116 protein-coding genes and 4 tRNA genes (2 of these 120 running past the window's edge) are annotated in these 115,343 nt (G+C 65.3%); 42 read left to right on the forward strand and 78 right to left on the reverse strand.

All coding sequences use genetic code 11. The annotated features are described in order from the left end of the window. Positions 1-176, reverse strand: the beginning of a protein-coding gene (gene rpoB / locus CH278_RS20205) for a DNA-directed RNA polymerase subunit beta (RefSeq protein ID WP_032365281.1). 3,331 nt of this gene lie to the left of the window's left edge; only the first 176 of its 3,507 coding nucleotides appear in the window; it begins with the start codon at positions 174-176; its stop codon lies off the left edge, out of view. Between the two features lie 900 nt (positions 177-1,076). Here rpoB and CH278_RS20210 point away from each other — a divergent pair. Genes CH278_RS20210 through CH278_RS20225 form a run of 4 tightly spaced genes read left to right on the forward strand, consistent with a single transcriptional unit; the run spans position 1,077 to position 11,668 of the window. Beyond that, entirely contained in the window at positions 1,077-7,499 is a 6,423-nt protein-coding gene (locus tag CH278_RS20210) for a type I polyketide synthase (protein WP_094622711.1), read from the forward strand. Beyond that, positions 7,496-8,872 carry an aminotransferase class I/II-fold pyridoxal phosphate-dependent enzyme gene (locus CH278_RS20215; RefSeq protein WP_094622712.1) on the forward strand — a complete coding sequence of 459 codons (1,377 nt, stop codon included), beginning with the start codon at positions 7,496-7,498 and terminating at the stop codon, positions 8,870-8,872. Before CH278_RS20210 ends, CH278_RS20215 begins: the two co-directional genes overlap by 4 nt. Continuing rightward, complete coding sequence (locus CH278_RS20220) at positions 8,869-11,025, forward strand: MMPL family transporter (RefSeq protein WP_094622713.1); 2,157 nt, start codon at positions 8,869-8,871, stop codon at positions 11,023-11,025. The genes CH278_RS20215 and CH278_RS20220 overlap by 4 nt, the downstream gene beginning before the upstream one ends. Further along, positions 11,015-11,668 (forward strand): N-acetyltransferase, encoded by a 654-nt coding sequence (locus CH278_RS20225; protein ID WP_256991894.1) that lies wholly within the window; start codon positions 11,015-11,017, stop codon positions 11,666-11,668. Before CH278_RS20220 ends, CH278_RS20225 begins: the two co-directional genes overlap by 11 nt. Here CH278_RS20225 and CH278_RS20230 read toward each other — a convergent pair. The 16 genes from CH278_RS20230 to CH278_RS20305 form a co-directional block, all read right to left on the reverse strand. Further along, entirely contained in the window at positions 11,625-14,195 is a 2,571-nt protein-coding gene (locus CH278_RS20230; RefSeq protein ID WP_094622918.1) for an aminotransferase class III-fold pyridoxal phosphate-dependent enzyme, read from the reverse strand. The genes CH278_RS20225 and CH278_RS20230 overlap by 44 nt on opposite strands. A gap of 212 nt (positions 14,196-14,407) precedes the next feature. After that, the gene (locus tag CH278_RS20235; RefSeq protein WP_032386233.1) at positions 14,408-15,289 is read right to left on the reverse strand and encodes a hypothetical protein; all 882 of its coding nucleotides are present in this window, start codon (positions 15,287-15,289) and stop codon (positions 14,408-14,410) included. Positions 15,290-15,347: 58 nt separating this feature from the next. Continuing rightward, positions 15,348-16,025, reverse strand: a complete 678-nt coding sequence (locus tag CH278_RS20240; protein WP_032365277.1) for a hypothetical protein — start codon at positions 16,023-16,025, stop codon at positions 15,348-15,350. A gap of 83 nt (positions 16,026-16,108) precedes the next feature. Beyond that, complete coding sequence (locus tag CH278_RS20245; protein WP_032365276.1) at positions 16,109-17,356, reverse strand: MCE family protein; 1,248 nt, start codon at positions 17,354-17,356, stop codon at positions 16,109-16,111. Beyond that, a complete protein-coding gene (locus tag CH278_RS20250; protein ID WP_094622919.1) occupies positions 17,353-18,618 on the reverse strand; it encodes an MCE family protein in 1,266 nt (421 codons plus the stop codon). The genes CH278_RS20245 and CH278_RS20250 overlap by 4 nt, the downstream gene beginning before the upstream one ends. 29 nt (positions 18,619-18,647) lie before the next feature. Then, on the reverse strand, positions 18,648-19,928 hold the full coding sequence (locus tag CH278_RS20255; RefSeq protein WP_032365274.1) for an MCE family protein: 1,281 nt from the start codon (positions 19,926-19,928) through the stop codon (positions 18,648-18,650). Beyond that, positions 19,928-20,926 (reverse strand): MCE family protein, encoded by a 999-nt coding sequence (locus CH278_RS20260; protein WP_032365273.1) that lies wholly within the window; start codon positions 20,924-20,926, stop codon positions 19,928-19,930. The genes CH278_RS20255 and CH278_RS20260 overlap by 1 nt, the downstream gene beginning before the upstream one ends. Beyond that, positions 20,923-21,990, reverse strand: a complete 1,068-nt coding sequence (locus tag CH278_RS20265) for an MCE family protein (protein WP_032365272.1) — start codon at positions 21,988-21,990, stop codon at positions 20,923-20,925. Before CH278_RS20265 ends, CH278_RS20260 begins: the two co-directional genes overlap by 4 nt. Then, complete coding sequence (locus CH278_RS20270; protein WP_032369724.1) at positions 21,987-23,342, reverse strand: MCE family protein; 1,356 nt, start codon at positions 23,340-23,342, stop codon at positions 21,987-21,989. Before CH278_RS20270 ends, CH278_RS20265 begins: the two co-directional genes overlap by 4 nt. Further along, entirely contained in the window at positions 23,339-24,199 is an 861-nt protein-coding gene (locus CH278_RS20275; protein ID WP_032365270.1) for an MlaE family ABC transporter permease, read from the reverse strand. The genes CH278_RS20270 and CH278_RS20275 overlap by 4 nt, the downstream gene beginning before the upstream one ends. Before the next feature lie 5 nt (positions 24,200-24,204). Further along, positions 24,205-24,999: an MlaE family ABC transporter permease gene (locus CH278_RS20280; RefSeq protein WP_032365269.1), complete on the reverse strand. Its 795-nt coding sequence runs from the start codon at positions 24,997-24,999 to the stop codon at positions 24,205-24,207. A 5-nt stretch (positions 25,000-25,004) separates the two neighbouring features. After that, the gene (locus CH278_RS20285) at positions 25,005-26,174 is read right to left on the reverse strand and encodes an ATP-binding cassette domain-containing protein (protein ID WP_094622920.1); all 1,170 of its coding nucleotides are present in this window, start codon (positions 26,172-26,174) and stop codon (positions 25,005-25,007) included. A 489-nt stretch (positions 26,175-26,663) separates the two neighbouring features. After that, positions 26,664-27,050, reverse strand: coding sequence for a 50S ribosomal protein L7/L12 (gene rplL, locus CH278_RS20290; RefSeq protein ID WP_032365267.1), 387 nt, complete (start codon positions 27,048-27,050; stop codon positions 26,664-26,666). Between the two features lie 81 nt (positions 27,051-27,131). Then, positions 27,132-27,713: a 50S ribosomal protein L10 gene (gene rplJ, locus CH278_RS20295; RefSeq protein ID WP_032365266.1), complete on the reverse strand. Its 582-nt coding sequence runs from the start codon at positions 27,711-27,713 to the stop codon at positions 27,132-27,134. A 332-nt stretch (positions 27,714-28,045) separates the two neighbouring features. Continuing rightward, positions 28,046-28,531, reverse strand: a complete 486-nt coding sequence (locus CH278_RS20300) for a class F sortase (RefSeq protein ID WP_230592922.1) — start codon at positions 28,529-28,531, stop codon at positions 28,046-28,048. A gap of 143 nt (positions 28,532-28,674) precedes the next feature. Then, positions 28,675-29,442 (reverse strand): CHRD domain-containing protein, encoded by a 768-nt coding sequence (locus CH278_RS20305; RefSeq protein ID WP_032369727.1) that lies wholly within the window; start codon positions 29,440-29,442, stop codon positions 28,675-28,677. Between the two features lie 143 nt (positions 29,443-29,585). Here CH278_RS20305 and CH278_RS20310 point away from each other — a divergent pair, with 143 nt between their 5' ends. Together CH278_RS20310 and CH278_RS20315 are read left to right on the forward strand one after the other, a co-directional pair. Next, positions 29,586-30,119 (forward strand): RNA polymerase sigma factor, encoded by a 534-nt coding sequence (locus CH278_RS20310; RefSeq protein WP_230073282.1) that lies wholly within the window; start codon positions 29,586-29,588, stop codon positions 30,117-30,119. Next, the gene (locus tag CH278_RS20315) at positions 30,116-30,886 is read left to right on the forward strand and encodes a hypothetical protein (protein ID WP_032407344.1); all 771 of its coding nucleotides are present in this window, start codon (positions 30,116-30,118) and stop codon (positions 30,884-30,886) included. The genes CH278_RS20310 and CH278_RS20315 overlap by 4 nt, the downstream gene beginning before the upstream one ends. On the opposite strand, the gene CH278_RS20320 is transcribed toward CH278_RS20315, so the two are convergent. Genes CH278_RS20320 through CH278_RS20340 form a run of 5 tightly spaced genes read right to left on the reverse strand, consistent with a single transcriptional unit; the run spans position 30,868 to position 36,451 of the window. Beyond that, the gene (locus CH278_RS20320; protein ID WP_094622714.1) at positions 30,868-33,117 is read right to left on the reverse strand and encodes an MMPL family transporter; all 2,250 of its coding nucleotides are present in this window, start codon (positions 33,115-33,117) and stop codon (positions 30,868-30,870) included. The genes CH278_RS20315 and CH278_RS20320 overlap by 19 nt on opposite strands. Then, positions 33,114-34,280 (reverse strand): hypothetical protein, encoded by a 1,167-nt coding sequence (locus tag CH278_RS20325; RefSeq protein ID WP_032386227.1) that lies wholly within the window; start codon positions 34,278-34,280, stop codon positions 33,114-33,116. The genes CH278_RS20320 and CH278_RS20325 overlap by 4 nt, the downstream gene beginning before the upstream one ends. Next, entirely contained in the window at positions 34,277-35,017 is a 741-nt protein-coding gene (locus CH278_RS20330; RefSeq protein ID WP_094622715.1) for a phosphatidylserine decarboxylase, read from the reverse strand. Before CH278_RS20330 ends, CH278_RS20325 begins: the two co-directional genes overlap by 4 nt. Then, positions 35,017-35,214: a hypothetical protein gene (locus CH278_RS20335; protein WP_032369733.1), complete on the reverse strand. Its 198-nt coding sequence runs from the start codon at positions 35,212-35,214 to the stop codon at positions 35,017-35,019. Before CH278_RS20335 ends, CH278_RS20330 begins: the two co-directional genes overlap by 1 nt. A gap of 1 nt (position 35,215) precedes the next feature. Continuing rightward, on the reverse strand, positions 35,216-36,451 hold the full coding sequence (locus CH278_RS20340; RefSeq protein ID WP_032381281.1) for an SDR family oxidoreductase: 1,236 nt from the start codon (positions 36,449-36,451) through the stop codon (positions 35,216-35,218). Between the two features lie 236 nt (positions 36,452-36,687). On the opposite strand from CH278_RS20340, the gene CH278_RS20345 reads away from it, so the two are divergent. Further along, positions 36,688-38,634, forward strand: coding sequence for a CocE/NonD family hydrolase (locus tag CH278_RS20345; RefSeq protein WP_094622716.1), 1,947 nt, complete (start codon positions 36,688-36,690; stop codon positions 38,632-38,634). Between the two features lie 10 nt (positions 38,635-38,644). Further along, positions 38,645-39,556: an alpha/beta fold hydrolase gene (locus CH278_RS20350; RefSeq protein WP_032365255.1), complete on the forward strand. Its 912-nt coding sequence runs from the start codon at positions 38,645-38,647 to the stop codon at positions 39,554-39,556. Positions 39,557-39,627: 71 nt separating this feature from the next. Here the strand turns inward: CH278_RS20350 and rplA are convergent, their stop codons facing one another. The 11 genes from rplA to CH278_RS20405 form a co-directional block, all read right to left on the reverse strand. Further along, positions 39,628-40,347, reverse strand: a complete 720-nt coding sequence (rplA, locus tag CH278_RS20355) for a 50S ribosomal protein L1 (RefSeq protein ID WP_027498276.1) — start codon at positions 40,345-40,347, stop codon at positions 39,628-39,630. 83 nt (positions 40,348-40,430) lie between these two features. Further along, on the reverse strand, positions 40,431-40,865 hold the full coding sequence (gene rplK, locus CH278_RS20360) for a 50S ribosomal protein L11 (RefSeq protein ID WP_008713829.1): 435 nt from the start codon (positions 40,863-40,865) through the stop codon (positions 40,431-40,433). Between the two features lie 65 nt (positions 40,866-40,930). Next, positions 40,931-41,767: a transcription termination/antitermination protein NusG gene (nusG, locus tag CH278_RS20365; RefSeq protein ID WP_032381279.1), complete on the reverse strand. Its 837-nt coding sequence runs from the start codon at positions 41,765-41,767 to the stop codon at positions 40,931-40,933. A 64-nt stretch (positions 41,768-41,831) separates the two neighbouring features. Beyond that, positions 41,832-42,293, reverse strand: a complete 462-nt coding sequence (gene secE / locus CH278_RS20370) for a preprotein translocase subunit SecE (protein ID WP_032369898.1) — start codon at positions 42,291-42,293, stop codon at positions 41,832-41,834. Positions 42,294-42,323: 30 nt separating this feature from the next. Further along, a tRNA-Trp gene (locus CH278_RS20375) sits at positions 42,324-42,396 on the reverse strand. Positions 42,397-42,586: 190 nt separating this feature from the next. Continuing rightward, positions 42,587-43,012, reverse strand: coding sequence for a (3R)-hydroxyacyl-ACP dehydratase subunit HadB (gene hadB / locus CH278_RS20380; protein WP_032381278.1), 426 nt, complete (start codon positions 43,010-43,012; stop codon positions 42,587-42,589). Next, positions 42,999-43,511 carry a (3R)-hydroxyacyl-ACP dehydratase subunit HadA gene (hadA, locus tag CH278_RS20385; protein ID WP_048316186.1) on the reverse strand — a complete coding sequence of 171 codons (513 nt, stop codon included), beginning with the start codon at positions 43,509-43,511 and terminating at the stop codon, positions 42,999-43,001. Before hadA ends, hadB begins: the two co-directional genes overlap by 14 nt. Before the next feature lie 91 nt (positions 43,512-43,602). Further along, on the reverse strand, positions 43,603-43,770 hold the full coding sequence (gene rpmG, locus CH278_RS20390) for a 50S ribosomal protein L33 (RefSeq protein WP_027498281.1): 168 nt from the start codon (positions 43,768-43,770) through the stop codon (positions 43,603-43,605). Between the two features lie 81 nt (positions 43,771-43,851). Next, positions 43,852-43,924: transfer RNA gene (locus tag CH278_RS20395), tRNA-Met, on the reverse strand. Positions 43,925-43,987: 63 nt separating this feature from the next. Further along, positions 43,988-44,060, reverse strand: a tRNA-Thr gene (locus CH278_RS20400). Positions 44,061-44,243: 183 nt separating this feature from the next. Continuing rightward, a tRNA-Tyr gene (locus tag CH278_RS20405) sits at positions 44,244-44,326 on the reverse strand. Positions 44,327-44,501: 175 nt separating this feature from the next. On the opposite strand from CH278_RS20405, the gene CH278_RS20410 reads away from it, so the two are divergent. Beyond that, positions 44,502-45,002 (forward strand): YajQ family cyclic di-GMP-binding protein, encoded by a 501-nt coding sequence (locus tag CH278_RS20410; RefSeq protein WP_027498282.1) that lies wholly within the window; start codon positions 44,502-44,504, stop codon positions 45,000-45,002. A gap of 66 nt (positions 45,003-45,068) precedes the next feature. Here the strand turns inward: CH278_RS20410 and htpX are convergent, their stop codons facing one another. Together htpX and CH278_RS20420 are read right to left on the reverse strand one after the other, a co-directional pair. Continuing rightward, positions 45,069-45,938 (reverse strand): zinc metalloprotease HtpX, encoded by an 870-nt coding sequence (htpX, locus tag CH278_RS20415; protein WP_094622717.1) that lies wholly within the window; start codon positions 45,936-45,938, stop codon positions 45,069-45,071. A gap of 87 nt (positions 45,939-46,025) precedes the next feature. Beyond that, complete coding sequence (locus CH278_RS20420) at positions 46,026-47,045, reverse strand: polyprenyl synthetase family protein (RefSeq protein WP_032365250.1); 1,020 nt, start codon at positions 47,043-47,045, stop codon at positions 46,026-46,028. Positions 47,046-47,339: 294 nt separating this feature from the next. Between CH278_RS20420 and CH278_RS20425 the strand changes: the two genes are divergently transcribed. Then, complete coding sequence (locus tag CH278_RS20425) at positions 47,340-48,587, forward strand: geranylgeranyl reductase family protein (RefSeq protein ID WP_094622718.1); 1,248 nt, start codon at positions 47,340-47,342, stop codon at positions 48,585-48,587. 12 nt (positions 48,588-48,599) lie between these two features. On the opposite strand, the gene CH278_RS20430 is transcribed toward CH278_RS20425, so the two are convergent. From CH278_RS20430 to CH278_RS20445, 4 genes are all read right to left on the reverse strand, one after another. Continuing rightward, entirely contained in the window at positions 48,600-49,295 is a 696-nt protein-coding gene (locus CH278_RS20430; RefSeq protein ID WP_027498286.1) for a demethylmenaquinone methyltransferase, read from the reverse strand. A 14-nt stretch (positions 49,296-49,309) separates the two neighbouring features. Further along, positions 49,310-50,449: a glycosyltransferase family 4 protein gene (locus tag CH278_RS20435; protein ID WP_179274508.1), complete on the reverse strand. Its 1,140-nt coding sequence runs from the start codon at positions 50,447-50,449 to the stop codon at positions 49,310-49,312. 63 nt (positions 50,450-50,512) lie between these two features. After that, positions 50,513-50,938 carry a glutaredoxin domain-containing protein gene (locus CH278_RS20440; RefSeq protein WP_094622720.1) on the reverse strand — a complete coding sequence of 142 codons (426 nt, stop codon included), beginning with the start codon at positions 50,936-50,938 and terminating at the stop codon, positions 50,513-50,515. Next, positions 50,931-51,404: a DUF3592 domain-containing protein gene (locus tag CH278_RS20445; protein ID WP_179274507.1), complete on the reverse strand. Its 474-nt coding sequence runs from the start codon at positions 51,402-51,404 to the stop codon at positions 50,931-50,933. Before CH278_RS20445 ends, CH278_RS20440 begins: the two co-directional genes overlap by 8 nt. 55 nt (positions 51,405-51,459) lie before the next feature. Here CH278_RS20445 and CH278_RS20450 point away from each other — a divergent pair, with 55 nt between their 5' ends. Next, on the forward strand, positions 51,460-51,963 hold the full coding sequence (locus CH278_RS20450) for a DUF2505 domain-containing protein (RefSeq protein WP_027498290.1): 504 nt from the start codon (positions 51,460-51,462) through the stop codon (positions 51,961-51,963). Here CH278_RS20450 and menD read toward each other — a convergent pair. Beyond that, complete coding sequence (gene menD / locus CH278_RS20455) at positions 51,960-53,570, reverse strand: 2-succinyl-5-enolpyruvyl-6-hydroxy-3-cyclohexene-1-carboxylic-acid synthase (protein ID WP_094622721.1); 1,611 nt, start codon at positions 53,568-53,570, stop codon at positions 51,960-51,962. The genes CH278_RS20450 and menD overlap by 4 nt on opposite strands. A gap of 62 nt (positions 53,571-53,632) precedes the next feature. Between menD and CH278_RS20460 the strand changes: the two genes are divergently transcribed. From CH278_RS20460 to CH278_RS20475, 4 genes are read left to right on the forward strand one after another with little or no spacing between them, the layout of a single operon-like run. Continuing rightward, a complete protein-coding gene (locus CH278_RS20460; protein WP_032365245.1) occupies positions 53,633-54,220 on the forward strand; it encodes a flavin reductase family protein in 588 nt (195 codons plus the stop codon). After that, the gene (locus tag CH278_RS20465; RefSeq protein ID WP_027498293.1) at positions 54,217-55,281 is read left to right on the forward strand and encodes an AbrB family transcriptional regulator; all 1,065 of its coding nucleotides are present in this window, start codon (positions 54,217-54,219) and stop codon (positions 55,279-55,281) included. The genes CH278_RS20460 and CH278_RS20465 overlap by 4 nt, the downstream gene beginning before the upstream one ends. 49 nt (positions 55,282-55,330) lie before the next feature. After that, positions 55,331-56,179, forward strand: a complete 849-nt coding sequence (locus CH278_RS20470) for a siderophore-interacting protein (RefSeq protein WP_094622722.1) — start codon at positions 55,331-55,333, stop codon at positions 56,177-56,179. 22 nt (positions 56,180-56,201) lie between these two features. Beyond that, a complete protein-coding gene (locus CH278_RS20475; RefSeq protein ID WP_179274506.1) occupies positions 56,202-57,599 on the forward strand; it encodes a DUF2252 domain-containing protein in 1,398 nt (465 codons plus the stop codon). Positions 57,600-57,641: 42 nt separating this feature from the next. Here CH278_RS20475 and CH278_RS20480 read toward each other — a convergent pair whose 3' ends face one another. From CH278_RS20480 to CH278_RS20490, 3 genes are read right to left on the reverse strand one after another with little or no spacing between them, the layout of a single operon-like run. Next, complete coding sequence (locus tag CH278_RS20480; protein WP_027498296.1) at positions 57,642-58,085, reverse strand: DUF6918 family protein; 444 nt, start codon at positions 58,083-58,085, stop codon at positions 57,642-57,644. A gap of 52 nt (positions 58,086-58,137) precedes the next feature. Next, complete coding sequence (locus CH278_RS20485) at positions 58,138-59,109, reverse strand: o-succinylbenzoate synthase (RefSeq protein ID WP_032407357.1); 972 nt, start codon at positions 59,107-59,109, stop codon at positions 58,138-58,140. Next, a complete protein-coding gene (locus CH278_RS20490; protein WP_027498298.1) occupies positions 59,106-59,750 on the reverse strand; it encodes a PaaI family thioesterase in 645 nt (214 codons plus the stop codon). The genes CH278_RS20485 and CH278_RS20490 overlap by 4 nt, the downstream gene beginning before the upstream one ends. A gap of 68 nt (positions 59,751-59,818) precedes the next feature. On the opposite strand from CH278_RS20490, the gene CH278_RS20495 reads away from it, so the two are divergent. The 3 genes from CH278_RS20495 to CH278_RS20505 all read left to right on the forward strand — a co-directional run bounded on the left by CH278_RS20495 (position 59,819) and on the right by CH278_RS20505 (position 62,322). Beyond that, a complete protein-coding gene (locus CH278_RS20495; protein ID WP_027498299.1) occupies positions 59,819-60,712 on the forward strand; it encodes a 1,4-dihydroxy-2-naphthoyl-CoA synthase in 894 nt (297 codons plus the stop codon). 6 nt (positions 60,713-60,718) lie between these two features. Beyond that, the gene (locus CH278_RS20500) at positions 60,719-61,840 is read left to right on the forward strand and encodes a GGDEF domain-containing protein (RefSeq protein ID WP_256991893.1); all 1,122 of its coding nucleotides are present in this window, start codon (positions 60,719-60,721) and stop codon (positions 61,838-61,840) included. A gap of 101 nt (positions 61,841-61,941) precedes the next feature. Next, on the forward strand, positions 61,942-62,322 hold the full coding sequence (locus CH278_RS20505; protein ID WP_027498301.1) for a VOC family protein: 381 nt from the start codon (positions 61,942-61,944) through the stop codon (positions 62,320-62,322). Here the strand turns inward: CH278_RS20505 and CH278_RS20510 are convergent. Together CH278_RS20510 and CH278_RS20515 are read right to left on the reverse strand one after the other, a co-directional pair. Beyond that, positions 62,319-63,590, reverse strand: a complete 1,272-nt coding sequence (locus tag CH278_RS20510) for a sensor domain-containing phosphodiesterase (RefSeq protein ID WP_027498302.1) — start codon at positions 63,588-63,590, stop codon at positions 62,319-62,321. The two genes, CH278_RS20505 and CH278_RS20510, sit on opposite strands and share 4 nt — an antisense overlap. A 105-nt stretch (positions 63,591-63,695) precedes the next feature. Beyond that, the gene (locus CH278_RS20515) at positions 63,696-65,024 is read right to left on the reverse strand and encodes a hypothetical protein (RefSeq protein ID WP_230592925.1); all 1,329 of its coding nucleotides are present in this window, start codon (positions 65,022-65,024) and stop codon (positions 63,696-63,698) included. Between the two features lie 177 nt (positions 65,025-65,201). On the opposite strand from CH278_RS20515, the gene CH278_RS20520 reads away from it, so the two are divergent. The 5 genes from CH278_RS20520 to menE are packed head-to-tail and all read left to right on the forward strand — an operon-like array spanning position 65,202 to position 68,489. After that, positions 65,202-66,374, forward strand: a complete 1,173-nt coding sequence (locus CH278_RS20520) for an inorganic phosphate transporter (RefSeq protein WP_027498304.1) — start codon at positions 65,202-65,204, stop codon at positions 66,372-66,374. A 5-nt stretch (positions 66,375-66,379) separates the two neighbouring features. After that, positions 66,380-66,667: a hypothetical protein gene (locus CH278_RS20525; protein ID WP_027498305.1), complete on the forward strand. Its 288-nt coding sequence runs from the start codon at positions 66,380-66,382 to the stop codon at positions 66,665-66,667. Positions 66,668-66,693: 26 nt separating this feature from the next. Further along, the gene (locus tag CH278_RS20530) at positions 66,694-67,023 is read left to right on the forward strand and encodes a DUF3349 domain-containing protein (protein WP_032369750.1); all 330 of its coding nucleotides are present in this window, start codon (positions 66,694-66,696) and stop codon (positions 67,021-67,023) included. A 4-nt stretch (positions 67,024-67,027) separates the two neighbouring features. After that, positions 67,028-67,342: a DUF3349 domain-containing protein gene (locus CH278_RS20535; protein ID WP_094622723.1), complete on the forward strand. Its 315-nt coding sequence runs from the start codon at positions 67,028-67,030 to the stop codon at positions 67,340-67,342. 10 nt (positions 67,343-67,352) lie between these two features. Next, the gene (menE, locus tag CH278_RS20540) at positions 67,353-68,489 is read left to right on the forward strand and encodes an o-succinylbenzoate--CoA ligase (RefSeq protein WP_094622724.1); all 1,137 of its coding nucleotides are present in this window, start codon (positions 67,353-67,355) and stop codon (positions 68,487-68,489) included. A 22-nt stretch (positions 68,490-68,511) separates the two neighbouring features. On the opposite strand, the gene aztA is transcribed toward menE, so the two are convergent. Further along, positions 68,512-69,162 (reverse strand): zinc ABC transporter ATP-binding protein AztA, encoded by a 651-nt coding sequence (aztA, locus tag CH278_RS20545; RefSeq protein WP_094622725.1) that lies wholly within the window; start codon positions 69,160-69,162, stop codon positions 68,512-68,514. A gap of 53 nt (positions 69,163-69,215) precedes the next feature. Here aztA and aztB point away from each other — a divergent pair, with 53 nt between their 5' ends. From aztB to aztD, 4 genes are read left to right on the forward strand one after another with little or no spacing between them, the layout of a single operon-like run. Next, positions 69,216-70,097 (forward strand): zinc ABC transporter permease AztB, encoded by an 882-nt coding sequence (gene aztB / locus CH278_RS20550; RefSeq protein WP_218828723.1) that lies wholly within the window; start codon positions 69,216-69,218, stop codon positions 70,095-70,097. Then, on the forward strand, positions 70,079-71,302 hold the full coding sequence (locus tag CH278_RS20555) for an ABC transporter (RefSeq protein WP_094622726.1): 1,224 nt from the start codon (positions 70,079-70,081) through the stop codon (positions 71,300-71,302). The genes aztB and CH278_RS20555 overlap by 19 nt, the downstream gene beginning before the upstream one ends. Continuing rightward, positions 71,299-72,225: a zinc ABC transporter substrate-binding protein AztC gene (gene aztC, locus CH278_RS20560; RefSeq protein ID WP_032386212.1), complete on the forward strand. Its 927-nt coding sequence runs from the start codon at positions 71,299-71,301 to the stop codon at positions 72,223-72,225. The genes CH278_RS20555 and aztC overlap by 4 nt, the downstream gene beginning before the upstream one ends. A gap of 29 nt (positions 72,226-72,254) precedes the next feature. Next, entirely contained in the window at positions 72,255-73,448 is a 1,194-nt protein-coding gene (gene aztD, locus CH278_RS20565) for a zinc metallochaperone AztD (protein ID WP_179274505.1), read from the forward strand. Between the two features lie 47 nt (positions 73,449-73,495). Here aztD and CH278_RS20570 read toward each other — a convergent pair whose 3' ends face one another. Together CH278_RS20570 and CH278_RS20575 are read right to left on the reverse strand one after the other, a co-directional pair. Continuing rightward, positions 73,496-73,876, reverse strand: coding sequence for a nuclear transport factor 2 family protein (locus CH278_RS20570; RefSeq protein WP_032365236.1), 381 nt, complete (start codon positions 73,874-73,876; stop codon positions 73,496-73,498). A gap of 5 nt (positions 73,877-73,881) precedes the next feature. Continuing rightward, positions 73,882-75,558 carry an alpha/beta hydrolase gene (locus CH278_RS20575; RefSeq protein WP_230591913.1) on the reverse strand — a complete coding sequence of 559 codons (1,677 nt, stop codon included), beginning with the start codon at positions 75,556-75,558 and terminating at the stop codon, positions 73,882-73,884. A gap of 62 nt (positions 75,559-75,620) precedes the next feature. On the opposite strand from CH278_RS20575, the gene CH278_RS20580 reads away from it, so the two are divergent. From CH278_RS20580 to CH278_RS20590, 3 genes are read left to right on the forward strand one after another with little or no spacing between them, the layout of a single operon-like run. Beyond that, positions 75,621-76,400: a PIG-L family deacetylase gene (locus CH278_RS20580; protein ID WP_027498315.1), complete on the forward strand. Its 780-nt coding sequence runs from the start codon at positions 75,621-75,623 to the stop codon at positions 76,398-76,400. 26 nt (positions 76,401-76,426) lie between these two features. Then, positions 76,427-77,416, forward strand: coding sequence for an ATP-binding cassette domain-containing protein (locus tag CH278_RS20585; protein ID WP_441344196.1), 990 nt, complete (start codon positions 76,427-76,429; stop codon positions 77,414-77,416). After that, a complete protein-coding gene (locus CH278_RS20590; protein WP_032390596.1) occupies positions 77,413-78,246 on the forward strand; it encodes an ABC transporter permease in 834 nt (277 codons plus the stop codon). Before CH278_RS20585 ends, CH278_RS20590 begins: the two co-directional genes overlap by 4 nt. Here the strand turns inward: CH278_RS20590 and CH278_RS20595 are convergent. Continuing rightward, positions 78,243-81,512 (reverse strand): BTAD domain-containing putative transcriptional regulator, encoded by a 3,270-nt coding sequence (locus CH278_RS20595; RefSeq protein ID WP_094622728.1) that lies wholly within the window; start codon positions 81,510-81,512, stop codon positions 78,243-78,245. The genes CH278_RS20590 and CH278_RS20595 overlap by 4 nt on opposite strands. Positions 81,513-81,630: 118 nt before the next feature. On the opposite strand from CH278_RS20595, the gene CH278_RS20600 reads away from it, so the two are divergent. Further along, complete coding sequence (locus CH278_RS20600) at positions 81,631-82,881, forward strand: Hsp70 family protein (RefSeq protein WP_057472748.1); 1,251 nt, start codon at positions 81,631-81,633, stop codon at positions 82,879-82,881. A 47-nt stretch (positions 82,882-82,928) separates the two neighbouring features. After that, positions 82,929-83,798, forward strand: a complete 870-nt coding sequence (locus CH278_RS20605) for a 1,4-dihydroxy-2-naphthoate polyprenyltransferase (protein ID WP_032399445.1) — start codon at positions 82,929-82,931, stop codon at positions 83,796-83,798. Here the strand turns inward: CH278_RS20605 and CH278_RS20610 are convergent. The 4 genes from CH278_RS20610 to CH278_RS20625 are packed head-to-tail and all read right to left on the reverse strand — an operon-like array spanning position 83,795 to position 85,331. Beyond that, on the reverse strand, positions 83,795-84,175 hold the full coding sequence (locus tag CH278_RS20610; protein WP_032390699.1) for a phage holin family protein: 381 nt from the start codon (positions 84,173-84,175) through the stop codon (positions 83,795-83,797). The genes CH278_RS20605 and CH278_RS20610 overlap by 4 nt on opposite strands. A gap of 33 nt (positions 84,176-84,208) precedes the next feature. Beyond that, complete coding sequence (locus CH278_RS20615) at positions 84,209-84,712, reverse strand: Clp protease N-terminal domain-containing protein (RefSeq protein WP_094622729.1); 504 nt, start codon at positions 84,710-84,712, stop codon at positions 84,209-84,211. Between the two features lie 6 nt (positions 84,713-84,718). Next, positions 84,719-84,934 (reverse strand): helix-turn-helix domain-containing protein, encoded by a 216-nt coding sequence (locus tag CH278_RS20620; protein WP_094622730.1) that lies wholly within the window; start codon positions 84,932-84,934, stop codon positions 84,719-84,721. 55 nt (positions 84,935-84,989) lie between these two features. Continuing rightward, the gene (locus CH278_RS20625) at positions 84,990-85,331 is read right to left on the reverse strand and encodes a nitroreductase/quinone reductase family protein (RefSeq protein ID WP_094622926.1); all 342 of its coding nucleotides are present in this window, start codon (positions 85,329-85,331) and stop codon (positions 84,990-84,992) included. Positions 85,332-85,502: 171 nt separating this feature from the next. On the opposite strand from CH278_RS20625, the gene CH278_RS20630 reads away from it, so the two are divergent. From CH278_RS20630 to CH278_RS20640, 3 genes are read left to right on the forward strand one after another with little or no spacing between them, the layout of a single operon-like run. Beyond that, positions 85,503-86,897: an HNH endonuclease signature motif containing protein gene (locus CH278_RS20630; protein ID WP_094688647.1), complete on the forward strand. Its 1,395-nt coding sequence runs from the start codon at positions 85,503-85,505 to the stop codon at positions 86,895-86,897. Between the two features lie 25 nt (positions 86,898-86,922). Beyond that, positions 86,923-89,382 carry an aminopeptidase N gene (gene pepN, locus CH278_RS20635; RefSeq protein WP_094622732.1) on the forward strand — a complete coding sequence of 820 codons (2,460 nt, stop codon included), beginning with the start codon at positions 86,923-86,925 and terminating at the stop codon, positions 89,380-89,382. Positions 89,383-89,387: 5 nt separating this feature from the next. Then, positions 89,388-89,699 (forward strand): hypothetical protein, encoded by a 312-nt coding sequence (locus tag CH278_RS20640; protein WP_032365437.1) that lies wholly within the window; start codon positions 89,388-89,390, stop codon positions 89,697-89,699. Positions 89,700-89,705: 6 nt separating this feature from the next. Here the strand turns inward: CH278_RS20640 and CH278_RS20645 are convergent, their stop codons facing one another. Both CH278_RS20645 and CH278_RS20650 read right to left on the reverse strand, forming a co-directional pair. After that, a complete protein-coding gene (locus CH278_RS20645; RefSeq protein ID WP_032365228.1) occupies positions 89,706-90,788 on the reverse strand; it encodes a PLP-dependent cysteine synthase family protein in 1,083 nt (360 codons plus the stop codon). Further along, positions 90,785-91,138 (reverse strand): DUF4229 domain-containing protein, encoded by a 354-nt coding sequence (locus tag CH278_RS20650; protein ID WP_027498324.1) that lies wholly within the window; start codon positions 91,136-91,138, stop codon positions 90,785-90,787. Before CH278_RS20650 ends, CH278_RS20645 begins: the two co-directional genes overlap by 4 nt. 199 nt (positions 91,139-91,337) lie before the next feature. Between CH278_RS20650 and CH278_RS20655 the strand changes: the two genes are divergently transcribed. Both CH278_RS20655 and CH278_RS20660 read left to right on the forward strand, forming a co-directional pair. Continuing rightward, a complete protein-coding gene (locus CH278_RS20655; RefSeq protein ID WP_027498325.1) occupies positions 91,338-91,553 on the forward strand; it encodes a BldC family transcriptional regulator in 216 nt (71 codons plus the stop codon). A gap of 135 nt (positions 91,554-91,688) precedes the next feature. After that, entirely contained in the window at positions 91,689-91,886 is a 198-nt protein-coding gene (locus CH278_RS20660) for a membrane protein (protein ID WP_027498326.1), read from the forward strand. Positions 91,887-91,895: 9 nt separating this feature from the next. Here the strand turns inward: CH278_RS20660 and CH278_RS20665 are convergent, their stop codons facing one another. Beyond that, positions 91,896-93,185: a MinD/ParA family ATP-binding protein gene (locus tag CH278_RS20665; RefSeq protein ID WP_080733441.1), complete on the reverse strand. Its 1,290-nt coding sequence runs from the start codon at positions 93,183-93,185 to the stop codon at positions 91,896-91,898. 4 nt (positions 93,186-93,189) lie between these two features. Between CH278_RS20665 and CH278_RS20670 the strand changes: the two genes are divergently transcribed. Next, positions 93,190-93,702 carry a hypothetical protein gene (locus tag CH278_RS20670; protein WP_143536282.1) on the forward strand — a complete coding sequence of 171 codons (513 nt, stop codon included), beginning with the start codon at positions 93,190-93,192 and terminating at the stop codon, positions 93,700-93,702. Here CH278_RS20670 and ccsB read toward each other — a convergent pair. The 6 genes from ccsB to hemL are packed head-to-tail and all read right to left on the reverse strand — an operon-like array spanning position 93,684 to position 99,702. Next, positions 93,684-94,667 carry a c-type cytochrome biogenesis protein CcsB gene (gene ccsB / locus CH278_RS20675; protein WP_027498328.1) on the reverse strand — a complete coding sequence of 328 codons (984 nt, stop codon included), beginning with the start codon at positions 94,665-94,667 and terminating at the stop codon, positions 93,684-93,686. The two genes, CH278_RS20670 and ccsB, sit on opposite strands and share 19 nt — an antisense overlap. Before the next feature lie 3 nt (positions 94,668-94,670). Next, positions 94,671-96,290, reverse strand: coding sequence for a cytochrome c biogenesis protein ResB (gene resB / locus CH278_RS20680; RefSeq protein WP_032381259.1), 1,620 nt, complete (start codon positions 96,288-96,290; stop codon positions 94,671-94,673). Further along, positions 96,287-97,096: a cytochrome c biogenesis CcdA family protein gene (locus CH278_RS20685; RefSeq protein ID WP_094622927.1), complete on the reverse strand. Its 810-nt coding sequence runs from the start codon at positions 97,094-97,096 to the stop codon at positions 96,287-96,289. The genes resB and CH278_RS20685 overlap by 4 nt, the downstream gene beginning before the upstream one ends. 5 nt (positions 97,097-97,101) lie before the next feature. Then, complete coding sequence (locus tag CH278_RS20690) at positions 97,102-97,692, reverse strand: TlpA disulfide reductase family protein (protein WP_027498331.1); 591 nt, start codon at positions 97,690-97,692, stop codon at positions 97,102-97,104. Beyond that, entirely contained in the window at positions 97,685-98,347 is a 663-nt protein-coding gene (locus tag CH278_RS20695; protein WP_027498332.1) for a histidine phosphatase family protein, read from the reverse strand. The genes CH278_RS20690 and CH278_RS20695 overlap by 8 nt, the downstream gene beginning before the upstream one ends. A 35-nt stretch (positions 98,348-98,382) precedes the next feature. Further along, positions 98,383-99,702 carry a glutamate-1-semialdehyde 2,1-aminomutase gene (hemL, locus tag CH278_RS20700; protein WP_032390392.1) on the reverse strand — a complete coding sequence of 440 codons (1,320 nt, stop codon included), beginning with the start codon at positions 99,700-99,702 and terminating at the stop codon, positions 98,383-98,385. Between the two features lie 117 nt (positions 99,703-99,819). On the opposite strand from hemL, the gene CH278_RS20705 reads away from it, so the two are divergent. Continuing rightward, positions 99,820-100,326, forward strand: a complete 507-nt coding sequence (locus tag CH278_RS20705) for a pyridoxamine 5'-phosphate oxidase family protein (protein ID WP_027498334.1) — start codon at positions 99,820-99,822, stop codon at positions 100,324-100,326. Here CH278_RS20705 and CH278_RS20710 read toward each other — a convergent pair. From CH278_RS20710 to CH278_RS20725, 4 genes are read right to left on the reverse strand one after another with little or no spacing between them, the layout of a single operon-like run. Beyond that, a complete protein-coding gene (locus CH278_RS20710) occupies positions 100,323-100,868 on the reverse strand; it encodes a hypothetical protein (RefSeq protein WP_094622734.1) in 546 nt (181 codons plus the stop codon). The two genes, CH278_RS20705 and CH278_RS20710, sit on opposite strands and share 4 nt — an antisense overlap. Positions 100,869-100,921: 53 nt before the next feature. Then, on the reverse strand, positions 100,922-101,611 hold the full coding sequence (bioD, locus tag CH278_RS20715; RefSeq protein WP_094622735.1) for a dethiobiotin synthase: 690 nt from the start codon (positions 101,609-101,611) through the stop codon (positions 100,922-100,924). Next, positions 101,608-102,741 (reverse strand): 8-amino-7-oxononanoate synthase, encoded by a 1,134-nt coding sequence (locus tag CH278_RS20720; RefSeq protein ID WP_094622928.1) that lies wholly within the window; start codon positions 102,739-102,741, stop codon positions 101,608-101,610. The genes bioD and CH278_RS20720 overlap by 4 nt, the downstream gene beginning before the upstream one ends. A 39-nt stretch (positions 102,742-102,780) precedes the next feature. Then, the gene (locus CH278_RS20725) at positions 102,781-104,067 is read right to left on the reverse strand and encodes an adenosylmethionine--8-amino-7-oxononanoate transaminase (protein ID WP_373557341.1); all 1,287 of its coding nucleotides are present in this window, start codon (positions 104,065-104,067) and stop codon (positions 102,781-102,783) included. 84 nt (positions 104,068-104,151) lie between these two features. Between CH278_RS20725 and CH278_RS20730 the strand changes: the two genes are divergently transcribed. Genes CH278_RS20730 through CH278_RS20740 form a run of 3 tightly spaced genes read left to right on the forward strand, consistent with a single transcriptional unit; the run spans position 104,152 to position 107,762 of the window. After that, positions 104,152-105,498, forward strand: a complete 1,347-nt coding sequence (locus CH278_RS20730; protein WP_052054570.1) for a serine hydrolase — start codon at positions 104,152-104,154, stop codon at positions 105,496-105,498. Between the two features lie 46 nt (positions 105,499-105,544). Beyond that, positions 105,545-105,751: a hypothetical protein gene (locus tag CH278_RS20735; RefSeq protein WP_027498338.1), complete on the forward strand. Its 207-nt coding sequence runs from the start codon at positions 105,545-105,547 to the stop codon at positions 105,749-105,751. Between the two features lie 43 nt (positions 105,752-105,794). Continuing rightward, positions 105,795-107,762 carry an acyl-CoA dehydrogenase family protein gene (locus tag CH278_RS20740; protein ID WP_032365221.1) on the forward strand — a complete coding sequence of 656 codons (1,968 nt, stop codon included), beginning with the start codon at positions 105,795-105,797 and terminating at the stop codon, positions 107,760-107,762. A gap of 14 nt (positions 107,763-107,776) precedes the next feature. Here CH278_RS20740 and CH278_RS20745 read toward each other — a convergent pair whose 3' ends face one another. The 12 genes from CH278_RS20745 to hemC all read right to left on the reverse strand — a co-directional run. Further along, positions 107,777-108,574 (reverse strand): cyclase family protein, encoded by a 798-nt coding sequence (locus tag CH278_RS20745; RefSeq protein ID WP_032365220.1) that lies wholly within the window; start codon positions 108,572-108,574, stop codon positions 107,777-107,779. Further along, positions 108,574-109,749, reverse strand: coding sequence for a PQQ-dependent sugar dehydrogenase (locus CH278_RS20750; RefSeq protein WP_032365219.1), 1,176 nt, complete (start codon positions 109,747-109,749; stop codon positions 108,574-108,576). Before CH278_RS20750 ends, CH278_RS20745 begins: the two co-directional genes overlap by 1 nt. 85 nt (positions 109,750-109,834) lie before the next feature. Further along, on the reverse strand, positions 109,835-110,038 hold the full coding sequence (locus CH278_RS20755; RefSeq protein WP_027498341.1) for a heavy-metal-associated domain-containing protein: 204 nt from the start codon (positions 110,036-110,038) through the stop codon (positions 109,835-109,837). 21 nt (positions 110,039-110,059) lie between these two features. Then, positions 110,060-110,341, reverse strand: coding sequence for a metal-sensitive transcriptional regulator (locus CH278_RS20760; protein WP_027498342.1), 282 nt, complete (start codon positions 110,339-110,341; stop codon positions 110,060-110,062). 16 nt (positions 110,342-110,357) lie between these two features. Continuing rightward, on the reverse strand, positions 110,358-110,609 hold the full coding sequence (locus CH278_RS20765; protein WP_069973073.1) for a hypothetical protein: 252 nt from the start codon (positions 110,607-110,609) through the stop codon (positions 110,358-110,360). Next, entirely contained in the window at positions 110,606-111,094 is a 489-nt protein-coding gene (locus CH278_RS20770; RefSeq protein WP_027498343.1) for a hypothetical protein, read from the reverse strand. The genes CH278_RS20765 and CH278_RS20770 overlap by 4 nt, the downstream gene beginning before the upstream one ends. Continuing rightward, entirely contained in the window at positions 111,084-111,524 is a 441-nt protein-coding gene (locus CH278_RS20775) for a hypothetical protein (protein WP_141214821.1), read from the reverse strand. The genes CH278_RS20770 and CH278_RS20775 overlap by 11 nt, the downstream gene beginning before the upstream one ends. A 35-nt stretch (positions 111,525-111,559) precedes the next feature. Beyond that, entirely contained in the window at positions 111,560-111,733 is a 174-nt protein-coding gene (locus CH278_RS27675; protein WP_155288423.1) for a hypothetical protein, read from the reverse strand. 81 nt (positions 111,734-111,814) lie between these two features. Beyond that, the gene (locus CH278_RS20785) at positions 111,815-112,453 is read right to left on the reverse strand and encodes a hypothetical protein (RefSeq protein WP_228139282.1); all 639 of its coding nucleotides are present in this window, start codon (positions 112,451-112,453) and stop codon (positions 111,815-111,817) included. Then, positions 112,450-113,424 (reverse strand): porphobilinogen synthase, encoded by a 975-nt coding sequence (gene hemB / locus CH278_RS20790; RefSeq protein WP_027498346.1) that lies wholly within the window; start codon positions 113,422-113,424, stop codon positions 112,450-112,452. Before hemB ends, CH278_RS20785 begins: the two co-directional genes overlap by 4 nt. Before the next feature lie 112 nt (positions 113,425-113,536). After that, the gene (locus CH278_RS20795) at positions 113,537-115,099 is read right to left on the reverse strand and encodes a uroporphyrinogen-III synthase (RefSeq protein ID WP_027498347.1); all 1,563 of its coding nucleotides are present in this window, start codon (positions 115,097-115,099) and stop codon (positions 113,537-113,539) included. A 159-nt stretch (positions 115,100-115,258) separates the two neighbouring features. Next, a protein-coding gene (gene hemC, locus CH278_RS20800; protein ID WP_027498348.1) for a hydroxymethylbilane synthase crosses the window boundary here: on the reverse strand, positions 115,259-115,343 show its end. Its footprint extends 875 nt past the window's final position; 85 of the gene's 960 nt are visible here — the last part of the coding sequence; its start codon lies off the right edge, out of view; it ends in the stop codon at positions 115,259-115,261.

The following is a 115,343-nucleotide window of genomic DNA, read 5'->3' on the forward strand; positions in this document are numbered from 1 at the left end:
TCGCGCCAACTCTGCGCACCTACCAGCCACTCGAACGAGTCCGTCTGTACATCGAGGAGACCGGGTACCTCCAACGGCTCGCGAATGTTCGCGAACGAAACCCTCCTCGGGGCTCCCGGTGTTCCGACAACTGCCTTGGTCTGGCTAGAGACTGCCAAGATGCGTCCTTCCAGCACCTCACGCGGGTCGCGCCGTTCTGTCAACCGAAACGACATGGCGACCGCCGCTGTATCTGTTTGCTATATGTGGGGCGAATTTCGGCTGGTCGCAACCAGACCGAATCCCCATCACAGCGGCCCGAAAACGTGCTTTCGGGTAACAGCGATCGAGAGGTGGACAGGAGGCAGCCAGCGCAACCTCCAAAGGTACCCCAAATGTGCGCAAGGCGCAACGGGGGCATCAAAAGTAACACCCGAGGTCCGTTCTCGCACCGAGTCGAGGAAAGCGTGTCGCCACGCCGTCTCGAACAGGTGTGCGCCCGATACCGCAAGGGGGTGCTCCTGACGACAAGAGTGAACCTTGCGCCTCCCTTCGTCAAGAGGTCCGCGGGAAACCGGCGCATCGACCCCGCCCGAGGCGACCGATGTGACGACTGGCACAGACGCGAGTCTGTCGGTCCTCCCCGACCGACACGGAAGCTGATCACCCCTGCAGTTCACTCGAGCTGTTCGCCTCTGCCGTTCATCCCGCCGATCGCGGCGACCCGGACGAATCGCTACCGAGGGATCTGCTGATCGACATTCGTCGGATCGGGGCTCCGGCGACTGCGACCCGAGCCGAGTTGCGGACCGCGATTCCGCGTGAGCTTCCAGATCTTTCGCGGCAATCACGAAAGATATTGGTGGAACACGCATTTCATTTGCAACGACAACGGTCGAGTCGTGATCGACCATGCAGACCGACCCGATCGACGCAACCCCTCGGTTGCTATGGAAATCCGGCCCGCGGTCTGATTGTATTCACTTTGTCGCAACGGGGGTCGTCGACGAGGGGGTTCGATTCGTCGACGCGCGTCTTTTCTTTTGCGCAACAAACGCATTCGCACAACACAACTCTTTGTCTCTCGGGGGGACAGCATGGTCGCGGTGGCAGTGGTCGGAATCGGATGCAGATTCCCAGGCGGGGTACACGATGGCCCCAGCTTCTGGAAGTTCATGCTCGACAAGGGCGACGGCATCGTCGACATACCTGCGGATCGGTGGAACGCGGATCGCTTCTACGACCCCAATCCCGACGCGCCGGGACGCGCCTACACCCGACGCGGCGGATTCCTGACCCAGTCGCTGTGGGACTTCGACCCCGAATTCTTCGGAATGTCGCCTCGCGAGGCCTCGGTGACCGACCCTCAGCAACGTCTCCTACTCGAAGTCGCCTGGGAAGCGCTCGACGACGCCGGGCACGCAGGCCGGGTCAGCGGGCAACCGATCGGAGTGTTCGTCGGCGGATTCACCAACGACTCGGCCGGGCTGCGCGCATCCAGTTCCGCACGCGCCCAGATCAATTCGCACAGCGCCACCAGTTCCTCGCATACGTTGCTCTCCAACCGCATCTCGTTCGCGCTCGATCTCGTCGGACCGTCCATGACGATCGACACCGCATGCTCGTCGTCCCTCGTCGCCGTCCACCAGGCCGTCCGAGCACTCGAGCGCGGCGAATGCACCATGGCCCTGGTCGGCGGAGCCAATGCGATGTTCCGCCCCGAGACGTTCGTCTCGATGTGCAAGGGCAGGTTTCTCTCGTTCGACGGCCGATCGAAGTCCTTCGACGCCGCCGCCGACGGATACGGCCGCGGCGAAGGCGCGGGCATGGTGCTGCTCCGCCCCCTGGCGGATGCGATCGCGGACGGGGACCGGATCTATTCGGTGATTCGAGGTTCCGGCGTGAACCAGGACGGGCGCACCATCGCCATTCCCGTCCCCAATCCCGTCTCGCAACACGCACTCGCCACCCGAGTGTGCGCGGAAGCAGGAATCGAACCCGGACGGGTCGGCTACGTCGAAGCGCACGGCACGGGAACCGCAGTAGGAGACCCACTCGAACTCGAGGCGCTCGGCGGAGCCTACGGCGTGGTCGACGGACGCGAGAGCCCGCTGGTGGTCGGTTCCATCAAAGCCGCGATCGGGCATACGGAAGCGGCCGCGGGCATCGCCGGCCTCATCAAATCGGCATTGACGCTGCACCATCGGACCATCGTGCCGCAGGCGTGGCTGCACACGCTCAATCCGGCAATCCCGTTCGACGAGCTGAACATTCGCATTCCGGTGGCCGTGGAACCCTTCGCCGATGCAGACCCGTACGTGGCCATCAACGGCTTCGGATACGGCGGTACCAACGCGCACGTCGTGATGTCTGCGGCACCGGCCCAGCCCGACGCGCCGACCACCGGACCTGCGAACGACACCGTCGAACTTCGGCTGTTCCCCGTCTCCGGACGGACCGACACGGCCGCACGTGCGTCCGCCGCGGCATTCGGAACCACGGTGCAGGATCTGATCGATTCCGGCCGCGCGGACGAACTACCTGCGCTCACCTCGGCCGCGTGGTCGCGTCGAGCCCACCACCCCGTCCGGGCCGCACTCCCCTACACCGATGCAGACGACTTGCTCGGCGCCCTGGTCTCGTTCGCGGGCGGCAGTGGGTCGACCGCCCACACCGTCGTCGGCCACAGCGCGGCGCCGGTGTTCGTCTTCAGCGGCATGGGCCCGCAGTGGTGGGCCATGGCCCGCGAACTGCTGCTCGCGGACGGCGAATTCGCCCGTGTCGCACGGCTCGTCGATGCTGCGTTCGTCGACATCGCCGGTTGGTCGATCATCGAGGAACTGACCCGGGACGAGGACGTATCCCGGGTCACCGATACCTCGATCGCGCAACCGGCGAACTTCCTCGTCCAGGTCGCTCTCGTCGCCGAGCTCGGTTCCCTCGGGATAGCACCGACCACGGTCGTCGGACACAGCGTCGGCGAGGTCAGCGCCGCCTACATCAGCGGAGCACTGAGCCTGCACGACGCCCTGCTCGTCAGCTACCACCGCGCCCGATTGCAGGCCACCACCGCAGGCTCCGGCGGCATGCTGGCCGTCGGATTGTCCGAGAACGATGCCATGGCCCGGATCCAGGAGCACGGCGTGTCCGCGGAGATCTCGGTGGCCGCGATCAACAGCCCGACCGCGGTCACGTTGGCAGGCGACACGGCAACCTTGGCAGCATTCGCCGAGACACTCACCGGCAGCGGCGTTTTTGCCAAGATGCTGCACGTCGAGGTGCCGTACCACAGCCACCTCATGGATCCCATTCTGGCGCAGATCGATTCGGCCCTGCACACCATCGATGCACAGGTCCCTGGTCTCGCGCTGTACTCGACGGTCACGGCAGAGCGAGTCACCGGCGCAGAATGGAACTCGAGCTACTGGTGCGACAACGTTCGACGCCCGGTGCGTTTCGCCGACACGATGGCCGCTCTCATCGCCGACGGCCACCGCGTCTTCCTCGAAGTCGGCCCCCATCCGGTGCTCTCGGGCAACATCAGGGAAATCCTGATCCGAGCCGGCGAGACCGGAACATCGATCGGAACGCTGGTCCGTGGGGCGGACGACCGATCGAGCCTGACGTCCGCAATCCAGGGTCTCTACGCGAGCGGTTCCTTCGACGGACCGGCAGCCGTATCGCCGCACACAGAGCTGCCCGCATACCCGTGGCAACGCACACGCTGCTGGTCCGAGCCCGAATCCTCGATTCTCGACAGGTTCGGTGCCCCCGACACCTACCCCCTGCTCGGCGAACGTTCCGACGAGGCCGGTTCCCACTGGAGCGTCGAACTGGCCGTTGCCCAACTGCCGTGGCTGCACGACCACGTCGTCGACGGTCTCGTGCTGCTACCCGGTACCGCATACCTCGACGCCGCACTGAGCGCCGCGGCCGCGCGGACCGGACATCCAGAGGTCGCAGCCGAGAACGTGGAGTTCGTCGCCCCGTTGGTGGTCGACGCCGACGACGTTCCCGTTCTGCAGATCTCGGTGGAGGACTCGACGAGAAGATTCGTGCTGCGCTCGCGGCCGGCGGCCGACACCCAATGGACCGTCAACGCCACGGGCCGCCTCGTGGAGGGGCGATTCGACGCCCCGTTCGTCGCCGCTGAGATCTCCGATGCCGCCGTCGAGATCACCGGAGACGCGCTGTATCCGCTGCTCGCCGCGGCCGGGTTGCACTACGGACCGGCCTTCCAGGGCATCGTCTCCGCCCGAATCGACACCGACACAGTCGTCGCCGTCATCGACGCCGGCCGTCACTCCGGCTCCCGTCACCTGGTGCATCCCGCGGTACTGGACACCGCGCTGCAATGCGTCGCTGCGCTGGCTGGAACCGCTGCACTGGCTGGAACAGCGCTGGGTTCGTCGGCTGCCGCCGGGGACCGCAGCGGCGCAGTGGTTCCGGCCACCATCGCGTCCGTCCGCAGGTACGGACCGATTCCCGACCATGCCGTCGTCGTGGTGCGGCGGACGGGATCCGACCCGATGCGAGCCGACATCACCGTGACCGACGACGAGGGCCGGGCCGCGGTCGCGTTGGGCGGCGTCGAGTTCAAACCGATAGCGCCGCCGCAGTCGCTGCACACCGAACTGGACCGGTTGTTCTACGAACCGGTGTGGGAATTGCGGGACAACCGCGATGCTCCGATGCCCGCAGCAGACACCGATCGCGACTTCGCTCTGGTCGTCGTGCTGGGCGACGCCGCAGCCGACAGCCGAGCACACACGCGCGCCGAGGCCATCGCCCGCGCCCGCCGAACATCGGTGGTGTTGGCGCAGAACACCTTCGACGCCACCGACCTGACCAGAATCCTGCGTACCGGTCTCGAGGCCGACGGTGTCGACCGCGCCACCGTCGTCGCCGTCGCCGGCGAGTTCGCAGACCCGGCGTCGGCCGTGCACGCCCTGACCACCATCGCACGCACCGTGCAGAACGCGCTGTACGGCGACTCGAACGGGCCGGCCTCCGAGCCGGGGTCCGTCACCGCGGTGATCGTGACCGAGAAGGCCTTCTGCATGCCGGGCGATCCCGCCGGCGCGCACCTGACCCACTCCGGCCTCGTCGGTGCCCGACGGTCACTGCGCAACGAACAATCCCCTGCGGCGTGGCGTCTGGTGGACACCGAAGCCGACACCGACCTCGAGCAGGTGGTGACCGAGACGATCGCGTTCGGGCCCTATGCAGGCGACGATGCCGACGAGGTGGCTCTGCGCCAGGGTTCTCGATGGGCGGTGAGACTGCGCAGCAATTTGCGCGACCACCTGGCGCTACGGGATACACCCGCCCCGCTACTGGACCGGGAGGCATCCTTCGTGATCGAGGCTCCGGCATCGAAGATGTTGTCCGATATCGCTTTTCGCGCGACAGCGCGCATGGAGCCCGGCCCCGGCCAGATCGAGGTTCAGGTCCGCGCAATCGACATCAACTACAAGGATCCGCTCAAGGTCATGGGAGTGCTGACCGAGCGCGAACTCGCGGGTACCTACTTCGGCACGACACTCGGGCTCGGCGGACTCGGTGTCGTGACTCGCGTCGGACCGAATGTGGACGGCATCGCACCGGGCGATCACATCGGTTTGTGCTCACGAAACATCATGGCGCGCTTCGTCACCCTCGACGCCGACGAAGGGGGCTCGGCGAAGGTACCGTCCGACTGGGAGTTCGGGTGGTGCTCGTCGATCCTGCCGCTGATGTGCGCGCGATTCGGCCTACTCGATCTCGCCCGAGTTCGACCCGGCGAGACCGTCCTGATCCACGGTGCCGCGGGCGGACTGGGATTGGCCGCAATCCAGGTCGCCCGCGGGCTCGGAGCAGTGGTGATCGCGACCGCAGGAACCGAGGAGCGGCGGGCAGTCGCAACCGAGGCCGGTGCTCACCACGTGCTCGCGTCCAGATCACTGAACTTCGCCGACGACATTCGTGTGCTGACCGACGGACGAGGCGTCGACGTCGTCTACAACTCCTCGCCGGGTGAGATCATGGCCCAGAACCTGCATGTGGCAGCGGAATTCGGCCGCATCGTCGAGCTGGGGAAAGCCGACATCTACTTCGGCGGCGTGCTGGACCTCGCCCCGTTCGATCGCAATCTCACCTTCTTCGCCGTCGACATGGACCGAATGTTCGAGTTCAAGCCGGCTCTGGCGCGGCAGGTCACCGAGGCCGTCATCGCGGGGTTGGTGGACCGCACGTACACACCGCTGCCGTACACGACGTACCCGCTCGCTCGCGTCGCCGACGCGTTCGACGCTGTCGTGCGCTCCACTCACACCGGCCGCGTCGTACTGTCCTTCGACGACGACATGCCCTCGGTCCGCCCCGAGGTCCCGACCGTACGCATCGATCCCACGGCCGCCTACATCGTCACCGGCGGATTCGGCGCGTTCGGAATAGCGATCGCGCGCTGGCTCGTCGCAGAGGGCGCACGACACCTCGTACTCGTCGGGCGCAGCGGAGCAACCACCGAGACCGCCATCGCGGGAGTCGCCGCATTCGAGGCAGCCGGAGTACGAGTGGTCGCCGAACGCGTGGACATCTCGCACTACGACGCAGTGGCCGAACTGATCGGACGCACCGTCGCCGACGCCCCGCTCGGCGGGGTGTTCCACACCGCAGGGGTGGTGGACAACCTGCCGGTCGCAAACATCACCGAACAGTCCGTTCGAGAAGTGTTCGCGCCCAAAGTAACCGGCGCACTGAATCTCGATCGCGCACTCGACGTCGCCGGAATCGATCCTGCGATCTTCGTCCTGTTCTCCTCGATGAGCAGCCTCAGCGGTGGCACCCCGCAGGTGTCCTATTCCGCCGCCAACTCGGTACTCGATGCACTCGCCTGGTCCCGGCGTGCCCGCGGTAAGTCGGCATTGACGGTCAGTTGGGGCGCGATGAGCGGAGGGGGCATGGCCGAAACTGCGGAGGAGGTGGTGCGATACCTCGACATGCTCGGCTTCCGCAGTGTCGACATGGACGCAGCAGCCCGCTATCTGGGCGAATGCCTGACGCTGGACCTTCCGCACGTGGCCGTCGTCGGAATCGACTGGGAACAATGGGGTATCGCCAACCCCGCGTCCGCGCACATCCCACGCTTCGCAGCGCACATCGCCGCAGCGAGTACCGGCGGGTCGGGCGTCACCGCACTGCACGCCGAAATACTCGCGCTGCCCGAGGACCAACGCGCGGACGTGTTGACGTTCGTTCTGGCCGAGCAGCTCGCAGCCGTCATGGGCATCGATCCGGATGCAGTCGACACCTCGACACCGTTACCGGAACTGGGCCTCGACTCACTGATGGCGGTCGAATTCGCCGCTCGGGTCGGCAAATCCGTGGGTCTCGAAATGTCGGTGCTCGAGTTCGGGCGTGGTCAAGGCCTTGCCGCGATCGGAGCGAAACTCGCTGCGAGCATCACCAGGAATGCCGCCGCGGGTAACGCCGCATCCACCGTGCCCCCGTCCGCCCCTCTGGAAGCGGTCGCACCATGAGCGTCGATTCACGAGAGATCGCTCGCAGGCTGCTCGCCCGCGGCGGGTACTCCACGGTGAACGTGGACACCGGCCCCGAGTCGATCGGCCGTGGACCCACAGCCGCCGCACCTGCCGCCGCCGGGCACGGTAAGGGGCAGCGAAGCGGGTCTCTGGCCGATCATCCCGACGTCGCGGCGACCACCGCGCAATTCGACGGAGTCGACCGGATGTTCGCGGAACTCGGTGTACCCAACCCGCTGTACCTGCCGCACGACGGCACGGCCGGGGCGACCATCCGACAGCTCGACCGCGACATGATCAATTTCGGCAGCTTCAACTACCTGGGCCTGAGCTCGGACCGGCGCGTGATGGACGCAGCCAAGGACGCGATCGATCGTTACGGAACCTCGGTGTCCGGCAGCCGCATCGTGAGCGGTCAGATTCCGCTCTACGAGGAGTTCGAGTCGGCGCTCGCCCGCACCTACGACGTCGACGACACGGTGATCACCGCAAGCGGGTACCTCACCAACGCCGCCACGGTCGGCTATCTGCTGGGCAAAGGTGACCTGGCAGTGTGCGACACCCTGGTCCACAGCAGCATCGTCTCGGGAACCGAATGGGCAGGGTGTCGACGAGTGTTGTTCCGTCACAACGACCCCGATGCGCTCGAGGCGATACTGAAGATGTCGCGCGGTAGTTTCGCACGCGCGATGGTGATCCTCGAAAGCCACTACAGCATGGACGGCGACGTCGCCCTACTCCCCGAGTTGATCGCCGTGGCCCGGCGTTACGACTGCGCCGTGATGGTCGACGAAGCACACGCGTTCGGCGTACTGGGGCAGCGCGGCCTCGGCATCCGCGAACTCTACGACCTGCCCGGCGACGCCGTCGACGTGTGGATGGGAACCATGTCCAAGGCCCTCGGCAGCGTCGGCGGGTTCCTGGCCGGCTCCCGCGAGCTGATCCGTGGATTCAAGTACTCCGCACCGGGATTGAGCATGTTCACCGCCGGACCCGCGCCGTCCGCAGTGGCAGCGGCGAACACGGCGCTGAACGTGCTCACCGCCGAACCGCACCGTGTCGAACGCCTGCGCGAGAACGGCCGCTACGCATTCACCCGCGCACGCTCTCACGGGTTCGACACCGGGACCGCCGAGGGCACGTCCATTCTGCCGATAGTCATCGGCGACACCCAACGAACCGTACTGGCCTGCGTCGCACTGTTGCAGCAGGGCATCAACGTCAACGCCATCACCTATCCCTCGGTACCGGTGGGCCAGGAACGGCTTCGCTTCTTCCTCTCGAGCGAACACACGCACGCACAGATCGACGCCGCGTTGACCGCACTGGCGTCCTTCGTCGACGGCGTCGACGCCCCGGGTGCGTCGTGACCACCGGCACCGGCCCGGTCGACTTCGTCGTCGAACGTGCGCGGTGGGTACTGGTCACCGTGGTCGCGCTCGTGCTGGCCGCGGGTGCGTGGGGCATCGGTGTCGTCGACGAACTGAGCCTGGGCGGGTACACCGACCCGGCCAGTGAATCGGCCGAAGTGGACGCGTTGGTCGAATCGCGTTTCGGTCGAAAGGTTCCCGACGTCGCGGTGGTCTACACCCCGACGGACGGACGCTCGATCGACGACATCGGCGACACCGTTCTCGGTCGCCTCGACGACATCGACGACGGACTGCTCGCCCGCACTCCCATCACCTACTGGACCGTGCCCGACGCCTTCGCGTCGGGTCTGCGATCGTTCGACGGCCGGTCCGCACTCGCGGTCCTGACACTGACCGGCGACGAGGACCGACGCGTCAAGACCTACCGGGACCTGCGCGCGGAGTTGACGATCGACGGCGCGACCGTGCAGTTCGGCGGCTTCTCGGCCATCGCCGACGCCTACAACGAGCAGGCGCGAGCGGATCTGGTGCGGGCCGAGACCATCACGTTCCCGATTCTGCTCGTCCTGCTGCTGTTGATATTCGGCGGACTCGTCGCTGCTGCAACGCCGTTGGTCATCGGCGGCATGAGCGTCGTGGCGTCGCTCGCCGTACTGCGTGCACTGAACGAGGTCACCGAAGTATCGGTGTTCGCCACCAATATCGCCTCGCTCGTCGGACTCGGGATGGCCGTCGACTACAGCCTGTTCGTCATCACGCGTTTCCGCGAGGAACTACGCGACGGCCGAGACCCGGCAGATGCGGTGCGCCGCACGATGTTCACCGCGGGCCGCACCGTGGCGTTCTCGGCCCTGTTGCTCGTATGTGGGTTCGTGGGCATGCTGATCTTCCCGCAGTCGATGATTCGATCTCTGGGCTTCGGCGGCATGGCCGCGGTGGCCGTTGCTGCCGTCATCTCACTGACCGCGCTGCCCGCAGCGCTCGCGATCCTCGGACACCGTATCGACTCGTGGAGTTGGCGCAGAGGCGCTATCGACCGAGGCGACGCACGCGCCCAACGGTTCTGGGGCACGGTCGCAGACCGCGTCATGCGCAGGCCGGTGCTCGTCGTCGTAGCCATTGTCGCGATACTTGCACTGCTCAGTGCGCCGATTCTCGGTGCCCGGTTGGGCGATCTCGACCACACGGGCCTCCCCTCCGACGCGTCCGCGAAAATCGCCACCGAGAAGCTGTTCACCGAATTCCCGCTCGCGAACACCGGTGTCACCGTCCTCGTCGAATCCGACACCGACTCCCCACCGAGTCCCGCAGCGGTCGCCGAAGTGACCGGAGCGGTCGACGCGTCACTCGGTGTCGTTGCAGCAATCCCCGGCGGAACCGTGGACAACCTGACCGTCGTCGACGCCATCATGAGCTCACCCGATCGCACGGCAGGTGCCCTTGAGACACTGGACTCCATCCGGTCGATCCCGGCCCCGACCGGGACGACATTGCGTGTGGGCGGCGGCACCGCGCAGAGCCAGGACGGCATGGACGCCATCTACGCGACGCTTCCGTGGATGCTGACCATCATGGTTCTCGCCACGTTCGTGATGACGACGGTGGCGTTCCGCTCGATCGTGCTCAGCGTCAAGGCAATTGCGATGGCATCGATCAGCCTCGGTGCCACCTTCGGAGTGCTCACCTGGATCTTCGTCGACGGCCACGGTGCCGAGTGGATCGGCGTCACCCCGGGCCCGTTGCAGTCGACGATGAGCATCCTCATCATGGCCGTGGTGTTCGGCCTGTCCACCGACTACGAGATCTTCCTGCTCTCCCGCATCGTCGAAGCACACGATTCAGGAGCCACCACCCGGGACGCCGTCCGCATCGGTGCCGCCCACACCGGACGCGTCGTCACGGCCGCCGCGCTACTGCTCATCACCGTCACCGCATTCTTCTCGCTGTCCGAACTCGCCATGATGCGGCTCGTGGGTATCGGCATCATCGTCGGTCTCGTCATCGACGCCACCATCGTGCGCATGATGCTGGTGCCCGCGCTCGTCGCGTCGATGGGCAACGCCAACTGGTGGCTGCGCCCCACCCCAAAGCGACCGCAGGCCACACCACGTCCGCACTCGCCCGCAGAGGAGACCAGCCGTGCCCATTGAGATCCGAACGGCCACCACAGCAGACATCACGGAGATGTCCACGATGATGGCACGCGCCTTCCAGGACGACGACCCGGTCAGTGAATACTTCTTCCCGGACGCGTCCAGCCGCCCGAGCAAACAGCGGCGCATGATGGCCGCACTGATCCGCCACCGCTACATTCCCGCAGGTGGAGCCGACCTCGCCGTCGAGAACGGCCGCATCGTCGGAGTGTCACTGTGGCATCCACACGACGCCCCCGCGACACCGTGGTGGCGGCAGCTGGTGTCCGGTCCACATCTGTTGTGGGCCATGGGTTCCGGCACCCGGGCCGGCATCGAGATGGATCGGCTCCTGACCGAGAACTCTCCCGCCCCCGACGCTGTGCTGTGGGTCTACCTCGGCGTCGAACCGTCCACACACCGATCCGGTGTCGGTGCTGCGCTGTCGGCCCACGTGCAGGCGCGCACCGATCGCGAGGGCCGACCTCTGTACGGAATCTGCAAGGAGGGCAACCTCGGATTCTGGACGGCGATGGGCTTTGTGCCATGGGGAACCGCCCGCATCGGCGCGGCGGGACCGGAGGTCCACCTGCTCTCGAGACCTCCGGCCCGGTCACCTAGTGAGCGTCCTGACGCCACCGGGTGGCCTCGGCGAGCGTGAAGCCGTGAACGTCGGCCAGCGCACCCAACCGTTCGACATTCTCACCGTCCAGAGTGGTGCCGATGCTGCGGAGGTCGAATTCGCCCGACAATGCGATCAGCATCGTCTCGGCCATGCACGCGTACGTCAGCCCCGGAGCCAACCCGTACGTCAAACCGAAGTCCGAGCCCGACGGCACCCGCACGATTCCTCCGTCGAACACCGTCACGTCCGGCCGTTCACCGCGGACGTCCCGGCCGATGTTCGGTGGCTGCGCCACGTCGCAGACGATGGCACCCTGCATCAGGTCCGTCGGATCGATCAACGACTGCGGAGCCGACGTCGCCGCGATGACGATCAGCGAATCACGCACAGCAGCAACAGGATCGGTGAAGAATTCGATGTGTCGCGAACGGATCAGATCGTCGAGGTCGCCGTCGACCTCGGCGGCAGCCACCGCCAGGTCACCCGAACCCGAACCGGCACTCGCCACCATCTCCTGCGCCGCATCCCACAACTTCGGCGCGATCACCGAGTTCTCGCCGCGCCTGCCCACCAACGCGATACTGCCGACCTCACCGGCCAATTGCTTGCCGATGGTCCGTCCGATCGCCCCACCCGCACCGAGAATCGTCACCCGAGCGCGCGCGACATCGATACCCCGTTCCTGGCATACACGTCGGACGGCCCGCAGACTCGCGGCCGCGGTGAAGGTGTTGCCCGTCGTGATCGGCCGAGATGTCGCACCGAGACCCAGCCCGTTTCCGGTGATCACCGACGAGTACCCGCCGAGTCCGACCACGGTTGCCCCGCGCGAGATCGCGAGTTCGACGGCTCCGCCCACCACTGCCAGCGCACGCTCGGTCGGCAGCTGCAGCAGCTGCTGGGAGGTGTACGGCAGCCCGATCAGGTCGCCGTGCGCAGTTGCGTCTCCGAATCCGGACACCCGCCCGCTGCCGATGACGAACGAGGCCGGATCGAGCTCGGACGTCGACGCGGCGAATCGCTCCAGCAAGTCCTGTCTCTCGGCATTGTCGAACACCTCGAGCGCAGGATCGAACGCAGCGAAGAAGCCGAGATCGAGAGGATGGGCGATGAAGGCGAAGCGTCGATCGCCCGGCCGTACCGCAATGTCGGGAGTACGGCCCGGACGCAATGCCGTGAGCGCCGCGGGAGTGGCGACAGTCGGACGCCCGAGCAGATGCCCGAACAATCCGTCCATGTCCCCTTCGGCCGCGTAGCCGAGCGCGCGATCGAGGGCCGCGACCAGACGCGAGCATGCCGACGAGGAAACCGTCAACGGTGGTTCGATACGAATCACCCTGTTGCCGAACAGAGTCGGAGCCACGCGAATGCCCTCGACGTTGAGCAGATACGAGCAGATCACCGCCGACAGGTTGTGCTGATCCGCGATCGAACCGAGCAGAGACTGCCGTCCGACGAAGTTCACATCCGCGGTGAGTTCGATGCCCAGCAGTAATCCGCGACCACGTACCTCGGTGACCACCGAGGGATACTTCTCGGCCAGGCCGGCCAGATCGTTCTTCAACTGTCGTCCGAGCGCGGCAGCTCCGGTGACCACCGCGCAGTCGTCTCGGGTCAACTCCTCGAGGACGGCCAGGCCGACCCGTGCGGCCAAGGCATTGCCCGCGAACGTCGACGTGTGGCGAAGCGCGAAACTCTCCCCCACCAACTCCGGGCGGCACAGCACCGCGCCCACCGGCACGATCCCGCCGCCGAGCGCTTTCGCGAGAGTCAGAATGTCGGGAACCACGCCCTCGTGCTCGGCTGCGAACATCCGGCCGGTCCGGCCGAGTCCCGTCTGCACCTCGTCGAGCGCGAGCAACACACCGTGGCGGTTGCAGATCTCCTGGACCTGCCGCAAGTAACCGTCGGGCGGGCACACCACGCCGCCCTCACCCTGAATCGGCTCGACGAGGAACACCGCATAGTGATCCGGTGCAGCCGCCAGAGCCGCGTCGAGTGCCTCTGCATCGCCGAACGCGATGTGGTCGAATCCCGATACCGGAGCCCCGAATCCACTCTGGTACTTGATATTTCCCGTCGCCGACAGCGCCCCCAGCGTCTTGCCGTGAAAACTGTTCCCGGTCGTCAGCACCCCGAGGCGGCCGGTATGGGCCCGCGCGATCTTCAGCGCCACCTCGGTCGCTTCGGTGCCACTGTTGACGAACGTCGTACGCGTCAATCCCTCGGGTGCGATTCTCCCCAGACGATCGGCCAGTTCACCTGCGGCGGTGAGCACCGAGGGCTGCACGAAGATGGGCTCGCCGCTGCACCGAACATCGTTGATCGCCTGCCAGATCGGCGTCGGCCCGTGCCCGAACGGCAGCGCCCCGTAGGCACCCGCGAAGTCCAGATACCGACGGCCCGCAGAATCGAACAGCACGGTGCCGTCGCCGCGGACGTACTCGCGATCCAGATTCAGTGCAGTCAGCAGTCGGTACAACTCGGGATTGACGCTGCCCGCAAATCCCGAGCGACCCGACCGCTCGGGTACTACAGATACATCGATTGTCGTGTCAGTCATGACCAGCATGCTCCGTTTTCATCGGATCCATCCCTGGCCGTCGAGCATCGAATGGTTGTCCCGAACAACCAGGGCTCGCCCCAAGCCAGGACGCAAACGCGATGGTAGACCTGGCCAGGGACACCGACGGTGACCGTGAAAACAACGAAAAGCCCCGTCCGAGCAGCGCTGACGCTGCATCGGACGGGGCCGAAGTATCGACCAGACGGGGTCTACTGGTCGTCGATCGCCGACAACTTCCAGGTGCCGTCGATCTTCTCCATGTTGACTGTCAGAGGGCCTTCCGCACTGCCGGAGGCAACGCCGTTCTGAGTCGCGCTGATGTTGACGTTCGCGATCAGTTCGGCCTTGTCGTCCTCGAGTCGCGAGACGCCGATATCGGTGACCATTGCCTCGGTGCCGGTATCGGTTTGCACCACAGCAGATTTGGTGGTGTCGGCGGTGGAGTTGAACTCGTCGAGCATCGACTGATTGAGCACCGCCCGCGCCGCATCGAAATCTGCATCGATCGTCTCGGCCTTGTACGTGTACAGGGTCTGCAGAGCGTCGGTAGCTGCCGACGTCACCTCTTGCGTCGCCGAAGAATCCACCCACGCCTTGTTGTCGATCGTCGCGAACGGCTTGAATGCAGCGACGGCTGCGAAAGCACCGAGAACCACGGCGATGACCGCGACCACGATCACGTGCTTGAACCCGATACCCGACGCCGACTTCGGCGATTCGGTCGTCTCGGTCGTCTCGGTCGAGGTCGAGGTGGGCGCGACCGGTTTCTTCAGCCCGGCCCTGGACGGGCGCGACTTGTCCTGCTGCGTGTCGACGGGCTGCGTCTCGGCCGGTTGTGTCGTGACCGTATCCGTCTCGACCGGATCTGTCTTGTCCAGTCTGGGCTTTTCCGACGCGGGTGTGGTGCCGACGGCTGTCTCGGCAGCCGTGGTGTCGGGTGCCGCTGTCTCGGGTCCCGTTGTGTCGGGTGCCGTTGTCTCAGGTGCCGGTGCGTCGGTCTCGGCCGACGTCGGCTTGGCGGTGCCGGCTACCTTTCGACGTACCTTGCTGGTGGTCGTGGGGGGAACGATCTTGCGACGCTGGGGAGGCACTGCAGAACTCCTTCGAGGCTTACTTCTGTACAGATGGACGACGGCGCTGCCGGCAAACTCAGTTGCCGCCGGTGTTCGGCTGGGGGGCCGGCGTCGCTTCCGTACTGGGGTCGACCGCGTTGGGGTCGGTGGGACCACCCGGTTCCGTCGGAATGACGGGATTGGTGTTCGGGTTGTCGAGAGAGATCCGCGAACCGATGGGATCGACCTTGTTGGTCTTCCACACCCCGTCTACGTCTTCCATGGCCATCCGCATGGTCAGCTTGCTGCGCTCCACCCGGTCGGGCCAGGTGGTGGTCGTGGCGATGACGACGAGCGCCGTTGCGGTGTTCTCGTCGGTGCTCAGCTCGGTGAGGGTGCCGTGCAGCACCTCGGCCTCGCTCTTGGCACCGGACTGACGAACCTGATCGGTGATTCCCGAACGGGTCTGCTCCAGATCGTTGAGCATCAGATCACCGGTGATCGAGGACTTCATGTTGTCGAACGACTGGTCGATGTTGGCTGCATCCACAGTGTTCAGGTTGACCGCAGCCTGCTGAGCGCCGGTGAGCGCCGCATCGCGGGTGTCGGCGGTGGGCTTCTCACTCAACAGCGCCGTGCCCCAGCCGTATCCGAAGAACACGGCCGCTGCGAGCGCCGCCACGGCAATCACCGTGACGACGGCCAACAGAATCTTTGCTGTCTTGCTTGACCCTGGAGTCGCGGGCGACTCCAGGGTTTCGGTGCTCGAGTTCACACTGTCACCCTACTACTCGGTAATATCCGGCCGAACCGCTCTCGGCCCGATAGTAGTGCTGAGCAGCAGTTCCTTCGGCCCCGCTACTTCGGCGTGACGCCGAGGAGCGGTGCCAACTGGGTGGCGATGGGGTTGAGGTTGAGCTTCTCGGGATCGACCTTGGGCTTGAGGTCCCACGGCTGCGGCACGTCCGGATCGGCGAACACGATTCGGTTCGCGCTACGGACACCGGTGACGCTGCCCTGCGGCGTCGCGCAGTTCGCGTCGAGGTTCAGTGGGTAGTTCTCCCGAGTCTCGTCGAAGTTCGGATTCTTCCGCTTCTCCTCGTCCAGGATGGCCTGGCTGCCCTCGTAGCCGACGGTGCACGGCGGCGGGTTGTTGGTTTCGAGCAACAGACCCTGATGGATAGTGCCGTCGTTCGGGACGATGGTCGAGATACCGGCACCGAGTGCAGGCAGGAACGTCAGGAACGGACGGAGCGCGACCGTCCGCGGCTCGGCCTGAGCCGCGACCAGGGCCAGATTGTTGATATCGGTCGTCAACGCCGGGCCTGCATCGGTGATGAGACCACCGACCTGGTCTCCGGCAGCAGTTCCGGTATCGATGAGACGACGGATATCGGGATCGCTCGACTTCAGCTGAGCCGTCACCTGATCCAGGCTCGTGCTGAATTCGCGAATCAGATCCGACTGCTCGGATTGAGTGTCGAGCACCGGCACCGCGTCACGAACCAGCGACAGAGTCTGCGGCAGAGCCTCGTTGGCCGACTCGGAGATGTTCCCGAGCGAATCGACCAGAGACTGCAGGTCGTTGCCCTTGCCGTCGAACGCGACACCGAGCTCGTTGACCACATTGGTCAACGTGTCCAGCGGCACCGACCTGACCAAGGTGTTCGTGTTCGCGAGCACGTCCTCCACCGGAACCGGCGTGGCGGTGTCGGCCTGTGCGATTTCCGAACCGTCCACCAGGAACGGACCCTGATCGGACTGCGGCTGCAGGTCGACGAACTGCTCGCCGATCGCGGAACGGTTCGCAACGACGGCCTTGGTGTCGGCCGGGATGTCGGGTCCACCGTTGTCGAGTTTGAGCGCCACCCGGACACCGTCCGACGTCAACTGCAGATCGCCGACGGTTCCGACCGGCACACCGCGGTACGTCACCTCGGCATTGGAGAAGATGCCGCCGGAGTCGGCCAGGTTCAGTGCGACCTCGTACTGCCCGAACCCGAGCATGTTGTCCAGGCGGACGTACTTGCCACCGACGTAGATCAGCCCGAGCAGGGCGACCACGACGAACGCGACCAACTGAAAGCGAACGAGCTTCGATCTCACTGTCCAACTCCGAATCGTTCGAGCAGATCGGTCACGGGAGCCAACGGGTCGAACGGTGCAGGCTCGGCAGCACCGGCGGCCTCACCCGCAGGCGCACCCGGTCCGGGAACCGGCGACGGAATGATGGGCGGCAACGGCAGCAGCGAGATCGTCGGCCAGCCCGGACGCGGGCCGTTTCCGTTGTAGTACGGATTCGACGGATCCACGACCGGCAGCGTGTTGCCGTACTTCGGCTGGATGTAGACCGGATCGCCCTCTCCCACACCGAAGTTCCGCAGCGCCGTACCGATCGAGAGATCCAGCGAGAGGAACAGGTTGGCCGAGTTGCCCTCGATGATCTTCTCGGTGCCGTCCGCGAACGGCAGTGTCGGGATCACCGCGAGGGAGGTGACGACGTCGTCCGCGGAATCGGCCAGGGCCTGCAGCGTCGGACGCAGTGCACGCAGATCTGCGATCAGGTCGTCCTTGGAGCGATCGATGACATCGGTGCCGACGGCCCCGAGTCGATCGAGTGCCCCGAGCATCTCGGTGAGCTGCGGGCGTTGCTTCTCGAGAACTTCCGTCGCGATCGGCAGGTCTTTGAGAACTGCGTCGATCTTGTCGGTCTGCGAGTTGACGCGACCACTGAGAGTGTCGAGACCGTCGATGGCGCGGGTGATGTCGTCGCGCTGCTGATTGAGACCGTCGATCAACGTATTGGCCTGCTGCAGAAGCTCTTTGGTCTTGCCTTCGCGACCGTCGAACGCCGTGCTCAGCTCTTTGACGATCGGCGAGAGCTGCCCGACGCCGCCGCCGTTGAGCAGCAGCGACAGGGCACCGAGTACCTGCTCGATGTCGGTTGCATGGCGGGTGCGATCGAGCGGGATCGTGGCACCGTCCTGCAGACGTGCAGCCTCTTCGTCACCGGGAGGTGCGGAGAGCTGCACGAACTTCTCACCGAGCAGGTTGGTCTGCTGCACCGACGCGATCGCGTTGGCCGGCAGATCCACGTCGGAGTTCAGGATGACGTTGACATCGGCGGTCCACCCGTCGTTCGGCACCGAGATGGAGTCGACGCGACCGACGGGGACACCGTCGACCTTGACGGTCGACTGCGGCACCAGGTCCAGCACATCGTCGAACTGCACCGTCAGATTGAACGGGTTGTCGCCGACGTCGGCACCACCGGGCAGCGGGATGGCATAGATGCCGGCCGACGAGCACGCGCCGGCAGACAGCGCCACCACGCACAACCCGGCTCCGAGGGTCAACGAACGTTTCACGCGAGCTCGATTCCGATTCACAGAGGTCATCACTGTCCTCCCCCGATGAGCGACCTGTCGAGACCTGGCATGGTGGTGGACCCCAGTCTCGGCGAGACGTTGCCCGGCACGGTGCCCGGCACGGACACGTTCTGCTCGATGTCGTTGGTGAGAACCCCGAACGGCAACACAAGCCGATTCTGGTCGGCAAGAGGAGCCTGGATCATGGTGGTGATGTTGGCGCACTGATCGATGATCGGCTGAATCTGCGCACCGAGCGCCTCGAAACGCGGGTCACCGGGCACCAGCTTGCCGAGGTCGAGCAATCGGCAGACGGTTCCGAGCGGATCCTGGGTCTCGTTCTGCAGATTGGCACGCGATGCCAGCGTGCCCGATTCTGCGTCGTAGGCGTTGACCAGGTTGCTGATGGCCAACGGCAGCAGCGTCAGAGTTTGCACGAGCTGCTCACGGTTGTCGGCGAGGGTCTGAGTGGGGACCACCAGACCGTTCGCTGCGGTGGTCAGCTCGGTCCGGTTGTCCGCCACGAACGTCGCCACGTCACCGAGGGACACCGAGAGCTGCTGCAGGGCGGCTCCCAGGTCCTCGCGCTGGCCCGACAGGAAGCCCGTCAGATCGGCGAGCTGACTGTTGAAGTTACGAACCTGCTGATCGTTGACGGCCAGCGCACTGACGAAGGTCTGCAGATTCTTGATCGTGTCGAAGACATCGGAGCGCGAGTCGCTCAACGTACGGCCGGCAGCCGAGAGCTGAGTGATGCTGTTGCCCAACGCTTCCCCGTTGCCGTCGAGGTTCGCCGCACCGGTGTTCACGAGGTCGGTGAGAGCGCCGTCCTTGTTCGCGCCGTCCGGACCGAGAGCAGTGGACAGATCGTTGATCGACTTGTACAGCTCGTCGACCTCGACGGGAGTGGCAGTGCGATCACGGCCGATCGTCGTGCCGCTGGCCATGGTGTCGCCGCCGGTGTAGACGGGCGAGAGCTGGACGTAACGATCGGCGACAAGCGACGGGGTGACCTGAACGGCCTTCGCGTCGGCCGGAATGTCGATGCCGCGATCGACTCGCATGACGACCTCGACGTCCTCACCCAACGGCGTGACCGATTCGACGGTACCCACCTTGACGCCGAGAACTCTGACCTCGGATCCAGAGTAGATGCCGATCGACTTGTCGAAGTAGGCGGTGATCTTGGTCGAACCGGCCCTGGTGAACAGCCACCAGCCGGCGACGGCCAGAACCAGCGCCACGATCACGACGACCGCGATCAGTGCGAGCTTGTTCTTGTTCCTCGGTGCTGCCTGAGTCTCTGTCATCAGTTCCCCGCCAACGTATCGAGCGCGGGCTGGCGGTAACCAGGTATCAACGGAACTCCGGGTGGGGTGAGGTTGGCCAGAACGATGTCGAGCCATCGTCCGTTACCGGTCACGTTGGTGTAGAGCCGGATGAACGGCTCGTACAGCTTCAGCGCCCGGTCGAGATTGTCGTTGTTGCGTTGCAGGATGTCGATGACGCCGTTGAGCTGTTGCAACATCGGGTTGATGGTCGCCTCGTTGTCACGGACCAGACCGGTCAGCTCCTGCGACACACGTTGCGTGCCGGTGAGCAGCTGGGAGATGGCCTGCTGCCGATTGTTGAGCTCCTCGAGCAGTGGACCCGCATCGGTGATCAGTTTGTTGAACTGCTCGTTGCGGTCGGCCAGCACCTTGGAGGTCTCGCCGGTGGCTGCGAACAACTTCTTGAGTTCCTCGTCGCGGCTGGCCACCGTCTGCGACAACCGAGTCACGCCGTCGAGCGAGGCTCTGATGTTGGCCGGGGTCTCGGAGAACGCGTCGGACAACGTCCGCATGCTGGTGGCGAGCTGGTCGGTGTCGATGTCGTTGATCGTCGACGCCGCCGCCGAGAACGCGTCGATGACGTCGTACGGAGAGGTGGTGCGCGCCAACGGAATCGGATCTTTCGGGCTCAGGGTGTCCGAGCCACTCGGATCCAGTGCCAGGTACTTCTGCCCCAGCAGAGTCTTGATGGCGATGGCCGCTCGCGACTCGTTGCCGACCCAGGCGTCCTGCACCGTGAAGTCCACGAGCACCCGGTCGCCGTCGAGCCGCACGTCGGTGACCTTGCCGACCTTGACCCCCGCGATACGGACTTCGTTGGACGGCTTCAGACCTGCGGCTTCACTGAACTCCGCGGTGTACACCGAACCTGCACCGATGATCGGGAGACGGTCGAGGAAGAAGACCGACATCGTGGCGAGCAGGATGATCGCGATTCCCAGTGCCCCGATGGTGGCCGGACTACGTCGAGATGTCATTGCTTGATCCCCCCAGCTTTGCAGCGCTCTGCCGAGTTCGTGTACAGGGGCTGATTGACGGTCGGAAGCCCGGTCGGCAAATTCAGGTTCGGCGAATACCCCGGTCCGGCGACGATGTCGATACCGCAGAGGTAGAACGTGAACCAGGATCCCTGCTGAGCCGTACGAATCAGCTTGTCGAGCTTGACCGGCAGATTTCCGAGGACCGCGTCCACGTCGGCGCTGCGTCGATTGATGGTCTCCGACAACGTGTTCAGCGCTGTGACCGAACCCTGGATCGACGGCCGTGTCGGCTCGAGCAGGTCCGCGGTGGCGTTGGTCAGTCCGGCCAGCGAGGTCACGGCCGAGCCGACGACGTCGCGGTCGGCCGACAGGCCCGACACGAGCTGCTGAGTGTTGACGATGAGGCTGTCGAGCTGCCCGTCGTTCTGGTTGACCGTGGCGAGCACGTTGTTGAGGTTGGTGATGACCTGACCGATGACCTGATCCTTGTCGGCCACGGTGTTGGTCAGACTCGCAGTGTTCTTGACCAGTTCGTTGATGGTGCCCGATTCCCCCTGGAACACCTGGATGATCTGGTACGAGAGCTTGTTGACGTCATCTGCGCTGAGCGTGGTGAACAGCGGGCGGAATCCGTCGAACAGAGTCGTCAGGTTCACTGCGGGCTTGGTGCGCTCGAGCGGGATGGTCGCTCCCCCGGTGATCTTCTTGCCCTGATCGCCCGAACCCTGCTCGATGGCGATGTAGCGCTGACCGACCAGGTTGCGGAAGCGAATGGTGGCCGTCGAACTCGCCGGCAGCCAGTCGCGACTGCTCAGCGTGAAGTCGACCTTCGCCTCTCGTTCGTTGGCGATCTCGATCTTGTCGACCTGCCCGACGCGAACGCCGGCAATTCGGATCTCGTCACCCTCGTTGAGCGAGGTGACATCGGTGAACATGGCCGAGAACTTGGTACCACCACCACCGCTCGAGTTCGCGATGGTGAAGGCCAGGGTGGCTGTGGCGATGATCGTGATCACGGCGAACACGACCAACTTGATGATCGGCGCGAGAAGGCCTCTCATGGCACGGTCACCTCCACTCCTCTCAATGCCGGTGCGCCGAGTGCGGCGGCCCACGACGGAACAGTCTCTGGTGCAACACCACTCGCTTGTCCGTAAATGACGGCAAGGGTGTCACGCTCGAAGTCCGAGCCCTCGTAGCTCGCGGGCTGTGCAGACGCGGAGACAGCGGGAACGATGGAACTCTGAGCCGACTTCGGTGGGCCCTGCCCGGGGATCTCCTGCGGGCCGGGATTACGGGTCGGTACCTGGTAGGACCCGTCGTTGACCGAACCTCCCGGGTACTGCGGGAAGAACTCTCCCGGTGCCGCCGGCTCGAAGCAGGTGGCTCCGCGGTCGTCGAACAGCCGTGGCTCGTCCTGGTTCGGCAAGTAACGGCCCTTCGGGTTGACGAACGATGCGGACACGTTGATTCCGGGGTACTCGTCGCCCTCACCGAGGACGATCTTGCCGCGCCTGGCACCTTCGGCGAACTGACTGAAGGTGCAGCCGAACGTCGGCGAGAACTCGGCCAGCAAATCGAGAGCCTCTCGCGAGTTCGAGGCGAGACCGATCAGATTCTCGGAGTTGACCTGCAAGAAATCGGCGGTCGTGTTCGATGCCGACGTCAGCGAGCCGTAGAGCGTCTCGAGGCTGGACTGCCGCTCGACGACCGTATTACCCGTCGTACGCAGGTTGTCCAGCGCCGAGATCAGCTCCGGTGCCGCGTCTGCATAGGTCTGGGAGAAGTCGGCGAGACCCACCAGCGTCTGCTGGATGTTCGGCAGTTCGGTGTTGAGACCGGACACGACATCGGTGAGGTCGTCGATGGTCTGTCCGAGCTGCTCGCCGCGTCCGCTCAGGCCCTGCGCCAGTGACCCGAGGGTATTGGCGAGGTCCTGCGGCGGGATGGCTTGCAGCAACGGCAGCAACCCGTCGAGCAGCTGCCCGACCTCGATCGCGTTGCCGCTGGTGTCCTGTCGAAGAACGGTGCCGTCGGAGATCGGCGACGCCGAATCGTTCTCGGGCACGATCAGCGAGACGTAGCGCTCGCCGAACAAGGTCTTCGGCAGCAGCCGCGCAGTGGCATTCGACGGGATCAGCGGAGCCTTGTCCGGATCGATGGCGAGCTGCGAGGTGACGACGCCGTCGACGGTCGACGCCGAGCGCACCTCGCCGACGATCATGCCGCGCACCTTCACATCTGCGTTCATCGGCAGAGCGTTGCCGACCGAGTCGGTTTCGAGGCTGACGTTGACGACCGATTTGAACGTCTTGTTGTAGGAGGTGATGCTCCATCCGAGAAACAGGATGAGTACCAAGAAGAACGCAAGTCCGAGCAGTACTCGCTTCAGTCGCGACGGCGAGTCGATCATCCGGCAACCCTCACTGTGGTGGTCGTGCCCCAGATGGCGAGGCTCAGGAAGAAGTCCAGTACCGCGATCGTGACGATCGCCGTACGTACTGCGCGACCCACCGCGACGCCGACGCCTGCCGGTCCGCCGGAGGCGTGGTAGCCGTAGTAGCAGTGGATCATGATCAGCACGAACGCGAAGATGAGCACCTTGAGGAAGGAATACAGCACATCTTCTGGAGGTAGGAACAAGTTGAAGTAGTGGTCGTACGAGCCGGACGACTGCCCGTTGAAGATCGTGCTGATTCCGCGGGAAGCGACGTACGAGGCAAGCAGACCGACGATGTAGAGCGGGATCACCGCGACGAATCCGGCGATCATGCGGGTGGTGACGAGGAACGGCACGCTGGGCACTGCCATGACTTCGAGTGCGTCGATCTCCTCCGAGATACGCATCGCGCCGAGCTGGGCGGTGAAACCACAACCGACGGTGGCGGACAGTGCAAGCCCGGCCACGATCGGTGCAATTTCACGGGTATTGACGTAGGCGGACAGGAAGCCGGTCAACACCGAGCTGCCGAGCTGTTCCAGGGCGGCGTAACCCTGCAGACCGACGACGATGCCGGTGAAGCCGGACATCATCACGATGACACCGATGGTGCCGCCGATGACGGCGAGCGCGCCGCTGCCGAAGGTGACCTCCGCCAGCAGGCGGAGAACCTCCTTCTTGTAATGGACTGCGGTCTTGGGTATCCACCCGATGGCCCGCAGATAGAACGACATCTGCTCGCCTGCGCGATCGAGCACGTTGAGCGGGGCATTGCCGACGCGCTTGACGCGCATCAGCGTGCGGTCACCGCGACCTCTGGCGATCGTCATCGCGGTTACGCTCCCTTCGCTGGTACGACCTGGAGGTAGACCAGGGTGAGAATGAGGTTGGCGAAGAACAGCAGCAGGAACGTGATGACAACCGTCTGGTTCACAGCTTCACCGACACCCTTGGGGCCGGGGTTGGGATTCAGGCCCTTGTACGACGCGATGATGCCGGCGATGAGACCGAAGATCGCCGCTTTCGCTTCTGCGACATACAGATCGGGTAGCTGAGCCAACGCAGAGAACGACGCGAGGTAGGCACCGGGGGTACCACCCTGCAGGATCACGTTGAAGAAGTAGCCACCGACGATGCCGACGACCGAGACGAGTCCGTTGAGCAGCAGCGCCACGAGGATCATGGCCAGCACTCGCGGAACGACGAGGCGGTGAACCGGATCGATTCCCAGTACCCGCATCGCGTCGATCTCCTCGCGAATGGTGCGAGAACCGAGGTCGGCGGTGACGGCAGAACCGGCCGCACCGGCCACCAGGAGGGCGGTCACGATCGGACTGCCCTGCTGGATGACGGCGAGCACGCTGGCTGCACCGGTGAACGATTCGGCACCGAGCTGCTTGATCAGCGAACCGGTCTGCAGCGATACGACCGCGCCGAACGGAATGGCGACCAGAGCCGTCGGCAGAATCGTCACGCTGGCGATGAACCAGGCCTGCTCGATGAACTCGCGGAACTGGAACGGCCTACGAAAGGTGTTTCGGACCACCTCGACGAACAGTTCGACGATATTGCCCGCTTGTGTCAGAGCGGCGTTCGCGGGCGCGAACGCGGACTTCTTCGATCCCCCCATGTCTGCTATTGACCCCGACCTTGTGTTGGAGCTTGGTAGCCCTGCTGATCATGTCCTTGGTCGTAGCCTTGTTGGCTGTACCCCTGTTGGTCGTAGCCCTGCTGGCCGTACCCCTGTTGGTCGTAGCCCTGCTGGTCGTAGCCCTGCTGGTCGTAACCCTGCTGGTCTGCGTACGCCGGGTAACGCTGCCCCGAGTCGGTGCTGTCGAGGCTCTCCTGGATCGCGACCTGAGCGCTGTGCGGCAGGGTGTGCATGATCTGGCGCACCCGCTCCTGCCTGCGTCCGACGGCCTGGCGCACCGGCGTACCCGGGGTGGCCTTCATCTGCGGCACGATGCCTTCGACGTCGTCGACGCCACCGGCGTGGTGACCGGCGTCGACCATGGCCTGCTCCTGCGCCATCTGCGCCTCGTCCTTCTCTTCCGACATTCCGATCGGCCCGATCATCGTGCCGTTCAGGAATTGCTTGACCACCGGCTCGTCACTGGTGAGCAGCACCTCACGGGGGCCGAACATGACCAGCTGACGACGGAACAGCATGCCGATGTTGTCGGGGACCGTTCGAGCCAGATTGATGTTGTGCGAGACGATGAGGATCGTGGCATCGATGTTGGCGTTGATGTCGATCAATGTCTGCGAAATGTACGTCGTACGAACAGGATCGAGGCCGGAGTCCGGCTCGTCGACGAGAATGATCTCCGGGTCCAGCACCAGCGCGCGGGCGAGGCCGGCACGCTTGCGCATACCACCGGAGATCTCACCGGGCAGCTTGTCCTCGGCACCGAGCAGACCCGTCAGTTCGAGCTTCTCCATGACGATCTTGCGAATGTCGGACTCGGACTTCTTGGTGTGCTCGCGAAGCGGGAAGGCGACGTTGTCGTAGAGGTTCATCGAGCCGAACAGGGCACCGTCCTGGAAGAGCACTCCGAACAGCTTGCGGATCTCGTAGAGCTCACGCGAGGAGCACTGCAGGATGTCGGTTCCGTCGATGAAAATCTTGCCCTGCTCGGGGCGAAGGAGACCGATCAGCGACTTGAGGAAGACCGACTTACCGGTACCGGAAGGACCGAGCAATGCACTGACTTCACCCTTCGGCAGAGTCAACGTCACGTCCTGCCAAATCTTCTGTACACCGAAAGACTTGGTCAATCCTTCGACCGAAACCTCGACTCCCACGCTGACCTCCACAATTCATACACATCGACCCGGATGTGGGTTGCGTCACTGTATCCCATGCACGTGTCCGCTCCGACACAGGAGCTTACCGCCCAGTAAGAACTTCCCCGAGTCAGGCTGTAGAGCTTGCATCAGTGTGGCTCATCTCACGCGAGCCGGTCGGGAAGTCGCCCGAACTGTGACAAGTCCCTGCCGTCGGATTCTGTGACAAGACACAACTGCACCCGGCCGAGACCATTCGGAAAGCTTCGGACTTCGGCGTTCACGAGTAAACAGTGACGCGTTGCCGATGTCCCGGGATCGAGAAGACTCCGTGATCGGTCACAACGCAGCGCGATGCGATCCGCATCGAACACAGGAGAAGGCTCCATCGAACGCAGGAGCAGCCCTCCCCCGAACACAGAAAAGGGCCGCCCTCACCGAAGTGAGGACGGCCCCTTCTGTGCGCTCGATGTTGAGAGCGCGAAGTACGACTGCAGTGAAGCGGTCTTACTTGACGGAGATCTTTGCGCCGGCAGCTTCCAGCTTCTCCTTGGCAGCCTCGGCTGCATCCTTGGCGACCTTCTCCAGGATTGCCTTCGGAGCGCTCTCGACGAGGTCCTTGGCTTCCTTCAGGCCGAGGCCGGAGACGACCTCACGGACGACCTTGATGACCTGGATCTTCTTGTCGCCGGCCGACTCGAGAACGACATCGAACTCGTCCTGCTCTTCGGCTGCCTCAGCCGGAGCGCCTGCTCCGCCTGCTGCTGCAACTGCGACGGGAGCAGCTGCGGTGACCTCGAAGGTCTCCTCGAATGCCTTCACGAACTCGCTGAGCTCGAGGAGGGTGAGCTCCTTGAACTGGTCGAGCAATTCTTCGGTGCTGAGCTTCGCCATGGTGGCGGTCCTTCCTGTAAGTACCTGGCCGCTGATCCGCGACATGGTGTTGGTGTGGAGCTGTTCGCTAATGCCAGCGGATCAGCTTTCGGCGGGAGCTTCCGCCGGTGCTTCTGCTTCTGCAGGGGCCTCGGCTGCGGCAGGTTCGCCGGCAGCCTTCTTCTCCTGCAACGCGAACGCCAAGCGGGCGAACTGCGATGCGGGAGCGTTGAACAGGCCTGCAGCCTTCGACAAGTTGCCCTTCATGGCGCCGGCGAGCTTGGCCAACAGGATCTCGCGAGACTCGAGGTCTGCGATCTTGTTGATCTCGTCCACGGACAGCGTTGCGCCGTCCATGTAGCCGCCCTTGATGATCAAGGCCTTGTTGTCCTTCGCGAAGGCCTTGATGGCCTTCGCAGCGTCGACCGGCTCGCCCTTGATGAATGCAATGGCGGTCGGTCCGACGAACAAGTCGTCGAGGCCGGTGATGCCGGCATCGGCAGCTGCGCGCTTGACCAGGGTGTTCTTGGCGACGGAGTACGTGGCACCTTCGCCGAGCGCACGCCGGAGCTGAGTCAGACCGGAAACCGACAGGCCACGGTATTCCGTGACGACGGCAGCCGTCGAACCCTTGAACTGGTCGGTGATCTCCGAAACTGCGGAGACCTTTTCGGGCTTTGCCATACTTCGCCTCCTCTCGTGGGAAGTTGTGTCGATCGCGAGAGGGCCGGAAAACGACGAACGCCCCGGTGCAGGAAGCACACGGGGCGTGAACAAGTGGCAGCCGAAGCTGCACGACAGGTTCCCTACCGCGTTCTCCTGCGTGGGCCGTCCGAAGCGATCTCGGACCTTCAACCGCACACCTGTCAGGAAATTTCCCTCGAGAAGGCGGTGACCAACGGTCTTGGGTAGAACTTGATTGGGCGGAACGAAAGAAATGCACGCACTGCGAGCACATTCCTTCTGGACCGTCGACCAGGCTACAACACCTCGGGGGTCAACTCCAAAACGATCGGCTACTGCCGCACCCCGTAGACGACCAGGTTGCGTTCGTAACTGCCCACGGTCGCATCGAAATCGCCCGAACAGGTGATCAACCGGATCTCGTCGCCGGGCACCGCGCCGAACACCGACGCCGTCGGGAAGTCCGCCTTGCCGTGGTCGCCGATGCGCTCGATCCGATAGTCCGCTCGGCCACCTGCTTCGTCGCCGACCGTGACGATATCGCCCGGGTTCAGATCCGACAGCCGATCGAACACCGCAGGCCCGGTAGTCGAGTCGACATGCCCGGCGAACACCGTCGGACTGCCGATCCCACCGGGTCGGCCACCGCCGGTGAACCACCCGACGTCGTCGTAGTCGGTGGGTACCTCCATCTCGCCGCTGTCGGCAATACCCAGGCCGACGAGCCCCTCGTCGAGCGCGATGGCAGGAATGCTCAGGCGCATCGGGATCGGCCGATCCCCCACTACGCCGGACAGTTCGGGCGAGGGCACGGGCACGGGCGACGAAGAGGACACCGTCGGGGCCGGCTCAGGTTGTGACGACGGTGGCGACGGTGGCGACGCACCACATCCCGTCACCACCGCCGTCAGAACCGCAGCCGTCAGAACCGCGGCCGCGAGTGCAGCCCGCGTGGGGAGCTTCAGCTCTGCACCCCGCGGGTGCGCCGTGCCACCAACGTCACGCCCGCGACAGCCATCGCGCCGAGGGCTACCGCGCCGACGACGGGAGCTGCGGAACCGGTCGCCGAATCGGATGCCGCGGCGAGCGCCGCGCCGCCACCTCCGGTTGCTACCGATCCGACCGGAATCCGGGTCAGCTGTCCTCGGACCGCTCCGGCCGAGAAGTCGACGGTGTGGGTGTCGGCCGCGAAGCCTGCTGGGTCGGCTTCGATCCGGTCCAACGTGAATCCGGTACCGCTGTCTGCATCGGCACCGGCCGGGGTCAGACCGGTGGTGAACGGACCCTGCATGCAGCCGTTGCTGTTGCGCGGGCCGTCCCCGACGGGGGTCGGGTTCGGGAACGCGAGGCGCGGCGGTCCCGCTGCACCTGCTGCGGCCTGGTGGATATGAGTAGCCGTCTTGGCCGGGCTCATGTAGTCACCTGTCACACCGTTCAGCGAGATGTCGTAGCAGATGATGTCGAGGTCGGAATTGATCCGCAGCGTGAAGGTGCCCATCGCGCCCGGCTGACCCGGAGTGGCCACGCCGTCACCGTTCAGAACCTGATCGGGCGTGGCCATCGCGGTGAATGCGCTGGTGAAACTGTCCGGTTCGGCGACCGGGGTGTCGGCAGCGGCCGGGCCCGCCGAGAACAGCAGCAGCGCCGCCGCGGTGGCCGTACCGCCGACGAGTGCCGTGGCGGATCTACGAACGGACGCCGCCCGGCGTGTAGTGGAACGTGTGATCATCTCGTGTGCCTTCCATGAAAGTATCGGGCAGGCGAGCCCGTACACGGTGTACGACGGTCGGCGCGTAGATGTTCAAATATCGGTAAAGAAATATTCCAGTCTTGGATATGAACGCCTGCGGGGCCGCAGACGTAATCACTGTCATGAGCATCGGGAGCGTGATCGAGCTGAACTTCGATGTCGCGGCCGCATACGACCAGCACGCGTCGGAGATGCTCGGTTACGCCGTCAATGCCCTCCGCGATCGAGCCCTCGCCGAGGATTGTGTGCAGGAGACGTTCCTGCGGGCCTGGCGGGCCAGAGCGCGCTTCGACCCGAGCCGAGGTTCACTTCGCACGTGGCTCTTCGCGATCGAGCGAAACGTCATCGTCGATCTCGTTCGGTCCCAGGCGAGAGTGCCTGCGACGACATCGGACCGGCCCGACGAGCACGAACGCGGACCGAGCGCCGTCACGCGCGACACCACCGCCGACACCGACGAGCGGCTCCGCATCATCGCGGCACTGGCACAGCTCTCGCCCGACCACCGCGAGGTCGTCGTGGCTGTGCACGTATCCGGAAGCAGCTACGCCGAGCTGTCGGAATCGACCGGAGTGCCGGTACGCACGCTCCGCACCCGCGCCTTCTACGCCCTGAAGGCACTACGCAGAAACCTCGACAGAAAGGAGGACCGATGACAGCCTCACCCGATCGGCGGGCAGAGTTGATCGCTGCAGCAGTCGGCGACGATCTCGACAATGCCGAAGCCGACGAACTTCGCGCACTGGCCGCGTCGGACCCCACGGTCGACATCGAGATCGCTGAACTACGCGCGACGACGGAGCAGCTCGAACGCCGGGGCCCGAACCTGCCGTGGCTCGACTCGACTCCGCCGCCCGGACTCCGCGAGCGAATCCTGACCGCCACCCAGAACGCCGGCAACGCCGAGAACACCGTGGTCCCTGAGCGTTCGGACAGCTCCGGATTGCAGCCGGTCGCCAGGCCGCGGTTCGGTGTCAGAAACGGGTCGGCCGGGTTGGCCGCTGCCGCAGCGCTCGTCGGTGTCGTCGTCGGCAGTGCAGCAGTACTGGGCATCGACGCATACCGCTCCGAGCCCGGTGAACCCCAGGTCGTGGTCACCGGACCACCAGGAACTCTCGGGGCCTACGAGGAAATATCGTTCACCACCAGCGGACCGACTGTCGACGTCGAAGGCGGTCTCGTCGCCCACACGTGGGGAACGGAAACCGTCCTCGAAATGGACGGCATCTCCGACGGCGGTCCGTACGACGTCGTTCTCGTCGACCGATCGGGCGTCGACCGGCCGTCCGGCACGTTCCTCGGCAGCACCGTCACCATCGAGTGCCGGATGAATGCCGCCGTCCTGCGCGGCGACGTCGCCGAGATCGAGATCAGGGGTTCGGACGGAGTCGTACTCGCGTCGGCTCAGGTGCCGTCTGCCTGAACGCTTGTCTCGGAACGCAATCCGGGCCACCAATTTCGCTCGCCGAACAGCTTCATCATCGCCGGCACCATCATCATGCGCACCAGAACCGCGTCGAACAAAACGGCGACAGCGAGCGCGAACCCGAACTGTTGGAGTTCGAGAACATCGGCAGTGAGGAAGCTGGCGAACACGGCGATCATGATCGCGGCCGCAGCAGTGATCGGCCTGGCGGTGTGCTCGAGGCCGTCGACAATCGCGGTGTCGTTGGCGCTGCGTCGGTTGCGATGCGAGACGAACACCTCGCGCATCCGGCCGATGAGAAACACCTCGTAATCCATCGACAGACCGAAGACCACGGCGAACACGGTGACGGGCAGATACACCTGGATGTAGCCCGGACTGTCGAATCCGAGTAGCGACGATCCCCATCCCCACTGGAACACCGCCACCGTCGCACCCAACGCCGCGCCGGTGACGAGCACATTCATGGCGACCGCCTTGATCGGAATCACCACGCTCCGAAAGACGATGCCCAGGTACACGAGCGAGAATGCCAGCACCGCGAACACGACCCACAGGAATTTGCTCGAAATCTCCTGGGAGGCATCGACGACGAGGGCGGTGGTTCCGCCGACGGATACGGTGGTGCCGTCGCGGTCTGCGGCAACAACTGCCTGCGACCGGATCGACTCGACCAGGTCGGAGGCCTCGGTCGAGTCGATCGGCACCGCGGGCACCACGATCAGCAGCGTGCGGCCGGAGTCCTGTTGCGCCAGGGCGTAATCGACGCGACCGTCGGCTCGGATGTCGTCGGCGAAGGCCGCGACCGTGGCCGCCTGCATCGGTTCGAGCGGACGGTCACCGCTGCCGGTGAACACGACGGTGATCGGCGAAATCGTTCCAGGAGCGAACTTCTCGGTGAGGACCGTATTGGCCCGGCCGCTCGGCTCCGCGGCAAGGGCGTCGGCTCCGAGGTCCACCCCGTACTGGATGGTCCCGATCGGCACCAGGGCGGCCAGCAGCACGGCTGCGGTGACGGCCGTGTAGCGCCACGGGCGTTCGATGACGTGTCGCGCCCACCGTGACCACCACGTGGGTATCGCGGCATCGTGCTCACCGACCGCCGGAGGCTGAAACCTCTGCGGTAGCGACAGTGTCGAGATTCGCGGGCCGAGGACCGCGAGAATTGCCGGTAGCAGCGTCCAGGCCACCACGACGACGCACGCCACCGTCAGCGCTACGACGAACGAAATACTCTGCACGGCAGGAACATCGACGATCGCCAGAGCACCGAGCGAAATGAGTACGACCAGACCGGAGATGACGATCGTGTGGCCCGCCGTTCCCATCGCGGCCCCGACGGCCGCATTCGTACGCCCCTGACCCGTGGCGTCCCCCGGCAGCGTGGTGCGGTCCATTTCCTCTCGAAATCGGCTGACGATGAAGAGCGCGTAATCGATGCCCAGACCGAGACCGAACATCGACGCCACCGTCGTCACGAGGACGTCGAAGGTCATGACGTGCGAGAGCAGCGAGAACACCCCGAACGCCGCCAACACTCCGATGCCCGTGGTGACGAGCGGCACGATGCCGGCGACCACGGATCCGAGAGCCATGATCAACAGCACGAATGCCAGTGGTAGGCCGATACTTTCGGCCCGCACGGCGTCGTCGGACTCGACTTTGGTCAGATCGACGGTCATCGGCGAGTATCCGGTGACCGCCACGTCGATACCGCCGGCGGATGCCCCGTCGATGAGCTTCTGCATCCGTTCTGCTGTCGCGATCCGGTCGCGAGGGTCGCCGCCGACACCGACGAAAGCCAGCGCCGACGTTCCGTCCTCGGAGATCTGGGGCACGAATCCGGCCGTCTCGTAGGGATCGACGACCCGCAGCACATCCGGGGATTGCCGCAGCGCAGAGACGGTCTCGCCGACGCGTTCGCGGAAAGCGGGATCTGCGACGCGGACCCGATCCGACGTGAACGTGACGACGAGCTGCTCGGACCCGAACGAGGAGAAGTGCTGTTCGACGAGCGCGTCGGCGCGACTCGATTCGGTACCGGGGACGGAGAAGTTGGCACCCACCAACGAGTTCTGCAGTGCCGGATAGAGCGTAGCAGAACCCACCGCAAGCAACAGCCAGACGGCCAGCACGAGCCACCTGTGACGGCCGACCGTCCGCCCCCAGCGGTCACCGATGTCGAGCCTGGTCTGCGCACGGTCGAGCACCACCGTCCGATCGATCATGGCCGAGGCAGCTCGAGATCGCGGTTGTAGATGCGGTACGTCCGGTGCGGAGTCTGCTCCATGCGGGTCAGCACCGATCCCTTCATCCAGGGGCTGTCGTCGAGCACCGGCGCTGCCTCCACCCGGGTGTAGCCGAGATCGCGCATCCGCACCGACAACTCCATGATCAGCAACGACGACACCGCGCGATCGGGGCAGTCCGGATCGACGAACAGCATGTCCACCCGCACCCCGTCGATGACGTCCGTCCGGCTCGGCTTCTTGACGTGCCACAGCGTCACCAGGTCTCGCAGCCACCGCGACTTCAGGTGCGCGGCCTTGGCCGCGGCCTGATTGACGTCCGGGATGCCCATCAGAAATCCGACGGGCTTGCCGTCCAACTCGGCCAGCAGGGTCAGCCGTCGATCGAGAACCGGGAGCATCATCCTCAGCAACTCGAACAGTTCCACGAAGGACAGCGGTGAGAAACCCCAGAAGTTCACGAACGTCTTGTTGTAGAGATCGCGCACGATGCGCGCGTCGCGGCGAACCGTTCGGTACTTCATGGAGCGGAACGTCACTTCCGAACGCGCTTTGATCTTTTCGAAGATCTGCATGTGCCGCGCATATTCGGGGCGGTTGTAGATCACGCACGGATCGTCGAACAGGTAGCTGTAGAAGTCCTTGATCCCCACGAGCCCCCACTTCTCGAAATGGGCTGCGTAGTACAGAGGATTGTGCGGCATGCCCACCAACGGAAGGGCAGGCTCGTCGTCGACGACGATGCCCGCGCTGTAGAACATCGACGGACCGAAAGGCCCGGACATCGCGCCGAGCCCGCGCGCGGCAAGCCACGCCGCTGCGGCATCGAGCAGGCCGGTGGCGACCTCGTGATCGTCGACGGCCTCGTAGAACCCGAAGAAGCCGATGGATTCACCGGTGTACTGGGTGAAGCTCGTGTCGTGGATGGCCACGACTCGTCCGACGACGACCCCGTTCTCGCGTGCGAGGAAGGCCGCGATATCGCGGGTCGACGCGATGGCGACCGGCGGCGAAATCAGGATCCGATCGAGATCCATGGGTTCGTCGGGCAATCGGTACGGATCACCCTGGTAGACGAGATCGGTGACAGCCTTGAATTCGTTCCAGTCCTGGGTGGACTCGACCCGGTCGACAGTGATCATCGTTCCTTCTCACGTGAAGTGTTGTCTGCCACCGGGATCGGTGAGCGGGCGACGACGCTCTCCCCCGCGAACACGTACTGGCCCGGTCGGACGGTGATGGTTTCGGCGAGAGCGTCGGGGACGAACACGTCGCATTGAGACCCGAAGCGGATCATCCCGTACTGCTCGCCGCGTTCGACGGTGTCGCCGACGGCGACGTGCGCGACGATCCGGTCGACCCACAGATCCGCTATCTGTGTCACCGTCACCACCGACCCCGATGAATGTTCGATGGAGATGGTGAGCCGCTCGTTGCTCAGTATGTAGTCGCACCCCTCGTCGTACGGGGTGCGCCGCGTCAACAGGTTCGCTCCCACTCGCGCCATCGACTTGTTGAACGGTGCCGCGGAGCGATGACGCCGCATGCCGATGGCGCCCGAGATCGGAATCCTGTTGCGGTGCACCGAGTATTCGGACATGTAGATCCCGATGAGGTATCCGCTCTCGGTCGCTGCCACACCCGCGATCTCGTCCAGCGGAATGGTTCTGCCCTTCTTGACGGCGAATGCCGTCGAACCCGCGTCGACGCGTTTGACGTACGTGACGAACCCGTCGGCGGGTGCCACCACCGACTGCGGATCGGCCGGCGGAACGCGATGCGGGTCTCGGAAGAAGAACCGGGTGCGCCAGTACAGGAACAGCCCGAACGGCGCCGCCACGGCGACACCCACACCGACGAGTGCTCGTCCGAGCGACATCAGAGATGTCGCTGTTCGTCGATGCTCTCCGACCAGGTCACGAACGCGTCCGCTGCCCGGTGACGTAGCGCACCGGGCAGCAGCCCGATAGCTGCACACACGACGTAGAAGCCAACGGAGAGCACGGCATTGGTGACCTCGTGGCCGAGGGAGAGTTCCCGCAACCGCACCGAGGTCGGCTCGAATCCGTCTGCCACGTCAGTTGACGACAGGGGTGAGCGTCTTGAGCTGGGCCTTTTCGAAGTACAGCTCGAAGAGCCTGCGGTGATCGCACCAGGAGGTGTCGTGGTCGACGGGCAGGATGGCCTCGGGCTTGTGCACCAGCCGCATCAGCTTGTCGATGTTGTCGGCAAGCATGGTCTCGGCGAACCGAGGAGAGATACGGACGCTGACGCGTTCGACGAACTCGTCCCAGCTCACCAGGTCGAGGCCGAGGAGCTCGGCATACAGATCGTGTCCGTAACCGGTCGGGTTACTGGGCAACAATCGGGTGAGCGGGTGGCTCCGCAGTGCGTTGCCGGCCATGACGTCGCACATCACGTCCACCGGGACGTAGTTCATTCCCGGCCCGTCCCAGATCGCGCCGGCGGCGATCGCCAACTCCACGATGCGCCAGAAGCTGTAGACGCGGCCCGGATCGAGGCCCAAGTCGGTACTGCCGAGGATGTAGGGGGCCTCGGCCAGCGTGACGGAGTACGTGTCCGACATCGACAACCACCCGAGCAAGGTGGCGTTGACCCACTTCATCTGGGCGTACCCGGAGTACCACCACGAGTCGGGACGACGGAAGTCCTCGGGCTTCTGATAGAGATGCGCGCCGATGCTGCCGACGTAGGTCAGATGCTTTCGGGCCGAGGTGATGCTGAATTCGAGGATGCGCAGCACGCTGACGAACCAGTCGTCCCGCAGCTCGGCGTAACTCTCGGTGTAGTCGGTCGAGCTGGCGCAGTTGAAGATCTGGCCCACACCGGCGGCGAGCTCGAAATACGCGGCCTTGTCCAGACCGAAGCGGAACGAGGTCGGCGTGCCTTCGACGATCCGAATCTTGTCCGCATCGACCGTGATCTCGTACTGATCGAACGTGCGCTGGAGTCGCCCTCGAGCCGACTCCTCCTCGGTGGGACGAACCACGGCGTACACGACGTCGACGGCGGAGTCCCGGGTGAGACGACCGATCAGATGCGCGCCGAGAAACCCGTTCGCTCCGAACACGAGCGCAGTGTCGGTACGCGGTGGTGCCATGCTCGCGACGCGGCGACGGGTCTCCTCGTCGATGAACGGCCGCAGCGCGGTGGGATCGCCGTTGCTGAGGGCAACGACATCGGCGTACTTGCCGGCAAAGCGAAGCCCCGGGCATTCGCTGGTGATCAGTGCGTCCGCGTGCGGCCAGATAGGCCGTTGCGATCCGTCTCCGAACAGTGCTTCTACGTGCATTCGTACTCCCCTGCAACGGTCGGTGTCCCACATCACTCGGACGGGCAGACGTTAACAACGCAGCGCGCGTCGTAGTCGCTGGTTTCGAAAGTCTGGTACGCCCCACAGCAACGCTCAACCGGCGTTGAGAATGTTCCCAACAAAACACAGAACTGAGGCCGTCTCGTTGGAGCACACCACGACCGATTCGCGTTCCACAGGACAAAGAGGGTCGTTCGAAGGTCTAATCGTTCTCCATGACCGCCGTCGAGCCCCACCCCCTCCTGAGACCCCCGCGCGACCCCAGCGGCGGCGAGGCCGCGCAGGCCTGGGCAGCGATCACGGCGCAGGCTCCGCAGTACCCACGAGTGTCCGTCTCGGCCGACGTGCGCATTCCGATGAGCGACGGAGCGGCCCTACGCGCATACGTCTTCCGCCCTGCCGATGCGTCCGGGCAGCCGGTACCGGGGACGTTCCCGACGGTCCTGAACCTGACGCCCTACAACAAGCTGCTGATCAAAGGCATCGATACGATCCTCGAAACACCGATACTCGGCCGAGCCATCAGGAAGTTCTCGTCGGCGTTCGACCTGACCGGTACCGCGTTCGACGGCATCACCGAAATCACCCGTGTGGTCGCGGGCGGAGCCGCGGATCTGTTGTCGGTCAACCGCCACCTCGTTCGTAGCGGGTACGTCCAGATGATCGTCGACGTTCGAGGAACCGGAAGCTCCACCGGCACCTGGGACGTGCTGGGCACCCGAGAACAACTGGACTCGATCGAAGTGATCGAGTGGGCGCGCCGGCAATACTGGTGCAACGGCAGAATCGGTATGGCAGGCATCTCGTACTCTGCGATCAACGCACTGCAGGCGGCGGCCAAGAGACCCGACGGGCTCGACGCGATATTCGCCGTCGAAGGTTCGGTGGACATCGTTCGCGAGATCTTCGCAACCGGAGGCGCGACCTCGGCGTTCATTCCCCTGTGGCTCGCTGCCGTCAACGGACTCAAATGGGCACCTGCGGTACGAGGAATCGATACCCTCGCCTGGCTTCGCGACCGCGTCCGATCACCCGCGACCGACCTGTTCGATCTGGCCAAAGGCTTTGTCACGGGCAATGATCCACGAATCTACGACGACCCGTACTACGACACCATCGACGCCGTCATCGAGGACATCACCGCACCGACCTTCCTCTACGGCTGCTGGCACGACATCTTCGGCAGCTCCGCCCCGGACATCTACAACCGACTCGCTCTCGAACGCGGCTCCAAACAACTACTCGTCGGCGACGGCTACCACGTCAATCCCGGAATCGGCTTCGGCGAACCGGGATTCCCACCACGACTGGACGTACTCGAGCGAGCCTGGTTCGACAGGTGGCTGTGCGACATCGACAACGGAATCGAGAACTACGGGCCGGTCACCCTCCGACAACAGGGCGGCAATTGGACTGCGCACGGCCGCTTTCCGGCTCCCCAGGCACAGTCGCGCAGGCTGTATCTGTCGGCCGAAGCGTCGAACACCGCCACCCACGCCGCCGGCGACGGCAGCCTCGCCTACGAGCCGTCCACGTCGTCCGGCGTGCTGACCGTACGTCCGTCCCTGCGTGCCGTCGTATCCCGGGACACCACACAGGTTCTCGCCGGTGTCACGGCTCTACTGGGCGGCGGCTTCACATACGACAACCGATTCGCCGAAAGTGCCGCCGCCACGTTCACCACCGAACCCGCCCGCGCGGACGCCGTGCTGTCGGGGCCGATGAACCTGCATCTGCGCGTGATCTGCCATGCCCGAGAAGCATTGTGGGCGATCATGATCTGCGATGTCGCCCCCGACGGTAAGTCGACCGTGCTGAGCAACGGGGCGTTGCTCGCGTCTCGCCGAGCCGTGGACGACGAGCGATCACTGTTCGCACCGAACGGCGACTACACCCGGCCGTACCACCCGCTCACCAAGGCCGCTGTGCTGCCGGTACCCGTCGGGCAGCCCATCACACTCGACATCGACATTCTCGGCACCGAAGCTGTGATCGCGACGGGTCATCGCCTCCGGGTGGCCGTATTCGCCACCGACGCACCACGGTTCATCCCCATCCTGCCGGACCTCGTTCGCACTCGACTGAAACCGCAGGACATCGCGATCGACCCACACGATCCCAGTTACCTGGTGGTTCCGGTGCTGGGTGCCCCCGACTGGTAGGAACGAGAACATGAGAATCGAACAAGGCATCGCGCCGTCGAACTCCATCGACATCGCGTACGAGGACATGGGTTCGGTCGACGACCCCGCCGTACTGCTGATCATGGGTCTGTCCGCGCAGCTGACGCTGTGGCCCATGGACTTCTGCACGCGTCTCGTCGACGCCGGCTATCGGGTGATCCGCATCGACAACCGCGACATCGGGCTGTCGACGAAGATGACGGGCAGGAAGGTGCACGGCTGGCAGATTCTTCGGCTCCTCCGGCACGAACTGGGAATGTCGTCGGACGTCCCGTACACGATCGTCGACATGGCCGCCGATGCGGTCGGCGTACTCGACCACCTCGACATCGACTCCGCGCACGTCGTCGGCGCTTCGATGGGCGGCATGATCACGCAGGTGTTCGCCGGTAGCTACCCGCAGCGAACCAAGTCCGTGTCCATTCTGTTCTCGAGCACCAACGAGGCATTCCTACCACCGCCGGATCCCCGGGCACTACTGCCGTTGATCGGTGGCGTCGGCAAGGACGCCACGAAGGACGAGATCATCGCGCATTCGGCGAAGACGCTCTCCACGATCGGCTCCCCCGGGTTCCGGACCCCGCTCGAGGAGCAGCTCGAGATCGCCCAGGTGATGTACGAACGCAACTACAACCCGTCCGGAGTCATTCGGCAGATGGCGGCCATCACCGGTACCGGAAGCCTCAAGCCCTACGCACAGAAGATCGACGCACCGACGACCGTCATCCACGGGACCGCGGACCGACTGGTGCGGCCGGCCTGTGGCAAGGCCATCGCCCGGGCGGTTCCCGGCGCGGAGCTGACCCTCATCGAGGGCATGGCACACGACCTGCCGGCCGCGTTGCTCGACCGGATCAGCGGCCTCGTGCTGGCCAACTTCGCTCGCGCGAACGCAGCCTGATTCTCGCCAGGACAGAAAGACGAAGGCCGGCCTCCCACAGGGAGACCGGCCTTCGTTCGGAGCTGAAGAAATTACGCGTTCGCGTCGTCCTCGAGGAGGTTGCGAGTGCGGTTGGGATCGACCTGGACGCCGGGTCCGGTGGTGGTCGAAACGGTGACCTTCTTGACGTAGCGACCCTTCGCCGACGACGGCTTCGCACGCAGGATCTCGTCCAGTGCGGCACCGTAGTTCTCGACCAGCTTGGTCTCGTCGAACGAAGCCTTGCCGATGACGAAGTGCAGGTTGGCCTGCTTGTCGACGCGGAAGTTGATCTTTCCGCCCTTGATGTCGTTGACGGCCTTGGTCACATCGTTGGTGACTGTGCCCGTCTTCGGGTTCGGCATCAGGCCACGCGGTCCGAGGACACGGGCGATGCGGCCGACCTTGGCCATCTGATCGGGGGTCGCGATAGCGGCGTCGAAGTCCAGGAATCCGCCCTGGATGCGCTCGATCAGATCTTCTGCACCGACGACGTCGGCTCCTGCTGCCTCGGCTTCAGCAGCCTTCTCACCAGCGGCGAAAACAATAACCCGAGCGGTCTTGCCGGTGCCGTGGGGAAGGTTGACGGTGCCGCGCACCATCTGGTCTGCCTTGCGGGGGTCGACGCCGAGTCGCACTGCGACCTCGACGGTGGGGTCGAACTTGCTCGACGCGGTCTCCTTGGCCAGCTTGGCGGCTTCCAGAGGCGAGTAGAGGTTGTCCTGGTCGATCTTGGCGGCCTGCTCGAGGTAGGCCTTACTGCGCTTTGCCATGTCTTACTGTCCTTCGTTCGAGTTCAGAGTGGTTGACGAGCCTGGCCGGCTCTCCCACGTGTGATGCTTGGAGAGGCTGAAGATCAGCCTTCGACCGTGATGCCCATCGAGCGAGCAGTACCGGCGATGATCTTCGCGGCCTGGTCGATGTCGTTGGCGTTGAGGTCTTCCTGCTTGGTCTTGGCGATCTCGCGCACCTGATCCATGGTCACCTTGGCGACCTTGGTCTTGTGCGGCTCGCCGGAGCCCTTCGCCACGCCTGCAGCCTTGAGGAGCAGCTTGGCAGCGGGAGGAGTCTTCAGCTTGAAGTCGAACGTACGGTCCTCGTAGACCGAGATCTCGACGGGCACGACGTTGCCGCGCTGCGACTCGGTCGCGGCGTTGTACGCCTTGCAGAACTCCATGATGTTGACGCCGTGCTGGCCCAGTGCGGGGCCGACGGGCGGTGCCGGGTTGGCGGCACCGGCCTGGATCTGAAGCTTGATGATCCCGGCTAGCTTCTTCTTCTTCGGGGGCATGTCTTGTTTCCTTGTATTCGCTCGGGTTTCTTGCGGTTGCTACTGCAAGTCTGTGCGGTCGGCTTCTAGATCTTGGAGACCTGGGTGAAGCCGAGCTCGACCGGGGTTTCACGGCCGAAGATCGATACCAGCACCTTGAGCTTCTGCTGCTCTGCGTTGACCTCGCTGATGCTGGCCGGGAGGGTCGCGAACGGGCCGTCCATGACGGTGACCGACTCGCCGACCTCGAAGTCGACCTCGATGGTGGGCTTCGACGTGGTCTCGCTGCCCTGCTCGGCAGTGCCTGCGGCCGCTTTCGCGTCCTTCTTGGCACCTTCCTGAGGCATGAGGAACTTGACGACCTCGTTGATGGTCAGCGGCGACGGACGTGACGTCGCGCCGACGAAACCGGTGACGCCGGGAGTGTTGCGAACCGCACCCCAGGATTCGTCGTTCAGTTCCATGCGGACCAGGATGTAGCCTGGCAGAACCTTGCGGTTGACCTGCTTGCGCTGGCCGTTCTTGATCTCGGTGACCTCTTCGGTGGGAACCTCCACCTGGAAGATGTAGTCACCGACGTCGAGGTTCTGCACACGGGTCTCGAGGTTGGCCTTGACCTTGTTCTCGTATCCGGCGTAGCTGTGAATGACGTACCAGTCACCGGGAGCGCGGCGCAGAGCCGCCTTCATCTCGGCAACGGGGTCTTCGGGCTCTGCAGTGACGTCGACGTCAGCGGAGACCTCGGATGTCTCGTCGCCTTCGGCGGGAACGTCGTCCCCGGCGGCAGCGGCGACATCGGCCTTGATTGCTTCGTCCGTCTCGCGGTCCTGAGCGGCCTGCTCCGCTTCGAGGCCCTGCTTGGTCGCCTCGACATCGGCGTCGAATGCGGCCACTTCGGTGGCGTCGTTGTGCGGCGTGCTCACGTCAGCACCCTTTCTCTAGTTCCTGCTCGGTTCGATCGTCGAAAGTCACGGCAACTGCGTTCGGTCAACCGAACAGCCAGCCGACGCCCTTGATGAACAGCAGATCGAGGCCACTGATGAACGCGACCATGAACGCCAGGAAGACGAGCACGACGGTGGTGTAGGTGACCATCTGCTTCTTGTTCGGCCAGATGACCTTCCGAAGCTCGGCGACGACCTCGCGGAAGAACTGCAGCAGACGCAGAAACACATTCGGTCGCTTGTCGAGCTTGGCCTTGCCGGATCGAGCCTTGCCCGAAGCGGCCTTCGCGGGCGCGGCCTTCGTCATCGACACGCCGGCGGCGCTGCCACGGGACCTGCCGGACGCACGCTTGCCGGTGGGAGCCACTGCGCCTGCAGCGGCATCATCTGCGGTTGTGTCAGCATCGGAGAGACGGCCCTCGGAGCCAGGTGCGACGTCGTCTGGAGCCGAGGAGTTCTCGAACTCCTCCGATCGACCGTCGCGCTTACCGCGCTCCTCGCTCACGTCGTTCCTCTCAGTTGCTGACACCTTGGGCAGGGGCGACAGGACTTGAACCTGCAACCTACGGTTTTGGAGACCGTTGCTCTACCAATTGAGCTACGCCCCTTCGGCCGAAAACTTCTCGGCCGCTCTGGTGTCCACCCGACGCATTCACGCGAACCCACACAACCTCCGAGGAGGACGCGGGCAGCGCACAGCGCTGGATTACCCCAGAAATCTCAGTGTACTGCACACCCTTCGGAACAGATAAATCCCGTCGTTCCGGCAGCTCGGTGGCCGTCCGGATCGACCCATCATCAGGCCAAGCGAACCGTAGCGGTCGCTCGCCCGAAAATCTTCTTGCCCTCGAACTTCGCCACGATAGCGATGACGGCAGTTCTCTCGTCCGCATCCACCGACTTGATCTTGCCGGAGAACTCGACCGCAGCCGCGGAGTCCTCGGACACGTAGACCGAGCTGGTGAAGCGAACGTTGTATTCGGTGACCGCACCGGGATCACCCAGCCACGACGTGACGAACCCGGCACCGAGGCCCATCGTCAGCATGCCGTGCGCGATCACGTTGTCCAGGCCGGCCAGGCGGACGACCTCGTCGCTCCAGTGAATAGGGTTCGGGTCTCCCGAGACACCCGCGTAGTTCACCAGATCGCCGCGCGTGAGCATGACGATTCGCTCCGGCAACTCGTATCCGACGGAGACGTCGTCGAAGCTACGAAGCGCCATGCATGATCACTTCCTTGACCGCGTGCGCGATGTTCTCGTCGACCTCGCCGCCGGTACGCGCGACGATGGTCGTCCACGTCGTCTGCACGACCTCGCCGTTCTGGTCGGTGACGATGTTCTTGGTGGTCATGATGTCGCTGCCACTCATCTGACGGAACGACTCGAGGTGCACATCGCACACCAGTCGATCGCCGACCTGAATCGGGCGGTGAAATTGCAGCCGCTGATCGGTCTGCAGAATCTGGCTCGGGTCGTACCCGGTGATGACCTCTTTGAACATCCGCGTCTGCGCGATGATGCCGACCAGCGAAATGAAGGTCAGGGGCGCGAGGAGACCGTCGTAACCGAGGCCCTTCGCTGCGTCCTCGTCGTGATGCGCGGGATGGAAGTCCTGGACCGCACGCGCGTACTCACGGACCTTTTCGCGGCCGACCTCGTAGAAGTCGTCGACGCGGTAATGAAAACCGACCATGGACGCCGCGTGAGCGGATACATCCATGGCCGGAATTTCAGATGATGCCGCAGCATCGTGTGGTGCTTGTGACACGGTGGAAACGACCTTTTCTACCCTTACAGAAGGGCAGTTGGACCTAGCGAGACTCGCGGTGCGCCCGGTGCGTGCCGCAGTTGGAGCAGAACTTCTTCAGCTCGATGCGGTCGGGATCGTTCCGACGGTTCTTCTTGGTGATGTAGTTGCGGTGCTTGCAAACCTCGCAGGCCAAGGTGATCTTGGGCCGCACATCGGTGGAGGAGGCCACTGGACGCCTACTTTCGGGTAAATCTGATCTGGGTCAATCAGGACTGTTCATGCGTGCTACTTGCCGTGCTTGCCTACTGTGTAGCGGTGACCGGACTTGAACCGGCGACGCAACGATTATGAGTCGTTTGCTCTACCAACTGAGCTACACCGCCTCAGGTGCTCATCGTCCACCATCCCACGAACGGGAGCGCGACGTCGAGCCATCCAATCCAGCGAGCCCCCTAACGGAATCGAACCGTTGACCTTTTCCTTACCATGGAAACGCTCTACCGACTGAGCTAAGGGGGCGGGTGACTACGGGAACTCTCGTTCCGCAGGCTCCACCTCAGAACACGAACAAGCCGTGCGCTGAAGCCTTCAAGAGGTTACACATTCCGAGCACCGACTGCCAAATTGCGAGGTCAGCGGCCCTGATATGTCCTCTTCACATGGAAACCCCAGCGAGAAAATTTCTCGCCGGGGTTCCAGGTGTGGCAGATGTAGGATTCGAACCTACGTAGGCATAAGCCGACGGATTTACAGTCCGCTCCCATTGGCCGCTCGGGCAATCTGCCGTGCTGCGATCGAAGTCCGTGCTGGTCTTCGGCGCGGTGAGAAGAATACAACGAACGTCCCCCCGGAACGCAAACCGGGTGGATACGGTCGGTAGCGGGCCGATAAAGTCCCAGCGGGATGTGGACCGACACCACCGCAGAAACAAATTTTCGATTCGACTGGAGAGTGTGAGAAGTGGCTGATTCGTCCTTCGACGTAGTGAGCAAAGTCGACCGGCAGGAAGTGGACAACGCTCTCGGACAGGCCGCGAAGGAGCTGGCGACCCGCTTCGACTTCCGAGGATCGGACACCAGCATCGAGTGGTCCGGCAGCGGCGAGTCCGAGACCATCGTCATCACGTCCGAATCCGAGGAGAAGGTCAAGGCAGCTCTGGACGTCTTCAAGGAGAAACTGATCCGACGCGACGTCTCGCTCAAGGCTTTCGAGACCAACGACCCGGCCGCGTCCGGCAAGGTCTACAAGGTCACCGGCAAACTCGTGCAAGGCATCAGCACCGAGAACGCCAAGAAGATCTCCAAGAAGATCCGCGACGACGGCCCCAAGGGCGTCAAAGCGCAGATCCAGGGCGACGAGCTGCGCGTGAGCAGCAAGAAGCGCGACGACCTGCAGGCAATCCAGCAGCTGCTCAAGAACGAGGACTTCGGCATCGCCCTGCAGTTCGTCAACTACCGGTAGAGCGCCGCATGTGAGTGGAACCTCGTAGCAGGCTACGAAGTTCCACTCACATGCCGCAGGCTCCGCTCAGTACGGCCGATGGCCGGCCATCCGCTCGAGCCGTTCGATTCGGTCGGCCATCGGCGGGTGGGTGGCGAAGAGCGCGCCCGCCTTGTCGCCGATGCGGAACGGATTGGCGATCATCAGATGCGACTCCGCGGCCAGCCGCGGCTCGGGCGGCAGCGGTGCCAGCTGCACCCCCTGCTCGAGCTTTCGCAGTGCCGACGCCAGCGCCAACGGGTCGCCGGTCAGCTCGGCACCGGACTGGTCGGCCTGATACTCCCGAGAACGAGAGACCGCGAGGCGAACCAGGCTGGCCGCAATGGGTCCCAGCATCGACACCAACAGCAGCGCGAGCGGGTTCGGTCCCCCGTTGCCGCGGCCACCGAAGACGTTGGCGAAGAAGGCCAGGTTCGCCAGACCCGAGATGACCGCCGCCATGGCACCGGCCACCGACGAGATCAGGATGTCGCGGTTGTAGACGTGCGAGAGTTCGTGTCCGAGCACCGCTCGCAGTTCCCGCTCGTCGAGGATCCGAAGAATGCCCTCGGTGCAGCACACGGCTGCGTTGCGCGGGTTCCGCCCGGTGGCGAACGCGTTGGGATTGTTGGTCGGGCTCACGTACAGCGCGGGCATCGGCTGATGCGCCGTTGTCGCCAGTTCCCGCACGATCCGGTACATCGCCGGCTGTTCGAGCTCACTCACCGGCACCGCGTGCATCGACTTCAGAGCCATCTTCGCGCTGTTGAAGTACGCGTAGCCGTTGACGCCGACGGCCAGCACGATCGACCCGATCAGAATCATCGAGTTACCGAACAACGACCCGATGAAGACGATCAGCGCAGACATCCCGACCAGCAGGCCGAATGTCTTCGCACCGTTGGCGTAACTGTTCATCGTGACGGGTGCCTCCTCGTACCGGGTGTTCCTACCCGATTCAACGACGGCACCCCGACGTGCAGTTCCCGACCACTGAGTGGGCGACTACCCCACGCGTTCGACGGTGTAGTTCACCAGTCGGCCCAGGGCGTCGTTGGCCGGTCCCTGCGGCAGCAGTGCGAGCTCGGCGTGGGCGCGGTCGGCGTACTCGCCGAGGGTCTTCTTGGCCGCGACCATGCCGGGTGACCGCTGCAACAGCTCCAGGGCCTCGGTGACCAGGGCATCCTCGGTGACCGGGCCGGCCAGGATCTCGCGGAGGCGGTCGCCGTCGGCACCTTCCTCGCGGAGCGCGAACAGCACCGGGAGGGTGTGCACTCCTTCCCGCAGGTCGGTGCCGGGAGTCTTACCCGACTGCTCGGTGGCCGAGGAGATGTCGATGATGTCGTCGGAGATCTGGAACGCGGTGCCGACAGCGTCACCGAGGCGCTCGAGGCGTCCCACGTGCTCGGCATCGCCGCCACTGAACGTGCCGCCGAAGCGCCCACAGGAGGCGATGAGCGACCCGGTCTTCTCCCACACGACCTTCAGGTAGTGCGCGATGGGATCGTCGGTGCTCTTGGCCCCGATCGTTTCGCGCATCTGCCCGGTGACCAACTCGGCGAAGGTCTCGGCGATGATGCGGACGGCGTCGGGTCCGAGGGTGGACACCAGACGCGACGCATGTGCGAAGAGGTAGTCACCCGCGAGAATGGCCACACTGTTGCCCCAGCGTGAGTTCGCACTCTCGGCTCCGCGGCGCATCGACGCCTCGTCCATGACGTCGTCGTGATAGAGCGTCGCCAAGTGCACCAGCTCGACCACGGTGGCGGCGGTGACGATCGCGGGATCTGTCGGCGACGGCCCCAGCTGGCCGGTCAGCACGGTGAACAGGGGTCGGAATCGCTTGCCGCCGGCCTTCGCCAGATGCAGAGCAGCCTCGGTGAGGAACTCTTCGCCGTCGGACAGTTCGCTGATCATCAGCTCTTCGACGCGCGCGAGACCGTCGGCGACGGATCGAGCGAGCTCCGGGTCACCCAGGTCGACTCCGGCAACGACCGTTACTGCGGTCGCGTCGTCTGTACTCACGATGTTGATCCCTGTCCTGTCGTCGGCGTCGAGCGGCGATGGATGACGGAAACTGCTGCTCGGGTACTACCGTAGTGAACCTAGTGTGCACACTCGCACGACGGTGCCGCCCACCACAGGTGACTATTCCCTCACCGAACCGAGCCCGAGTCGCTTCCCGACGCGCCCTCCAGGGCCAATGAGTGAACGACGTCACCGCTCCGACGGTGAACACCCCCGATGAGCAGGGCCTCGACAACGGTCGACCGAAGGCCCTGACGGCGCAGCACCGCGGCAATCGGGATACTGGGATCTGTGACCTCATCCAATCCGGCCCTGCCCTCCTCGACCGATGTGTTGGTCGTGGGCGCGGGCCCCGCAGGATCGTCCGCGGCAGCGTGGGCAGCACGTTCCGGCCGCGACGTCGTACTCGCCGACGCGGCCGTCTTTCCCCGGGACAAGACGTGCGGCGACGGGCTGACTCCGCGCGCGGTCGCCGAACTCGATCGGTTGGGCCTGGGTGAATGGGTTCGCGGTACCGCGCGCAATCGCGGGTTGCGCCTGAGTGGGTTCGGCCAGGAACTCGAGCTCGAATGGCCGAGCAGATCTTTCCCGGCCGTGGGCAGCGCCGTCCCGCGAACCGAATTGGACGACCGCATTCGCCGCGTCGCCGTCGAGGCCGGGGCTGTGATGGCCGAGGGTGCCAAAGCGGTGTCCGTCACCCGCGACGGAAATGCGGTCCGATCGGTGACGCTGCAGACCGGCGAAGGCAGCCACGACATCGCGTGCCGCACTCTGATCGTCGCCGACGGAGTCCGGTCCACGCTGGGCAAGCAACTCGGACGCCAGTGGCACCGCGACACCGCGTTCGGCGTCGCCGCCCGCGCGTACATCACGTCTGCTCGCAGCGACGACGAATGGATCAGCTCACACCTCGAACTGCGCGACGGCGCAGGCACGCTGCAGCCCGGCTACGGATGGGTCTTCCCACTGAACGACGGCAACATCAACATCGGCGTCGGCACGCTGGCCACCGCCACCCGGCCCGCACCGGGAGCCCTGCGTCCCCTGCTGGACCTCTACACCCAGCAGCGGCGGTCGGAATGGGAACTGACCGGCGAGCTGCGGTCGGTCGCGTCGGCACTGCTGCCGATGGGCGGGGCGGTCTCCGGCGTGGCGGGGGTGAACTGGGCGATCATCGGTGACGCCGCAGCGTGTGTGAACCCACTCAACGGTGAGGGCATCGACTACGGACTCGAAGGCGGCCGCATGGTCGTCGACCTTCTCGATCACGCCGACCTGACCGACGCCTGGCCGACTGTGCTGCGTGAGCACTACGGTCAAGCCTTCTCCATTGCTCGACGCCTCGCCGGACTGCTGACCGTGCCGAGGTTCCTGCCCGCAGCGGGCCCGGTGGGCATGCGCTCGCGGGCACTGATGAAAGTTGCCGTCCGGTGCATGGGCAACCTGGTCACCGAGGCCGACAGCGACCTCGTCGCTCGTACGTGGCGAACCGCAGGAACCACGTCACTGAAAATCGATTCGCGGCCGCCGTTTTCGTAGCCGCGCGCGGACTCAGGGCCGAATTGCCTTGTGCAGAGCCACGATTCCGCCGGTGAGGTTGCGCCACTGCACGTCGGTCCAGCCGGCGTCGGCGATGCGCTGAGCCAACTGCTCCTGCGTGGGCCACGCGCGAATGGACTCGGCGAGATAGACGTAGGCGTCGGGGTTGCTGCTCACCGCGCGAGCGACTTTGGGGAGCGCCTTCATCAGGTACTCCATGTATGCCGTGCGGAACGGGCCGAAGACCGGGGTGGAGAATTCCGAGACCACAAGACGCCCACCGGGTTTGGTGACTCGGGCGATTTCGCGCAGACCTGCATCGAAGTCGGAGACATTGCGAAGACCGAACGAGATGGTGGCGGCGTCGAAACTGGCGTCGGCGTACGGAAGCGCCATCGCGTCACCGGCGACCATCGGCACTCCGCGGGAGAGTCCGGCTCGGAGCATGCCCTTGGAGAAGTCGGTGGCGACGCACCAGGCCCCGCTGCGTCCGAGTTCGACGGTGGAGACGCCGGTGCCGGCGGCGAGATCGAGGACCCGCTCGCCCGGCTTCAGGTCGAGGGCTCGGCGGGTCAGCTTGCGCCAGCTGCGGTCCTGGCCGAACGACAGAACGGTGTTGGTGATGTCGTAGCGTCGGGCGACGCCGTCGAACATCGACGCCACCTCGTGGGGCTCTTTTTCCAGGGTTGCGCGCGATGTCGTGGCCACGAACTCCAGCTTACTCAGGCTGCTTCGGTCACCCGTGGCGCTGTGATGCCTTGCACGTCGTAGTAGTGGGAGATCAGCTCGTCGCAGATGGCAGGCCAGGTGCGGTGCAGAACCGATCGGCGGGCGGCGCTGCCGAAGCGGGCGCGGGTGGCGGGTTCGGCGAGGGCACCGACTGCACTGGGCAGCAGCTCGGTGAACTTGTCGACCGGCAGTAGGTAGCCGTTGCGGCAGTGCGAGACCAGATCGCGGGGTCCGCCGGCGTCGGGACCGATGACGGGCACTCCGCTGGCGAGGGCTTCTTGGACTGCCTGACAGAAGGTTTCGTGTTCGCCGGGGTGGACGAAGATGTCGAAGCTGGCGTAGGCCTGCGCGAGTTCGTCGCCGCCGAGTTGCCCGGTGAAGATCGCGTTCGGCATCAACGCCTGCAGTGCTGCAGTATCGGGTCCGCCACCGACGATCACCAGCTGGATCGACGGATCTGCGGCCAGCACGGCAAGCCGTTCGACGTGCTTCTCCGGCGCGAGCCTGCCGACGAACCCGACGATCAACTTTTCGCCTGCTCCCCATCGGCCGCGAAGGGTGGCCGACGCGGCCGAGGGCGCGAACCGAACCGCGTCCACTCCCCTGGCCCACCGGTGTACGCGCGGGATGCCGTGCTGCTCGAGAGCGTCGACGGCCGAGGTGGACGGTGCCAGAGTGCGGGCCGCTCCGCGGTGCAGTCTCCTGGTCCAACGCCACGCGGCCTTCGAGGTCAAGCCGAGGCCGTAGCTCGCGGCGAATCCTGCGACATCGGTCTGGTAAACGGCGACGGCAGGCACGTCGAGGCGGTTGGCGGCGGCCAGGCCGCCCGCTCCGAGCAGGAACGGGGACGCCAGATGCACGACGTCGGGCGCGAAGGTCCGTAGCGCCGAGACCATCCCGAGGCCAGGAACACCGACCGGCAGGGAGCTGACCTTCGGCACCATCACGGACGGCACTCGGTGGACCGGGACGCCGTTGTGCCAGGTCGCCGCTCGCGGTCCCGACGGGTTGTCGGGGGCGACGACGATGGCGTCGTGCCCGGTCTTCTCGAGATGTTCGAGGACACGGATCACCGAGTGGGTGACGCCGTTCATGTTGGGTAAGAACGATTCCGCAACGATGGCTACTCGCACGGTCCTCAGTGTGGGTGGCCACGCAGTCGCCCAGGCATGGACAACGTTACGTGTGGGCCAACGTCACACGAATTGCTCGACGACCCACGAGGGACTCGGGTTGGTGCGGTGTTCGGTGCCCACGAACACCGTCGGAACCGTCTCGTCCCCGTCGTTCACCGACCGAACCCGCGCTGCGGCAGCAGCATCTGCGCGGATGTTCGTCCACACGGCCTTCTTTCCGCGGAGGACCAGCGCAGCCCGCAGCCGAAGGCAGAAGATGCAACCGGGACGCCAGTAAATCAGCGGCACCGATTTTTCGGTCGCAGCCACTCGAGACGCGTCGTCGGATGCAGAGCGCGGATACAGCACCGGAGTCGTCAGGACGAGCAGGAACACCACCACGAGCACCATGATCACGATCGAGGACGCGACGTTGCCGAAGTTCACCAACGCGAACCCGGCCACTGCGGCGACAGCAGCGATGACCCACTGCCTGGCCTTACGCATCCTGGACCTCCATGCGCTGGGCCTCCTTGCGACGTAACCAGAACAGGGCAGGCCCGGCGATGAGCCACGTGACGACGATGACCGATCCGGCAGGAACGATCGCTACCGCGGCGTCACGGCCGGCTACCCGCACCAGTAGGTCGCTGTCGCTGTCGTTGTCGTCGGAGTCCGCCTTGTAGTACTCGACCTCGATGCGCTGACCCACGACGAGGTTGGTGGGGTACAGCACGCCGAGTCTGGGGTTGTGGGTCACGCCGTCGGGGGTGATGAAACTGACCGCCGAACGCAATTTGCCCGCCGAGAGCACCTCGGCCGTCGCGACGCCCTTGTCGGAGTCGATGGTGACGTCGTTTCGCCAGGCACCGACCACCAAGAGGACCGACAGAACCGAGATGGCGACCGCGACCACGAGCACGACCAGCCGGATTCTGTGCAGAGTTCGGCTGCCCCTCTCGGTGTCGGTCACAGCATTCAGGTTACTTCGCGGCCGGTTCGCCTCCGCTCCGGTAGCCTCTGTGCTCATGTCGCGCAGCTTCGAGTTCACCGTCGAATCGTCCAATCCGCCCGCTGACGTGCATGCCGCACTCACCAGTGAAGACCAATGGGCCGCTCGCTTCGCCAAGGCGAAGAAGACGGACGGGTACGAGATGACCAAGCACGACGACGGCGGCTTGACCGTGGACATCACGGAGGAGGTCGGCACGTCCGAACTGCCCGGGTTCGTCACGAAAGTCATCAAGGGCAAGCTGATCGTCTCGCGTACCGACCACTGGGGTCCGCTCGAAGGCGACCACGCCGAGGGCACGCTGGTCGGCGGCACCACGGGTCTCCCCGCGAAAGTGAACGGCACCCTCTCGCTTCGCCCCGACGGCACCGGAGCGAAACTGGTCGTCAAGGGTGAATCGACGGTCAAGATTCCGCTCGTCGGCGGCAAGATCGAAGACCTGATCAACAAGATGATCAAGGACATGATCGATCAGGAAACCGGCGAAACACTCGAATGGGTTGCTGCGCAACAGAATTAGAGACGGGCCCGGATCGCTGCGTGTAGGTCGCGCAGCCCGGACCGATCCGTGGTCACTTCCAACACGCGGATTCCGTCGGCATGGCCGGTGAGTTCGGTTGCCAGATCGGCCAAGTCGACCAGGTGGTGCTCCACGCGGTAGGCCCCGCACAACGCTCCCAGGTCCATTCCGTGCGGTGTTCCGAACACCCGCTCGAACACACCCGCGTACTGCGGGTCGCCCTGTTCGAGAAGCTCGAAGATGCCGCCGCCGTCGTCGTTGGCGACGACGATCGTCAGGTCGTCCGGACGCGGCTCACCGGTGCCGATGAGTAGACCGGCCGCGTCGTGCAGGAACGTCAGATCACCGAGAAGTGCCACGGTGCGGCGCTTTCCGGCCATCGCCGCACCGATGGCCGTCGAGACGGTGCCGTCGATGCCGGCCACGCCACGATTGGACAGAACCTTCACGCCCGGGATCGGAGTAGAGACCAGGGCCGCGTCGCGCACGGGGTTGGAGGCTCCGAGCACCAGCTGATCTCCGGGCTGCAATGCCGACATCACCGCGTCGGCAACGTGCAGACCCGTCGGCTTGGGGTGCTCTCGAAGTTGTTGGTGCACAGCCTTTTCGGCGCGTTCCGATACGGCAGCGCAGCGCGCGATCCACGCGGGATCGGGTGCGCCGGTGGTCACGGCACGCGTGCCGGTGGCCAGTACGTTGCCCGAGACGTCGGGCCAGCGCGGGCCGGTGGTGAGCGCGATGACGTCAACCGCCGGATCCGCGAGCAGCGCTGACACCTGCCGGTGCAGGGTCGGGCGACCGGTGATGACGGCTTGACGCGGCTTCAACTGCGCCAGAGCCAAGGGGTGCAACGCAATTCCGTGCAGTGGCGCGGTCGGCTCGGCAACGGTCGGCAGCCCGGCCAACTCCGGACGAACGGCTCCGCCGTGCCCGGACACGACGACGGTGTCGACCGACAGATCGAGTTCGACCGGCACGTCGAGGGTCGCCTGGGTGGTCGAGGTCCACGGCATCCCGTCGGGACGTCCTTCGGGCCGAGCCCCCGGATCGCCGAGGGCGGGAACCAACGGTTCACGCAGTGGAATGTCGAAGTGCACCGGCCCGGCGTTGCCCGAGCGCGCACCTCGCGCAGCAGCGATGACCCGCGAGACCGCGCTGCGCCACTGACTGTTCTGCTTGGGTCCTTCCTCGGCGAGCCCGAGGCTGATCGTCGCGCGGACCTGCGAACCGAACAGACCCAACTGCTCGATGGTCTGGTTGGCACCGGTGCCGAGCATCTCGTACGGCCGGTTGGCACTGATGACGATCAGCGGGATCCGGGCGTAGTTCGCTTCGAGCACCGCGGGCCCGAGGTTCGCCACCGCTGTTCCCGACGTCATCACCACCGGGACAGGTTGGCCGCTGCCCAGGCTCAGTCCGATGGCCAGGAATCCGGCGGTCCGCTCGTCGATCCGCATGTGCAGTCGTAGCCGTCCGGCCGCGTCTGCTTCCTCCAGAGCGAAGGCCAACGGGGCGTTGCGCGAGCCGGGACAGAGCACGACGTCTTCGATCCCGCTGCGCGCCAGTTCGTCGACGACTGCAGTGGCCTGAGCGGTGGACGGATTCACAGTTTCCAGAGTGTCAGATGCTCCGGTCGGCCGCCGCAACCGGGCTTTGACAGTATTGAGACGTGCGTACAGTCTTCCGGCCCGACGAGGTCTCCTCCCGCCGCTTCTACCAGCTACTGACCGCGTCGGTGGTCCCCAGGCCCATCGCCTGGATCTCCACGGTCTCGGCCGACGGTGTGGCGAACCTCGCGCCCTACAGCTTCTTCACCGTCTCGTCCGTGGAACCGCCGGTCGTCCAGTTCACGTCCGTGACCCGCAAAGACAGTCTGCGCAACATCGAGGCCACCGGCGAGTTCGTCGTCAATCTGGCCACGGCACCGTTGGTCGATCAGGTCAACGGCAGCTCGGCGAGCTTCGAGCACGGCGTCAGCGAGTTCGAGGCCGTCGGCATCGAGAGCGAACCCAGTGCGATCGTCACGCCGCCGCGTGTAGCTGCCGCCCCGATCGCCATCGAAGCCACGCTGCACCGCGTCGTCGAGGTGGGAAACTGCTTCGTCGTCATGGGTAGCGTCGTCGCAGTGTCCGTTCGACCTGAATTTCTCGCCGAGGACGGCCTGCCCGAGTTCGAGACCATCGCTCCGCTCAGTCGACTCGGCCGTACCGAGTGGGGACTGCCGCCCGAGGTTCGCGAGATCGAGCGACCTTCTTGATTCGCTGGCTGCTGCTGGTTCTCGTCACGGTCGCACTGACCGTCGGGGCCGATGCACTCGGTGTGCCGTCGGCTGCGTTGTTCGTTGCACTGTTGGTGGCGATCGTGTTCGCGCTCGCCGGGTGGGCTCCGACGACCGGAACCGAGCGAGCGCCGCTCCCCCGCAGACTCGGCATGGCGGCGCAGGCAATCCTCGGCGTCGAGATCGGCACGCTCGTGCAGAGCGACACTCTGAGCTCGCTGGGCGATACCTGGCTGCCGGTACTGCTGGCATGCATCGGCACCCTGTTGCTGTCGATCGCGGCCGGCGCACTGTTGGGGCTTCGTAAAGACATCGATTCACTGACCGGTTCGTTGGCGCTGGTCGCGGGCGGAGCCTCGGGACTGGTGGCGATCACCCAGGAGTTGGGCGGCGACGAACGCGTGGTCGCGGTGGTGCAATACCTGCGTGTCGTGCTGGTGACCACAACGCTGCCGCTGGTCGCAACCCTGGTGTTCGACGCCCAACCCGGACAATCGTCGGTCACCGCCGACGTGCACGAGGCGCTCTGGATCGACCTCGCCTTCGTCGTGATCTGCGGCGTCATCGGCGTGATGCTGGCCAAGATGATCCGGCTGCCCGCCCCCGCCCTGCTCGGCCCGCTGATGATCGCCACGCTCGCCGACGTGCTCGGCGTCTCGTTCGACGCGTCCGTCCCGACGCTGTTGCTGTGGGCGGCGTACATCGTCATCGGCTGGCAGGCCGGACTGCGATTCACCGTCGCCAGCTTGAAGTCGATCTCGCGGGTCCTGCCCGCATCGCTTATGTTGATCATCGCCGTCACCGTCTGCTGCGCGATGCTCGGCCTATGGCTGGCGTCCGCGACGGGGACGAGCGGCTACGAGGGATACCTCGCGACCACTCCCGGCGGGGTGTACGCGGTGCTGGCCATCGCCGCGTCGACCGGGGCGAACGTCACCTTCGTCGTGGCCGCCCAGGTGATCCGCGTGTTCATGATGTTGTTCGCAGTACCCGTCGGAGCCAAGGTGGTCCAGCGCTACCGGCGCGGTCGGCCCGAGTGAGAGATCGACGGAACCCCATCGCAGATTAGGGTCGGCTAACCTGTGCGGCATGGGTAAGTACCTCAAACCGGAGAACCCCGCGTTCTACCGACTGACCGTGCTCGGGAGCGACCGAATCAGCCCCAGCTTCATCCGGGTAACCCTCGGCGGCGATTCTTTGTCGAACTTCCGCTACATGGGCTACGACCACTGGTTTCGTCTGTTCCTGCCGCAGCCGGGCCAAGACGAGCCGCGCATCCCCAGCGCCACCTCGATGCTCTGGTACGCCCAGTATCTGACGTTCTCCAAAGACACCAAGCCGGCGGTCCGCAACTACACGGTCAGCCGATACCGCGCTGCGGGAGAGGGCACGTACGGCGACGGCCCGGAGCTGGATGTGGACTTCGTGGTGCACGGCGAAGTAGATGGTGGCGGCGGAACCAGTGGTCACAGCGGGCCGGCGTCGTCGTGGGCTACCAGGGCGGTCCCAGGCAATCGCGTCGCGATCTTCGACGAAGGGCGCATCTGCACGTTCGAGGGACAATCGAGTTGGCAGTTGCTCGTCGGCGACGAGAGTGCTGTCCCGGCGATTCTCGGCATTCTGCGGTCGTTGCCGGCCGACGTTCGGGTCAAGGCCTTCGTCGAAGTGCCCACCGAGGCCGACATCCAGAAGCAGGACGTGCAAGCAGGCGTCGAGATCGAATGGATCGTGCGCCCCAACCCGCTGGCCAAGCCGGGCGAGGCCGCGTTGGCCGCGGTGCAGAAAGCCGAGCTTCCGGACGGCGATCCGTTCGTCTACGTGGCAGGGGAGCAGGGGCTGGCGACGGGCCTGCGTAGATACCTGGTGAACGAGCGTTCCGTACCCAAGTCTCGGATCTGCTTCACCGGATACTGGAAGTTCGGTAAAGCCGCCCCGTAGCCCTCGATTAGTGTGACTTCACATGCCCGGCTCCGGAAAAGGTCATACCGTCGTCACCGACTCGGCAGCAGTCGACAGCGCACCGTACGCATCGTTGCGTGCGCGGCCACTCCCCCGAGCCGAACGATACGAGCTGGGTCGACGCCTGCGCGACAAGGTCCCGATCGCATCGCTGGGCGAGTGGACACCGCCGCCGGATCGCCCGGACCCGGTGCAGCAGATCGAGTACTCGCACCAGGGCCGGATCGAATGGCTCATCCCCACGCGCCTCGAGCGCATGGTCGAATCCCCGTACGGCTTCCTGCGCGGGACGGCCATCGTCATGGCCCGTGACGTCGCGATGCTGCCGTCCACCGGCATCAACCCGGTGATCAGCGGCGACGCCCACCTCGGAAACTTCGGCTTCTACGCCTCCCCCGAACGCGACCTCGTCATCGACCTCAACGACTTCGACGAAGCACACCCGGGTGCCTGGGAATGGGATCTACGACGCCTCGCCGCGAGCATCTGGGTGGCCGGCCGACAGAACGGACGCAGCGAGGATCGGTGCCGCGATGCCGTCGCCGCCTGCGTGTCCGCGTATCGAATCGAGGTCGCGCGCCTCGCCGACGAACCGCTGATGTCGCGGTCGTTCCAACGGTTGACGGCCGAGAAACTGCAACGGGATGCCACTGCGGGATCGTTGCGCAAGGAGATCAAACGCGCCACCAAGAAAGCGCGTCGACGCACCAGTGACCGCGTCCTGCCGCGATTCACCGAGGAACACGAGGGCACTCGCAGGATCGTCGAGGAGCCGCCGATCACCACTCGTATCTCGGCCGAGGACGAGGAGTTGCTGGCCGTCGGGCTGGACCAATACCTGGGCACCCTCACCCCGCATTGGCGTCGGGTGCTGGGGGGATACACGTTGATCGACGTCGCGCATCGCGTCGTCGGAGTCGGCAGTGTCGGGCTCCGGGCGTACGTGGCACTGCTCGAAGGCACCAGCGCGGACGACGTCGTGTTCCTGCAGCTCAAGCAGGCCAGACGGTCGGTGCTCGCCCCGTACGTGCACGGCGAATCGGCCTGGCACGACCACCAGGGACAACGCGTGGTGGAGTACCAGCAGGATCTGCAGACGGTCAGCGATCCACTGCTGGGGTGGTGCACCATCGCCGGACGGCAGTACTACGTGCGGCAGTTCCGCAACATGAAGGGGACGATCGACCTCTCGTCGATCGATGCACCCGCGCTGGTGGACTACGCGCGGGTGGTGGGTCGACTACTGGCGAAGGGACACGCTCGCACCAGCGGCGCGTCGATGATCTCGGGATACACGGGCGATTCCGATGAACTCGACGTCGCACTGTGCCGATTCGCGCGACTCTACGCCGACCAAACCGAGGCCGATTGGGAGTGCCTGCGGCAGTGGCGTGGTTGAGTGCCGCAGGGGGCACATAACCACGCCACTGCGCGGAGCGCACTAGGCGTGCTTGGCGACCAGATCGCCGACGCGCGGCAGTGCCTCGGTGACGTTCTTCTTCGCCGAGCCACGCAGGCTGCCGTAGAACTTCTTGACGACGGACTTGTCCGTCTCCTCGATGCGCGCATCGGTGACCGAGAGCAGAGCGTCGGACGCGGCATCTCCATTGGCGGCGAGATACTCACCGAACGTGCCCTGCGGGGCGGCGTTGTACGACTGCCAGAACGGATCGAGCTTGTCGACGAAATCGGGCCACAGAGCCGAGACCGCATTGTCGATGTAGGACGGACCGACCTTCTTCACTGCGCCGTAGCCCCCCTTGACCGCGAGGCCACTGGCGCCCTTCTTGTCGGCTACCTCGGCGTCGATCAATGCCAGCACGTCGACGCGCAGAGCGTCGGCCTTCGACTCGTCGAGCAGCGAATCCTTCAGTGCAGCAACCACTTCGAACTTCCTCCCAGATGTGTCGGCGGCCCCACGCGGACCGGGCGCAACACTACCGCAGCAGTGCGTGGCAGCGTCGCACTCGCTCGATCCACCACTGCGTGCGCTCGGCGTCGGCACCGAGTTCGATCAACGCGTGCGGATCCGGCTCGACGCTCTGGACCGGATACGTTCCGTCGACCACCTCGGGTGCCGGTGCGACGTCGCGAACGAACAGACTGCCCGTCCCCAGTCCGCAGGCGAATTCGAGATGCGGCAGCGCGGCGGCAGCGGCGAGCCCCGAGGCGATGCCCACAGCCGAATCGAGTGCACTCGACACGACCACCGGCACGCCGTACTCCCCCAGTTCGCCGGCCAGTTCGAGCAGTGCGCGCATGCCACCGAGCGGAGCGACCTTGAGTACCGCGATGTCCGCGCCGCCGGCCCGCACGACCTTCATCGGATCCTCGGCCCGACGGATGCTCTCGTCCGCGGCCACCCGAACTCCCGGAGCCCGTCGCCGCAGCTCGACGAGCTCGGCAACCGTGGCGCACGGCTGCTCCGCGTATTCGAGTGGCCCGTCCGCAGTGAGAGCAGCCAACGCAGTGACTGCCTCGTCGACGGTCCAGCCCCCGTTGGCGTCGATCCGCACCCGCGGCACCAGCTCGCGCACCGCACGAACGCGAGCCACGTCGTCGGCCAGGCTCTGCCCCTTCTCGGCCACTTTCACCTTCGCCGTTTCGGCCCCGGGTGAGCGGCTCAGCACGCCCGCCACATCGGAGGCGGCGACCGCGGGCACGGTCGCGTTGACCGCGATGCGTCGACGCACCGCATTCGGCGGGCCATCCCACGCGGCCTCGATCGCCGACGCCAACCACGGGGCGGACTCGACGTCGTCGTACTCGGGGAACGGAGAGAATTCACCCCACCCACCGGGACCACGAATCAACATCACCTCACGGGTGGTGATCCCACGGAACTTCGTCCGCATCGGCATCGAGAGCACGTGCGCACCGTCGAGCAGATCGTCGATCGGGGGAATCATTGCTGCCCCGGGAGCAACTGCACCATCAGTGCCTCGCAGTCGGCCAGCAGGTTGCCGTCCAGATCCGTCAGCCTCGCGCTGATGAACGTCTTACGACCCTCCACCTTGTCCACGGCACCCTCGACGACCAACTCGGTGTTCAGTGGGGTCACCTTGCGGTAGTTGATGTGCAGATATGCGGTCCGGCTGATGGGCCGACCGTACGCATGCTGGATCAGGCCGAAGAGGTCGTCGAACAGCAGTGGAAGGGTGCCCCCGTGCGCGGCGGCGTTGCCACCGAGGTGGAAGCGACGGAACATGCCACGGCTACGGACGCCGTCGGCTGCGAATTTCTCGATGATCCACGGCGGCAGCAGCAGCGAACCCCGGCCCGGCAGAGCAGGTACCCGCCCCGCGGTCTGCTTGCCTTCGGCGACCACGTGCGGCTCCAACAACTCGATCAATTCTCGAGTCTTGCTCGCGGCTGCCTCGGTGACGTCTGCGGGCAACGACGTGGACACCGCGAGATCCTGGACCGTGCGCAGTGCCTCGAGCAACTGTCCGTATTCCGGCCCCACCTTCGCCGGAACGAAACGCGGGAAGCCGCCGTGGTGGTCGTAATCGGGGTCGGAACTGCGGTCGAGCTGCATCGGATCGGTCATGACCTGCACGCTAGCTGCATCACCCGGCCGCAACGGATTCAGCCCTCGCCACCGTTAAGCTGGCCCACGTGACCTTCACTCCCGCACTGTGGCGTCCCGTTCCCGGCTTCGAAGATCTGACCGACATCACCTATCACCGCCACGTGTCCGACGCGACCGTGCGGGTGGCGTTCGATCGTCCCGAGATTCGCAACGCTTTTCGGCCGCACACCGTCGACGAGCTGTACCGCGCGCTCGAACACGCACGCGTGAGTTCGGACGTGGGAACGGTGCTGCTCACCGGAAACGGGCCGAGCAGCAAGGACGGCGGCTGGGCGTTCTGTTCCGGCGGCGATCAGCGCATTCGCGGACGAAGTGGCTACCAGTATGCGGACGGTGAAACGGCCGAGACGGTCGACAAGGCTCGCGCGGGCCGACTGCACATTCTCGAGGTGCAGCGGCTGATCCGCTTCATGCCCAAGGTCGTCATCTGCCTCGTCAACGGGTGGGCAGCGGGTGGCGGGCACAGCTTGCACGTGGTGTGCGATCTGACGCTCGCGAGCCGCGAGCACGCTCGCTTCAAGCAGACCGACGCCGACGTGGGCAGCTTCGACGGTGGTTACGGCAGTGCGTACCTGGCCAAGATGGTCGGGCAGAAGTTCGCCCGAGAAATCTTCTTCCTCGGCGAGACGTACTCGGCCGAGGAAATGCACCGCATGGGCGCGGTGAACAAGGTGGTCGATCACGCCGAACTCGAGAACACCGCCATCGAGTGGGCCGCGAAGATCAACGCCAAGTCGCCGCAGGCGCAGCGGATGCTCAAGTACGCGTTCAACCTGCAGGACGACGGTCTCGTCGGCCAGCAGTTGTTCGCCGGTGAAGCCACCCGGCTGGCATACATGACCGACGAGGCCGTCGAGGGACGCGATGCGTTCCTGGAGAAGCGCGAGCCCGACTGGTCGCCGTTTCCTCGATATTTCTGACGCTTCGTGACCCCGAACTCACATCACCGCGATCGCGGTACTGCCGCGGGTGCTCTGTGGGCCTGGTTCACGCAGCCGTACGACTACCGCTGGATGGCGGACTTCCAGAACTCGCGGCCCACCGGAAAGCTCATCCGATGGGTGATGGCGATCCTGACGCTGAACTACGGCGCTCTGGCGGTGGTGGCCCTCTTCTCCGACGGTGCCACGCGGAACGCCGCGGCAATCGGCTGGAAGGCATTCCTGGTCGTCATGGCGGTGGCGGTCGCGGCCGCGTGGATCGTCAAGCCGTTCCCGGGTCGTCTCGGGGTGGTGGCATTCGCGGTGTTCGCCGATCTGGGCACCGCGTCGTCCATCCTCGTCAACCCGATCGCCGACGCGATCCTGACGTGCGCGCTGTTCGCCGTCATCGGCACGTTCTGTACGTTCTTCGTCAGTCCACGGTGGCTGGTGGCTCACCTGATCTTCTCGGTGGCGTGCACCATCGCTGCCTCGGTGGCGACGTACCGCACCGGCGACGTGGACGTCGCGTCACTGATCTTCCGGACCGACGTGGTGTTGCTCGCGATCGCCGGGGTGCCGCTCACCTCGCATTTGTTGGTCACCGTGTTGACCGACGACGCCCGCAGTTCGTTGCTCGACCCGCTCACCGGGTTGCTGAATCGGCGCGGGCTCGAATCGGTGATCCACGACGTCTGGTTGCTCGGCCGCGAGGAGGATCGCTGCTCGGCCGTCGTGGTCGTGGACATCGATCGCTTCAAAGCCGTCAACGACGACTACGGGCACGAGGAGGGTGACGCCGTCATCGTTCGCGCCGCCGAGCGTCTGGGCGCACACATGGGTAGATACGGCGTGATCGCACGCACCGGCGGCGAGGAATACCTCGCGGTGGTCTCGACGTCGCGCCTGCACATCGATGCGTTGATCCATGGTGTTCGACGAGCCATGCGCGATCCCGACGACGGCGTCGCCGTGACGGTCAGCGTGGGGGCAGCCATCCTGCACGCGAGTTCACCCCTGTGGGAGCAGAACCTCGACCTCGTGACGCGGGCGATGCGGGTGGCGGACTCGATGATGTACGAGGCCAAAGCAGCCGGCGGAAACCGGATCGTCACGACGGTGCTGTGATGCCACTGATCGATGCCACTGATCCGGGTCGTTCCGCAGGCTCCACTCTCGCTGTGACCATCCTGCGGCAGTGATGGTCGGTTGCGTGATATCCATGCGAGGTGGACATCCTCGCTGCACGTACCATCCTGCGCCCGGTCGACTACCGGAAGACCCTCGAGTTCTATCGAGACGGCCTGTCTCTTGCGGTGTGCCGTGAATATCCCGGCGGCACGGTGCTGTTCGCAGGCCAAGGGTTGATCGAGATCGCAGCGCACGGTGGCACCGAGGAGCCGGGTTCGTTCTCCGGGGCACTGTGGCTGCAGGTGCGCGACATCGATTCTGCCACAGCGGAATTGGAGCAGGCCGGCATTGCGATCGTGCGGGCGGCGACCACCGAACCCTGGGGACTCATCGAGATGTGGATCGAGGATCCCGATGGAATCCCCATCGTGCTGGTGCAGATTCCGCAGGACCACCCACTCCGCCGGGATACTCGCTAGCCACCCGAGACGGTTCGCAGTACCGCCGACGCCGATTGCGGCCTCGACCACAGATATCCCTGCGCCAGAGTGCATCCGAGATCGAGAGCGGCGTCGGCCTGAGCTCGACTCTCGATCCCCTCGACGATCATCGTCAGCTCCAGATCCTTGGCGACCGAGGCCAACGACTTGATCATCGCCCGACCGGCCACGGTGTCGATGAACCGCGTCAGATGTCCGTCGATCTTGATGCCGTCCGGTTGCAACGTCACCAAGCGTTCGAGAGACGACCAGCCGGAGCCGAAGTCGTCGAGCAGGACGCGGAAACCCAGCCGGTGCACGTCGTCGATGTGCTTGCGCAACAACGGCCCTGGCGTCACCGACGAGGTCTCGGTGAGTTCGAGCGAAATGGACTTCGGCGACACCTCGGTCGACGCGATCGCACGTTCGAGTTGGCCGACGCCGTCCGGATGCGCCAGATGACGTCCGGAAATGTTGACGGTCAGCCGCAGGTCCGGTCGGTGTACGTGCCACTTCTTCATCTCCGCGGCCGCCTGCGCGAGCACGCTCAGATCCACGTCGATGATCAGTTCACTGGCCTCGGCGAACGGCACGAAGTCCGCGGGCACCACCAGACCCCGAGTGGGATGGTGCCAGCGCGCCAATGCCTCGAAGCCGACTATCTCCTCTGTCCGTAGGTCCACGATCGACTGGAACCACGGGACGATGTGACCGTCGGCGAGGGAGTCGGCGATGTCGTTGTCGCTGCCGAGTCGGGTGGATCCCGAGCCGACCCGCCGATGCAGATCGAGCTGCTCCTCGAGGACGGACGCGAACTGTTCGAGCTCCTGCATCTGGTCGTTGGAGAGGGGCCTCGAAGTGCGGTCGAGCAGACACAGAGTGCCGATCACCAGACCTTCTCGTCCGCGAAGCGGAACCGAGGCATAGGACTCGATGCCGTTCTCGTCGAGCAGCGCGCGTTGCCGGGTGGTCGCATCGACCCGGCCATGGGCGACGACCGCAGGCACTCCCGTGCGCACCACGTCGTCGCACAGGGTGTCGGCCCGAACCACGGTGGACATCGGTGGACCGCCGATGTTGACCAATGTGTACTGGGTGTCCTCGTCCAACACGTTCAGCTGGGCAATGGCGAATCCGACACTGCGTGCCGCGAATTCGACGGTGGAGCGCAACGCGGGTGTGGTTGCTTCCAGATCGAGGTAGCGGCGAGCCGAGTCGCTCTGCCGCCGGGACTGGGAGCGTGCGGTGTCGTGCACCTCACCGTCCACCAGCATCTCCTCGCAGCCGACATCCGGGCACGCTCTCGACCCGGGTGGAACCGAGTTTAACCGTGCACGAGCGGCAGACCGCAGGCAAACCCCATCTCGAGCTCGTCACAATGCCGGGAAGCGCGTGTGCAGGAGCCGATGACGCAACACAGCCGCGGCCACCCGTGCGCCTTCGTCGGTTGCGACGCGGTTGTCGGCCGAGCGGAACGCTCCAAGAGCGTCGAGTTCTGCGATCAACGTGTCCGCCAGAGTCTCGGCGTGCTCCGACTCCGGCTCCTCCCCCGCGTGGGTCCATCCCTCCGCACGCAACAGTCGAGCCGAATCGTCGGCCGTCGCCTGCGCGTCGGCGATGTCGTTGCCCAGGATCATCCGGGCCAGGAGAACCTCAGCAGCGATCGAGTCGGGGTGGTAGTCGCTGCCGACGATTCCCCCGGTGAGCACGCGCCACAATCCGTCCGAGCTCAGCTGCCGGGTGCGCGTCGTCGGTACCAGCCTGCCTGCGGACCGCCGCATCAACCGAAGTCGCATCACCAGACGCCGGAGAGCGAGAACCTTGTCGGTATCGAGTTCGCGTCCGACGAACTGCGGACGCTCGGCTACCGGAAAGACGGTGCGAGCGATCCGCGCCACCAGATCGTCCGGCAGATACCCGGCATCGGTCAGCGCCACGCCGTCGCCGATGCAGCCGATGAAGCTCTCGAGTCTGCGCACGCACCCGTACACCGGCTCGGCCGCCTCGTGCAGCGCCTCGCGCAAGCCCAGGTAGAGCTCGGCGCGTGGAGCGCTGTAACTGCTCCACAGTTCGATGCGGTGGTCGAGAAGTTGTTCGAGCAGAACGTCGTCGGTGTCGTTCTTGCCCTGATCCGAGGTCAGCACCGCGTCGGTCACGCCGCGGCGACGCGTCGCCCGTGCGGTGACTCCCAGTGGTCGGCCACCGGGCTTCGACGGCTCGAACTCACCGGCGATGGTCGCCACTTCGAGTGTCTCACCGATCTTTTCGACGATGGCCCGCTCGACCCCGGTCGGAGCGTCCTGCCACGTCACCAACTCGGTGTCGACTGCTCCGATACCGGATTGCTCGGTGGCGGCGCGATACTGCTGCAGCCAGATCGCATCGTCGGTGGCACGTACGAGCTCATCCGTCACGCCGCTGCGTGCGATCTCCGCATACGCGACGCGTCCCAGCCGCTCGAGCAGATCCCCGAGCGCACGGGCGATGTCGACGGCCCGGTCGGGGCCCTCGGCCGCGTGGCGCAGATAGATCCACAGAAATGTCTGTACGGAATGCTGTGTCGGCCCCGCAGGCGGCGACACCGCGGCCAGTCCGTCCCACCCGAGCCGGGCGTCGGCGGCAAGAGCCGGGTCGACGGAATCGAAGTACGACAGGGCGGCCGACACCGCATCATCCATACCCGATCCCTTCACGTCGTCCACTGTTCCACAATGCTTCGACCGGAGGAGACCACCGCCGTGCGCTACGCCACAGACGAAGTGGACATATAAGGCAAAAAGGTGAACTGGAGGTGAACTGGAGACGACTTCGCGGCACCCGAGAAGAACACTTCGCAAGAAATTTCCTCCAATGACCGTTCGTGTCCCACACTTTCCACCGTGAGCGCTGAATTTCTCGTACTTCTCGTGGTGGTCGTGACGGCCCTGGCCTTCGACTTCACCAACGGTTTCCACGACACCGCCAACGCCATGGCGACGTCGATCGCAACGGGGGCATTGAAGCCCAAGGTCGCGGTCACCCTGTCTGCCGTCCTCAACCTGGTCGGCGCCTTCCTGTCCGTAGAGGTCGCAGCCACCGTCGCGAAGGGGATCGTCAATCTCGGCGACACCGGCGGCCAGGCCCTGCTGACCATCATCTTCGCCGGCCTCGTCGGCGGCATTCTGTGGAACCTCGCCACCTGGCTGCTCGGCATCCCGTCGAGCAGCTCGCACGCACTGTTCGGCGGCCTCATCGGTGCCACCATGGCGGGCCTGGGAACCAGCGGCGTCGTGTGGGACGGGGTGTGGAGCAAGATCGTGTTGCCCGCCGTACTGGCCCCCATCGTCGCCGGCCTCGTCGCCACCGTCGGCACCTGGATCATCTACCGCATCACCAACGCAGTTCCCGAGAAATCCAAGGAGCGCGGATTCCGTTGGGGCCAGATCGGTTCGGCCTCACTCGTCTCCCTCGCCCACGGCACCAACGACGCCCAGAAGACGATGGGCGTGATCTTCCTGGCGCTCGTCGCCTACGGGACCGTCTCGCCGGACGCCGAAATGCCCCTGTGGGTCAAGGTCACGTGCGCCCTCGCCATCGCGTTGGGCACCTACCTCGGCGGCTGGCGCGTCATCCGCACCCTCGGTAAGGGCCTCGTCGAGATCGCATCCCCGCAGGGCATGGCAGCCGAGTCCTCATCTGCGGCAATCATTCTGACGTCGAGCCACCTCGGCCTCCCGCTCTCGACCACGCAGGTCGCGACCGGCTCGATCCTCGGATCGGGACTCGGCAAGCCCGGTGCCGCCGTGCGCTGGAACGTCGCAGGACGCATGGCCGTCGCCTGGGTCATCACCCTGCCGCTCGCCGGCGTGGTCGGCGCCGCATGCTGGCTGCTCGCCCACACGATCGGCGGTCTGCCCGGCATCCTCGTGGTCTTCGCCATCCTCGTCGGCCTGGCCACCGTCATGTACATCCGCTCGCGCCGCGAACCCGTCGATCCGGACAACGTGAACGCCGAATGGGACGGCGGACTCGTTCCTGCCGCCGCCGAAACCGACTCCCCCGCGAAGGTCTGAACAACATGGAAACCCTGAAGCACACACTCGATTCGCTCTGGCAGGTTGTTCTCGTCGGCCTGCTGCTCGGTGCCGGACTGCCCGCGATCTTCGCTTTCGGACTCAAGGCACTCTCGGTCGGTGAGCCCTCGGACGAGGCCACTGCCTCGGGCACCACACGCGTGGCCCGACCCGCAGTCGCCACCGCCGCGGCCGTCCTCTGTTTCGCAGTGGTCGTCGTCGCGATCGTGGCCGGAATTCTCTTCATCATGAAGAACTTCCTCGACAGCACATTCGGCATCTCCGTCTTCTGACACACCCGAGAAGGGGTACAGCTCTCATGACCGACTCCACCAAGACCGCATTCCCGGCCTCGGTGCTCGAATGGCTCCGAGCCGGATACCCCGAGGGCGTTCCGCCCAAGGACCGATTCCCGCTCGTCGCCCTTCTGCGCCGCGCCGCACTCACCGACGCTCAGGTGCAGGAGATCGTTCTCGAACTCGTCTCTCCCGCCAACGGTGCACTCGACGACGGTGCCATTTCGACCGAGGAGATCGCGACGTACATTCGCGACCAGATCGACGCAGAGCCGACGGCCGAGGACATCTCCCGTGTCTCGGCACGACTGGCCGCCGGTGGCTGGCCGCTCGCGGATCCGGCTGCCCTGTAAGACCATGGCGGTCCCGTCGTTCCTCCACTCGATCGTCGAGTGGCTCCGCGGTGGGTATCCCGACGGGGTACCCGAAGCGGATTACGTTCCCCTCCTTGCCCTTCTGAATCGGCGACTGTCCGACGACGAAGTGCAGTCGGTGATGGATGCCCTCATCGCCGGCGGCCAGCTACCTGCCGACAAGGCCGGAATTTCCGTCACCATCACCAAGGTCACCAACGAGCTGCCTAGAGAAGAGGACGTCAATCGGGTGCGCGCGAACCTCGCCGCCGGGGGTTGGCCTCTGGCCGACCCGTTCACGATCCGGCGCAAGGACTAATCTCGCCAGTGTGCTCGAGAGCGTTCCCATTCCAGCAGGCTCGGCCGCGGCAGACATCCTGCCGCGGCTGAGCCGTCTGCTGGCCGGCGACGGCCCGGCCGTCCTCCCCGTCCCCGCCGACGATCCACGCGAGATCCGTCGCCTGCACGACGCGTTGGCCCCCGGAACCCTCATCGACGACGACGTCGCATTGGTCGTCGCGACATCGGGGACGACGGGAATTCCCAAGGGTGCCATGCTGTCTGCGTCCGCACTGGTCGCGTCGGCGACGGCAACCGAGGAGCGTCTCGGTGGCCCCGGCTCGTGGCTGCTGGCTCTGCCCGCACACCACATCGCCGGGATGCAGGTGTTGCTGCGCAGCGTGCTCGCCGGCACGTCGCCGGTGATCATGGACGTCTCTGCCGGCTTCGACCCAGCAGCCCTGGTCGAGGCCGTGGGACGGATGTCGGGTCCGCTGCGCTACACCTCCCTGGTGCCCGGCCAGTTGATCAAAGCACTCGAGAACCCCGAGGCCACTGCTGCACTGGCATCGCTGGACGCCGTGTTGCTCGGCGGCGCTGCCACGCCGATTCCGTTGCGCGAGAGAGCTATTGCCGCGGGCGTTCGATTGGTGCGCACCTACGGCATGAGCGAAACCGCGGGCGGCTGTGTGTACGACGGAGTTCCGTTGCACAGCACCGTCGTTCGGATCGACGACGGACGAGTGGTTCTGGGCGGGCGGACTCTGGCCTCGGGCTATCGCGGATTACCGGACCATCCGGCATTCGCCGAGCCGGGATGGTTCCGCACGGACGACGCAGGCACGATGATCGACGGGGTGCTGAGCATCACCGGTCGACTCGACGAGGCCATCTCGACGGGCGGCTTGACCGTCGTACCGCAGGTGGTCGAAGCCGCGCTGGCAACGCATCCCGCTGTCCGCGAGTGCGCTGTCGTCGGATTGCCGGATGAGCGCCTCGGCCAGAAGGTGGTGGTAGCAGTGGTTGCCTCTGCGCCGGTGACGTTGGCGGAGTTGCGCTCTCACGTCGAGCAGTCGCTCGATGCCACCGCTGCACCGCGGGAGCTGTTCCTCGTCGACGCACTGCCGACGCGGGGTCCGGGCAAACTGGACCGCGCGGGATTGCGAGCCGCATTGGCGGCGCGGTGAGAGCACCCGAGGCGCGTATCCGTCAGAAGACGATTCGACCGTCCTCGAGTCGCACCACTTCGTCGGCCGCGGCCAACACCACGGGATCGTGAGACACACACGCAACGGTAACTCCGCGCATCGTCTCCTCACGCATGACGGCTCGAATCCGTTGTCCACTAGCGGCGTCGAGACCTGTCGTGGGTTCGTCGAGCAACAGGAGATCGGCCCGGCGGGCCACACCCTGCGCCAGTAGGGTGCGCTGACGCTGCCCTCCGGACAGGTCGGCGAACGGCATGCCGGTCAGTTCCGCGATGTCGAGGCGCTCGAGGGCGTCGCGCACCGATGCCCGAGCCTCGGTGTTCATCGGACGCCACCGGCCGAGGCGTCCCCACGCACCCACTGCCACGACGTCCCATACGGTCAACGGCAACCGATCCGGCACAGCAGCGCGCTGCGGTACGAATGCAATTGCGCGAGTTGCGCTTCGGGTCCCGCCCGTCAGTGGCCGGGTGCCGGCGACCACCTCGAGCAACGTGGACTTGCCGGCACCGTTCGGCCCTGCGATGGCCGTGAGCCGACCGGGTAGCAGGTCCAGATCGACGCCTGCGAGTGCCGTGTGGCCGGAGAACTCGACGCGGACGCCCCGGAGGCGAGCGGACTCGGACGACGCGCTGACAGCTGAGGTGTTCACATTGCCACTATACGATTTTGAATATCGTTATCAATCTCATTAAGCTCCCGAATGTGCCATTTCAGACAATCGACGCGCTGTTCGAGCCGTTCGACCTCGGTTTCGTACAACGCGCCCTGTTCGGCGGAGCCCTGGTCGCCGTGCTGTGCGGGGTGGTCGGAACGTGGGTGGTGATCCGCGGCATGGCGTTTTTGGGTGAGGCGCTCGCACACGGAATGCTGCCCGGTGTCGCTCTCGCGACCGTTCTCGGAGTTCCGGTGATGATCGGCGGCGCACTGAGCGCGGTCGCCATGAGCCTCGGGATCACCGCGCTGCAACGCCGCGGAACACTGTCCTACGACACGAGCATCGGGATGTTGTTCGTGTCCATGTTGGCGCTCGGCGTCATCGTCATCTCCCACTCGGGGAGCTTCGCCACCGACGCCACGTCCATACTGTTCGGCGACATTCTTGCCATCTCGCACACGGACCTCTATCTCCTGGCAGGAGCGGCCGCACTCGGAGTCACCGTCGCGGCGCTGTTTCATCGACCGCTGGTCGCCGTTGCGCTGGACCCCCGAATTGCCTCGGTGCTGGGGCTCGGGCCGCGCTCGGCCCAGGCAGTTCTCGTCGCACTCGTGACGCTGGCAGTCGTCGCGTCGTACCAAGCCGTCGGCTCGCTGCTGGTCGTCGGACTGTTGCTCGCCCCTGCCGTCGCCGCCGGGCAGTGGACCACCCGCATTCCCACTCGAATGCTGGTGGCGGCCGTCCTCGGCGTGCTGTCCGTGTTCGGCGGCCTACTGATCTCCTGGCACGCGGCCACCGCCGCCGGTGCCTCCGTGGCGGCGACCGCGATCGCGGTGTCCGGCCTGTCGTACGCGATACGCAGTGCCGTCACCGCCATCCGTCCTCGCCCCACTTCACCCGAAAGGAACACGTGCGCACCCGCATCCTGACCACCACAATCGCCGTCGGTGCCCTCGTTCTCGCATCGACGGCCTGTTCCTCGGAGACGAACGTGCCACGCACAGACGAACCCGCAGGCGAAGGCCACGGGGCAATAGCCGGTGCCGCCGAACTCGCCGAACCGCGGCTCGGGCTCACGTCCGTGGACCCGACGGGGCGGGTGTCCCATCTCGATCTGCTCGACGACACCGTCACCGATCTCGGGACCATCGGAGCCCCGCAGGCTCTGCACACCGACGGCCGCTACCTGTTCGTGCAGACCGACGCGGGCGTCGAGATCGTCGACAGCGGGGTCTGGACCTGGGACCACGTCGACCATTTTCACTACTACCGCAGTGAGCCTCGGCTGGTCGGCACGGTCGGCGGCTCAGGCACGGCAACCGTTGCCACATCCAACCTTTCGACCTCGGGAGGTACCGGACTGTTCTTTGCCGACTCCGGCGAGGCTGTGCTGCTCGACACCGAGGCCCTGTCGAAAGGCACAGTCGTGGAACGATTCCGAAAGGTCACCACGCCCGGTGCCGGAATGGTCGTTCCCGTCGGCACTTTCGCGCTCGTGACCGAGGGATCCGGTCCGTCGACCTCGGTCGTCGGGTACACCGCCGACGGCGAACGCACCGGGCCGGTCGAGCCGTGCCCGCAGGCCCGCGGCACGATCACCACCAGGGTCGGTGCCGTGATCGGGTGCGCAGACGGCGCACTGCTCGCCTCGGCCACCGGTGACGAATTGGCGGTCGAGAGAATCCCCTACCCGGCCGGCGCTACCGCCGCGGCAGCGACGTCGTTCGACAACCGCGAGGGCCGCCCCACGGTCGCAGGTTCTGCCGGTGCAGAGGGCATTTGGATGCTGGATACCCGCGAACGGTCGTGGTCCCTACTCCCGGCACCGGCACCCCTGGTGCACGTCACCGCCGTGGACGATGCGGACGAGCACGTGCTGGCCCTCACCGAGGATGGCCGAGTCCTGATACTCGACGGCAACAACGGTGCAATTCTGGCCGAAACCGAACCGCTGGTGGCCGAATCACTCGAGGCCGGCGCGTCCCCGACTCTCGTCGCCGACGATCAGCGCGCCTATCTCAGCGCCCCGACCGAACGACGGCTGTACGAAATCGACTACGCCGACGGTGCCCGCATAGCGCGGACCTTCGACACCGCGACCGAACCGGCCTTCACCGCGGAGACCGGACGATGACGAGCGGACGCGTCGGCCGTTTCTCATCGGCAGTGGCGGTGGCCGCAGCAATCGGACTGTGCCTGAGCGGCTGCTCCGCCGACGGTGACGACCGCCCGGTGGTGATCGTGTCGACGAACATCCTCGGCGACGTCGTGCAGCAGCTCGTCGGCGACGAGGCAGACGTGGTGACGCTGATGAAGCCGAACGCCGACCCGCATTCCTTCGAGATCTCGGCGCAGGAAGGTGCCCGCCTACGCACGGCAGACCTGATCGTCTCCAATGGTCTCGGCCTCGAGGAAGGTCTACAGCAACACCTCGACGAGGCAACGGCGGAGAACGTGCCCACCTTCGTCGCGGGCGACGCCATCGACGTCCTCGAGTACACGGAAGGGGACGCCGCAGGCAGTCCCGATTCGCACTTCTGGACCGATCCCGCGCGCATGACAGCCGTCGTCGACGCCCTCGAGCCGGCGCTCGCCGAGCTGGACGGTGTCGATTCTGCCGAAATCAGCGACCGCACAGCAGGTTACCGGCTGCAGTTGAAGGGGCTCGACGACGACATGAGCGCCACCTTCGCTGCGATCCCGGATCAGCGCCGCGCACTCGTCACCAATCACCATGTATTCGGTTATCTCGCAAACCGTTTCGATTTCACGGTGATCGGGGCAGCCATTCCCGGCGGCACCACCCTGGCGGCACCGTCTGCTTCCGATCTGGCCGAACTCGTCGGAGCCATCGAAAAGACCGGTGTTCCTGCGATATTCGCGGAATCGTCATCTCCGGATCGTCTCGTCCAGGCCTTGGCGAGTGAGGCCGACATTCGCGTCACTGTGATCGAACTGTTCACCGAATCCCTCACCGCACCCGACGGCGGTGCCCCCGACTACCTCACCATGATGCGCGTCAACACCGAGCGCATCTCCGATGGACTCACCAGCTGACCGATTCGTCACACAGAAAAGGAACAATCATGCGTATCAACGATTTTCGAAGGGCGAGCGTCACCGCGCTCGCCCTCGGTGCGGTAGCGACCCTGGCGGCCTGCTCCTCCGGCACCACCCCCGCCGCCGAATCCACATCGATTGCGGCCGGGCCACGGGTCGCAGTGTCCTACGAAGGCGGCCTTCGGGTGCTCGACGCCGAGACGTTCGAGACCGTCGCTGATTTCGACTCCGAGGAGTACACGCGCCTCAACCTCGCCGGCGACGACCGCAACGTCATGGTCACCACGAGCGAGGGCTTCCGTGTGCTCGACACCGCGGCCGGGACGACCGAGCAACCGCAACTGACCGACACCGTCTTCGAAGCCGAGAAGCCCGGTCACGTCGTACGACACGGCGGCAAGACCATCCTGTACGCCGACGGCACCAGCGACACCACGATCTTCGACACCGCAGCGCTCGAATCCGCAGACGGGCTCCCGGAGACCGAGAGCATCCCCGGTGTCGACGCGCACCACGGCGTCTCGATCGTCCTCGAAGACGGCACGTTTCTCACCACGGTCGGGAACTCGAACGGCCGCACCGGCATCGAGGTTCGTGACGCATCGGGAGCGGTCGTCGCCAAAAACGATCAGTGCCCCGGCGTCCACGGAGAGGGAACAGCGGAAGGCGAGATCGTCGTCTTCGGTTGCGAGAACGGCGCTCTGATCTACGACAAGGGCCAGATAACCAAGCTCGACGCTCCGGACCAGCCCTACGGACGGACGGGCAACGCGTATGTGAGCGAGACCAGCCCCCTCATCGTCGGAGACTACAAGGACGACCCGGACGCAGAGGGCTCACTCCTGCACGCGGTCACCGTCATCGACCCCGCGGCCAAGACCCTCGACGTCGTGAAGCTCCCCGACGGTGCCGAATACACCTGGCGCGGAGTCGCCCGAGGCCCCGGCGACCTGGCCTACATCATCGGATCGGACGGCGCAGTCCACGTATTCGACCCGACGACAAAGACATTCACCGCCTCGTACCCCGTCATCGACGCCTGGGAAGGTCCCGCGAAATACCAGGACGCCCACCCCGGCATCTCCATCGCGGGTGACACCGCCTACGTCACCGAACCGGCCGGCAACAGCATCCACGCCGTCGACCTCACCTCCGGAAACGTCACCGAGAGCAAGCAACTCGATGTCACGCCCAACGAATTCGTCGTCGTGACTGCCTGACCCTGCAACCGGGGACGCAGAAATCCACTCTGCGTCCCCGGGTTCGGCTACCCCGTCCGATCCGGCGGACCGTCGACCACAGGTGTGCCTTGGTGATGCACCAGTTCCCATCCATCGGAGGTGCGTCGCCAGATCGACGATCGACGGGCTCGACGTCCCGACCGTCGTGACGTCCACTGCACCAGAACGACACCCACGTCCAGTATCCGTCCGGAGAGATCGTGGACCTCGATGATGCCGTCGTCCGCACTTTCTCCGCCCAACAGCTCGAGTATCGACTGCTTGGTCCACACCACCCCCGATGCTCCGATCTCGACGAAATCGTCCGCGAGCAGCGCCACGAATCTGCTTCTGTCAGCCCGAGTCTCGGCCCGCTGCAGCTGCCGCTCCAGCTCCAACACCTGGCCGACCTCGTCGTTCTCCGGCACCGATGTCAACCCGCCATTTTCTCGTACAGCCGCTCGACGTCGGCGTCGGACCATCCCGCCGGTTCGAGGATGTCGGCCCACATGCGCACTGCGTCGGCTCCGTAGCTGTGGCCGTGCCCGTCGTCGACGTCGGTGGAGAACACCTGGTCGAAGGTCAATTGCCAGAACGTCACGAACGGGAACCACTGCACTCCCGGATCGACGTCGGTGCCGCGGGGTTCCCGCAGCCAGTCGGGCCTGCCGAGGATCAGATCGGGTGACCACCACACGATCGGGTCGGATGCGTGCTGCCAGTAAACGATTCGCGGCTCTTCCCACGGACCACCGATGTCGAGATCCCCGGACGAACTCGCGAATCGCACGTGCTCTCCGCCGTCGATGACAGGCAGGATCTCGCGGGAACCGGCGTCGCGTCCGCTCGTGATACGCGCCCACTGAGGCGTGAAATTGGGGTTGCCGACCCACAGAGCGCCGTCGATACGAGCGATCATGTCCTGCGCACCGCTGAATGCATCCTGCCCGCCGTAGGCACCGAGGCTCTCGCCGAACAACACCAACTTGGGTCGTGAATCTTCCGGGAGTTCGCTCCACACCGCGTAGATCGCCTCGAAGAGGGCTCGTCCGGCATCCTGCGGGGTCTGCCGGTCGGCCAGAAATGCCATCGGGCTCGGCAGGAACGAGTACTGCATCGACGCAATCGCCGAATTTCCGTCGTACAGATACTCGAGAGGGCCGGCGACGGATTCGTTGACCCAGCCACGTCCGGTGGTGGTCGCGACACCGAGCACGGCCCGTGAGAATGCGCCGGTACGTTCGAGTTCGGCCACCACCCGCTCTGCCACACCCTCGACCGTTTCGGCCGACTCGACACCGGCGTACACGCGGATCGGTTGCACTGCAGGCCTTCCGGTGAAGTCACTGATCTCGTCGGGCGATGCCCCGGAGACCACGAAGCGTCGCCCCTCCTGCCCCAGCGAATCCCAGTCCTCGTTCGACGCATCGGACCCCGACAGTTCTGCTGCATCAGGCTTTTCCACACCCTCGTGGTTGCCGCGGTCGGCGGTCGACGCCGACTTCTCCGCGCCGGCCACGATCCCCCGGATCAGGGCACCATTGACGGCGAACACCACCAGCAGGGCAACCACGATCACGCTGGCGATCCTCGCCAACGGCCTCGGTACGTACTGCTTCGCCCATCGCGTCAGTGCCCGAGTCGCTCTGCGCAGCAGGCGGGCGAGAGCAAGCACCGCCACCGCTACCACCAACGAGAGCACCAGCACCGCGATGTACAGGGGTCTGCCGGGGTCCTCCACACCGACCAGCCTGCGGACGATCTGCTGCCACCACGATCCCAAGATCAGGAACAGCGGAATCACCACCACCGCAGCCGCGGCCAACGCCCACCACCCACGTCGACGCCACTGCTCCGACCAGTTCGGTGACACTCCGCAGCGCCGGACCACCCAGGCAACGAGGCACCCCACGCCGTACCCGATCGCGACGCTGATCCCCGTGGCCACCGCCTGCAGGTACCACACACGAGGTAGCAGAGACGGAGTCATCGACAGCGCGAAGAACACCAGAGCGAAGAAGATCCCCACCGGATGTAGTGCGCGACAGTACCGATCCGCTCGCGAATCCCGCCAATACGAACGTATCGAGGCCGACCGCCGTGTGGTCACCCATAGATCGTATTGGCCCGCCGACTGGGCCGCACCCACTTCGACGTGCAAGCATTCACGCCATGAGTGTTCTGGTCTGCTTCCACGCGCATCCCGACGACGAAGTGTTCGGCACGGGCGGCGTCATGCGGCTCGCGGCCGACGCCGGCCACCGCGTCGTACTCGTGACGGCCACCGACGGTGCCGTCGGCGAATATCCCGACGGCATCCTCGCCGACGGAGAGACGTTGGCCGCGCGCCGACACATCGAATTGGACCGTTCGGCTGCCGTCCTGGGGGTCGCGCGCGTCGTTCGCCTGCACTATGCCGATTCCGGAATGGCCGGCACACCGGAGAACGGCAACCCGGAGGCGTTCTGCAATGTCGACGTCGACACCGCGGCTGGGCGATTGGCCGACGTGTTGCGCGAGGAGCAGGCCGACGTCGTCACCATCTACGACCCGAACGGTGGATACGGCCACCCCGACCATATTCAGGTGCACGTCGTCGGCAAGCGCGCCGCCGAGATCGCCGAGACGCCGTACGTGTACGAGACGACCACCAACCGTGACCACATGCGCAGGTTGATGGAAGCCAATCCCCACTGGAGCGAAGAGGCGTCACCACCGGACATGGAGTCGTTCGGACTGCCGGAAACCGAAATCACCACTGTCGTGGACGTGTCGAGCGTCATCGCGGCCAAGCGGGCCGCGATGGAAGCGCACGAAACGCAGGTCGGCGATTTCGGGCCGTTTCTCGCAATGCCGATCGAACAACTGACCACTGCGTTCGGTCTCGAATGGTTCCGCAAACTGCGAGGCACCGGCGGGGTCGGACTGACAGAGACATCGCTGCCGCTCTGACGAGACAGCTGCTGCAAGCGCGACGTATGCGTCGTGCAAGCGGTCGGGGCGATCGTTGTCCCATGACCACACCAGCTATCGAGGCCGACGGCCTCATCAAGACATTCGGCAAGCAACGCGCGGTCGACGGCGTCAGCCTGACCGTCCCAACCGGGGCGGTCTACGGCGTCCTCGGCCCCAACGGCGCAGGTAAGACCACCACGGTCCGCATGCTCGCCACCCTCCTTCGACCCGACGGCGGCTCAGCCCGAGTTTTCGGCCGAGACGTCGTCGCCGACGCCACCGCGGTCCGGTCGTTGGTCGGCGTCACCGGTCAGTACGCATCGGTGGACGAGGATCTCACCGCAACCGAGAATCTGGTCGTCTTCTCACGGCTCCTCGGCCTGAGCCGCCGCGACAGCAAAGCCAAGGCCGTCGAACTCCTCGAGGAATTCGGGTTGGCGGACGCAGCGTCCCGACCCTTGAAGTTGTTCTCCGGTGGCATGCGGCGGCGCCTCGATCTGGCCGCGAGCCTGATCTCGGCACCGCCGTTGCTGTTCCTCGACGAGCCGACCACCGGTCTCGACCCCCGCACCCGAGCCCAGATGTGGGACACCATCCGCCGGCTCGTCGCGGCGGGCTCGACAGTTCTACTGACCACTCAGTACCTGGACGAGGCCGATCAACTGTGTGATCGCATCGCCGTCATCGATCATGGCCGCGTGATCGCCGACGACACCGCCGACGGGCTCAAGTCTTCGGTAGGCACCTCCGCACTGTCACTGACTCTCACGGATCGAAACCAGATCGACGACGCCCGAGCTCTGGTCGCGAAGCAACTGGGCACAGAAGTGTCGGTCAGCCCCGAGTCCGCTCGTCTGACAGCACCCATGACCGACACATCGATCACCCCCGACATCTTGATTCGCCTGCGCGACTTCGGCATCGACATCAGCGAAATCACCGTCACCAAACCCAGCCTGGACGAGGTATTCCTGACCCTCACCGGCAAGAGCGCAGACGAGGACGCAGCATGACCACTACTCTCACTCCGCAACCGTCGACGTACATCGACCCCGCCGACCGTCCGGTCGTCCGACACATCGGCCTGGCCCGCACCGCCGCCCAGTCCGCCACCATGGGATATCGCGGGCTGCTCAAGCTTCGCCACAATCCCGAACAACTCACCGACGTGGTGCTGCTACCGGTGATCTTCACCCTGATGTTCAGCTACATCTTCGGCGGCGCGGTTGCCGGCGACGTCACGTCCTACCTGCCGATGATCGTGCCCGGAATCCTGGTACAAACAGTCATCACCGGTTCCGTCGTCACCGGCACACAGCTGCGAGAAGATATGGACAAGGGTGTCTTCGACCGATTCCGATCTCTCCCGATCGCCCGAATCTCCCCGCTTGCAGGAGCATTGATGGCCGACGTCATCCGCTACCTGATCGCGGCTGTCGTCTGTTTCCTCACCGGGTTCGCGATGGGTTACCACCCGGCCGGAGGATTTCTCGGCCTCGCCGGAGCCGTCCTACTGGTGATGTTCTGCGCCTGGGCGATCAGCTGGATCTTCGCACTGCTGGGCACCCTGATGAGCAAAGCCTCCTCGGTCCAGGGCATCTCGATGCTGGTGCTGTTCCCGCTGACGTTCCTGTCCAACGCCTTCGTCGACACCTCCACGATGCCGAGCTGGCTCCGGTCCTTCGCGAACATCAACCCCGTCTCGCACCTGGTGACCGCGGTGCGCGAGCTGGCGAACAACGGGCACTTCGGTATCCACGTCGTGTACTCACTCGTCGGAGCCGTGGTCATGGTCGCCGTCTTCGCCCCACTGACCGTGAAGTCGTACATGCGCAAGGCCTAGGACACGGGTAGCGAACTCAAGATCTCTTGCAGTGCAGCATGTCTGGTGATACCAGCAGCCCGCGCGATACCGGCATCGACCGTAGGGTCACCGACAATCGCGCGGGCCGCGGCCACGTGCCGATCGATGCGCATCGACGGAAAATCCTGGCGACCCACCGCCCGCTCCGACGCCGCCAACAAGCGCAGACCCAACTCTGAGTCCCCGCAGTGCACCTCGAAAGAACCCACCGCGCAGGCGACGGCACCGAGCATCGGGATATCGTGAAAGCCGCTCGGCATCAGCTTGTTCCACGGTGTGCGCACCAGCTGCTCCACCGCGCCGCGCACATCCTCGGCACGTTCGTGCAACACATGTGCGCCCACGGCTGCGCACACCAGGATCGACATGAACGGATCCGTCGGATCGTCCGACGGCCACCCACCCATCGCCAGCGCCTCACGAAACAGCGTCAGCCCCTGCTCGATCGAACCGTCCTCCAGATCCGCCGCGGCTCGCGCCGCGGTCAACGACGCCGACGTCGACCTCTGTTGAGCTCGATCCCATCGAGCACCGACACCGTCGCCCTCACGTTTTGTTCTTTCTGCACCCCCATCGAGAACCCACTCGGGTTGCCCCGTCGACGAGGATAATTCGTCGATCAGCGTCCGAGCCTCGGCAGTCTGCCCCGCGCCGGTCAAGGCCATCGCGAGAAAGGTTCGGGTCTGCACACTCTCCTCGTACGCATGCATCTCCCACATCACGTCAGCGGCCGTGCGGTAGTACTCGGCCGCGCGAGCGTGGTCACCGGACAGACCGTACGAGCTCGCCAACGTCTGCGACGTCGACCCGACCGCCCACAGGTCGCCGCGTCGACGAGCGATACTCAACGCGCGCTCACCGTCCCTGATGGACTCGAACAGTCGACCCGAGTTCTGCGCGAGCATGGAGCGAACCACGTACGCGTTGCACCGCACATCCTCATGTTCGGAACGACTGGCGCGGGCCAGTTTTCGGGCCAGCCCGCGGCCGCCCGTGTGATGGACCACCACCTCGGAATTGAACCTCAGACCCGGCGACATTCCCGGCCTGGTGCGCAGGAGATGCCGTAAGTCGATCCGCATCCTCGCCACCTGGCGCAGGTTCCCGCCGTAGGCGAAGTGCGCCACCAAGACCAGCAGGCACATCGCGGCATTGTCGTCGGGTGCCCCGGCAAGGCCGCGGCGCATACTGTCCTGCACTCGGCCGGCCCAATTCAGCACCTCCGCGTGCGCGCCGCGCATGGCCCAGAAATAGCCCAACACCGAGAACAGGGTGCACACGTTGGCCGAAACATCATGCGCGAAGGAATGTCTCATCACCGACAACAAATTGTCGTGCTCGGCCTCCAACACCAGAACCATCTCGGCCGGTTGTCCAGCAGAGTAGCCCGTGGACACCCGAACCGCGACGGCCTCGGCCCACAAGCGCATCCGCGCGGCGACGTCGGCCGCCTCTCTGCTGACGTCGAGCTGCTCCTCACCGTACTCACGGACCGTCTCGAGCATGTGATAGCGGATTCCCGACTGCGTTTCGGCAACGGAGAGCAAGGACTGATCGACCAACCCATCGAGTGCAGCCGAAACATCCTCGACGTCGGCCCATTCCGCGACCCGGCGTGCGGCATCGAGATCGAAGCCCGCCGGAAACCGACACAGACGCCGCAGCGCCGCCTGCTCGATGGGTGCGAGCAGATTCCAACTCCAGGCGATCACCGCATGCAGGGTCCGGTGCCGTTCGGGCCTCGTCCGATCGACCGAACGTAGCAAGACCAAACGCCGGTCCAATCTGGCGGCGATGTCCTCCACCGTCATTGATTTGACCCGCGCCGCAGCCAATTCGATCGCCAGCGGCAACCCGTCCAACGATCTGCACAACCGCGCGACCGCATCGAGATCGAGCACCACAGAAGGGCGAACCGCGCGTGCCCGAAGGCAGAACAGTTCGATAGCAGGCGAATTCGGACCGGTTGACCTCAGAGGCGGCAGCGGATACACCGTTTCCGACGTCGACCCGATCGGAGAACGTGAGGTCGTCAACACGGTCACCGCATCGGTCGCCGAGACCAGCTTGTCCACTACCGCCGAAACCTCGTCGATCACGTGCTCGCAATTGTCGAGAACGAGCAGACCGGGTCGGGCCGAGAACACGTCGACCAGGCGTTCCTGAATCGAATGTATCCGAGCGACCTGCAACCCTCCCACCAGGTAATCGGCCTCGGCCAGACCGAGGGTCGCAGCCACGGCGGATGCCACGTCCTCTCCGCTGCGGAGCGAGGCCAGCTCGACGAACGCAACCGGCATTCTCGCAGCAGCCCGACGTCCGAGCGCGTGAGCGATCCGCGTTTTTCCCGCCCCACCGGGCCCGAGCACGGTCGTCACGCGCGAGCCGGCCAGGACTCGTTCGATCGCGACGAGATCGCCGTCTCGACCGATAAGGGCATTGGGTGCGGCACGCAATCCTATTGTGTGCAACACCTTCGGGGCCGCATCCATCCGTCCGAGAATGTCGGCGTTCACAGCCGCCGCCGCGGGCGACGGATCGGTTCCCAACCGCTGTGACAATTCGGTTCGCAGCGACGCGAACACCATCAACGCATCGTTCGATCTACCTGCGCCGTGCAGAGCCCGCATGAGCTCCACGGCAGCGCCCTCGTCCGCTGGATCGGCCGTGACCCGAGCTCTGACGAGCGGGATCACCTCGCCGAATCGTCGCAGCCCTAGCAACGCGGCTATCCGAAGGGATGTCAGGGCAGCCTCCACCACGTCGGCCTCGACGCGCACGGTTTCCGGTGGCTCGCCGCGCCACAGGCCCAGCGCCTCGGTGACGGTATCGAGGGCCTCCTGACAGTGCCCGTCTTGGAGCATGCTGCCCGCTGCCCCAGCCAGCGCCTGCGCACGGCCGAGGTCGGTGTCCTCGGCACCGAGGACCAACCGATAGCCCCCAGGGCCGCCGGCCAGTGCACCCTCGGGCAACACCGACCGCAACCGAGAGATCTGCGTCTGTAACGCGTTCTTGGGAGATCGAGGCGGTTCGTCGGGCCACACGTCGTCGATGAGAGTTTGCGGTGATCGCGCCCGCCCCGGATGCAAGGCCAGAGACACGAGCAGGGACTGCGCTCGCGCACCGGGAACCGGCACCGAACGGCCGTCGATCGCCGCGGTGACCACGCCGAGAAGCCCCACCACCGGTTTGTCGGTCGTGGGGTCCGTCGTATTGGGGTCGGAGATGTCACTGCGCACTGACATCAGATCGTAGGCCGCCCGTCGAACACCCTCGACCTGACGTTCGGATTGTTTTGGACCTCAAATCAAACCTCGAGACGGTACAGTGTCCACGTCGCCGTACAGGAGAGGCCGGTTGGAGATGCGTTCGTCGGTAGGTGTGTCCCTGGGAACGTGCGGCATCCGCACGTCTCGGACGACCGAAGACGGCACGTGGACAGACGCCGCTCCCTTCGACGACTGGCAGCTCTCCCCCTCCCCCGAGGACGTCGCGCGGGTCGTTCGCGGAATCGTCGACCGCCCGGACGCGCCGCAATCACTGGGCATTGCATACCGGACCGCCGACGAGCGTGATCGCATCACGAAGGCTCTGGCCGAGGAATACGTCTCGGACGTACATCTGATCGACGAGACCGACGCTGCTCTCGAGTACCTCCGTCCCGGCCTGGCCAGCCAGCACCGCACCATCGCCCTGTTCGACGCAGGCGAGACCGGTGTCGACATAGACATCGTCGACGTCGAATCCGGCCGCTCCTACGGCTCGACTCGTACGACAGCAATCAGCGGAGCCTCGTTCGATGCGGTGGTTCGGGAACACATACTGGGCCTCGGCATCGTGCGGGAGCCGCACACACACGACGAGGACACTGCTCTGACGGCATTCTGCCGTGGCATCAAAGAGGCACTGTCCACGCACGAGACCACGAGCACGCCCGACGGCGAGCACATTCTTCTCGAGCGCCACATCTTCGAGCTGTCGATTGCCCGGGCCACCGAACAGGCTGCCACCACGGTCCGCCAACTGGGGCTCGAAGCCGAGTTCTATCCCGACGCGGTCATCGCCATCGGCGGTACGAGCAATGTCCCTCTGGTCCGCACGACACTCGAACGGTTTCTGCAGCTGCCGATCATCGTCCCCGAGCAACCAGAACTCGTCGTTGCAGGTGGGGCGGCCGTGCACGCTGCGCGCGTCGACGTCGACCGCATTGCACCGGTCGTCTCGCACCGACCGGCGCTGGCGCGGCTCGGATTGATCGCGCTACCGATCGTGGGCGTCATCGCCGCCGTCGGACTGTTCTCGGGCCTGAGTTCCGAGAGCGAAGATCAACCGCTGAGCACCCCTGCCAGCGTGGACGAGGGCATCCGGCAGACCACGACACCCTCGGCTGCACGGACCACCACCGCCACACCGTCACCGACCCCGGACATCCCGGCCCCGCCGCCGACGTCCGCTGCACCACCTCCAGCCGCCGACAGCGTGCCGTACGTGCAGTATCAACCGCACTACAACCCGCCGCCACCGCCGCCCGCTCCGACGGTGCCGCTCCCGCAGATCCCCGGAGTCCAGATGCCTGTCATCCCGCTGCCGGTACTGCCGCGCCTGCCGTTCTGACCGGCCGCGTCCGCACCCTCCCGGCAGATACGGAAAGATCGTCGCTCATGGCCACCACAGCACAATGGATCGAAGGGGCGCGACCCCGAACGCTCCCCAACGCTATCGCCCCCGTCCTCGTCGGCACCGGTGCAGCCGTGTCCCTGGACGCAGGCGTGTGGTGGAAGGCACTACTGGCACTGATCGTCTCGTTGGCGCTGATCGTGGGCGTCAACTTCGCCAACGACTACTCCGACGGAATCCGCGGCACGGACGACGACCGAGTCGGCCCACTCCGACTCGTCGGCTCCAAGGCCGCCTCGGCAGGAGCCGTCAAACGGGCAGCCATCGGCTGCTTCGCGGTCGGTGCCGTCGCAGGTCTTGTCCTGGCCGCCACGAGCGCTTGGTGGTTGGTGATCGTCGGCCTGATCTGCATAGCCGGTGCCTGGTACTACACAGGCGGCTCGAAGCCCTACGGCTACAGCGGATTCGGCGAGATTGCCGTATTCGTGTTCTTCGGACTCGTCGCCGTGCTCGGCACCCAATACGTGCAGGCCGAGCAGATCGACTGGGCGGGCGTGCTCGCCGCGGTAGCCGTCGGATCTTTCTCCAGTGCCGTACTCGTCGCGAACAACCTTCGGGACATTCCTACCGATACCGAATCCGGAAAGCGAACACTCGCAGTGCGATTGGGCGATACCCGCACGCGCTATCTGCACCTGGCACTGTTGGTCGTCCCGTTCGCCATGACCGTCGCGCTGACCGCCCGAACCCCGTGGGCCCTGGTTGCCCTGCTCGCGCTACCCCTCGCTGCGCGCGCCAATTCGCCGGTTCGCGGCGGTGCTCACGGCTTCGAATTGATACCGGCGCTGCGTGATTCGGGACTGGCAATGCTCGTCTGGGGTGCCGCTACCGGTGTGGCGCTGGCGTTCGCCTAACGCTTCTCGGGCACGAATGCGCCCAGCAGAAAGTTCACGATCGAGATGATGATCGCGCCCCAGAACGCGGCAGCGAAACCGACGATCTCGAGGCCGTAACCGGTCTGCGACGACAGCCACCCCGTCAACATCAGCATCAACGCGTTGATGACGAGAGTGAACAGCCCGAGGGTGAGAATCAGCAGCGGCAGTGACAACAGCTTCACCATCGGCCTGATGAACGCGTTGACGATCGTCAACACGGCCGCAATACCGAGCAGGACCACGATGTCCCACCCGTCACCGCGGCCCGAGCTGGTCACGGTGATGCCGTCGACGAATTCGTTCGCAACCCAGATGGCGACGGCATTGATCACGAGCCGAATCAGAAAGTTCATGGCGCCCATCGTAGAGTTCGGGCCCGCTCGGAGCTATGTCGTGCGAACCAGCAGGACGGCGTCGCGCAGATCGTCCAGGCTGCCGCGAACACTCACGAGCTCGGTGAACGATGGATCGGCACCTGCGATCACACCGAGAAGCATGTGCTCGACGCCGATCTCCCTGTCCCGCAATCGGACGGCCTCCTTCAAGGCCAGCTTCAGCGCTTCCTTGGCCGACGGCGCGAACGGCAGGTGAGAATCGTTCGAATGGTCGACGTCGCCGAACCCCACCGCATTCTCGACGGTGTCGATCACGTCGTGAAGGTCGATGCCGATGGACCGTAGGGCCCGGGCGTCCCTCGACAGCACGTCCTCGAGCGCGTTGTCGAGGGTGAACCCCGCCTCGGCCAGCGCAGACCCGAGCGGTTCGTCGGTCTTGTCGAGCGCACCGAGGAAGAGATGAATGGGTTCGATCCGCTCCGAGTGCAACGCCCGGGCGTGCAGCCGGGCACTGATGACGACCGCCCTGGCCTGTGTGGTGAATCGCTCGAACATGGTTGTCTACCTTCCCTTTCCGCTGTGCTTCTTGTGAACGGCCTGTCTGCTGACACCCAGCGAATCCGCTATCGCCTGCCACGCCCATCCCTGATTCCGCGCATTGCGAACCTGGACGGCTTCCAGACGTTCGAGTAGACGGCGAAGTGCGGCTACGGCACGCAACCCCTCCCCCGGATCGGAACTGGCGGCCGCGGCGGCCAATGCAGTGGCTTCTGTCATGCATGTCAATGTAGGTTGACAGAGAAGGGGTTGTCAACCTTTATTGACACACAAGTCAGTGGTCCACAGCGATATCGACAGAGACCCGCCCACGGTCGTCACGGGTCGCCGTCGCGAGGCCGGAGTACTGGACACCGCCGAGGTCGACATCGACACGACCGCCGCCGTCCACGAAATTTCGCCACCAATTCTTCTTGTCCGGCATCGCCACCCTGACCTTCAGGTGCTCGCCCTTCCGGCTGATCGCAAGCGGCAATGTGATCCTCTTGCCGGACTTCCGGCCGGTGTAGGTCAAAATGCCCATCGAGCGTCCGAGCACCCTGTCGAGCACCGGTGCCTTCATCACGACCATGAAGACCTTGTTGAACCCTGCCGCCGACTTCTGAAATGTGTTCATCGTGTCCGCCTTACGAATCGCCCCGCACGTGTTGGCGAGCGTAGCCGTGACACAGGCCGACGGGAACGTCACCGAGACGGCAGACCGGACTTCGCTGCCCGGGGCCCCTTCCATCAGCGCCGAAGAATGTGTCGGTGCCCTGTTCTACACTTGCCGCAGTGGATCGAATACGTGTTCGATCTTCAGTCGCTGGGGGGTGACATGGGGCTACGGAAAGCGGCGTGGGTGACGGGGGACCATTCTTCGCTCGCCGACGTTCTGGGAGCGCGACGGACGATCAACGCTGCCGTCGCTTCGGAACTTGCTCTGCTGGACGAGTATGTCCGCAGCCGAACGGCCGGCGCGTCACCGTGGGACACCGGGGTCACCGAGAAAGATCTGTTCAACTCGGCAGTCTGTGAACTGGCGGCGGCTCTGTCGTCCACGTTTGCCGCCATCAACAACAAGGTGCAGATGTGGCGTCAACTGCGCCCTCTCGTGCGTCAGGGCTTCATCGACGGTGCCCTCGATCTGGAGCGAGTCAGAACGATCCACGATCATCTACTTCATGCCCGTCCGGAGACGGCCGTTGCCCTGGAGACCGAGATTCTCAAGGCCGCCCGGGAGATGGCACCGGGAGCTCTGGGCCGCGAAATCGATCGACTGCTCATCGAGGCCGACGCCGACTGGGACCGTGCGGTACGCAAGCGTGCCGCACGCACCGAGAAGCGAATCCGCCTTCGTCGCCGGGCACGAGGACTGTCGAGCCTGACCACACTGATGACCGACGGCGAAGCCGACGAACAACTTTCGCGGATCGACGCCGAGGTCATACGCCTGCACCCGGAGGATCCGCGGTCGGACGACCAACGACGGGCCGACGCTCAGACCGCCTTGATGCGCGGGGAGACACTGCTGTGCGAGTGCGCGACATGCCTGACGCCACGCGACAGCGACAGGGCCCCCGAGCACGATGATCCGGACACAGCGGACAACGAACCATCGGACACCGACTGCGCCGCAACCGACGGAACAAGCAGCGGCAGTTCCACGTCCGCTGCACCGGGGGACGAGCCGCCGACGAGCCAATCATCGAACACGATCCCACCGGATGCACCGCCACCCAGGCTTCCCACGCCCGGCTCTGTGAATACCAGAGCTACCCGATCGCGACCGGGTGGAGGAACGCTGATCGAACGGTGGCGTGCCATCGTCGGGGACGACCCCATCGGGATCCACGCCTTGTACCCCGACGGCCATGGGGGCATGAAACTCCCGCCGCCAGGCGCGCTGAGCTATACGCCCAGTCGAGCTCTCGCGGCGAAGGTTCGAGCCGAGAACCCGTACTGCCTGCATCCTGGCTGCAACGTGCCCTCGGAACGATGCGACCTCGACCACATCGTCGAATTCGACCGACACCGCCCCGAGAAGGGCGGCTGGACCATCCTCACGAACATCGGTCCGCGCTGTCGGCTCCACCACAACCTCAAAACGCGCAAACTTTGGCGCACCGAACTGCTTCCGGATGGAGTGCTGCATATCGTCGATCCACTCGGACGTCACTACTTCACCCCACCCGCCCTGTGAAAAACAATCACCTAGGGTTGGTTCGGTGAGCACCGCGAATCTGACCCGAACCGAAACTCGCAGGCGATCGCGCCACATAGACGGGGTGAAGTATCTCGTCGATCTGAACCTCCTGCGCGCCGAGGACACGGACGTCGACACCTTCGAGTCGGTGACGACCATCGAATTCGATGCGACGACGGCGGCGACATGGGTCGATTTCATCGGTGCGTCCGTGGACGAGGTCACCGTCAACGGCACCGATGCGCAGGTCGATTACGACGGAGCTCGCATTCAACTGGTCGGACTCGCCGACCACAACGTCGTTCGGATACGTGCACGCGGCCGGTACAGCAGGTCGGGTGAAGGACTCCACCGCTTCGTCGACCCCGTCGACGACAACGTCTACCTGTACACCCAGTACGAACCTGCCGATGCTCGACGGGTGTTCGCGAATTTCGAGCAACCCGATCTGAAGGCCTCGTTCACGCTGAGGGTCACAGCACCCCCGGCATGGACGGTCCTGTCCAACCGCGCGGGAGTCACCGACGGCACAGTCACCACGTTCGCCCCGACGCTGCCCATATCGACGTACATCACCGCGGTTGCGGCCGGGCCGTACCACGGCGTCGAATCGTCCTGGACTCGAGGCGATCTGACTGTCCCGCTCGGCGCGTACTGCCGCGCATCCCTCGCCGAGTATTTCGACGCCGAGGACATCTTCGACATCACCGAGCGTGGCCTCGACTTCTTCCACGACAAGTTCGACTATCCGTACCCGTTCGGTAAGTACGACCAGATTTTCGTCCCCGAATACAACCTCGGTGCGATGGAGAACCCCGGGCTCGTCACGTTCACCGAATCGTACGTATTCCGTTCGGCGGCAACCGAAGCCCAGTACGAGGCTCGGGCGAACACGATTCTGCACGAGATGGCGCACATGTGGTTCGGCGACCTCGTCACGATGCAATGGTGGGACGATCTGTGGCTCAAGGAGTCGTTCGCCGACTACATGGGTGCGTACGCGTCGGCCGAAGCCACCCGATTCACCGATGCCTGGGTCAGTTTCGCGAACCGCCGAAAGGCGTGGGCCTATTTGCAGGATCAGCTTCCCACCACTCACCCGATCGTCGCCGACATCACCGATCTCGAGGCAGCCAAGCTCAACTTCGACGGCATCACCTACGCGAAGGGCGCGAGCGTGCTCAAGCAGTTGGGGGCGTTCGTCGGTGCCGACGCCTTTTTCGCAGCGTCCCGCAACTACTTTCGTACGCATGCCTTCGGTAATACGACCCTGACGGATCTCTTGAGCGAGATGTCCACCGCCAGCGGGCAAGACCTCGAGACCTGGGCGGGCGCGTGGCTGCAGACCACCGGCGTGTCCACACTGACTTATACCGGCGACGCCGTCGAGCAGTCGGATCCGCGTCCGCACCGCATCGCGGTCGGGCTCTACGATCCGAACGAGGCCGGAAATCTCACGAGGACCCACCGCTACGAACTCGACATCACCGACTCGCGAACGCCCGTCGACTTCCCCGATTCTGCACTGGTTCTGCTCAACGACGACGATCTGACCTACGCCAAGATCCGATTCGACGAGCGCTCCACCGCCACCGTGCGGACCTCACTCGATCGCATCGTCGATCCCCTTGCACGAGGGCTGGTGTGGTCGGCACTGTGGAACTCCACCCGGGACGCCGAGCTCTCTGCGATCGAATACCTGGACATCGCAACCAGATTCGCGCCAACCGAACCCAAGATCGGGTTGCTCTCCGCAGTCACGGCCAACGTCGCGTACACACTCGCGCACTACCTCCCCGAAGACCGACGGGACGAGCCCACCCGGCATTGGCTCGAAGCGTCGTGGCGGCAGCTGCAGTCGAGCGAACCCGGAAGCGACGCGCAGTTGGTGTGGGCGCGGGCGGTCGCATCGGCTGCGCAACTCGACGACTTCCTGGCCGACGATCTACGCTCCCTGCTCGATGGCACCGCGACCATTGCCGGGCTGAGGCTGGACCCCGATCAGCGCTGGGCATTCTGGCTGGCACTCGCCGCCACCGGACACGCAACTATCGCAGAGCTGGATGCCGAACTCGGTTCGGACGACACACTTTCGGGGCGCACTGCCCACACAGCGGCGGCGACGGCGATCCCTGACGCCACAGTCAAAGCGAGCGCGTGGACTTCCATCACCGAGCGCGACGACGTGTCCAACGATGTTCTCGACGCCTACATCACCGGGTTCGGGGCGGGTCACCGACCGGACCTCACTCAACCGTACGAGGGCCGGTATTTCGAGTCCATCTCCTCGTTGTGGACCTCACGCAGCATCGAGATCGCACGGAGGATAGTTGTTCGCCTCTTTCCTCAGCAATCGTCGACCGACAGTGCAGACGTGTGGCTCGCCGAGCACGAGTGGGCACCGGCTGCGTTGCGGCGCTTGGTGATCGAGCAGAGAGATCACCTGGCCCGGAGTTTGCGCGTGCAGGCTCGGCTAGGGTGACGATCATGTCCGACCATGATGCTCGACGTTCGTTCGCCACGTCCGCTCTCGCCGCAGGCGGCTTGCTCGGCGGCTTCGCTGTTGCTCGCCGGTCGCACAATCGCCAACTCGGCGGAGCAGTGCTCGCTGCAGTCGGCGTCGCCTGCACCACGCAATGGCAGAAATCCTCGGGCTCGGCTCGTGCCGGCGCACTGATCGGGACGTACCTCGTGGCGTTCGGTGCGTCGCATCCGCTCGCGAAGAAGATCGGTGCGTGGCCGGCCGTCGGGACGGTCGCCGCTGTCACTGCGGTGACGTCGATGGTCGTGACCTGGTAGATCTGCTCAGAACACCCCGGTACGGATGAACTGCTCGAGCGCGGCGGTCGGTTCGTCGAGATCCATCCCCTGGCCCGCGACCCAGGTGTCGTCGAAATAGGTTTGCGAGTAACGGTCTCCGCCGTCGCACAACAACGTCACCACACTGCCGGTGCGCCCCGCGGCAATCATCTCGGAGATCAATCCGAAGGCACCCCAGATGTTGGTGCCGGTGGATCCTCCCACTCGTTTACCGATCGCAGCCGAAGTGAATCTCGCGGCCGCCACCGACGCAGCGTCGGGCACCGCGATCATTCGATCGATCACTTGGCCGACGAAGGACGGTTCCACCCGCGGTCGCCCGATGCCTTCGATACGTGAGGACTTACCGGTCTCGAAACTCGCGTCACCGGTTTCGTAGCCTCCGATGAAGGCCGAATTCTCTGGGTCCACGACGGCCAAACGCGTTGCGTGTCTGCGGTATCGGATGTAGCGACCGATGGTGGCGCTCGTTCCGCCTGTTCCCGCGCCTACGACCACCCAATCGGGGATGGGACATTTCTCGAGCCGGAGCTGATCGTAGATGGACTCGGCGATGTTGTTGTTTCCTCGCCAATCGGTGGCCCGTTCGGCGTGGGTGAACTGGTCCATATAGTGGCAGTCGGGCTCGGCTGCGAGCCGGTGCGCCTCGGTGTACATCTCACCCGGGTGGTCGACGAAGTGGCAGCGCCCACCGTGCGATTCGATGAGGGCGATCTTGGCGGGACTTGTACTTCTGGGCATGACTGCGACGAATTTCAATCCCAGCAGGCCGGCGAAATATGCCTCACTGACCGCCGTGGAGCCTGACGACGCCTCGACGACCGTGGTTCGCGCGGTGACCCAGCCGTTGCAGATCGCGTACAGAAACAGCGATCGCGCCAGCCGGTGTTTGAGGCTGCCGGTGATGTGAGTGGATTCGTCCTTGAGGTACAGCGAGATTCCCCATGCGGCAGGCAGTGGATAGCTCAGCAGGTGTGTGTCGGCACTGCGCTGAGAATCGGCTTCGATCAACCGGACTGCGTTGTCGACCCACTCACGCGATCCGGAGTGGTCCACCGATCCGGTCACTTGCGGCCGTCTTCACCGCGCAGCTTGGACTGCAGGTCCGCGCGAGCGGTGCGTCGGTGTTCGTCGACCGCAGCGATGGACTCGTTGACGCGGATGCGCATCTGCTTGAACAGAAGCAGGGACAACGGCAGCGAGATGAGGACGCCGAAGATCGCGGCGACGAGGATCGGAACCTCGATGCCGAAGAGTAAACCGACACCGATGATGATCGCGGCGATGACGATGACGAGCGCCAGACGCGCGAACGTGTACACGGCGAGATTGACGGCAAGGGACTTCTTCGCAGAACGGCCGGGCGTGGGGTTTCCGCTGGTCGGGTCGCTTCGGTCGGCATTCGTCGCATCGCTCACGAGCTCAAGGTTACCGGGCCGTGCAGGGCTTCCCACCCACCCCTGGCGTGACCGATTTGTCCATTACCTCCCCTTTACCAACCTTGTATCAGTCGAGTACCTAGGGGTCCGAGTGCAACCATGGGGCTCACAACACCGCAGACCGATATCTCCGGTTCGACGCAAATGCACAGAACCGCACCGTAGGAGGACACGACAGATGAGCGCACCCACGTTCCACAAAGCTCAGGACTCACTTCTCACACCGGGTCAGGTAGCAGCGCTTTTTCACGTCGACCCCAAGACCGTGACTCGCTGGGCACACGCCGGACGTCTTGGATCGCTCCGCACTCCCGGCGGACACCGTCGCTTCCGCGAAACCGAGGTCATGCAGCTGCTGACTTCTCTGACGACCGAAGCCGGCGTACAGCACTGAGACAGGCCATTCGGCGCAGTTTCGGCAACGACCTCCGCACCCGTACGAACTCATCGAACATTCTCAGGAATCTTCGACGCTCGACGGGTGCGGAGGTCGTTGCATGACGGCTACCCTCGTAGTAGGAGGTGCGTCGTGATCTATCTATTGGCGTTGATCGGTTTGGTGGCAGTGATTGTGCTGCTGTGGAAGGCATTCGGACCCAGCACGCAGCCCGAACCCCCGCGGACTGTCGGGCCCGATGACGATCCGGAATTTCTCTGGAAAATCAACCGGGACGCTCGTCGCGGAGGCAAGGACGGGACCGACGCCGGCACTGAAGTCGGCGAATAAAGTTTCCGATCAGCTGCGGCGAGAAGTAGTGGGCGAGGCCGGAAAGCCTGCTGCCACCGCCGCAGCTACTTCGAGGAGTGCCTTTCGCGTGCGTCCACGAAGCCTGCCCAGTTCGATCTCAGCCCCCTCCTCCAGATGCGGGTCGAACGGAATCGTCCGAACCTGAGCGCATCGCTGCTCGAAATGTTCGACCACCTTCTGCAAGTCGACTTTTCCCGCCCTCGGTCTTACCGCGTTGACCACCGCCACCGACGTGGCCACCAATTCTCGATAGCCATGAGCATCCAGCCAATCCAATGTCGCCGACGCGCTCCGCGCCCCGTCCACAGACCCTGAGCTGACGACGACCAGAGTGTCCGCGCCCTCGAGAATGCTTTCCATCGCCGAATGCATCAATCCGGTGCCGCAGTCGGTGATGACGATGCTGTAGAACTTCTCGAGCAGTGTCACCGTTCGGTCGTAGTCGTCACCGCTGAATGCCTCGGACGCCGCCGGGTCCGAATCGGAGGCCAGCACCTCCAGCCGATGGACGTTCTGTGAGGTGTAGGCCCGAACGTCGCTGTAGCGCTCCAAGGAATCCATGTCTCGCAATAGATTTCGGACCGTCGCCGTCGTTTCCGACGGTACTTTCTGCCCCAGCGTTCCGCGGTCGGGGTTCGCGTCGATCGCAATCACGCGGTCACCGCGGATGTCCGCGAACGTCGAGCCCAACGTGGCCGTTGTCGTCGTCTTTCCGACCCCACCCTTCAACGAGAGCACCGCGACGCGGTAGCACCCCACCAATGGTCGATCGACCTGCGCGGTCAATTCGAGGCGTCGCTGTTGCGCCGGACTGTTCCCCACATCGATCCGACCACCGGACATCAGATACAGCGCACGACGCCACCCGGCCACCGGAGCGACACTTGCCGACCTGATCAGCAACGAATCGCCGAGGTCGGCCGCCGACATCGGCTGCGACAGCGGTCGATGATCCGGCTGAACGACAGCAGCCACGGCAGGAACCACAACAGGAACATGGCCGGGCAACATCGGTTGCGGCCACGAACCGGGTTGCGGAGCCCACTGCCCATACCCCTGACCCTGCCCATACCCCTGCCCATGCCCATGCGTCGGCCAGCCGTTCTGGGCCTGCCACTGATTCTGGGCTGCCCACTCGTTGTTCGGCTGCCAATATTGCTGGGGCACAACAGCATTCGGGGGCAAAACCACCCCGTTCTGCGGCTGGACAGGGTGCTGACCCTGTTGCCCAGGCGGCTGCGGCTCGCCCGTGGGCCGAGTCGGCGGACCAGGGAGCATGGCCGTGTCGGACGAAACCGGTGGCACAACCGGTGGACCCGACGCTTCGGGCATCGTCGGCATCTCGTCGGTCGGTGGCGTCACCTCGACGGGTGGAGTCGACATTGCCGCGACAACAGGAGTCGGGCTCGGAGCATCCGCGGGCGGCATGGCGATGGGGGTGGATCGGAACGGTTCACGCTCCCCCGAAACCCGAGACTCCCCCACAACCCGAGAAGACCCCGCAGTCTCAGCAGACCCCGCAACCCCCGAAACTTCCCCAACTCCAGCAGACCCGGGAACCGGGGTCTCGGTCACCACCGGCTCCGGCGTGTTCGGGGGTTCGTCGTCGTCCATCGGTCGGACGGGTTGCCAATTGTTTCCGTGCCGATCGGCCATGACCGATTTCCCCCCACTGTGCGTCCCGCGTCGAGTGCCGGCTCGGATGTCTCCCCCATCGAGCCGGATCGGACGCTACCAGCTGCGCGTCGGCAGCGGAGCGTGTGGAACGCGCAGAGGTCAGTTCAGTCCTGCGTAGCTGTGCAGACCGGAGACGACCATGTTGATGATGAAGAGGTTGAACAGCATGGCAGTGAATCCACCGACGTTGATCCACGCGGCGCGGGTGTTTCGCCAGCCGGAGGTGGCGCGGGCGTGCAAGTAAGCGGCGTAGATGATCCACGTGATGAAGGACATCGTTTCTTTGGGGTCCCAGCCCCAGAAACGTCCCCATGCGGCCTCGGCCCAGATCGCGCCGAGGATGACGCCGGCTCCGAACAGCGGGAAGGCGACGATGGTCGTCTTGTAGGCGAGTCGGTCGAGGGCTTGGGCGTCGGGGAGCTTGGAAGCGAAGCGGCCCCAGAATCCCACGCTCTCCTCGCCGAGGGGCTGTTTGATGCGCAGCAGGAACAGCAGGCTCGCGACTCCGGAGACCAGCAGGATGCCGCTGCCGACGCTGACGATGGTGACGTGGATGGGCAGCCAGTAGGAGCGCAGCGCCGGGACGACGGGTGCGGCGTCTGCGTAGAGCTTGGTGGCGGCGAAGAACATCAGCACGATGATGGGTGCGAGGACGAACACCAGCATCGGGCGCATCGTCTTCTTGCGCAGCACCACCACGGAGGTCAGTGCTGCGGCAGCGGTTGCCATGGTGACGAACTCGTACATGTTGCCCAGCGGGAATCGGTGGGTGGCGAATCCGCGGAGCACGACCGAGGCGATGTGTAGGACGAGGGCCGGTGCGAGCAGCGCGAAGCCCATGCCTGCGAGGCGCTCGGACAGCGGGCGCTTGGGTGCCTCGATGACGCGTCCCGGGCCGGAGGACGCAGCCTGCGACGACGCGGTCACGGGGGCTCCGGCACCGACGAGCTCCTTGGCCTGAGCGGCCGTCGCCTTGGCGGAGGCGTACTGAGCGATGAGCAGGACGAATGCGAGCACGTAGATGGTGAAGGCTGATTCGAACGACCAGTCGCTGTACTGCGAGAGTGTCTCGTTGATCGGCATCGGTCAGTTCTCCTGTTTCGAGGTGTCGCCGAGCAGGCGGGTGCACAGGCGGTCGAACTCTTCGCCCCACCCCGCCTGATCGGTGCGTGCAAGTCCGCCGAGTTCTACTACAGTACGTCGTGAGTCGCCGTCGGCGGTGAGTCGGACCCAGATTCTGCGACGTTTGATCACCAGTGAGACGAGCAGTCCGCCCATCATCGTCAGCGCGAACACCAGGACCCAGGTCTGAGCCGGGTCGTGCGAGACCTGCAGGTTGACGAATTCCTTCGCCCCGTCGAATCTGACGACGGTGCCGTCGCTGAGTGTGGCCGACTCCCCGGGCATGAGGTTGACGCGGTCCTGCTTGACGAGCCTGCCCTGGGCGATCATTTCCTGATCGAGCGAGAAGATGGATTGCGGGAGTCCGGTGTCGAGTCCGGTGTCGCCTTTGTAGATGTCGATGGCGACGGCTGGGTCGTTCATCGCCGGGAAGCTCGACGACAGCAGACTGCCGTGGAACGACGCGGTCGGGGCGAACAGTCCTTCGATGGCGATCTGGTTCTTACGCCGGTCCAGCGCGTCGGGGTAGAGGCCACCGGGTGGGTCGACTCGCAGTACCCCGCTGGAGAGGAATGTGGTCGCGTCGGTCGGCTGCCACTGGATGGTGTCGGTGCGGGTCTCGCCGTTCGGGAACGTCACCGTGAACATGGGCGCGTAGCCGTGGCCCTGCAGGTAGACGCGGTCGCCTGCGACCCGCAGCGGGTGATTGACCTGCAGTCGGTCGTCCTGCCAGACGTTGTTCGCCAGGTCTTCGCCGGCCTGGTACTGGATGTTCGAGGTGAACATTTCCGCCTGGCCGTTGTCGAGGTAGTCCGCCTGGAAGTCCTTGACGCGCAAGCACAACGGCTCGAGGTCGGTGCCGTCGACGAGGTTGCCCGCCCGGAACGAGTCGTAGTTGGCGGGCGTGGAGGTACAGAATCCGGGGCCGTCGTCGGCGATGACGATGCGGTTGCCCTCGTAGCCGAGCAGCTTGCCCATGGCGATAGCGGCCAACAGTCCGACGAGCGAGAGGTGGAACACGAGGTTGCCGAGTTCGCGAACGTAGCCCTTCTCCGCCGAGAGCGTCACTGCCCCGCTGCCCTCGGACCGTTGCGCGACGCGCCACCCACGCAGCTGAGTACGAACCTGGGCTGCGATCTCCTCGGGTGCGCCGTCGACGTCGTACCGGGTGTGGTGCGGCAGGCGCGAGAGGTTCCGCGGCGCACGAACGGGCTTGGTACGCAACTGTTTTGCGTGCTCGATGCACCGCGGCAGGATGCAGCCGATCAGGGAGACGAACAGTAGTGCGTAGATCGCGGTGAACCAGAAGCTGCCGAACACGTCGAACAGTTCGAGCTTGTCCATGATGGGGCCGAGGGTCGGACGGTCGGCGATGTATTGGTCGACCTTGCCCGCGTTGAGGCTGCGTTGCGGTACCAGGGCACCGGGCACGGCGGCGAAGGCCAGCAGGAACAGCAGCACCAGCGCGGTCCGCATACTGGTGAGCCCGCGCCAGGTGTTGCGCACCACGGCCACGGCCTTACCGAGTACGGACTGCTTGTGCGGCGGCGACGCTTCTGTCCGCTCCTCGGTCTCGGCGGTCATATCGGCAACACCACATCGGAGACGAAGGCGTCGCGCACCCAGCCGACGAATTGATCCCAGGCACCGGTGACCAGTGCAATTCCTACCGCTATCAACATGATTCCGCCGAACACCTGTATCTGTCGTGCGTGTGTACGTAGCCAGGCGACGCCTCGCAGTGCGCTGACCGATCCGAACGCGAGGATCACGAACGGCAATCCAAGACCGAGGCAGTACGCCACGATGAGGGTGACTCCGCGCGCAGCCGTGGCACCGTCGGTGCCCGCGGCGAGCGAGATGACGCCGGCGAGGGTGGGCCCGAGGCACGGGGTCCAGCCGAGTGCGAACACTCCCCCGAGCAAGGGCGCTCCGGCGAGGGAGCCGATCTGCTTCGGCTCGAACCGCACATCGCGCTGCAGCGCGGGAATCAGTCCGACGAACACCAGGCCCATGGCGATGGTGACGACGCCGCCGATTCGCATGAGCAGTTCGCGGTTGATCGCCAGCACCGAAATTGCGCCGAACACCGACGCGGTGGCGAGAACGAACACCACGGTGAATCCGAGGACGAACAGCCCCGCGGCTCCCGCGACGCGCAGCCGACCGCTGCGCACCTTCGTCTTGACGGCCGCTTCGTCGGCGCTGACCGCCGGTGCGTCGGCTCCGACGACCCCGGCGAGGTACGACAGATATCCCGGAACCAGCGGTACGACGCACGGTGATGCGAAGGAGACGAGCCCGGCCAGGACGCAGGCTCCGAGGGCCAGCAGCAGCGGCCCGGAGGCCGCAGCTTCCTGGAAACTCGCGCCGACGCCGGCTAGGTACATCTCGCTCACGGCTGCACAGGCTCCTCGGCTGCCACGCGCTCGACGACGGGCTGCAGGTCCTCGACGAGCAGTTCACGCAGGAACACTGCCGCCACGCGGTGCTGACGATCGAGCACGATGGTCGTCGGAATGACGGAGGTCGGAACGCCACCGAGCGCGGTCAGGGTGCGCATCGGCGGGTCGTAGATCGAGGAGTACGTGACGTTGTTGCTGACGACGAAATCCTGTGCTGCGGTCTGTGATTCGTCGCGCACGTTGATGCCGAGGAATTCGACGCCGGAGGCCTTGGTGGCCTCGTAGACCTTCTCGAGGTCGTCCGCTTCTCCGCGGCACGGTCCGCACCACTGACCCCAGACGTTGAGGACGACGACGTCACCCTCGTAGTCCGACAGCGAGGTCGTCTTGCCTTCCGTCATGAGGTCGGGCCCGGAGAGTTCGCCGAGTGCGCCGCGGTCGGACGGCGGATCGTAGAAGATTTCGGTCTTTCCGCCGGGCGAGACGAACTGGAAGGTTCCGCCCTGAGCAACCGCGTCGGTGCCGGTCGAACAGCCGGCGACGAGGGCCACAGCGGCAACCGCGAGCAGTAACCTACGCACCGGTGATCCTCGGGTCGGATGCTCCTGCTGGCTCGGAGTAGACGAGATCGACGAGCTGATCGCCCTCGTAGACCAGTGACGTCAGCGACGCGAGTCCACACTGGCGATTGCGCGGGTCGTGCCAGAGCCGGTCGCCCTGGAGGAACCGACGTAGCGTCCAGACCGGGAGTTGGTGGCTCACGCAGACGGCCTCGTGCCCGACGGCTGCGACTCTGGCCGCGTTGACGGCGGCGAGCATGCGGTGCGCGATCTGCAGGTACGGCTCGCCCCAGGACGGGGTGAACGGGTCGCGCAGCTTCCACCAGTGCCGAGGCCTACGCAAGGCTCCGTCGCCGACGGCAACGCGCAGCCCCTCGAACTCGTTGCCCGCCTCGATGAGGTTCTCGTCCTCGGACACCGTCAGGCCGTGGGCTGCCGCGATCGGGGCAGCAGTCTCCTGGGCGCGTTGCAACGGCGACGCGACGACGTGCGTGATGTCGTGACCGGCGAGCGCATCTGCGACGGCCTTGGCCTGGGACTGGCCGGTGACCGACAGCTTGAAGCCGGGCAACCGCCCGTAGAGGATGCCCTTGGGGTTGTGCACCTCGCCGTGCCGGAGGACGTGCACGATGGTGCGCGTCGTCGAGTGCGGGTGTGTTGCGGGGGCCTCGGTCACGTCGGGGTCCTGTTTCTCGCTAGGTCGGGTGGGAGTCAGTTCGGTGCTACAGCGGCTGCCGCAGCCTTCGCGGCGGCCGGGGCCGCGTCGGCGATGATCTCGAAAGCTCGGTCGTCGAGAGCAGCCGAGACGAACCATGCCTCGAATGCGCTCGGCGGCGGGTACACCCCGCGAGAGAGGAACGCGTGGAAGAACGCCGGGTAGCGCCACGTCTGGGCAGCCTTGGCCTGCGCGTAGTCGGTGACGGGTCCATCGGCGAAGAACACACTCACCATAGTGCCCGCGAACTGCACGTGGTGGTCGACGCCTTCGGCGGTGAGAGCATCGCCGAGCAGTGTTCCGAGTCGCTGCGAGTTGGTCTGCAGCTTCTCGTAGACGGCTGCGTCGGCCAGTTGCAGACTCGTCAATCCGGCAGCGACGGCGACGGGGTTACCGCTGAGCGTGCCCGCCTGGTACACCGGCCCGGCCGGTGCGAGGTAGGCCATGACGTCCGCGCGGCCACCGAATGCTGCGGCCGGCAGTCCACCGGACATGACCTTGCCGAAGGTGTAGAGGTCGCCGGCGACACCGTCGATGCCGTACCAGCCTGCGGCGCTGACACGGAATCCGGTCATCACCTCGTCCATGATCAGCAATGCGCCGCGCTCGGTCGCAAGTCGGCGTAGTCCCTCGTTGAAGCCGGTGATCGGCGGGATCGCGCCCATGTTGCCCGCGGCCGCTTCGGTGATGATGCACGCGATCTCGCCGGGATTGGCGTCGAACGCGGCGGTGACGGCGTCGAGGTCGTTGTAGGGAACGACGATGGTGTCCGACGCCTGAGCGCCGGTCACTCCGGGTGACGTCGGCAGTCCGAAGGTGGCCAGCCCCGAGCCCGCGTCGGCAAGCAGGGCGTCGACGTGGCCGTGGTAGCAGCCGGAAAATTTGAGGATCTTGGTGCGACCGGTGAAGCCGCGCGCCAGACGCACCGCGCTCATCGTGGCCTCTGTGCCCGAATTCACAAGGCGAACCTGGTCGACGGGGCCGACGCGGCGCACTATTTCCTCGGCGAGTTCGATTTCGCGCTCGGTGGGTGCGCCGAACGACAGTCCGGTTGCGGCCGCCTTCTGGACTGCCTCGACGATGGCCGGATGCGCGTGTCCGTGGATCATCGGACCCCAGGACGAGATGAGGTCGACGTAGGACTTCCCGTCCGCGTCGGTCATCGTGTATCCGCTGGCCTGCGTGATGAAGCGTGGAGTGCCGCCGACCGATGCGAACGCACGCACCGGAGAGTTGACGCCACCTGGAATCACTGTGCTCGCGCGGGCGAAGAGTTGGGCCGATACGGGGGCGTCGTTGCCGTCAGGAACAGTCACGACTTCCAGTGTCCCAGGTTCTGCGAAATCACCAACTACAGGGCGTAATAATCACCGAAACAGGGAGTCGGCCTGGTTTCGGCGATTGAAGACCCCCACCCCGGGTATTTACTTTCGATGACAAACACCGATGGCGTCACCAAAGTCGCCGAATTGATGTCCGATGCCGGACTGTGCATGTTCACCACCGTGGGCCGAGACGGCCACCTCATCTCGCGTCCGATGGCACTGCAGGAAGCGGAGTTCGACGGGGACCTGTGGTTCTTCGCAGCGCAGGACTCCAGAAAGGTACGCGACATCGCCGCCGACCCGACGGTCAACGTCTCGTTCCAATCCGGTCAGGGCTGGGTGTCGCTGTCCGGTACTGCTGCGGTCGTCGAGAACAAGGCCAAGGCGGAGGAGCTGTGGAATTCTCGGGCGGCCGCGTGGTTCGAGAAGAACCCCGATTCACGTGAGGTCGCTCTGATCCACGTGGCCGCCGAAGGTGCCGAGTACTGGTCCACCCCGGGCTCGAAGGTGTCGACCCTGCTGGCCTACGCCAAAGCGAAGGTCACCCACGAGCGTCCGAACCTGGGCGAGAACGACGTGGTCGAACTCGAACTGCCCAATACCTCGACGAGCTAGTTCCGCTCGTGCCGGGCTGCCGTCGGGGGCAGGTCCGGACTACCGGTCACGCCATGCGGTCCTGCCTCGGACCGGTCGGTACTCGCGTTCCGATCGGCACTCGCGTTCCGATCGACATTCGCGTTGTGCTGCGCACCGAAGTCCCGATCCGCGCCCGCGTCGCGGCCGACGTTGCGGTCACCGGTCACCTTGCGGTCGCCCTTCACATCCGGATCGATGTGGTTCGCGCGCTCGAACTGTGAGTTCACTTCGTCGCGTGATGCCGCCGCGACTCCCTGGTGAGACTGGGCCTGCTGAGCAAGTTTCTCTGCCTCGGCAGCTTTGACGTCCGCCTCCGCCTGGGCGCGGCGTGCCTTGGCCTCGCTCTCGCGGGCCTGCAGTTCACGCTCCTCGACGACGGTCGCTTGATCGGCCGCCTTCTCGCGAAGGTGGTTCGCTTCCAGCCTCTTTCGCTCTTTGCCCTTGCGTGCCACAACCAGGGCGACGGCAACGACCAACACTACGACTACTACTGCAACGATGATCCACACTGCGGTGCTCATGATGGAACTCCCGATCTGTTCCGACTGCCGAAGTGGCAGACGTTCCGAGCCGGTTACCCGAGTAATGAGCCGGCAAACTCGCCGAACATCGTCCAGGCGAGCGCGCCGAAGTCCTGTGCGTCCAGCGCGGCGGCCCCGTTCGGCACACATGCCAGCAGCTCGACGCCCGTCACGAGCGGCAACTCCTCCACGTTGACCCGCGCCGCCAGATCGGGTTCGGCCGGCCACGATCCGATCACCAGGCCCGCACATGTCACACCCGCTGCGCGCACCGCGGCGACGGTCAGCGCGCTGTGGTTGAGCGTCCCCAGCTCTGCCCCTGCCACGATCAGGACCGATGCGCCGACGGCACCGGCGACATCGAGTGCGGTGAACCCGCCGACACCCAGGCGCACCGCTACCCCGCCCGCACCCTCGACCACGACGAGATCGTGGGCCTCGTCGAGCACTCGCACCGCGTCGACGACGTGGTCGAGTTCGAGCATCGACCGACCCGAACGGCGTGCTGCGACGTCGGGCGCGAGTGGCTCGGGGTACCGCGCCAGCTCGATTCCGCGGACTCCCGAAAGACGTTCCACCACATCCATATCCGACTCGTCCAGGCCGTCGTCACCGACTCCGGTCTGCGCCGGTTTGCACACCGCCACCGTCCGTCCATGTGCCCGGGTTGCGGCCGCGAGCGCCGCGGTCACCACGGTCTTGCCGACGCCGGTCGACGTTCCGGTGACGAGAAGAACCGTCATCCCGACACCGCCGCACGCAATACCGTCGAGAGAACGGACGTGGCACGGTCGATATCGATGTCGCTGAGGTCGGCACGCGCGGTCAAACGCAGCCGAGATGCGTTCGCGGGAACCGACGGCGGCCGAAAGCACCCGACGCGCACGCCCAGGTCAAGACACTCCCCGGCCGCGCGGACGGCACGCACGGCGTCGCCGAGCACTACCGGAACCACCGCCGACGCCGTCGGCGATACACCGGCGGCCGCCGCCAATTGCCCTGCCCGCCGACCGATCGCAGCGACCCGATCGGGTTCGCTGCGCAGCACCGCCAGCGCTGCCGATGCCGCGCCGACCGCGGCCGGGGCGAGCGCGGTATCGAAGACGAAGCTGCGCGCACTGTGCAGTACCTGGTGCCGTACCGACGCCGGCCCGAGCACCACCCCGCCCTGCGATCCGAGCGCCTTGGACAGTGTCGCGGTGATCACCAGGTCCGGCAGTCCCGCCACACCGGCGTCGTGCACGGCACCGCGTCCACCGTCACCTCGGACGCCCAGCCCGTGGGCTTCGTCGACGATCAGCACCGCGTTCCATCTCCGGCAGGCCGCGTACAGCTCGTGCAGCGGCGCGAGGTCGCCGTCGGCGCTGAAGATCGAGTCGGTCACCACGAGCGCGCGGGGTTCCGTTCGTCCGCGGAGTAACTGCTCGACGTGCTCGACGTCGCGATGCCGCGCCACGGCCACCCGCGCCCGAGACAGACGGCAAGCATCGATCAACGACGCGTGCGACGCGGCGTCCGAGATCACGACGGAGTCGCGGTCGGCGAGCGCGGTGACGACTCCGAGATTGGCGGTGTAGCCGGACGAGAAGACCAGTCCGGTCTCGGCACCGACGAAGTCGGCGAGGTCCTGCTCGAGCTGTTCGTGGGCGGTGGTCGTGCCGGTGACCAGTCGAGATCCGGTGGACCCGGCACCCCACCGACGCGTGGCCGCGCAGGCCGCGTCGACGACGTGCGGATGTCGAGACAGGCCGAGGTAGTCGTTCGACGCCAGGTCGAGTGTCGAATCCTCGGGACTGCGAGCGTGGACGACGCGCTCGAGCCCGGCCGCGCGACGGTCGTATGCGGCGGCGTCGAGCCAATCGAGTGCACTCATGTCCACGACCATACTTGAACAGTGTTCAAGTATGGGTGTTCAAGTATGGTCGCGCGCCACCGCCACCATGGCATCGGCAATGGCTGCCACATCCGCCTCGGTACAGACATACGGCGGCATCGCATAGACCAACCTGCCGAACGGCCGCAGCCACACACCTGCGTCCACGGCGACGGCCGTCGCACGTGCCATGTCGACCGCGCCGGTCAGTTCGATCACCCCGATTCCGCCGAGCACGCGCACGTCGGCCACGCCCGGGAGCGACCGGGCCGGCTCGAGCCGTTCGGTCAGCACGTCTGCGACGGCGGCGACCTCGGCGCGCCAGTCGCGCGAGAGCAGCAGCTCCACCGACGCCACCGCGATCGCGCAGGCCAGTGGATTGCCCATGAACGTGGGCCCGTGCATCAGACCGCCCGCCTCACTGCTCGACACCGTCTCGGCCACGTCGGTGGTGCACAGCGTCGCCGCCAGCGTCATGTAGCCGCCGGTCAACGCTTTGCCGACACACATGATGTCGGGTGCGATGCCCGCGTGATCGGCGGCGAACAGCTCACCGGTGCGGCCGAACCCGGTGGCGATCTCGTCGAAGATCAACAGCACGCCGTACTCGTCCGCGAGTCGGCGCAGTGCGAGCAGCAGACGTGCGTCGTGGAAGCGCATTCCGCCGGCACCCTGCACGATCGGCTCGACGATGATCGCGGCCACGTCGTTCGCGTGCGCCGCGAGCACCTGCTCGAACTCGGCGACGTAGGCGGCAATACCCGCCGTATCGGCCACGGCGGGTGGCGCGGGCGCGAACACCTGCTGCGCCAGCACACCGGTCCACAACCTGTGCATCCCGCCGTCCGGATCGCAGACACTCATCGGCGCGAACGTGTCCCCGTGATAGCCGCCCCGCCACGTCAGCAACTTCGTACGCCCGCTCTCACCCCGCCCACGCCAGTACTGCACTGCCATCTTCACCGCGACTTCGACGGACACGGACCCGGAATCTGCGAGGAACACCTTGTCCAGCCCGGCCGGCGTGATCGAGACCAGCAGCTCCGCCAATCGTGCCGCCGGCGCATGAGTGAGGCCTCCGAACATCACGTGACTCATGCGGTCGAGCTGGTCTCGCGCTGCCGCGTCCAGCACCGGATGCCGGTAGCCGTGCACCGCCGCCCACCACGAACTCATCCCGTCGACGAGTTGGCGGCCGTCGGCCAACGTCAGTCGAACTCCGGACGCGCTGTCGACGACCAACGGTGTCGTCGTCGACGGAAACCCGCTGTAGGGATGCCAGAGATGCTCGGAATCTATTCGACGGACGTCATCTGAAGTCAGCACGCCAGAGCACACTGCCACAGCACCCGACCGGCCGTACCGAGACTGGGCGGGTGGCGAAATGTCCGAATCCTTTAGCATTGCGACATGACGACGCGCACCGTGACGAGACTGGCGGGGGTGGTCGTGGCCGTAACTCTGACGCTGTCCGCCTGCGGGGGACCGTCCGAAACGCCGACGCCCACGACCACCACGGCACCGGCGTTCGCGATCGACACCTCGACGCCGCTGGGCGCGATCAACGACCGAATTCTGCAGTGGATCAACGCCGACGCCGCCCCGGATCCGGCGGCGGTGGACGCCGTCACCGGCGCGGAGCTGGCGGCAGCACTCGAGCCGATGGGCGGGCTCGTCACACCTCTCGAGCAGTTGCGCGCCGGGGCGCCGAACGTGGCGACGGGTTTCGAGGCCGGCCCGGACAGCGCCGTTCTTCGCTTCACCACCGCCGGCATTCCGGCCACGATCACCACTTCCCTCGGTGCCGACGGCACGCTCGACGGCATTCTGGCCAGTCCGGAAACTCCGAAGATCTCGTCCTTCGACGAGCTCGATGCCGCCCTGTCGAAGGTGGCTCCGAATTACTCCTACAGCGCGTCTCGTCTGAACGGCGGCGAGTGCGAGTCGGTGTACTCGGTCAATGCCGACGCGATGCTCCCGCTGGGATCGGTGTTCAAGCTGTACGTTCTCGGGGCGCTGACCGACGAGATCGAGGCGGGCAGCGTGCGATGGGACGAGCAGCTGACCATCCGCGACGAGAACAAGAGTGCGCCATCGGGTGAGCTGCAGAACCGCCGCGACGGCACGACGGTGTCGGTACGCGAGGCCGCGGAGAAGATGATCTCGCTGTCCGACAACACCGCCACGGACCTGCTGATGGAACGCCTCGGTCGGGGCCGCGTCGAGGCTCAGCTCGCCACGATGGGTCATCACGATCCCGCGGCGATGACGCCGATGATGGACACCCGACAGTTCTTCGTCATCGGGTTCGGGAATCCGAATCTTCGTTCCGAATGGGCGGACGCGGACGCCGACGCTCGCGAGCAGCTCCTGAAGCAAGCCGATTCCCGGCCGCTGGACATCGACTTCGAGAATTTTCTCGACAACCCGGCATCGGCCGACGGCGTGGAGTGGTTCGCCAACGCGCAGGACGTGTGTGCGGCCGTGGGGTACCTGGCGACCGGCCCGTCGGCGGAGGAGAACCGTCGGATCCTGGCCATCACCCCGGGTGTGCAGCTCGATCCCGCTCGTTGGCCGTACTCCGGCTTCAAAGGCGGAAACGCTCCTGGCGACCTCGCCGCGGCGTTCCTGACAACCGACGCCTCGGGGCAGGACTGGATCGTCACCGAGCAGTTCCGGGCGGACGGTGCCATCGACCTGATCCCGTCCAGCTACGCGTTCCTGGTTGCGCAGGAAGCTTTTGCTCTGTTGAAGTGAGTGGGATTTGTAACACCGGTGTTACCGCTGGATTACACTCGTGCCCGTGGAGGCACAACACGAACCGGCTCAGCAGGCGTGGCCGACGGGCTTCAAAGAGTTCCTGGTCTGCGAGTTCACCGACTTCAGTCCCCTGGTGACCAGGGCCATGGAGGACAACTGCGCGTCGCTGTTCCACGACGGTCCCTACGGCAGATCCGGCTTCTGGCGGACCTTCCGGGCCGTGTTCCGAGAATTCGTCTGGCCGGTCTGAAGTTCCGGGCCTCACGGGCCGCGGCAAAAGGTTACCGTCGAGTATGGCAACCACAACGGATCACCTTCGGAACACTCTGGACGGCCGCTGGCGTGATGTGAAGAACGAGGCGCGCAAGCAACTCGCGCGCGACGAGTTCCGCCCGCATTACACACCGAACACCGTCATCGCCCGCACCAAGGCGCTCGAGCAGCTCAAACTTCTCGCCGCGGCCGGGGCTGCCGACAACGGATTCAAGAAGGAACACGGCGGTACCGGAGACGTCGGTGCCGCGGTGACGATGATCGAAATGCTCGCGATGAGCGACCTGTCGTTGATGGTCAAGGCCGGGGTCCAGTGGGGACTGTTCGGCGGTGCCATCGAGAACCTGGGTACCGAGCGTCACCACGAGGCGTACGTACCGAAGATCATCAACCTCGAGTTGCTGGGCTGCTTCGCCATGACGGAGACCGGACACGGCAGTGACGTGCAGTCTCTCGAGACGACGGCGACGTACGACCCGAAGACCGACGAGTTCGTGATCAACTCACCCACTCCGTCCTCCCGCAAGGACTACATCGGTGGTGCCGCCGAGACTGCGACCGTCGCTGCCGTCTTCGCGCAGCTGATCACCGCAGGGCCGGGCGAGGAGCCCGAGGGCCACGGCGTGCACTGCTTCTTCGTGCCGCTCCGGGACGAGAACGGCGACGACCTCCCCGGCGTGACGACCTCGGATTGTCAGTACAAGGGCGGACTCCCCGGCGTGGACAACGGCCGACTGATGTTCGACCACGTCCGCATTCCGCGGGACAACCTGCTCAACAAGTATGCCGACGTCTCTGCCGACGGCACGTACACCTCCCCCATCGAGAATCCGTCCAGGCGGTTCTTCACGATGCTCGGCACGTTGATCCGCGGGCGTGTCACCGTCGGCGGCAGCGCGGCGGCCGCAGCTCGTGTCGCCCTCGACATCGCGACGCGATATGCGTTGCAGCGCAGGCAGTTCGCTGCCCCCGGTTCCGATCAGGAAGTGCTGATCATGGACTACCTGGTGCATCAGCGTCGACTCTTCCCGCTCATCGCCAAGTCGTACGCACTGCAGTTCGCGCAGAACGAGCTGGTGTCGAAGATGCACGAGCTGCAGACTGCGGACAACCCGGATGCCGAGGAGCAGCGCGAGCTCGAGTCGCGTGCCGCCGGCCTCAAAGCCGCCAACACCTGGCACGCCACTGCCGCGATCCAGGAAGCACGCGAGGCATGTGGCGGCGCTGGCTACCTGGCCGAGAACCGGCTGATCTCACTCAAGGCCGACACCGATGTGTTCACCACCTTCGAGGGCGACAACCACGTGCTCACGCAGTTGGTGGCCAAGGAACTGCTCACCGCGTACGCCGACGACGTGAAGTCGATGAGCCCGGTCGAGTGGGTCAAGTTCGCAGCCGACATGGTCGGCGATCGCGTCGTCAAACGCACTGCGGCGCAGGCGATCATGCAGACCATTCTCGATCGGCGTCAGGACAACGAAGAGGAGGGGTCGCTGTTCAACCGCGGCACCCAGGTCAAGATGTTCGAGGATCGTGAGGAGTATCTGCTGTCCACGGTCGCGCGCCGTCTGCAGTCGAAGTCGAAGGAGAGCAGTTCGTTCGACGCGTTCAACGCGGTACAGGACCACGTTCTGCACGCTGCGAGCGCCCACATCGACCGCATCATCTTCGAGGCCTTCATCGCCGGTATCGAGTCGTGTGAGGACGAGACCACCAAGGACCTGCTCGAGGAGGTCTGCGACCTCTACGCCCTGTCGGTGATCGAGGACGACAAGGCCTGGTTCATCGAGCATCGCTACCTGTCCACCGAGCGCTCCAAGGCAGTGACTCGCGCGATCAACGAGCGGTGCCGCACCCTGCGTCCGCATGCGGAGTTGCTGGTCGACGGCTTCGGCGTGCCCGAGGCTCTCGTCGGTGCAGCAATGCTCGGCGAGCCCGGAGCGGGAACCGAGGAAGAACCGGCCGGAAACCCCAGCCACGCGCACTGACGCGTAGTCGGGGTTCAGCCGGGAGAGATCGCGAAGACCCGGCAGGGACCACCGGTCGCGCCCGCGTGCTTCGGTGCGCCGACGACGACCGTGGCCCCTGCCGGGGGCACGGCATCCAGATTCGCCAGTGCCTCCACTCCGTATCGGCCCGCGCCGAGTACCGCTGTGTGCGCTGGATAGTCGCGGTCGCTCATCCGATCGAGACTGAGCGTGTCTACCCCGATTCCGACGACGTTGCGCTCGCGCACCAGCATCCGTGCCGCGTCACCGCCGAACCCGGGTGCGGCACGTTCGGCGAGCCGGTCCTGCCATCGACTGTGCATGACCACCAGTGCGCGATCGGGTATCCGTCCGTGCTCGCGCTCCCACCGGGCGATGTCCTCGGTCGTCACGACCGATTCCGGATCCGACGCGGCCCGCGCGGAGATGTCCAGCACGACCAGCGGGGCGATCAGGTCTTCCAGCGGCAGGATGTCGGCCGTCGCACCGCCGCGCACTCGATGCGCGGGGGCATCGATGTGCGTGCCCGTGTGCTCGTAGTACGAGAGCTTGTTGACGAGGAAGCCGCCCAACTCGTAGGCGGCGACCGGGTGCATCGAGAACGGTTCGTTACCCGGCCACACCGGAAACGTCGGACTCAACGTGTGCGTCAGATCGATCAGTCGACCTGCGGGGATCACCGCTGCGACCGCCGGTGCGGCGCGTGCAGCACCGCCGGCCGCGACCGTCAGAGCAGCTGCCCCCAACGACCCGAACAGCGCCCTACGTCCGATCCTGCGGTGAACAGACTCGACGACCTCGGGGCCGCACATCAGTCGGCAGCAGGGGTGACGAGAAGAACCTTGTCGTCGGATCCGTTGTCCGTGGTGAGCAGGAAGGCTCCGTCGCTTCCGAAGCTGGTGAGCGAGCGCAGCCGACCGTAGGTACCCACCAGGGCGTCGGCTTCGTCGACGTAGTCCGTGCCGTCCTCGGACAGCTTGAGGAACACGAGCTTCTCGCCCTGCTGACTCGACACCACTGCGGAACCGTTCCAGGAACCCCATCCCGCGCCGTTGGCGAACGTCAGGCCGGGCGTCGCGATAGTGGGGCTACCCGAACTCCACACCGCCGCGCGGGCCCCGGGCACCCGGGTGGGATCGGTCATCGGCACCGACTCGTCGTAGACGAACGGCAGCCGATCCGGCCGGTAGCCGTAGTTGCCGCCGGGGACCAGTAGGTTGAGTTCGTCGTCCCTGGTGGTTCCCTGCTCCACCTCGTAGATGTCTTGAGTGCCGGGCCGTATCGCGAGCCCCTGTACGTTCCGATGACCGAGCGTGAAGACACGTCCGGGTGCATCGGCCGCCGCCGAGCCATCGGCGTTGATGTGCAACACCTTGCCGCCCAACGAGTTTCGATCCTGCGGCACCGACGGCGACGCGGTGTCTCCGGTTCCGATGTACAGGGTGCCGTCGGGGTGGGCCAAGATGCGGCAGCCGCCGTGGCGACCACCGTCGGCGACGGGGATGTCGTCGACGAGAGTGCCGGTGCGCGTCAACTCGGTCCATGCGGAGTCGACGGTCCACGACACCACGGCGATATGGTTGTCGGTGCCCCCGCCCGCACTACCGGTGCCCGCACTGCCGGCACCTGTTCCCTGACCCTGCACGCCCTGGCAGGTGTAGATGGTTCTGGATGTGGCGAAGTCCGTCGCCAGTGCGATGCCCATCAGGCCTGTCTCGCCCGACGCGTAGAGATCGCCTAGATCCGCTTCGAGATCGCGAGTGGCACCGCCGACATCACGAATGACGAATCGTCCCGCTCGCTCGCCGGTCAGCACCGTCCCGTCGGGGGCAACCACGGCATCCCACGGTTTCGCGAGCCCGTCGAGCACGGTGGTGACCGTCAGGTCGGGCAGCGGATCGGCCTGTGCCGTCGCTCCCGTCGAGCATGCCAACGTCAGGAAGACGCTGGCGGCGAGCACACCGGAACTGGACACCAGCTTGTTCATCCACACTCCTGACGACGATCGGCCACCAGCCCGATATGACCGGTATCACACGATCATAAACACACCGAGGAGATGGCCGACGCAGTCAGGACGCGATTCGGTAGCCGGCTTCTTCGATCGCGGCGTCGACGGCAGCAGCGTCGAGTTCCGCGTCACTGCTGATTACGACGGCTCCGGTGTCGACGTCCACATCGACGCCCGTGACGCCCGGAACCTCGGACACTTCTTCCTTCACCGACGCTGCGCAATGCGCGCACGTCATACCCTCGACGGAGTAGGTCGTCTGCATTGTGTTACCTCCTGTGCCTGGTCAGGAACGAACGAGACGCGCAATGGCCTCGGACGCCTCTTTGACTTTCGCGTCTGCTTCGGGTCCGCCCTGCCGCGCGGCGTCGACGACGCACCCGGCGAGGTGGGCGTCGAGCAGCTTCAGCGAGACGGACTGCAACGCCTTCGTCACCGCGGATACCTGGGTGAGAACGTCGATGCAGTACCGGTCGTCGGCGACCATGCGTGAAATGCCGGCCACCTGCCCCTCGATGCGACGCAGTCTTTTCAGCAGGTCGTCCTGTTCGGCGCTGTAGCTGCTCATGCCGTCGATCATACCCCTACCCGGTATGGGGAGTTTCGTCCGTCAGCAGGCGACGGACGCCATCGATGGCAACCAGTCCCCCGACGATCACCGCCAGGGCGGCGACCGCAATCCACGACCCCGAGTAGTACGTGCCCGTGTACGCCGGAGACACGTCGGGAACGGCGGCGAATTCGGTGGTGCGTACGCCTGCCTTCCAGCACACCATCGCGCAGATCACCGCGACCACTGCGAGGACCAGTTCCACCCAGCCGACGGACTTCCTCACACGTACTCCTGCTTCGCCGTCTCGAGTGCGGCGCGTAGACCGTCGTCGTCCTTTGCCCACGCTTGCACCAGTCCGCCGCCGACCAGTCGCAGCCCGATGCCGTGCCGTTTGCGCGGCACCCCCGAGAGCTCACCGAGAACGCGTGCGGTTTCCCACTTCTTCGGCTCGTATTCGCCGTCCTCGTACTCGGCAGGCGGGAAGATCTCCGTGATCTCGGCGACGTCGACGGTTTCGGTCCCCTGGCGCAGCTGCCGGGTGGTCAGCTCGACGCTGACATGCATGCGGGCCGCGCGGAGCTGTACGTAGGTCAGTCCAACGAGAATCAGCGAGAACAGCGCCAGGGCGAACCAGTGGATCACCGGTCCCGACGCCAGCTCGACCGCGAGCACCACCAGACAGAACGCGGGGCCCCACAGCAGAGCGCGCCAACGGCCACCGGGCTCGTGGAACAGAACGGGGTCGGTGCCGCCGAGATCATTGCTCACGAACGAACCACTCTCGCGCCGACGGGCGATACACCAGCACCGATGCAACGACCAGTGCGATCGTGATGATCAGCAACACGAACGGGAAGACGAGCGCGGCGAAGGTCAAGAGCAGCGCGGTGGCCCCGGACAGCGCCACCAACGCCCGTCGGAACCGTCGGTCGCCACCTCGGACGGGGCCCGACATCAGCCCCACTGCCAGGCCGACCACGCCGAAGATGACACCGAGACCTCGGAACACGGTCAGAAACGAGTCGATCTGTTCGTCGCTCGCACCGCCGTCGGTGAACGACGCGCGGATCTGCTCGACGGGCAGCGTGAGCGCGATCATGCAGACGACGATCAGCATCACTGCCGACGCCAACCACAACCAGTACGCGGTGGAGACCACCCGGGGACGAACCATCGATTCGTCAATGTCAGCACTCACGCTCGACATACTGCCACCGCGCGGTGGCACGGAGTTCAGCCGGCAGAGATTCCCAGCGCCATGATGGCGATGGCCGCCGACACGGCGAGCAGCAGACCGAGCAATGCCCACCCGGGCCTGCCGTTCTCGGCGGGACACGCGTTGCTCTCGGCCGCCGCGATCGACTCCGGGAGGGCACGACTGGGCGGCACCGGAATGTTCTCTGCCATGTTCGATCCGATCACTCGATACGTTTATCGAAAGTGATGGTAGTCACACCGGCGGGCTCAGCGCGCGGAACACGCTCGAAATCAGCGCTTCCGCGAGGACAGGAAGTACTCGTTGGATTCCTTGCGGTGCATCAGGTAGATCGCACCCGCAGCAAGCACACCTTGGCCGATGCTCAGCACGCTCATGACGATGTTCATCGCACCGGTACTCGATGCGATCGCGAACAGGTCGAGAATCGTGGTGAACACGGTGATCGAGCCGATGACGGTCAGCAGCATGCGCGCCCACATCTTGCCGGCACGCATCCGCTTCACCCAGAACAGGAACAGGGCACCGAATCCCACGACGACGAACAGCGTCACGACGAGCATCACCGTCACCATCGACTGCGTGGACTCGACGGTCATGTCCGCCGCCGCACCCTGTGCTGCGAGGTCGTCGAGCAGAGACTGCGCGAATTCCGCGCGTGCGCCGAACAGCGTCCACACCGAGTACAGCGCCGAGATCGCACCGATCAGCGCAACTCCCCACCACAGGTGCCGGGCAGTCTCCACATCCACCGGTGCCGGGCGAGCGGCCGGCTCGAGCTCGGGACCGGACTGAGGGAAGCCGTGTTCGAGCTCCCAGCGCTGCCAGTCCGGTTGCAACGGAGGATTGTTCGGCACGTTGCTGTCAGGATTGCTACCGTCCGCGTTGTTGCTCGGAGGAAAATCGTTCACAGCCAGCCCGCCACTTCGGTTGCCCAGTAGGTCAGTACGACATCTGCACCGGCGCGCCTGATGCCGACGAGCGATTCGAGGACCGCGGCGTCCCGGTCGATCCACCCGTTCTGGGCAGCGGCGGTGATCATGGCATACTCCCCCGAAATCTGGTACGCCGCAACCGGAACCGGTGACATCTCGGCCACGTCGCGGAGAATGTCCAGATACGACATCGCCGGCTTGACCATCACCATGTCGGCACCCTCGGCAAGATCGAGCTCGACCTCGTGGGTCGCCTCACGACGGTTGGCCGCGTCCTGCTGATACGTCCGACGGTCACCCTGCAGCGACGAGCCGACCGCTTCACGGAACGGTCCATAGAACGCAGACGCATACTTCGCCGAATACGCCAGCTGCCCCACCTCGACGTGACCGGCCGCATCGAGTCCAGCACGAATGGCACCGACCTGGCCGTCCATCATGCCGCTCGGCCCGAGCAGGTGCGCTCCGGATTCCGCCTGCGCGACGGCCATGTCGACATACCGCAGCAACGTCGCGTCGTTGTCGATCGAGCCGTTCTCGCTCAGCACACCGCAGTGGCCGTGCGAGGTGAACTCGTCGAGGCAGGTGTCGGCCATGATGACCGTCGAGTCACCGAGATCGGCTTTCAGACGGGCCAGGCCCCGGTTGAGGATTCCGTCGGGATCCGTTGCCCCCGAACCGTTCTCGTCCTTGTCCTCGACCTTGGGGACACCGAACAACATCACGCCGCCGACACCGGCTGCGACTGCTTCCTCGGCGGCCCTGCTCAGCGAGTCCAGCGTGTGCTGGAACACTCCGGGCATCGAGCTGATCGCGCGGGGCTCGGAGATGCCGTCGGCGACGAACATCGGCAACACCAGATGCCGTGGCTGCAGCGACGTTTCGGCCACGAGGCGGCGCAGTGCCGGAGTGCGGCGAAGGCGTCGGGGACGGTCGGTGGGGAACAAGCGAACCTGCCTCACTTGGTTCGTCGTGCGCGTTGTGCGTAGCCGGAGCTACGCACAACGCGCACGAAGCGCATTCAGCGCCTGCGTGACTTCTTACCGCCTGCGTGACTTCTTACCGCCTGCGTGACTTCTTGCGCGGTGGCGGCAGTGCACCCTCGGCTCGCAGCCGAGCCGCGTGTTCTGCCAGTGCCTCGACCAGCGGTCCGACCTGAGCCGACTCCGGCTGCACGTCCACGCGCAGACCGAACTCGACGGCCGTCTCGGCAGTCTTCGGGCCGATGCATGCCACGAGCGTGCGAGCATGCGGCTTACCTGCGATACCGACCAGGTTCCGCACGGTGGAGCTCGAGGTGAAGCACACCGCGTCGAATCCACCGGTCTTGATCATCTCGCGGGTCTCGGCGGGGGGCGGCGCTGCCCGGACGGTGCGGTAGGCCGTGACGTCGTCGATCTCCCAGCCGCGTTCGCGCAGCCCTTCGGCGAGCGTCTCGGTAGCAATGTCGGCGCGCGGCAACAGAACTCGATTGACCGGGTCGAAGACCTCGTCGTACGGCGGGAAGTCCTCGAGCAGTCCGAGCGAGCTCTGCTCCCCCGACGGAACGAGTTCGGGATTGATGCCGAACGAGCGCACCTTGGCCGCGGTTGCCTCACCGACACAGGCGATCTTGACGCCGGAGAACGCACGCGCGTCCAGGCCGAATTCCTCGAACTTCTCCCACACCGCGCGAACGGCGTTGGTCGAGGTGAACACGACCCACTGGTAGCGGCCGTCGACCAGGCCCTTGACGGACCGCTCCATCTGAGCCGGGCTCCGCGGGGGCTCGACGGCGATGGTCGGAACTTCGATGGGGATGGCCCCGTGGGTGACGAGGCGATCGCTCATCTCGCCGGCCTGGTCCTTGGTGCGCGGCACCAGCACGGTCCAGCCGTACAGTGCGCGAGACTCCCACCAGGACATCTTGTTTCGTCCGGAGACGACCTTGCCGACGGTGACCACCAGAGATCCGACGAGCTCGGATCCCGCGTCGTTGAGGGTGGCCAGTGTGGCCTCGACGGTGCGCTGCTGACGGGTGGTGCCGCGCACGGTGATGGCTGCAGGTGTCTGCGGTGCCAGGCCGTGTTCGACGAGGGCACTGGCGGTTTCGGCCAGGTGCCCCGCCGTGGCGTGCAACACCAGCGGGCCGGGAGCAGCCGCGAGTGCAGCCCAGTCGACCTCGCCGCGAACGTCCGCTTCGGTGTGGCCGGAGCCGAGTGCCATGCCCGCGTAACTGGGTACCGCGGAGCCCGAAGGCAGACCGGGCAGCACCTCGAACGGCACGTGAGTGCGGGCCACGGCACTGACCTCGGCGATCACCGAGTCGGTGGTCAGCGGATCTCCCGAGACCAGACGCACCACATCGTGGCCGTTCTTGGCTTCGGCGAGAAGGGTTTTGGCGACCTCGGCGGGCTCACCCAGTGCCGGGCGCACCTCGACCCCGTTCTCACCCGTCTCGGCGTCGCGAGGGACGTCGGCACCGACGAGAGCGGTGACACCCTTGTCGACGTCGGGATCGGTGAAAGCGAGCTCGGCCGCTCCGAGCACTTCCCGTGCCCGGACCGTGAGCAGAGCCGGGTCACCGGGCCCGGATCCCACGAACAGGATCCGTCCGTTGGTGTTCTTGCGGACTGGGCTCATCGGTTGTTCTCCAGTGCTGTCTTGTATGGGTACTGCAGTTCTATCGGGGTTGCGGTGCCCCGTTTGGGAATCAGCCGGGCAGTGGCGATCGACTCTCTTCGCACTACGGGACGGGTCGCCGCGCGTTTGGCGCGTCCGCGAACGGGTGCCGTTATTGCCCTAGACATGAGATCCGCCCTGTGCTGGTTCGGTGACCGAAACGAGTTCGCGTGCACCGAGATCGAGTAGTTCGCGGGCCAGTTCG

Origin of the sequence: Rhodococcus sp. 05-2254-5 (assembly GCF_002258575.1) — a bacterium.
Taxonomy (GTDB): Bacteria; Actinomycetota; Actinomycetes; order Mycobacteriales; family Mycobacteriaceae; genus Rhodococcoides; species Rhodococcoides fascians.

What these genes read in the sequence shown, in the direction of transcription:
- CH278_RS20275 (WP_032365270.1), bottom strand. Translation starts at nt 24,199, where the DNA reads ATGACGATCGCCAGAGGTCGCGGTGACCGCACGCTGATGCGCGTCAAG.
- CH278_RS20685 (WP_094622927.1), bottom strand. Translation starts at nt 97,096, where the DNA reads ATGTACCTAGCCGGCGTCGGCGCGAGTTTCCAGGAAGCTGCGGCCTCC.
- CH278_RS20310 (WP_230073282.1), top strand. Translation starts at nt 29,586, where the DNA reads ATGAGCATCGGGAGCGTGATCGAGCTGAACTTCGATGTCGCGGCCGCA.
- CH278_RS20340 (WP_032381281.1), bottom strand. Translation starts at nt 36,451, where the DNA reads ATGCACGTAGAAGCACTGTTCGGAGACGGATCGCAACGGCCTATCTGG.
- CH278_RS20470 (WP_094622722.1), top strand. Translation starts at nt 55,331, where the DNA reads ATGGGTAAGTACCTCAAACCGGAGAACCCCGCGTTCTACCGACTGACC.
- rplA (WP_027498276.1), bottom strand. Translation starts at nt 40,347, where the DNA reads ATGGCAAAGCGCAGTAAGGCCTACCTCGAGCAGGCCGCCAAGATCGAC.
- CH278_RS20265 (WP_032365272.1), bottom strand. Translation starts at nt 21,990, where the DNA reads ATGAGAGGCCTTCTCGCGCCGATCATCAAGTTGGTCGTGTTCGCCGTG.
- CH278_RS20585 (WP_441344196.1), top strand. Translation starts at nt 76,427, where the DNA reads ATGCGTCGTGCAAGCGGTCGGGGCGATCGTTGTCCCATGACCACACCA.
- CH278_RS20450 (WP_027498290.1), top strand. Translation starts at nt 51,460, where the DNA reads ATGTCGCGCAGCTTCGAGTTCACCGTCGAATCGTCCAATCCGCCCGCT.
- CH278_RS20740 (WP_032365221.1), top strand. Translation starts at nt 105,795, where the DNA reads ATGGCAACCACAACGGATCACCTTCGGAACACTCTGGACGGCCGCTGG.
- CH278_RS20345 (WP_094622716.1), top strand. Translation starts at nt 36,688, where the DNA reads ATGACCGCCGTCGAGCCCCACCCCCTCCTGAGACCCCCGCGCGACCCC.
- CH278_RS20350 (WP_032365255.1), top strand. Translation starts at nt 38,645, where the DNA reads ATGAGAATCGAACAAGGCATCGCGCCGTCGAACTCCATCGACATCGCG.
- CH278_RS20600 (WP_057472748.1), top strand. Translation starts at nt 81,631, where the DNA reads ATGCGTTCGTCGGTAGGTGTGTCCCTGGGAACGTGCGGCATCCGCACG.
- CH278_RS20640 (WP_032365437.1), top strand. Translation starts at nt 89,388, where the DNA reads ATGTCCGACCATGATGCTCGACGTTCGTTCGCCACGTCCGCTCTCGCC.
- CH278_RS20325 (WP_032386227.1), bottom strand. Translation starts at nt 34,280, where the DNA reads ATGATCACTGTCGACCGGGTCGAGTCCACCCAGGACTGGAACGAATTC.
- rplJ (WP_032365266.1), bottom strand. Translation starts at nt 27,713, where the DNA reads ATGGCAAAGCCCGAAAAGGTCTCCGCAGTTTCGGAGATCACCGACCAG.
- rplK (WP_008713829.1), bottom strand. Translation starts at nt 40,865, where the DNA reads ATGCCCCCGAAGAAGAAGAAGCTAGCCGGGATCATCAAGCTTCAGATC.
- CH278_RS20315 (WP_032407344.1), top strand. Translation starts at nt 30,116, where the DNA reads ATGACAGCCTCACCCGATCGGCGGGCAGAGTTGATCGCTGCAGCAGTC.
- CH278_RS20270 (WP_032369724.1), bottom strand. Translation starts at nt 23,342, where the DNA reads ATGATCGACTCGCCGTCGCGACTGAAGCGAGTACTGCTCGGACTTGCG.
- CH278_RS20595 (WP_094622728.1), bottom strand. Translation starts at nt 81,512, where the DNA reads ATGTCAGTGCGCAGTGACATCTCCGACCCCAATACGACGGACCCCACG.
- CH278_RS20795 (WP_027498347.1), bottom strand. Translation starts at nt 115,099, where the DNA reads ATGAGCCCAGTCCGCAAGAACACCAACGGACGGATCCTGTTCGTGGGA.
- CH278_RS20665 (WP_080733441.1), bottom strand. Translation starts at nt 93,185, where the DNA reads ATGCTCCCTGGTCCGCCGACTCGGCCCACGGGCGAGCCGCAGCCGCCT.
- CH278_RS20440 (WP_094622720.1), bottom strand. Translation starts at nt 50,938, where the DNA reads ATGCGTAAGGCCAGGCAGTGGGTCATCGCTGCTGTCGCCGCAGTGGCC.
- CH278_RS20760 (WP_027498342.1), bottom strand. Translation starts at nt 110,341, where the DNA reads ATGAGCAGCTACAGCGCCGAACAGGACGACCTGCTGAAAAGACTGCGT.
- CH278_RS20280 (WP_032365269.1), bottom strand. Translation starts at nt 24,999, where the DNA reads ATGGGGGGATCGAAGAAGTCCGCGTTCGCGCCCGCGAACGCCGCTCTG.
- CH278_RS27675 (WP_155288423.1), bottom strand. Translation starts at nt 111,733, where the DNA reads ATGGCAGAGAACATTCCGGTGCCGCCCAGTCGTGCCCTCCCGGAGTCG.
- CH278_RS20535 (WP_094622723.1), top strand. Translation starts at nt 67,028, where the DNA reads ATGGCGGTCCCGTCGTTCCTCCACTCGATCGTCGAGTGGCTCCGCGGT.
- CH278_RS20580 (WP_027498315.1), top strand. Translation starts at nt 75,621, where the DNA reads ATGAGTGTTCTGGTCTGCTTCCACGCGCATCCCGACGACGAAGTGTTC.
- CH278_RS20330 (WP_094622715.1), bottom strand. Translation starts at nt 35,017, where the DNA reads ATGTCGCTCGGACGAGCACTCGTCGGTGTGGGTGTCGCCGTGGCGGCG.
- CH278_RS20590 (WP_032390596.1), top strand. Translation starts at nt 77,413, where the DNA reads ATGACCACTACTCTCACTCCGCAACCGTCGACGTACATCGACCCCGCC.
- CH278_RS20490 (WP_027498298.1), bottom strand. Translation starts at nt 59,750, where the DNA reads ATGACCGATCCGATGCAGCTCGACCGCAGTTCCGACCCCGATTACGAC.
- CH278_RS20215 (WP_094622712.1), top strand. Translation starts at nt 7,496, where the DNA reads ATGAGCGTCGATTCACGAGAGATCGCTCGCAGGCTGCTCGCCCGCGGC.
- CH278_RS20655 (WP_027498325.1), top strand. Translation starts at nt 91,338, where the DNA reads ATGAGCGCACCCACGTTCCACAAAGCTCAGGACTCACTTCTCACACCG.
- CH278_RS20260 (WP_032365273.1), bottom strand. Translation starts at nt 20,926, where the DNA reads ATGACATCTCGACGTAGTCCGGCCACCATCGGGGCACTGGGAATCGCG.
- CH278_RS20745 (WP_032365220.1), bottom strand. Translation starts at nt 108,574, where the DNA reads ATGTGCGGCCCCGAGGTCGTCGAGTCTGTTCACCGCAGGATCGGACGT.
- CH278_RS20755 (WP_027498341.1), bottom strand. Translation starts at nt 110,038, where the DNA reads ATGCAGACGACCTACTCCGTCGAGGGTATGACGTGCGCGCATTGCGCA.
- htpX (WP_094622717.1), bottom strand. Translation starts at nt 45,938, where the DNA reads ATGAACAGTTACGCCAACGGTGCGAAGACATTCGGCCTGCTGGTCGGG.
- rplL (WP_032365267.1), bottom strand. Translation starts at nt 27,050, where the DNA reads ATGGCGAAGCTCAGCACCGAAGAATTGCTCGACCAGTTCAAGGAGCTC.
- CH278_RS20705 (WP_027498334.1), top strand. Translation starts at nt 99,820, where the DNA reads ATGACAAACACCGATGGCGTCACCAAAGTCGCCGAATTGATGTCCGAT.
- hadB (WP_032381278.1), bottom strand. Translation starts at nt 43,012, where the DNA reads ATGGCGCTTCGTAGCTTCGACGACGTCTCCGTCGGATACGAGTTGCCG.
- CH278_RS20730 (WP_052054570.1), top strand. Translation starts at nt 104,152, where the DNA reads ATGACGACGCGCACCGTGACGAGACTGGCGGGGGTGGTCGTGGCCGTA.
- CH278_RS20620 (WP_094622730.1), bottom strand. Translation starts at nt 84,934, where the DNA reads ATGACAGAAGCCACTGCATTGGCCGCCGCGGCCGCCAGTTCCGATCCG.
- CH278_RS20710 (WP_094622734.1), bottom strand. Translation starts at nt 100,868, where the DNA reads ATGAGCACCGCAGTGTGGATCATCGTTGCAGTAGTAGTCGTAGTGTTG.
- CH278_RS20605 (WP_032399445.1), top strand. Translation starts at nt 82,929, where the DNA reads ATGGCCACCACAGCACAATGGATCGAAGGGGCGCGACCCCGAACGCTC.
- CH278_RS20720 (WP_094622928.1), bottom strand. Translation starts at nt 102,741, where the DNA reads ATGAGTGCACTCGATTGGCTCGACGCCGCCGCATACGACCGTCGCGCG.
- CH278_RS20475 (WP_179274506.1), top strand. Translation starts at nt 56,202, where the DNA reads ATGCCCGGCTCCGGAAAAGGTCATACCGTCGTCACCGACTCGGCAGCA.
- CH278_RS20305 (WP_032369727.1), bottom strand. Translation starts at nt 29,442, where the DNA reads ATGATCACACGTTCCACTACACGCCGGGCGGCGTCCGTTCGTAGATCC.
- CH278_RS20615 (WP_094622729.1), bottom strand. Translation starts at nt 84,712, where the DNA reads ATGTTCGAGCGATTCACCACACAGGCCAGGGCGGTCGTCATCAGTGCC.
- CH278_RS20230 (WP_094622918.1), bottom strand. Translation starts at nt 14,195, where the DNA reads ATGACTGACACGACAATCGATGTATCTGTAGTACCCGAGCGGTCGGGT.
- ccsB (WP_027498328.1), bottom strand. Translation starts at nt 94,667, where the DNA reads ATGCCGATCAACGAGACACTCTCGCAGTACAGCGACTGGTCGTTCGAA.
- CH278_RS20320 (WP_094622714.1), bottom strand. Translation starts at nt 33,117, where the DNA reads ATGATCGATCGGACGGTGGTGCTCGACCGTGCGCAGACCAGGCTCGAC.
- CH278_RS20610 (WP_032390699.1), bottom strand. Translation starts at nt 84,175, where the DNA reads ATGAACTTTCTGATTCGGCTCGTGATCAATGCCGTCGCCATCTGGGTT.
- aztD (WP_179274505.1), top strand. Translation starts at nt 72,255, where the DNA reads ATGCGTATCAACGATTTTCGAAGGGCGAGCGTCACCGCGCTCGCCCTC.
- CH278_RS20530 (WP_032369750.1), top strand. Translation starts at nt 66,694, where the DNA reads ATGACCGACTCCACCAAGACCGCATTCCCGGCCTCGGTGCTCGAATGG.
- aztC (WP_032386212.1), top strand. Translation starts at nt 71,299, where the DNA reads ATGACGAGCGGACGCGTCGGCCGTTTCTCATCGGCAGTGGCGGTGGCC.
- bioD (WP_094622735.1), bottom strand. Translation starts at nt 101,611, where the DNA reads ATGACGGTTCTTCTCGTCACCGGAACGTCGACCGGCGTCGGCAAGACC.
- CH278_RS20255 (WP_032365274.1), bottom strand. Translation starts at nt 19,928, where the DNA reads ATGACAGAGACTCAGGCAGCACCGAGGAACAAGAACAAGCTCGCACTG.
- CH278_RS20525 (WP_027498305.1), top strand. Translation starts at nt 66,380, where the DNA reads ATGGAAACCCTGAAGCACACACTCGATTCGCTCTGGCAGGTTGTTCTC.
- CH278_RS20750 (WP_032365219.1), bottom strand. Translation starts at nt 109,749, where the DNA reads ATGAACAAGCTGGTGTCCAGTTCCGGTGTGCTCGCCGCCAGCGTCTTC.
- resB (WP_032381259.1), bottom strand. Translation starts at nt 96,290, where the DNA reads ATGACCGCCGAGACCGAGGAGCGGACAGAAGCGTCGCCGCCGCACAAG.
- CH278_RS20210 (WP_094622711.1), top strand. Translation starts at nt 1,077, where the DNA reads ATGGTCGCGGTGGCAGTGGTCGGAATCGGATGCAGATTCCCAGGCGGG.
- CH278_RS20625 (WP_094622926.1), bottom strand. Translation starts at nt 85,331, where the DNA reads ATGAACACATTTCAGAAGTCGGCGGCAGGGTTCAACAAGGTCTTCATG.
- CH278_RS20485 (WP_032407357.1), bottom strand. Translation starts at nt 59,109, where the DNA reads ATGATTCCCCCGATCGACGATCTGCTCGACGGTGCGCACGTGCTCTCG.
- hadA (WP_048316186.1), bottom strand. Translation starts at nt 43,511, where the DNA reads ATGGATGTATCCGCTCACGCGGCGTCCATGGTCGGTTTTCATTACCGC.